Origin of the sequence: Agathobaculum sp. Marseille-P7918, from assembly GCF_964248325.1 — a bacterium.
Classification (GTDB): Bacteria; Bacillota; Clostridia; order Oscillospirales; family Butyricicoccaceae; genus Agathobaculum.
The window spans coordinates 57,672-166,697 of the sequence record NZ_CAXTXI010000007.1 but is presented as its reverse complement, the minus strand read 5'-3'; the positions used below and the strand labels follow the sequence as shown (position 1 = coordinate 166,697).

The window sequence follows — 109,026 nt, the reverse complement described above, 5'->3', positions numbered from 1 at the left end:
GCTTGCCCTGGCGCTGCTCACAGAATACCCATACGCCGGAAAAATCGGCGAGGTTGGTGTTATTGAATTCAGCCATTATAGTTTCTCCTTTCGATCAGATGATGTGCTTCTTGAGAAGCTCAGCTGCGAGCGTTTCGCAGGTGTTCTTGTCAGCACCCTCGAGCATCTTGCCCTGGCCCTTCTGCGGGGGCGTAAAGGACTTGAAGATGTTGGTGGGAGAACCCTTCAGGCCGATGGTGGTGGGATCGATCAGCGGATCGTCCTTGAGGGTATTGTAATCATAAACCGTAACCGGCTTGGAGTAGCAATCCATAATGCCGCCCAGAGACATGTAACGCGGAACATTCAGCTCCTTGATGCAGGTCAGCAGGCAGGGGGTCTTTGCCTGGATGGTCATGTAGCCGTCCTCGAGCATACGCTTAACGGTGACGGTGTTGCCTTCCTTCTTGATGTCGGCAGCGTAGGAGATCTGCGGAATGCCGAGCTTCTCGGCGATCTGAGAGCCTACCTGCGCGGTGTCGCCGTCGATAGCCTGACGGCCGCAGAATACGATATCGTCGTCCTCAAGGCCAACCTTCTTGACAGCAGCCGCGAGGATCTGGGAGGTAGCAAAGGTATCGGAACCGCCGAACTCACGAGCGGAAACCAGAACCGCCTCGTCCGCACCGCGTGCGAGCAGCTCACGGAGCATGCCTTCTGCCGGTGCCGGGCCCATGGTGATGACAACGACCTTGCAGCCGGTTTCGTCCTTGAGCTTGAGGGCAGCCTCAACCGCGTTGAGGTCGTCCGGGTTGGTGATAGTTTCCATGGATGCGCGGTTCAGAGTGCCGTCGGGATTGACTGCAACCTTACCGGAGGTATCCGGAACCTGCTTTACACAAACAATAGCCTTCATAGTTCAGTTTTCCTCCTTTACTTAGCGCAGAACCTGACCGGCGATGACCATTCTCTGAACCTGAGAAGTGCCCTCGTAGATCTCGGTGATCTTGGCGTCACGCATCATGCGCTCCATCGGGTACTCACGGATGTAACCGTAGCCGCCGTAGATCTGTACGCACTTGGTGGTAACGTCCATTGCAACCTCAGAAGCGTACAGCTTAGCCATAGCAGCTTCCTTGGTGAACGGCAGACCAACGTCGTGGTTGAACGCAGCGCGGCGAACGAGCAGACGGGCAGCGTCGATCTGAGTGTACATATCGGCTACCATCCACTGCAGGCCCTGGAACTTGTCCAGCGTCTTGCCGAACTGAACGCGCTCCTTCATGTACTGGATCGCCTTGTCCAGAGCGCCCTGCGCGATGCCGAGTGCCTGAGAAGCGATACCGATACGGCCGCCGTCCAGCGTCATCATAGCAATCTTAAAGCCGCCGTTCTCCTTGCCGAGCAGACGGTCAGCCGGCAGATGCACATCTTCAAAGATCAGCTCAGCGGTCTGAGAACCACGGATGCCCATCTTGTGCTCGATCTTGCCGATGGAGAAGCCCGGGTCATCCTTGTCAACGATGAACGCGGAAATGCCCTTGTTGCCCTTGGTCTTATCGGTCATCGCGAAGATAACGTAAGTATCCGCACGGCCGCCGCCGGTGATGAACACCTTGGTGCCGTTGAGGATGTAGGAGCCGTCCGGCTGCTTTTCAGCGATGGTCTGCTGTGCAGCGGAGTCAGTGCCCGCGTTAGGCTCGGTCAGGCCGAACGCGCCCAGCTTTGCGCCTTCCTTAGGCTCGATGAGCGGGCGGAGCCACTTTTCCTTCTGCTCTTCGGTACCGAACGCGTAGATCGGCCATGCGCCCAGCGTGCCGTGCGCGGAAATGATAGCACCGGTGGTGCCGCATACACGGCTCATCTCTTCAATTGCGATAGAGTAGCAGACATAGTTGCCGCCGGAACCGCCGACTTCCTTGGGGAACTGAATGCCCATCAGGCCGTACTTCATCAGCTTCTGGACAGTCTCTTCCGGATAGCGCTCCTGCTCGTCGATCTCGGCTGCGAGCGGCTCTACTTCGTTAAGCGCGAACTCACGGCACATCTTCTGGAACAGTGCTTCTTCTTTTGTAAGCCTAAAATCCATGCCATATACCTCCCAAAAAATATTCGCGGGTGTACAGAAAAACACAGCACCCGATGCCCATGGGCCGCAGTGCCGTGTCCTAAGCCAACACCCTACTTTGGAGCATGTCTATTTCTATTATATCGTTTGCCGGGAATATGTCAAGGATTTAACACACTTTTGCGTGAGATTTTCGACCCGTTTTTTTCCATTGCAGCCTCATATTTTTACCCTGTGTGGAATCCCGGCTTTTGTTTGCATTTTGTATATGCATGACCGGTATCCCACGCCCTATCTGAGTGGTTTTTCACATATTCCGCGCCGCTTCCGCATAAGAAGCAGAGAAGGCCATTATATAAGGAGGAAAAGTCTATGTGTGGAATCGGCGGCTTTGTCGATTATGAACATGACGCGCGCCGCTATGCCGCAGCGGCAGAACGCATGCAGCGCAGCCTGACGCCGCGCGGCCCGGACGCGGCAGGCGACTATCAGGACGCGGACGCGGTGCTCGTCCACCGGCGCCTTATCGTCATTGACCCGGACGGCGGTTCGCAGCCCATGTATGCACCCGACGGAAATACGGTACTGGTATATAACGGAGAGTTATATAATACCGAAGAAATACGAAAAGACCTACTTGCACGCGGGCACACGTTCCGCGGTCATTCGGACACCGAGGTACTGCTGCACGCCTTTCTCGAATGGGACACGGATGCGTTCGAGCGTCTCAACGGCATTTTCGCGTTCGCCATCTGGCAGAAGAAAGAACGGCGGCTCGTGTTGTGCCGCGACCGTCTGGGCGTTAAGCCCCTGTTTGTCGCGCGCTTGCAGGACGGTATCGTGTTCGGCTCGACCATCGGCGCGATGTTGTGCCATCCGGCAGTTGAGCCAGAGGTAGACGAGGACGGTCTGCGCGCCGTACTGCTACTCGGTCCTGCGCGCCCACCCGTGTCCGGCGTATTCCGGCAGATCGACTCCCTGCTGCCCGGGCATTACGCCGTGCTCACGCCCGAGGGCTATGCCGACCGCACCTATTGGAAGCTGGAGGCGCATGAGCACCCGGACGATCTGGAAACCACCATTGCGCGCACGCACGAGCTCATCTGCGACGCGGCACAGCGGCAGCTGGTGTCCGACGTCCCGCTTGCCTGCTTCCTGTCCGGCGGACTGGACTCATCCATTCTGTCCATGCTGGCCGCCAAAACCTATGCCGCGCGCGGCGAAACACTGCACACCTGGTCGGTTGACTACCGCGACAACGACAAATATTTCACCAAAAACAGCTTCCAGCCCAACAGCGATAACGAATTCATTCAGATGATGGTCGATACGCTCGGCACAAAGCATCACAACGTCGTCATCGAGCCGGACGCCCTGTGCGCCGCACTGCTGCCCGCGACCGATGCGCGCGACCTGCCCGGCATGGCGGACGTGGACTCCTCGCTGCTGCTGTTCTGCGCGGCGGTCAAGAACGGCGGCACGACCGTGTGCCTGTCCGGCGAGTGCGCCGACGAACTATTCGGCGGCTACCCGTGGTACCACCGGGAGGAAATCCTGTTCGAGGACACCTTCCCGTGGTCGCGCTCGGTCGATTTGCGGCTCGGCCTGCTTGCGCCCGGCATTGTGCAAAACGGCGCGGAATTTGTCCGTGAGCACTATCTTGCCACCTGCCGCCGCGCAGAAAAGCTGCCGACCGACAGCAAAAAGGATGCGCGCATGCGTGAAATGTTCGTGCTCAATCTGGACTGGTTTATGGCGACCCTGCTCGAAGGAAGCGTTACACAGGGATACCGCAGCTTAGAGTCCTCCGCTCCCGTCTACTCCTCCAAGGTATAACCGTAACCGAACAGAAAGTAGTTATAGTCATCCGTGTCCGATGTAAAGGAGAGGGGAACGGTCTCTCCCGCGGTCAGCGGCCCGACATAGGCGTTATGTACCTCCAGCGGCTCGTCCGGAATGGTCGCATCATCCCCGTACTGCCGCGGATTGTCCAGTTTATATAATGAAATCTCCAGCTGTATCATACCGAAATCCACATCGGTCTGATTGGTGAAGCTGGCGCGGTGTTCACCCGCATATCCCTTGTTCCTGCCCGTATCATTATGGTAGGAAAAAGCGGTTTCGTTCAGAATGCGGTTCAGTTCCTCACGTATCGCCGCGTCAATATCCGGATTGTCCCCCGGCTGGTACAGCTCCTCCTCCGGCACCGACACATCGGCGCTGTCTGTCGGCGCAATTGGCTGCGCCTGCATTTCTTCGTCCGACAATACCTCTTCCTGCACGGTTTCCGTTTGCACGGTCTCATCTTTTCCGCCATCGTTCCATTTCGCCCAAAGCTGCGAAAACAACCCATAGAGGGAGAAAGCAATCAGCAAAATCCCGATGATTGCCAACACAAACAGACTTCCGTTTTTGACTCGCTCTTTCATAGCGCACCGCTTTCCCAAACCATACACGGGATGTAAACCCGTTTCCCCACAACCGGTTCTGCATCGGCCTATATCCTGTATTATATCAAACCAGCACAAAAATACCAGAGCAATCGACGGTTTATTTTCTATTTTCCACAATAAGGGAGGCATCTTTTCGATGACCACAACGGCAACCGTTTCCACCGGCGGCACCGCGCTGACGCCGGGTGCGCTCAAAGCGCAGATTGCGCGCATCCGTCAGGGATTTGACCGCCCGCTGCCCGATAAATAACCGTTCATAACCGCGCACATGCCACAGGAAAGGAGGAAAAAGCATGGTGGCCGTCTACACCCGCCAGTCGGTTGAACGGGCGGACAGCATTTCGGTCGAACAGCAGGCGCAGCTCTGCCGCGACGCACTGACCGCGCGCGAACTGGAAACCTGCAAGGTCTATACCGATAAGGGCTTTTCGGGCAAGAATATTGACCGTCCGGCCCTGCAGCAGCTGCTGGCCGACGCGGAAGCCGGGTTCATCGACAAAATTCTGGTCTACCGGCTCGACCGTATCAGCCGTTCGGTCCACGATTTTACCGGCCTATGCAGCCGCCTGTCCGCCAAGGGCGTGCATTTTCAGTCGGTCACCGAAGGTATCACACTGGACGACAGCCCCTCGGGTACGGTCATGGCGCAGATTATGATGGTGTTCGCGCAGTTTGAGCGCGAAACCATCCAGCGGCGCGTCACCGACAACTACTATGCCCGCGCAAAAACCGGCATGTATCTGGGCGGCCGCCCGCCGTTCGGCTTTGCCAAGGGGCAAACGCTTATCGAGGGCAAACATACCGCCTGTTATGTTCCCCACCCCGAACAGGCCGCACTGATGGCCGAACTATATACGCGTTACGCACAGGACGGTGAAACGCTCGGCTCGCTGGTGCGGTGGCTCAACGCCAACGGACACCGCACCGCGCGCAGCGGCAGCTGGTCGACACTCCCGCTCGGCCGTCTGCTGCGCAATCCCGCGTTTGTGCGGGCGGATGCGGCGGTCTACCGCTATCTGCAAGGGAAGGGCGCAACCATGAACGACCCGATCGAGTCCTACGACCAGCGGCGCGGCTGCTATTGCTATGCACCGCGCGCGGCCACACCGTCCAGGCAGCCGCCGACCGGACGCAAATTCACCGATTTATCGACCTGCTGCATCACGCTTGCCCCGCACGAGGGTCTTGTCGACGCTATGCTCTGGCTGGATGTACAGCACAAACTCGACCGGAACCGGGCGCTCAAAAGCTGCGGTTCGGGTTCGCACAGCTGGCTTTCCGGCCTGATGAAGTGCGCAAAATGCGGATACGCCATCACAGTCGTCAACAAACCCGGCGGCATGCGCGGACACTATATCAACTGCGGCGGTCGCAAGCGCGGCAGCGCGGTCTGCCCCGGCCGCAGCAAAACGGTGACGCTGGAGCAAATCGAGGGTGCGGTAGAGGCCCGGCTGCTGCACTTTCTGCGAAGCTACCGCGCGATACCGCTTCAGGCACCACAGCGGCGCAGCACACAGGTCAATCGGCTGGAAATCGCCATCGCCCAACACGAGGAAGCCATCCGGCAGCTGACGCAAAACCTCGCTCATATCCGCGAACCCGATGTCATACATATTATCTCCGCGCAAATTCATGAGGAAAATGACGAGTTGCACACCTGCAAGACGCAGCGCGATGCATTACTGTACCAAAATCAGCCCCCCGACCTCGAGCCATTCTTTTCCGCCGTACTGGACGAGTGGCCGACCTACACCATCGCAGAGAAAAAACAGATTGCCAAAGCCGCCATCGAACAGGTGCTGGTCGAAGAGGATACCATCCAAGTGGTTTTTCGCGCGCCATACGGCGATTGATATGACAATCGCTGCAAAAAAAGACTGCCGCAGAAGCCCCCCTCTGCGGCAGTCCCGTTTATTTTATTGGTTCAAATCCGACCATGCATCCACGTCGTACAGCTCCCGCTCGCTCCCCGCCTGCACCAGCACGCAGTCCGCGCCGCGCAGCAGTTCCCGGCCGCCCTCGTCGCCCTCGAGCGCGCGCAATTCGGATGCCAGCGCCGCGCAAAACAGGTTGGGATTGCCGCGCCGCTCTCCAAATACCACGCGCGCCATGCGCACGCCGGGACCCGCCGCATCCAGCAGCCGCGCGACCGTCTCGGCGGTCAGATACGGCTGGTCGGCCACGACGAACACGATAAAATCGCCGTCCTGCAAGTCGAGCGCATCCAGCCCCGCGCGAATCGTGTAGGACAGGCCCTTTTCGCTCTCCGGACTGTCCACCGCGTGAACACCGAGCGCCTCCGCGCCCGTGCGCACCGCCGCATAGCGGGAAACCACGGTCAGCGTGCAGTCCTCCCGCCCGCGCGTCAGTTCTGCCAGCATGTCCAGCCCATGCCGGTAAAGCGGCTTGCCGTCCAGCACATGCAACAGCTTATTTTCTCCGAAACGCCGGCTGTTGCCCGACGCTAAAAACAGAATGTGCTTCATTCCTGTCCCTTCCGAATGCCCCAGAGCACCTTTTCCGGTGTGATCGGCAACTCACGGTGCCAAACGCCGGTCGCGTGCGCGATGGCATGCGCCAGCGCGGGCGAGGGTGTGTTGATGACGATTTCACCAATCGATTTTGCGCCGAACGGGCCGCTCTGCTCATAGCTCGACTCAAATTCCACCCGCAGCTTGCCCATATCCAGCCGCGTCGGAATTTTGTACTGCATAAAGGAGTTTTCCACAATGCGTCCGGTCGGCTCGTAGGTCACATCCTCGAAAAGGGCCATACCGATGCCCTGTACCAGACCGCCTTCGGTCTGCACGCGGGCCAGCGCCGGATTGACCGGCGTGCCGCAGTCCACGACCGCGACGTAATCCACCACGTCGACCTGTCCGGTTTCCTTATCCAGCTCAATCTCGACCATACCGACCATGAACGGCGGGGGTGAGACGGGCGACGAATGCGAAGCGGTCGCCTGCACGGCGGTTTCATTGCCGCACATCGACTTGGTCGCGATGTCAAACAGCGAAACCTCGCCCGTGCCGTCGAGCTTTTTGACCGTACGGCCTGCAAATTCGACCTCATCCGTGCCGCAGTTCAGCATGTCCGCCGCAACCTTGCACAGATTCTCTTTGAGCTGCGCGCACGCCTTTTCGACTGCCTTGCCGGTGACATAGGTGGTCGAGGACGCATACGAACCGGAATCATACGGCGACGCGTCCGAATCCGCGCCGAACACCGCGATATCATCCACCGAGCAATCCAGACACTCGGCCGCCATCTGCGCCAGAATGGTGTCGCAGCCCGTGCCCATATCCGCCGCGCCAATCGACAGATTATAGAAACCCTCATCGCTCAGCTTGATGGTCGCGGAACCAACGTCCACGCCCGAAATGCCCGAGCCTTGCATCGCCATCGCCACGCCCGCGGTGCGCACCTTTCCATTTCCCATGTCGCGCACGGGATATTTCTCATCCCAGCCAAACAGCTCCTTACAGCGTGCCATGCAACGGTCGAGCGCGCAGGCGTTCGCCTGCTCATTATAATATGCGGTCATAACCTGTCCCTCGCGCACCATGTTGCGCTCACGGATGGCGACCGGGTCAATGCCTAATCGGTCAGCCAGCTCGCTGACCGCGCTTTCGACCGCGAAAATGCCCTGCGTTGCGCCGTAGCCGCGATAGGCGCCCGCAGCCTGCACATTGGTGTACACCACATCGTACGCAAAGCGGAACGCCTCCAGATTACCCGTGTAAAGCGGAATCGACTTGTGACCGGACAGGCCGACCGTTGTCGGGCCGTGTTCCCCGAACGCGCCCGTGTTGGACAGCGTATATACGTCAATTGCGCGGATGACGCCGTCCTTATTTGCACCGACACGCACATGCACTTCCATTTCGTGCCGCGGCGAACCTGCAATCTGGCATTCCTCGCGGGTATAGATCATCTTGGCCGCCTTGCCGGTTTTCCATGTCACCAGCGCGGGATACACCTCAGCCACGACCGACTGCTTTGCGCCGAAGCCGCCGCCGATGCGCGGCTTTTCGACGTGAATCTTGCTCTTCGGAATGTCCAGCGCATTTGCAATGATGCGGCGCACATGGAACACAATCTGCGTCGAGGAAATGATGTGCAGCCGTCCGTAGTGGTCCATCTCGGTATAGGTGCGGAAGGTCTCCATCATCGCCTGCTGGCAGGCCTTGGTGTGATAGGTGTGCTCGACGACCTCATCACAGTCGGCCAGCACCGCATCCACGTCGCCGTCGCCGCAAGCGTCGCTCGCGCACAGGTTGCGCTGGTTGTCCGCACCGACCGGGCAGAGCGAACGCCAGTTGTCCTCGGGATGCACCAGAACCTTGTTGTCCTTCGCCGTATGGAAATCCAGCACCGGTTCGAGCACCTGATATTTCACTTTGATGAGCTTTAACGCCTTATCGACCGCCTTTTCGGTTTCGCCCGCGACGATAGCCACCGCGTCACCCACAAAGCGCACGCGCTGATCGAGAATCAGCCGGTCGTAGGGCGACGGCTCGGGGAAGGTCTGTCCCGCCATGGTAAACCGCTTCTGTGGAACATCCTTATAGGTGAAAATACACTCGATGCCCGGCACTTTGCGCGCAATATCCGTGTTAATTTCCTCAATCAGCGCATGCGCGTGCGGAGAGCGCAGCACCTTGACCACCAGACAGTCATGCGGGGTCACGTCGTCCACATAGGCGGGCTTGCCCAGCAGCAGCTGCATCGCGTCCTTTTTGCGCACGGCCTTGTTCACCACGCGAAAATTTGTTTCCGCCATCATGCATCCCCCTTTCGGCTGTCCAGATAGGCGCGGATACCGCGCAGCTGGCCCTCGTAGCCCGAGCAGCGGCACAGGTTGCCCGCGAGATAGGCGCGGATTTCGTCATCGGTCGGGTCGGGATTCTCGCGCAGCAGAGCAATCGTATTCATCACAAAGCCGGGATTACAGAAGCCGCACTGCTCCGCACCCTGATCGGCGATAAAGCCGACAAAGTCCTCGGCCTCCTCCTGCAAGCCCTCGAGCGTCTGCACATGGTGGCCCGCCGCGCGCGCGGCCAGCACACTGCACGACAGCACCGGTGTGCCGTCCATCAGCACGGTGCACAGGCCGCAGTTTGCGGTTTCGCAGCCGCGCTTGACCGAATAGCAGCCATGCGCGCGCACAAAGTCAATCAGCAGCGTGTCCGCGTCGATTTCGGCGGTCAGCAGCTTGCCGTTGAGTGTCAGTTTGATTTCCATGCCTTATCCCTCCTTCCCGAGCGCCATCGCCGCCCGGCGCACCAGCACCTTGCAGATTTCACGCCGGTAGTCCGCGCTGCCGCGCAGATTTCCCGCGAGCGCCGCGCGAGATGCAATATCCTCCGCGAGAGCGCGCGCGCTGTCCTCAGTGATGCCCTGCGCCAGAATGCCCTTGTCATCGGTAAAAACAACCGCAGGCATCGGCCGCGCGCCGACGACGCAGGTATACGCCCCATCCTGCGCGGCAAGCGCCACGGTCAGCACCGGGAAATCGGTTGAAATGTTGCGCTGGGACAGGTATACGACCCGTCGCGCCGTCTTGGGCACGATCACCTCAGTCAGGATGTCGCGCGTCGTGCGCGGCAGCGCCGCAAAATCCGCGAGCGCCATTTCGCCCGCGTGATGCAGCACGACCCGCGCATCCAGCGCGAGAAACAGCGTCAGCACATCGGAAAAGCCGAACCGGCCCCACAAGCTGCCGCCGAGCGTCGCACAGTTGCGAAACTGCACGCCGACGATGTGGCGTACCGCTTCCTCCATCGCGCCTTGCGTGAGTTTATCCAATCCTTCGTGCTGTTCCAGCGCGCGCAGCGTCACCATTGCGCCGATGCGGTATTCGGTTTCGGTTTCCTCAATTTTATTCAAACCCAAATCGCACAGGTCAATCGCCGTGCCGACCTGTCGCCGGTGCATCTTAAGCCACAGCATGCCGCCCAGCACCACATTATTTTTCTTTTGGCAAAGCGTATATGCTTCGTCCAGGCTCTGTGCCCGTACATATTGATTGATCGAAAGCACCTTTCCCATCCTTCCGTCCTCATGTTCCATCTCCTGCTGCGCGGACGCCGTTCATCCGCCGGCATCCTTTGAAGCGCAGCCATCTTGCAGTCATACTCTGTTTTTCTGCCTGCTTCGCAGACATTATACCATAGAAAGCAGCTTTTCCAAAGCGGTTTCCACTATTTTTCCACAGAAAGCGCATTTGTATTTTACCCGCTTGACTTTGCCCCTAACTCATACTATACTGTAGGCAATTTACCCCCGGCCTATTTTTCCCAAATTTCAACAGGAGGTGCGCGGTCATGTCGGAGAATAACGCACTGGCGCGGCAGTTTACCCTGCCCTCGCTGATGCGCTTTGCGCTGCCCAATATCATTATGATGGTTTTTCTCTCCATGTATACCATTGTGGACGGAATGTTTATCTCCCGCTATGTCGGCACACTGGCGCTTTCCGCTGTCAACATGACTTATCCGCTCAACTGTCTGGAAATGGCGCTGGGCATCATGCTTGCCACAGGCGGCAGCGCGGTTATCGCACGGCAGCTGGGCGAAGGTGAGGAGGACAAGGCGCGGCATAACTTTTCTTTTCTGATAACGGTATCGGTCGTGGTCAGTCTGGTGTTTTTACTTGCCGCGATATTCTTCCTCGACCCGATCATTTCCGCGCTCGGTGCAAGTGAGGCGCAGTTTGACCTGTGCCGCACCTACGCGCGCATCCTGCTGCTGTTTTCGCCCGCGTTTTTCCTGCAAACCGCGTTCCAGACACTGTTCATCACGGCGGGCCGGCCCGGATTGGGCCTCGCGGCGACCGTGGGCGGTGGTCTGACCAACATCGTACTGGACTATGTGTTCATCGCGCGCTTTCACTGGGGCATCGCGGGCGCGGCAATCGCCACCGGACTGGGCTACCTTGTGCCCGCCGTGGTCGGACTGTTCTTCTTCTCCTGCAACCGGCGCGGCACGCTGTTTTTCGTCCGCCCGCGCGCGGACGGACGCATGCTGCTGTTCGCCTGCGCCAATGGCTCTTCCGAAATGGTCACCAACATCGCAAACGCCATCACAACCTACCTGTTCAACCTGATTTTCCTGCACTATTGGGGCGAGGACGGCGTCGCATCCATCACCATCGTTTTGTATTTCCAGTTTGTGTTCACCGCCGTGTTTTTCGGCTTCTCGATGGGCGTGGCTCCAGTGTTCAGCTATAAATACGGCGCGCAGGACACGCCGCAGCTGCGGCGGCTGTTCCACTACTGCATCGGCTTTGTCATCCTGTGCTCGGTGTTCTGCACCGTGCTGTCGCTCCTCGTCATCCGACCCTGTCTGGCGTTGTTCACCAATGCGGACAGCCGTGTATTCTCCATCACCATCGACGGTTTTCCGATTTATGCCGTCTCGTTCCTGTTTATGGGCGTAAGCATTTTCGCTTCCTCCCTGTTTACCGCCTTTTCAGACGGCCGCGTCTCGGCCATTATCTCGTTTGCCCGCACGCTGGTGTTTCTGGTCGGCATGCTGCTGCTTCTGCCTCTGCTGCTGGGAGAAATCGGGGTGTGGCTGGCTGTCCCGGCAGCTGAGCTGCTCGGCATTGTGGTTTCCATCCACTATCTGGTCCGTCTGCGCGTCGTATACCACTACGGCACGGCAAACGAATAGCAAAAAGCTCCTCTGCATCGCGCAGAGGAGCTTTTTCATACTGTTTAGTTTTCTGCCGGTTTCTCCTTAGGCAGCAGCACGTTCAGAATGATGGCAACGAACGCCGCCGGGACAATGCCGGAACCGCCGAACACCAGCTGCACCGCCTGCGGCAGACCAGCCAGCACCGCGCTGTTCGCGCCCAGACCGTAGCCCAAGCCGAGTGCCACGGATACGATGGTCATGCTGCGTGCGGTCAGCGGCTCACGGGTGATGAGCTGAATACCGCTCATGACAATCGACGAGAACATGATAACCGCCGCGCCGCCGAGCACGCTCTGCGGCATGATGGAAACCAACGCCGCCAGCTTGGGGAACAGACCGCACAGGATAAGGAATACCGCGCCGCATGCGAGCGCAAAGCGGTTGACCACCTTGGTCATCGTGACCAGACCGACGTTCTGGCTGAACGAGGTGTTGGGCAGCACGCCGAAGATGGCGGCGAAGGAAGAGCCGAGGCCGTCGCAGATAATGCCACCGGACAGCTCCTTATCGGTCGCCTCGCGGCCCATGCCGCCCTCCATTACGCCAGAAATATCGCCCACGGTCTCAACCGCAGTGACGATAAACATAATCATAACGGGTGCAATGGCGCGCACATCAAACACAATCGGCACCGGCATGATCTCCGGTACGGCAAACCAGCTGGCCTGCGCTACCTTGTCCCAGTTGAGCACCCATGCCTTGGTGTACTCCACGCCCTCGGCAGTCACGCCGGTGGACGAGATAAACAGCGGCAACACCGCGCACAGCACATAACCGAAAATGATGCCGAGCAGGATGCACGAATAGCTCAAAACGCCCTTGGTGAAATGCTTGAAAATCAAAATAACGACCAGCACCGCCAGCGCAATCAGCAGGTTTTCAACCGATCCGTAATCCTTCGCGCCCGTTCCGCCGCCAAACGAGGCAACGCCCACGCTGATGAGCGACAGACCGATGGACAGCACAACCGTACCGGTTACGACCGCGGGGAAAAACCGGCGCAGCGGCTTGAGGAAGAAGCCCAATACGCCCTCAAACAGACCGCCAATGATGGATGCACCCATCATCGCGCCGTAAGCGAGAATACCGCCGCCCATGACGTTGGCCACGCTCTGGAACACGCCGATAAAGCCCGAGCTGGTACCCATGATGATCGGCACCTTGCCGCCGACAGGTCCGATGGCGAACAGCTGCACCAGCGTTACAATACCAGCAATCAGCATCGCGTTCTGCAACAGCGACACCTGAATCGCCGCGAACTGCTCCGCGTCGCTCATCGCGGCGCATGCGCTCGTGATGATGAGAATGGGCGTTAGGTTGCCCACAAACATTGCCAGCACGTGCTGAAGACCCAGCGGAATCGCCTGCCCCAGCGGCAGCTTGGCATGAAAGTCGTACGGTCCGAAAAACTTCTTTTCCGCAGCCGCACCGTTTTGCTGCTTTTCTTTTTCCATTTTATCCTCCCTGCTTACCGTTTTGTGTAATGAAGCGTTTTTATTATAACAAAAACAGGCGGCTGCTCCCACCTGCTTTTGCTGTTTTTTTGCCCCGAACCCGTATTTTCTACAAATAAGCCAACAGACCACGCATCAAAGCGGCTTCTCTTGTCTTGTTTGACGCAAACTGCCGCTGTGTCTGCGCCGCCGCAAAAGACAAAACCGGCTGTACCAGCCGGTTTTGTATGTTCTCAGTCGTCCCGGAAGCGCACGGTCTGTGTTTCGGCATCCATGCCGTCCACGATTGCCAGTGACTCGACACGCAGCCCCTTTTCCCGCAGCATTTTGCCGCCGCACTGGAAGCCCTTTTCGATTACGATGCCAATGCCCGCGACCTTTGCGTGCGCCGCCTCAATGATCTGACACAGGCCCATCGCCGCGCAGCCGTTGGCGAGGAAATCGTCGATAATGAGCACATTTTCGCCCGGCTGTAAAAAGCGGCTGGCCACAATGACCTCATACTTGCGCTTGTGCGTAAACGATTCGATCGGCGCGGACAGCATCGTGCCGTCCAGATTGATCGACTGCGATTTTTTGGCGAACACCACCGACACACCGAAATACTGCGCCACAATCGCCGCAATACCGATACCGGAGGCTTCAATGGTCAGGATTTTGTCAACCTTGACGTCGGCAAACCGCCGCTTGAATTCCTTGCCGATCTCGTTGAACAGGTCAATATCCATCTGGTGATTGAGGAAATTATCCACCTTCAGCACATTTCCCTCTTTAATGACGCCGTCTTTTCTGATTCGTTCTTTCAAAAGTTCCATGCTCTTGCTCTTCCTTGTCCGTTTCATCCTCATATGTTCTTGTTAAAAGCATAACATTTTTCGCGCGCGCTGTATACCTTTTTTTCGCGGATTTTTACACATTTCTGATTTTCTCCGGTCGGTATCCTGCTGCAACGCTGCGCGACCGCAAGGACCGCATGAGCATGTATTCCGGTCTGGAGGTGCGCGTGCCCTTCTGCGACCACCGCATTGTCGAGTATGCCTACAACATGCCATGGGATTTCAAGGCGCTGAACGGACGGGAAAAAGGCGTTGTGCGCCGCGCATTTGCGCACGAACTGCCAGAGGAAATCGTCCTGCGCAAGAAAAGCCCTTACCCCAAAACCTTCCATCCGGCCTATACCCGCCTGTGCGCCGACTATGTCCGCCGCATCTTTGAGGACAGCGACTCCATTGCCGCACATCTCTTTAACCATGCCGCGGTCGAAGCACTCATGGAAAGGCCGGAAAGTCTGGCCGAGCCTTGGTACGGTCAGCTCATGCGTACCCCGCAGATTTTCGCCTATATCATCCAAATCGACCGCTGGCTGCGGCAGTACAAGGTGCGGCTGGTGTAATTCAGCCGCCCATTCCGCTTGACAAGGAGGTTTTGCCCATGCCCAATCCCACCGAAGATTCCGCCGTGCTGCGCGTGGTTGTCACAACTGCGCTCGGTGCGCTGCCGCTGGCAGATGCCTCGGTTACGGTATCGACCGCCGCAGACGAGACCGGCGCGCGCGAGCTGCTTTACTCGGTGCGCACGGACGAGGGCGGCATGACGCCGCCCATGACGCTGCCCACCCCGCCGCGCTCCAACTCCATGACGCCGGACGGCGGTCTGCCCTACGCAGTCTATACGGTCGAAGTCGCGCGCCCGGGCTACACCCCGGTCACCGCGCTGCATGTGACCATGTTTTCCGGCGTACCCGCCGTGCTGCCTGTCGCGCTCACGCCGCTGCCGGAAAACCGGTCCTCCGCCCAGACCGACCTGACCGCTACGGGTGAGCCGCAGGTGCTGTACCACGACCAATCCAATCCCAATGCAGAGGAGTGATTCGCTTTGCCCCAGTCCCCGGTGACCATCCCGGAAACCATCACGGTGCATTTAGGCCCGCCTTCATCCGCCGCACAGAACGTCACCGTGCCCTTTGCCGACTACATTAAGAACGTGGCTTCGTCGGAAATTTATCCGACATGGCCCGAGGAGGCCATCCGCGCCAATATTTATGCGCAAATCTCCTATGCGCTCAACCGCGTGTTCACCGAATGGTACCGCGCGCAGGGCTACGACTTTGACATCACCAACTCCACGCGCTACGACCAGTCCTTCGTCCCCGGGCGCGACATTTTCGAGAATATTTCCACCATTGTCGACGATATGTTCAACAGCTACCTGACCCGCGGCAACGCCATCGAGCCGCTGTTCGCCCAATACTGCAACGGCACGACGGTGACCTGTCCCGGCGGCCTGAGCCAATGGGGAACGGTGCCGCTGGCCGAGCAGGGCATGACTGCGGAGGAAATTGTGCGATATTACTATGGAGATGACATTAACATTGTGCGAAATGCCCCTATCGCCCCCAACCTTGGCGGGTCGTGGCCGGGCGTAACCTTCCGGCTGGGCGATGTGTCCGAGGAGGTGCGCACCATCCAGAACCGCCTCAACCGCATTTCAACCAACTATCCCAACATCCCGAAAATCTATCCGGTCGACGGTATCTACGACGCGGACACCGAACGCGCGGTGCGTGCTTTCCAGAAGCAGTTTAACCTCGGCGTGGACGGCATCGTCGGCCGCGCGACATGGTACCGCATCGCGTTCATTTACAACAACGTCAAGCGCCTGAGCGAGCTGGACAGCGAAGGACTGCTGCTCGACGAAATCTCGCGCCAGTTCCCCGAAACGCTGCGCGAAGGCGCGACCGGCCCAGGCGTGCAGCTGCTCCAGTATTTTCTTGCCATTGTGGGCGAATATTACGACCAGCTGCCGCGTTGGCAGCCCAGCCAGATTGACGGCATTTTCGGTCCGCGCACGCGCGAGGCCGTCGAAGCCTATCAGCGCATGATGGGGCTGACCGTGGACGGCATCGTCGGCCGCAACACGTGGAATGCGCTGGTGTCCACCTACCAGTCCGTGCTGGCCGTGCAGCCCGACCAGGGCTTTCTGGGTGAGGTCGCCGGTCTGCCGGACATCTTCCTGGTCGAAGGCATGCGCGGCGAAGCGGTGCGCGAGGCACAGGAGCTTATCAACATCATCGCGCGCGGCTATCCCGAGGTTCCGTCCGTTGCGGTCGACGGCATTTTCGGTCCCGCGACACGAAATGCGGTTTCGGTCATCCAGTCGATATCCGGCCTGCCCGCCACCGGCGCAATCGGCCCGCTGACATGGGAGGAAATGGCCTTGCTTGCGCGCGACGTGCTGGTTTCCTCGCAAACCAGTGAAGGACAATACCCGGGCTATCCGGTGGGAGAGGAGACGACCGCCTGATGTATACCGACAGCCAACGCAGAACGCACATTTATGATTTACAGCGGTTTCTGCGCCGCATCCAGCAGGAGCAGGGTGCGGTGCAGCCGCTCGCGCCGGACGGCATTTTCGGTCCGGAAACCGCCGCCGCCGTGCGGGAATTTCAGCGGCGGGGCCGTCTGCCCGTGACGGGTACAGCCAATTTTGACACATGGACGGCTATTTATGCCGCTTATCTCGCCCTGACCGACCTTGACGCGCTGCCCGCTGCGGTCGACTTTTTCCCCGCGGGCATGGATGCCAAACTCAAGCGCGGCGACAAAGGCCCCTCGGTCTTTGTGCTCCAGCTCATGCTGGGTACGGCTACGCCGCACTTTGAAGGCACGCTTCCCGTCCCGCTTACCGGCGAATACGACGCGGACACCGAGGCCGGTGTACGCCAAGCACAGGGGGTATTTCAGCTGCCGCAGACCGGTCAAACCGACCGGGCCACCTGGGCGGCGCTCACACTGTTCCATAACAGCTTTTTCGGTCGCACTCCGCTGGCGTGGACGTTGGAATAACAGCAAAAAGGACGCCCGAAGGCGTCCTTTTTGTGTGATATCGTTATTCTGCCGCGTCTGCGGTCTCGGCAGCAGCGTCATCCGTCGCAGCCGTGTCATCCGTTGCAGCAGCGTCATCCGTCGCCGCTGTATCGTCCGTGGCAGATGCGTCCGCTGCCGCGTCCTGCGCATTGAGAATCTCCTGCACTTCGGCCGGAATATAATCGCGCACATTCTGATAGGTAATTTCATCATATACGTCGGTTGTCTGTACGTCCGCCTCCTGCATCCACTGGGTCAGCAGGTCGTCCATCGTACCGGCCACTGCCGTCGTCAGCTGGTTTTTGTAATTCTCGAGCTGACCGTCCACATCCAGCGCCATGCGCTTGATGATATGATAGCCGTAGGGCGACTTGACCAGACCGGATACCTCGTCCTCAGCCAGCGCTTTAGCGCCGTCGTAGAACTCGGTAACCATATCCCCATCGGTGAAGATGTAGCCGTCCGGATTGCCGGAAAGACCCGGATCCTCGCTGTACTCGTTCATCAGTGCGTCATAGTCCTCGCCTGCGTTGATGCGGTCCAGAATCTTCTGCGCCTCGGCCTTGGCCTCCTCATCCGTGCGGATGGTTTCGCCTGTGGTGGGATCGACAGTCGAAATCAGGATGTGCTTTGCAGCGATGTAGTTATCGGCAAAATACTGCCGCAACTCCTCGTCGCTCGGCACATTGGCGCCGTTTTCGCCGAAATAGTATTCGTTGAGCGCATTGTAGCACTGGCTGATATACATAAAGTTGCTATAGCTCTGATCCGAGAAGCCAAAGCCGGCGATCTGCTTGACAAAAGCGTCATAGCCCATCGAATCAATGGTATCCTGACGCAGCTGGGTCATCTGCTTTTCCTGATTGTAGGTCAGCTTGAGACCCAGCTCGTTAAACTTCTGCAATACCACGCGCGCATATACCGACTGATCCTTGGCAGCCTGCGGCATGGAAGCACCCAGTGTTGCAGCGGCATATTCGTCGTTCCACACATCGCTCATGCCGAACTGCGCATACATATTGGCATAATACGCCATGTTGTACAGCATATATCCCGCATATTCATCCGCGCACACCTCGTCGCCGTTGACCGTCATCACGACCGGTGCGCCGCTGTTCAGCGGCTGATACTGGATGGTCATGCTTGCCGTTCCCCAGATGGTACCGCCCATAACGACAACCAGCATCACAACCAGCGCGACGACGCGCTGCACCATTTTGCTCATATTCTAACTCTCCTTATCGCGTAATCGAAACAGACTTTAATCAGTATAGCACCTTTCGGAGGGCGATACAAGCAAAAACACAAAATCGTCACAATCCGTCAAGCTACCGCTGCCGATCGCTCCAGCTGCGTATTGAAATTCGTGTAATGCTGGACACGGTAACGATCACGCCAATCATGCGACCGCTCCTGCGACGATCTGTATGGCAGACGCACCGGATGTGCCGGATGATAATAGTTAACGCCCGTCCCACCGAAGGTACGGATTTCATCCAGTTGCATCACATAGAGCACATAGCCGCGCGGATTGTCTGCACCCAGCGGATAGCTGACTACACCACTGATCTGGTTGCTGGTATACGTGCCGAACATGTTGCTCGTCGTTACAGTACTGTCCGATAAATCGGGAATGGACGCGGCATAGGTCTGCCCCTGCTTCTCGTACACCAGCCGTCCGCCAATCAGGTCATGACCGTAATCGCTGTCCTCGAAAACAGAAAATGCATCACCCCAGTACGCGCTGCCCTGCACCCACTCGAACCGCTCCAGCACTGCCATGCGGTACTCCGGCAGTTCAATATAATAAGTGGATGCGATCATCGTATCCTTACCGGGTGGGATCTCCGGCTCGATGGGCGCGCGTTTAGGCGAGTTGGTCTGGTCACACAGCGTTATGCTTTGTGAATCTGGGCCAAACGACAGCATCTCCGCGCAGCAAGCGACATGAAATGCGCCGTCCAGCGCGCGCACGTCCTCATCCTTGAGGTCGGCCAGCACTTCGTCCGGCAAACCGAGGTCAGAAAGCTGCTGCCGCAGTTCGGCCTCGCCGTGTTCCTCCATCGGCGCAGCGTCCAGCCGCGGATGGTTAACGCACACGCTCAAGGCCAGCATGAGCAGCAGACAGCCGCCGAGATAGCCCCATCTCACCGCACTCGTGTTCAGACGCACCGGAGCCGCAGTAAAACAGTACCCGGCTTCGCCCATCGTCTCACCCAGCCGGAACAGTGCGCGCACGATGCACACAAAGGCAATCAGCATGGGGATCGCAGCCAGCCAGCTGTGCGCCAACGGCGAAAACGCCAGCACAAGGATAAGCCCTTCCCAGCACACAGCCGCTTTGAGCGGGTCGTTCTTCGGTTCGATGCCCGCCGCGCGGCACACCTGCCGCAGCCCAGCACGCAGTGCAAGCATCTGCACAATCTGGATGCCCATGCCCGCCAGTCCGAGGCCGATATCCAAATCACCCGTTGGCAGCCAAGGCGTGACCGACAGCACCAGAAACGCCCCTTCCCAGACCAGCCGCACGGCAGAAAGCGCCCACGCCAGTCGAAAGGCCGCGCCGTTGCGGCGCAGCGCACGGAAGCCCAGATATTGCAGCACTACGCCCACCGCGGGCAGCAGGTATTGTAAATACAGAAAGTTGAGCGTAATACCGGTCAGTGCCAGGCCCCCTGCAATGCGGTCAATCGGCTCATGCCACGGGTTGACCTCATCGACCACGCCCTGCGAGGGTATGGTATCAGCGATCTCCTGCTCGATCATCCGGTCAAATTCGTCCCGTTCGGGTCCGGTCATAGCGCGTCACCTCCCAACGCCTTTTGCAGATGGCGGCGCAGACGGTACAACCGTCCCTCGACCGCCCGCTCAGTCAGTCCCATTTCCGCCGCGATCTGCGCGGTGGACTGCAAATAATAATACTTGCGGTAAAACAGCAGCTGCTCGGACGCACCGAGCGCGTCAACCGCTTTTTGCAAAAGCCGCGTGCGCTCACGCCGCAGCACTTCCTCCTCCGGTGAGGGAGAAGCCCCTGTCTGCTCGTCCCATGCCTCGTCCGGCGCGCGCCGACGTCGCAGCCGGTCGACCGCTGCGTTGCGCGCCACAACCGTCATCCACGCGGCCAGCGTGCCCTTTGTGCGGTCAAATGACGCAAACCGCTCCCAAACATGCATCCACACATCGCTGACACATTCTTCCGTGTCCTGCGTGTCGCGCAGGATGCCGCGCACGATGTACTGCACCATCGGGCCATACTGCTTTTGCAAGAGCGTTACGCCTTCTGCATCGCCCGCAGAAAGCAGCGCGAGGATTTTGTCGTCCATGCTGCCGCCCCCCTTTCCCTATCCTGTCTACCTATATCTACGCAAATCCGCCGCAAAACCCACGCATTTTCCATAAAAAAAACGGCACAGCGTTTGCTGTGCCGTTTTGGGCCATGCGTGATTACTCCATCAGTCCGACGCAGTCGTAATACGGCTTCTCGGCAATCAACTTTTTGTTATCTTTAAACAAAGTATGACCGAGCGTAATCACCAGATAATCCGCCTTGGCGAGAATCTCCTCAAAGGAGACGTTCGGAATACCCTTTACCTCGCTGTCCTTTGCAAACGGCTCACAGGCGATGACATTCACGCCCTTCTCCTGCAAAATGTGGCACAGCTCGATCGAGGGGGACTCGCGCAGGTCATCCACATCCGGCTTATAGCTCAGGCCGAGCACGCCGACCGTATCGGTGACCTTGCCCATCTTAGAGACGACCTTTTCGGCCACAAAGCGCGGCTTGTTCTCGTTGCGCTCGCGCGCGGCGAGGATAACCTTGGCCTCCGCCGGGAACTGCTCGTAAATAAACCACGGGTCGACCGCGATGCAGTGACCGCCCACGCCCACGCCCGGGGTCAGGATGTTGACGCGCGGATGGCAGTTGGCGAGCTTAATCAGCTCGAATACGTCAATGCCCATCTTGTCGCAGATGACCGACAGCTCGTTGGCATACGCGATGTTCACATCGCGGAAAGTGTTCTCGGTCAGCTTGCACATCTCGGCGGTCAGGTCGTCGGTCTTGTGCACCACGCCCTTTTCCAGCACCTTTTCGTAGATGGAGGCTGCCATTTCAGCGGCTTCCGGCGTGCGTGCGCCGACGATGCGGTCGTTGTTCTTCAGTTCATACATCATATTGCCCGGGATGACACGCTCCGGGCAGTGCGCAACATGAATCTTGTCCATGTCGATACCGGACTCCTCGGAGAGCACACGCGCGAGCATTTCGGTGGTGTGCGGCGGCACGGTAGATTCCAAAATCACCAGATTGGGCGCTTCGAGCACCTTGCCCGCCATGCGGCCCGCGGATTCAACATACTTGAGGTCGGCCTTGTGGCTGCCGGTTTCATCCTGATAGAACGGCGTGGGTACAGCGATATAGAACACATCGGACTTGCCCAGCTCGCTGGAGAAGTGCAGATGTCCATGTGCCACGGCGGTTTCAAACGCCTCCTGCAGGCCTGGCTCGACGATATGGATGTGACCGCCCTTGAGGGTTTCGATCGTTTTTTCGTTTACATCAAAGCCGCAGACTTCAAAACCGGCTTCCGCGAGGGTGATCGCGGTCGGCAGGCCGATATAGCCCAGTCCCATGACAGTAATTTTCATAATAATCTTCCTTCATTCAGCAAAATCTTCTTACATTATACCACTTTTTTTCTTAATTTCAATCAAAGGTTTGAATTTTCACACCGAAACCGCTATAATGGATGGTATCACAAATTCACACTATTTTGATAGGATGATTGTTTTATGATTTTCAAGGGGCTGCTCGATGACGCGCGCTCGATCCGCGACCGCGATCCGGCCGCGCGCACCACACTTGAAGTTTTTCTGCTTTATCAGGGCTTTCATGCACTAATCTACCACCGTCAGGCGCACTGGCTGTACAAACACAAGCATTTCTTTCTCGCGCGTGCGCTTTCACAGTTTGCCCGCCATATGACCGGCATCGAAATTCATCCGGGCGCGACCATCGGCCACCGTCTGTTCATCGACCACGGCATGGGCATTGTCATCGGTGAGACTGCCGAGATTGGGGACGACTGCACGATTTACCATGGTGTGACGCTTGGCGGCACCGGCCACGACACAGGAAAACGCCACCCGACCATCGGCAACAACGTGCTGATTTCGACAGGCGCAAAGGTGCTCGGCCCGTTCACCGTGGGCGACAACAGCCGCATCGGCGCAAATGCGGTTGTCTTGCAGGAAGTGCCGCCCAACTCGACCGTGGTCGGCATCAAGGCCCGTGTGGTTAAGATCGACGGCCAGCGTGTGCCGTCTTATGACCTCGACCAGATCCATCTGCCCGATCCGCTGGCACAGGAGCTGTGCCGCTTGCAGCATCGTGTGTATGTCAATGAGCAAAAGCTCAAACGCGAAGAGATGCGCGAACACGAAGCAGACGAATAAACGCAAGGCTGTTCCGTGACTGGGTCTTCAGGCACGCAGCATTGCTGCATGCAAACTTCTCCTGCGTGTTGATGGAAAAGAAGGCATGAACTTGCCGTGTGCGCATATTTCAAACGCATCGTATTATGACAAAAGCCATACCCAAAATCGCGGGTATGGCTTTTCATTTTCCCCATGGCACGTGATTTTCGGTTTATCTCACCAAGGGATGCTTACCGTTTTTGTTGGTATTTCAAATTGACTTTCTTATACACAAGATATATGATCGCAATGATGGAAAACCATATAAACCGATTCAAACGGATACTGAGCAACGATTTATGATGTGGGGGATCACAATGAAAATCAGCACTAACGCAAATTATTATCCATATTTACGCAATATTTTTCAAACGAAAACAGCATCACAGCCAAATCTGTCAACGATACTCCAATCGGATCGCACCAGCCAATCACTCGATTGCGCCGAACCGGTTTACTGGGTCGACTCTGTAGATGCACTTGGCCAACCTTGCCAGATTGGTGTCACGCGGGATGACATTCTGAATCAGTACAAGGAGTGGAAAGCACAGCAGCCGCCGCTAGAGATACCGAATAAAAACGGCTGGTCCAGCGCCAACATGAAATTTCTTCAGGAGCGGTATGGGGATTGCGACGAATTGCCTGTTTTCCGGCGTTTTGAACTTCTTGATGTTCTGCAAGAGATGAATATTTTGAATGGACAGGGATTGCAGGAGAAATTTCTCCCATCAAAAATGGTTACAACCGATCCATCCTCTTTTCGCTGCACCGGCCGCGAATTGCAAGACGGATCTTGGCTTGCATTGGCGGAAGATGGAACGGAAACCGTTTATCCCAGCAGGGAGGCATGGGAAAACGCAGAATTCAGCGAACAGTTTTGGGGCGCGTCTCCGATTAAGGATTTTCGGACTTTAGATGATGTACTAAACTGGGTAGAAGAAAATAAATACTGATCTGCGCCTCTGTCCCTATCTATTTGCTTTTAGCAGACTCCAGCCAAGAAAGGAAGTCAAGCAGTGCTTCTTGCCTTTCCACACCACCTCAGTCTGCTGACGCAGCTGCCTGCCGGCTGCCGCCAAATAACAAAAAGGACGCTTTCCCGTTGGGAAAGCGTCCTTTTTCATTCTTTAAACCCTTCGGCAATAATGCCGAACAGCTCATTGATGCGCTCATACCGTCCCTTGAGATACAGCCAGCCAAACAACGCCTCAAGCGCGGTCGCCTGCGAATACTCCGCGGTTGACGCCGACTTGGGCACGCTCTTGGGTTTGGCGTTGCGGCCGTGGCGGTAAATCTCCTGCTCCGCTTCGTTAAGCAGAGGCAGAATGCGCTGCACGGCTTCCGCCTGCGCGGGTGCGCACACCAGCTGCGTCGTGCGTCGATGCAGGTTTTTCGCGGTCTGCATGCCGCCGCAGGCCAGAAGCGACCGCACCAGCACCTCATAAACGGCATCGCCCACATGGGCGAGCGCGAGGCTCGACATGCGGGCGATAGCAGCGTCATCCAAAATCGGATGCAAATAATCCATTACTTGTCCTCGGATGCCTTTTCCGCAGCGGGGGCTTCCGCAGCCTTGGCAGCCTCTGCCTTAGCCTTCGCAGCAGCCGCCTGCTTTGCCTGCATCTCCTTGAACTTGGCCTTTTCCTCTTCGGTCGGCACCGGCTCGATGCAGCCCTTCGGGCAGGCCTTGGCGCACATCTTGCAGTTCTTGCACTTGTCGTAGTCAATCTTGGCTACGCCGTCAATCACATGAACCGCATCAAACTTACAGGTCTTTTCGCACATCTTGCAGCCGATGCAGCCGTTCGAGCAGACCTTCATGACCTCGGGACCCTTATCGCGGTTTACACAGTTGACGTGTACCTTCTTGGAGTCCGGGATGAGGTTAATCAGCTTCTTCGGGCAGGCCGCGACGCACTGGCCGCAAGCCACGCACTTATCCGCATCAACCTTTGCCACACCGTCCACAATGTGGATAGCGTCAAACCCACACGCCTTGACGCACGAGCCGAGGCCCATACAGCCGTAAGCGCAGGCCTTGGGGCCGTTTGCAACACGAAGCGCTGCGGAGCAGTCCTGCAGACCTTCGTACTTTGCCTTGTCAACCGCGTTGCAGCCGCCGTTGCAGTAAACGTGCGCAACCTTGCGCTCGCCAGCTTCGACCGTCACGCCCATAACCTCGGCGATCTTGGCTGCCGCCGCAGCACCGCCGACCGGACAGCCGTTGACCGGCGCCTTGCCTTCTACAATCGCAGCCGCCAGACCGTCACAGCCCGGGAAGCCGCAGCCGCCGCAGTTTGCACCCGGCAGGCACTCACGAACCCGCGGTACGCGCTCATCCACCTCGACTGCGAACACCTTAGCCGCGATGCCGAGCAGGATGGCGAACACGACGCCCATGATAAACAGGACCGCGACCGCAGAGATAATATTTTGCATATCCATTTCTTATCTTTCCCCCTTGCTTACCAGATCGACAGGCCGGAGAAGCCCATGAAGGACATCGCGAGCAGCGCCGCGGAAATCAGCGCAATCGGGAAACCTTCAAAGCACTTGGGGCACTGGGCCGTTGCATCCAGACGCTCACGGATAGAAGCAAACAGCACGATTGCGAGCGTGTAGCCCACACCGGCGCACACGCCGTAAACCATCGAGCCGATGAACGAATAGCCGTTGTCAATGTTGGAAATGGCCGCGCCAAGCACCGCGCAGTTGGTGGTGATCAGGGGCAGGAAGATACCGAGCGCGGAGTACAGCGCCGGCATCGCCTTTTTCATAAACATCTCAACGAACTGCACGAGCGTTGCGATAACCAGAATGAACGCGATGGTCTGCATGTATTCCAGACCGAGCGGCTCGAGGATGAAGTACCAAACCGCCCACGACACGGCGCTTGCCAGCGCCATAACGAAGATAACCGCCATGCCCATGCCGATAGCCGTATCGGTTTTCTTGGAAACGCCGAAGAACGAGCAGCAGCCGAGGAACTGGACAAGAATGTAGTTGTTGACCAGAACCGCTGCCACAGCAAGCGACAGCACTTCGGTCAGGCCCATTGCATCAGGAAAATTGAAAGCCATTTACTTGTCCTCCTTTCCGGACATGATCTTCTGGATTGCCGCGAAGATGAAGCCCATCATCAGGAAGCCGCCGGCCGGCAGAATCATCATAACCGCCGGGTTGGTGCTCAGACCGGGGATGGCGAAGCCTTCCGCCGGGATGAAGCTCAGGAACGGCAGCAGGGTGGACAGACCGGACAGCACCGTGCCGGCGCCCAGCAGCTCACGGAAGAAGCCCATGAGGACCAGAGCAAACGTAAAGCCCAGACCCATGCACACGCCGTCCAGCGCAGAGGGCAGCACCTTGTTCTTGGAAGCATACGCCTCGGCACGGCCGAGGATGATGCAGTTAACAACAATCAGCGGCAGGAACAGGCCGAGAGACGCCGCCAGAGACGGCACAAACGCCTGCAGTGCCAGGTCGATCATAGTAACGAAGGTTGCGATGATCGTGATGAACGCCGCGATACGGATTTTATCCGGGATAAACTTGCGCAGCGCGGAAATAACGACGTTGGAGCAGATCAGAACGATGGTTGCCGCAACGCCCATGCCAATACCGTTGGACAGCGAGGTCGTCGTTGCCAGCGCAGGGCACAGACCGATGGTCTGCATGAAAATCGGGTTGTCGAGGATGACGCCCGCTTTCAACTGTTCAGAAAATTTCATTTGGCTCTTCCCCCTTTAACCCAGACTTGCGACACAGTTTGCCGCAGTGTTGACACCGAGGGTGACCGCACGGGAGGTAATGGTCGCGCCGGTGATGGCGTTGATCGTGCCGCCGTCCTTGGAAACGGCCAGGCTGCCGTCCGCCGGCTGGCCGGCAAACTGCGCGATCCAGTTCTTATCGCTCTGCGACTTGGCGCCGAGGCCCGGGGTCTCAGATGCTTCGGTTACCTTGATGCCGGCAACCGTGCCGTCCGCATTGATGCCGACGATCATCTTGAGCGCGCCGCCGAAGCCCTTGGGGTTGACTTCCACGCAATAGCCTGCGTCCGCGCCGTCCAGCGTCGCCTTGTATACGCCGGAAACCACCGGCTGGTTCTTATCGGCCGGCGTAGCAAAGTCCGCCGGAACCTCTACATCGGCAAATTCCGCATCCGGGATGATCTCGCTCATTGCCTGATTGCGGGTCTCAATGCCGTTCTGTTCGATTTTGTCCTTTGTCACACTGTTAATCACGCCCAGAAGCAGCGCGCACACAAAGGTGATAAGGCCCAGTACGACGACCAGCATCAGAATGCCGCCGCCCTTTTTGCTGCTATCCATAACTTACTGTGCCTCCTTCTTCTTATCCAGCGCGTAGCCGAACTTGCGGGGATGGGTGGCCTTGTCGATCGCCCAAACCAGCGTGTTCATAATCAGGATGGAATACGAAACGCCCTCCGGCAGACCGCCGAAATAGCGGATGAACACGGTCAGCAGACCGCAGCCGATGCCGAAGATGATCTGTCCCTTGGGGGTAACCGGGCTGGTGACATAGTCGGTCGCCATGAAGAACGCGCCGAGCATCAGGCCGCCCGAAAGCACCTGAGACAGCATCCACTGTACGCGGGATACGTCGCCCATCGGGAACAGGAAGGTAAGTACTGCGACCGTCAGGATGTAAGCGGCCGGGATATTGATGGTGATAACCTTGCGCCACAGCAGGTATGCGCCGCCGGCGATCAGCGCGAGCGCCGAGGTCTCGCCGATAACGCCGCCGGTCTGACCAAGGAACAGCTCAAGCAGGCTCGCATCCGGCAATGCACCGGTCTTGAGTGCCGCCAGAGGCGTTGCCGTGGAGATAGCGTCGGTCACGGTGACCGAGCCGATGAGCGGCAGGGATGCATGCGGCTGGGTCCAGGTGGTCATCAGGCCCGCCCAGGACGCCAGCATGAACGCACGCGCGCCGAGCGCCGGGTTCATGAAGTTCTTGCCCAGACCGCCGAACAGCATCTTGACGATGATGATGCCGAACAGCGCGCCGAACACCAGCATCCACCACGGAGCCGAAACCGGTACGTTGAACGCGATCAGCATGCCCGTCACCAAGCAGGACAGGTCGCCGATGGTGTTCGGATGGCCTACGATTTTGTTGTAAATGGTCTCAAACACAGCGCAGGCAACCATGGAAATCACGGTCAGCACCAGCGCCCGCGGACCAAAGGTGTATACCGCAACACACAGCGCGGGAAGCAGTGCCACAAGCACATCCAGCATCAGGCTGCGGGTATCGTCATCCGCCTTGATATGGGGTGAGGAGGTGACGACGACTTTACTCAGATCATACATTTTCGTTTCCCCTCCTTACTTCTTCTCGGCCTCAGCCTTCGCCTTTTCGGCATCTGCCTTGGCCTTTTCCGCCGCACGCTTGGCCTGAATCTTACCCTTGGTCAGGCGGAACTGCGCCACCAGCGGGATACGGGCCGGGCAGACATAGGCGCACGAGCCGCATTCGATGCAGTCCATCACGCCGCACTCAACCGCATTGTCCAGATCTTCCTTCTTGCCGTACAGGTTCATGTAGTTCGGCAGCAGGTGCATCGGGCAGGCGCCCACGCACTTACCGCAGCGGATGCACTGCGGATTGGCTACGCGCTTGTCTTCCTCGCCGGAGAAGGCCAGGAATGCGTTTGTGCCCTTGAAAATCGGAATTTCAAGCGAGAACTGCGCAACGCCCATCATCGGGCCGCCCATCAGCAGCTTGTTGGGAGCTTCCTTGAAGCCGCCGCAAGCGTCGATCAGCTTTTCAACCTGCGTGCCGATGCGCACTTCGAGGTTTTTCGGCTCGGCAATGGCGGAACCGGATACCGTTACGATACGGCGGATAACCGGCATACCGGTGGTAAAGCGGCGATAAACCGCGCCGGCAGTGTCCACGTTGAACACGGCGCAGCCTGCGTCCGCCGGCAGCTTGCCGGAGGGAACCTCACGGCCGGTGCAGGCGTTGATCAGCTGCTTCTCCGCGCCCTGCGGGTACTTACACTTGAGAGGATAGAGCTTGAGGCGCGGATCGTCCGCGATCAGCTTTTCGATGCCCGGGAAGGCGTCGGACTTGTTCTCCTCGACCGCGATGATCGCGTTCTGCACGCCCATGATATCGGCCAGCATTTTCAGGCCGCCGATCACTTCTTCCGGACGCTCCAGCAGCAGACGGTGGTCGCTCGTTATGTACGGTTCGCATTCCGCCGCATTGATGATGACCGTGTCGCACTTGCCGATACCGGACTGGATCTTGACATGGGTCGGGAAGGTTGCGCCGCCGTGACCGACAATACCAGCCGAGCGGATGCACTCGATGCGCTCCTCATTGGACATGGAAGCAAAGTCATACGGATGCACGGACTCGTGCAGGCGGTCCTCGCCGTCGTTTTCGATCACAATGGACAGCACTTTGCTGCCGTTGGGATGCAGACGCGGCTCCACTGCCTTCACCTTACCGGACACGGTTGCGTGGACAGGAGCGCTGACAAAGCCGCCGGCTTCCGCGATGGGCTGTCCCAGATCCACGGTATCACCGACCGAAACGATCGGCTTGGCCGGGGCGCCGATGTGCATGGAAACCGGCAGAATGACCTGATCAGGCAGTGCCAGCTTCTCGATCGGCTTGGTGTTTGTCGCGGCCTTGTAACCCGGATCTGCATGAGTACCGGGGTGAATGCCGCCACGGAACGAATACACCATGTTTTTCACCTCTCTATTTTTTTGCGCAAGAAGAACCTGCGCCGAGGGGGCGCGGCTCCATCTTCATAAAGGAAGTTGTAAGGCCGTGCCTTGGCGCAGCCTTACAAAATAGATTATACTGTTTCTTGCACCAAATAAGCAAGTCCAAAACACAAAAAATTTGACCAAAAAACAAAAAATCTTTGTGCTGCTTGATTATCTGCTGGTATTTTCTCCACTCCTTTTGTGAACAAACTGTGATTTTACATTTTTCCACCTATCCTCAAATCCAAGAAAAGGCCGGCGCATTTCCGCGCCGGCCTGTCAGCCTTATTGCTTGTTTTTCGGATTTTCACAGTACATTTCGGTGTAAGCCGTGGCCGCCGGGTCTCCGCGCGGCGGCGTGTCCTGCGACCAGGGCGGCACAGACGCCACTGCGGCGGAATCGATATGCGCCGCGTCGTCATACTGCGGGAACGGCTTGGGCTCGCGTTCGGGCTTTCGTTTGTCCTTCATGCTGCGCCGCCCCCTTATACCGCCACGCGTCTGGCCATAAACTGGGCGGCGGTCTGGCACAGCTTGACCGTCACCTCGGTTGCCGACGTGCTTTCATCCTCGCTGACATATACCACGCAGCCGCTGACGTCCCCTTCGGTGATAATGGGTACCGCCACGACCACATTATACGCGTCGTGATCGGATACCGTCAGCTCGGGTGCTTCGTCCACGCCGCGCTCATAAACCACGCGCTGTTCCATCAGCTGCTCCAGCTCGGCGGAGATGCGTTTTTCAAGGATATCCTTTTTCGCGCCGCCTGCCGCGGCAATGACCGCGTCGCGGTCGCAGATTGCACAGCTCATTCCTGCTGTGCGGGCGAGCGCCTCAGCCAGTTCACCTGCCAACGCGCCCATTTCCCCCATCGGGGAATACTTCTTGAAAATCACTTCGCCGTCGCGGTCGGTGAAAATCTCCAGCGGGTCGCCCTCGCGGATACGCAAGGTGCGGCGGATTTCCTTCGGAATGACCACGCGACCCAAATCATCAATACGGCGCACAATGCCGGTTGCCTTCATTTACGCGTTCCCTCCCATACGCAATTTCTGGTTGTACAGGTAGTATGACTGGAACGCGGCGCATTATACGGCGGCAATTCTGGCAATTTTTGACGCGCATAAGCAATTTTTGTCGTCAACGGGCGGTAACGCAAGCCCCCGTGACGATGGCACGCGGCGCGCCGGTCAGCGGCATGCCGGTATACGGTGTGTTCACCGCTTTGGATTGATACGTTTGATATACGGTTTCCTGCTCCCAATCCAGCAGCACCAGACGGGCAAAATTACCCTCCGCCACCGCGCGGCCGGTTAAGCCGTAAATCTCCGCAGGCGCTTTGCTCATTTTGTCGATGAGCTGCAGAGGCGTCAGCTGGCCGGTTTTCACCAGATAGGTATTGCACACGGAAAACGCAGTTTCCAGCCCCGTGATGCCGCTCGGCGCTTTGGCAAATTCGCGCGCTTTTTCCTCTGTGGTATGCGGCGCATGGTCGGTGGCAATCATATCAATGGTGCCGTCGCGCAGCCCTTCTATCAATGCCTGTCGGTCGGCCTCCCGGCGCAGCGGCGGATTCATACGCGCATAGGTGCCGTGCACAGGTACGTCGTCCTCAGTCAGGCTCAGATGGTGCGGTGTGACCTCGGCATAGACGCGCGCGCCAAGCGCCTTGCCCGCGCGAATGAGCGCAACCGACTGCCCGCAGGAGACATGCTGGAACACCACGCGCGCACCGGTATCGAGCGCCAGCGCGATATCGCGCGCAATCATCGCTGTTTCCGCCGCGGACATCGCGCCGGGTACGCCGAATTGCTTTGCCGCCGCCGAGCCGTAATTGACGCCAGGAGACGGCACGAGCGACGGCTCCTCCTCATGGAAGGACAGCAGGATGTCGCGTGCAGCGGCCTGCTCCATCGCCGTGCGGCACAGTCCCGCCGAAGTGAGGTTGATGCCGTCGTCGGTCAGACAGGGCGCGCCCGCAGCGGTCAGCGCATCAAAATCGGTCAGCTCCTGCCCTTTCAGGCCCTTTGTCACTGCGCCCGCCTGGAGCACCTCGACCGGGCAATTCTTCGCCTTGTCGGTCACATAACGGATGATTTCAGGCGTATCACAGGTCGGCAGCGTGTTCGCCATGCAAATGACGGTTGCGTAACCGCCCGCGGCAGCGGCCGCCGCGCCGGTCAGCACGTCCTCTTTTTGCGTCTGACCGGGGTCGCGGAAATGCACATGCCCGTCCACAAAGCCGGGCGAAACCGTCAGTCCCGCTGCATCGTATACCTCGCAGCCCGCGGGCGCGTCGATGTGCGGCTGCACCGCAGCGATTACGCCGTCATCCCCGATGAGCACATCGCGCGTCGCATCCACGCCGGTATATGGGTCCAGCACCCGACCGTTTTGAATCAGCAGCATAGAAAAACCTCCGTGAGATAGGATGTCCGCCCGCCGGGGCGGCGATTCTCTTTCTTTATTGTATCATGCCCCCTTCCGCGCCGCAAGGCATCCTCCTTTTCCGCGCCATCAGCCGCATATAAAACAGAAAAAGCCTGCGATTGCAGGCTTTTTCATCAAATCCGAGAACATGCGCCTCGGAATTTGATACAAGGAAGCGATTTTGTGTGCCGTATTGGCGCGCAAAATCGCGCATAGGCAATGTCCGCGCATCGCGCGGCAGCGCCCCTCGATGAAAGCTGTACGCTTTCATCGAATCACTCACATTTGGTGGTCCAGCGTCACAACCGGATTATACCGCATGTCAATCTCCTTGAGCCGGTCGTAAATCTGCATCATCAGCTCACGCTTGCCCTTTTCATCATAGGTAAACGGCACAACCACATCGAAAATCAAGTTGATTTGCCGCTCCCCATCCACCACGCGGAAATCGTGCATGGACAGATTTTCGTCAATACCCCGCAGCACACTATCCACCTGCTCGCGCAGCGCGGCGACATGCTCGTTGTTCACGTCAATCGGGTCCATATGAATGACCAGATACACGCCCGTGCGCTGCCAGACGCGCTTTTCCGCTTCGTCGATCACCTCATGCACCGCGACAAAGTCCGAGTCGCTCGGCACCTCGGCATGCAGCGAAGCCAGCGAACGGCCCGCGCCGTAGTTGTGAATAATCAGGTCATGCACACCGACAATATAATCGGATTCCCGCACAATCTCCTCGATGCGGCGCGCAACCTCCGGATCAGCCGCTTCGCCGAGCAGCGGCGCGACCGTGTCGCGCACAATGCCGATGCCTGCCCAGAGGATAAACAGCGCTACCAGCACGCCGACATAGCCGTCCACCGGCAGGGTGGTGAAGCGACCCGCAATCATGCCGATGACCACCACCGAGGTGGTAATCACGTCGTTACGGCTGTCCTGTCCCGCCGCCATGAGCACCGGAGATTCAATCCGGCGCCCGATGGAGGAATTAAACGCGCCCATCCACAGCTTTACCAGCATGGATACTGCCAGAATCACCAGCAGCACGACCGAAAACGCCACCGGTTCGGGGTGGATGATGCGATCGAACGAGGTCTTGAGGAACTCAAAGCCCACCAGAACGATGATAAACGCCACAATCAGGCCCGCGATATACTCCGTGCGGCCGTAGCCAAACGGATGCTTTGCATCCGGCGCCTTGCCCGACACCTTAAAGCCCACAATCGAAATCAGACAGGACAGCCCATCGGACAGATTGTTGAATGCGTCCGCTGCAATCGATATCGATCCGGTCAGCAGGCCGATTACCAGCTTGAGCACAAACAGAAACACATTGCACGCAATGCCCACCGCGCCGGACAAAATGCCGTATCGCTCACGCACGCGCGCATCCCTTGTATTATCCGCATCATGGATGAACCAACGGACCAATGCTTTGGTCATAACAATCCCCTCGAATACAAAATGTTATAAATACCAATCAATATTGCAATCTGCAATATCATAATCGCCGGAATGCCCCACATAAAACTGCGATGGAGCGTTTTATGACGAATGAGCAGCATGGTCAGGTACACGCCCGGTCCGCCGCCGACCAGCGCCCAGAAAAACAGCGTGCGCTCAGGCACACGCTGCCAGCCGCTGCGTGCAGCAAGTTTGTCATAAATGCAGACGGCCGCGCCAATCACGCTGACCGCAATAAAATAGTATAATACGCGCTGCACGTCCGGCATGCCCTCCTCCGGCGAAATTTTCTTTCTATTGTACCACAGTCTGCTGCATATCGCAATTCGCAGCAAAAAAAGTAGCCATCGCTAACGCAATTGCGGCCAAAATGCGAAATCCCACCCAAGCACGTTGTCTTGAGTGGGATTCCCCATAAAAAATGAAAAGAAATGAAGAAATAAACTGGGTTACTGTGTATAGGATATATTGCCGTTTTTATCGCAGGTCATCGTTATGGTATAGGTTTTGCCGCCTGCATAATTGAATGTGCATTTCCCCTTTACCGATGCGCCCGTGCACCACGAATCACCGGAATATCCATACGACGAGGAGGCAGACCAGCTATCCGCTACGGCCTTCGCCCGTACCGTATCATATTGAAACGTCCCATTCAAGTAAAAGGTTCCAATATAGGTACTTCCGTGGTAGGCGTCGGCTTTGCGGGTAATTGATTTTTCGTAAATGGTAAGCGGCGATGGGGTATCGACAGTGGATACCTTCAGGTAATATCCATCGCCATAGTCAACGACGGTGAAATCATCCTCATTTGCTGCAAACGCAGGGATTGTCAAAGTAAACAGCATCAGTACGGAAAGAACTGCTGTAATGATTTTTTTCATATAAACCACCTTGCTAATCTTCTAACATTCCATCAGAAACAACGCGATTGGTTGATGATGTAGTTTGTTCCTTGACATAGAAGTCATCACGCATTACTTGCTGTGAATGAATATAATACGCAACAAACACCAGTGCAATCACCAGCGGAATTAAAATGAGCAATCCAAGCGCCAAGCGACGCTTACGACGCGCACAGGCAATCTCCGATTCGCTGATAGTTTCCATCAGCTGCGCCGCTGTCTGCTCCGGCGTTCCGATTTTTACGCATAACTCCTCATAAGACAGCATGGGATAAGCCAATAATTCCTGTCGCAGCCCGTCCAGCAATCCGGAACTGGTTGCTCCGGAACAGATCAGCCTGCGAGAAACCGCGCGCACATAACGGTGCACGGCTTTTGCTGCCGTCATACTTTATCCTCCCCACTGACACGACGAATCTGCTGTACCGCTTGGGACATCTTATCGTAAACATCCTCTATCTGTTGCAAATACGTTATCCCATCGGGGGTGATTTCGTAATATTGGCGGACACGGTTATCGTCTGAAATTGCTTTTTGGCCTTCGCGCACAAACCCCTGTGATGAAAGGCGATAAATAACCGGATAGAGCAGCGAAATAGCGTATTGGCCGGCGCTGCGCTTTTCCAATTCGTGTGCCATTTCATATACATACATTGGCCGCTCGGAGAGCAGCAAGAGTACAAGCAGCGGATTGACTGCACGCTTAAAGTAATCCTCGAAGGAGTGGCCGCTTTCCTTGGTGGATTTGCTTTCTTTTTTCATGATGCCACCAAACATGTTTGTTGATATTATACTAACAGCTTGTTTTTATCTTGTCAATATTTAGCATTGCTAAATATACAAAATTTATATATTATGATATTTGTGAATTTGTATATACACAAAGGGATAAAACCAAAATCAAGATGAGCAGCAGTAATCAAAAGCCCGGCTGAGCCGGGCTTTTTTATAAAGGCAAGCAAAATTGCGCATACCGGAACGCTGCGCAGCCGGTCGCTTTGTCAGTGCGGCGCGTTTCCATCGGCAATTTTCTTCGGGCTGCCGTTGTCGAACGGCTGCTTGAAATGGCACCACAGCTGCAATCCCGAGTCGAACTGCGCGGCATACTGCCCTGCCAGCCCTGCCGCGCCGATGCGCGCCAGCCCGAACAGATCAGGCACGGAATCCGTGCGCGTTTCTTCCGGCCTCCACAGGTTGTGCCAAGGGGTGTGCTGCTCGTTGAGCGCGTCCCACGCCGGACGCTCCACCTTCATGTGTCCGGTCAGGATTGCGCCGCGCCCGGCCAGACGCTCGAGCCGCTGCGCGGTGCGGTAGGTGCGGCGCTTGTCGGCATAGAAAAACTTTTCCCACGTCAGCATCTCCTCAAACGAGCGGCGCAGGTCGCGCACCGCCACGTCTGCGCCGTACACATTTTTCAGCACAGCATGCAGCAGCACCGCAAGCACGGCCTGCTCGGCGGGCGGTAGGGTATATAAGCCTTCCGGCCGGAAGTTCGTGACCGGGGACTGGTATGCCTTTTCGTATACCAGATAATCGATGTCGCTTTCAATCTGGCAATGCACCGCCGAAGCGTTGAGCTTGGGCTCCGCCCCACAGATCTGCACCTGACGGCAGTAAACATAGGGGTGGATCTCGCTGTCGAGCGCGAGATGGCAGACAAAACCGTAGAAGTATGCCGCGGCGATCTCCTGCGACTCGCCCGTCAGGTCGCGCACACCGCGCGCGAGCGCTGCGAACAGCTCGTCGGTCTTTTCCGAGTGCATCCGATTGCCCAGTTTGTGCAAGGGACTGCCCAGCAGAATCTTACGGTAAAACAGCGGGTCTGGCCCCTGACAGCCCCACCGAAAACTCACCGGATGCTTTTGCACCAGCTCCTGCACCGGCGCAGGAAAGACGCTCAGCGCCTGCTCTCCAAACAGATGATGCGATACAAAATCCGCCATAACCGGACCTCCTCTGTCCTATCAGTTGTTTTCCTCTATTATACACGCTTTGCGTTCCACGGGGAAGTCCTTGCTCAATCCACGCCCGGGAACACGATGCCCGCATCCCGCCGTGCACGTGCAAGCAAATCCGCCATTTCGACGGTTTTCTCCATGCGGCGGCGGCAGTCCGCGCGGTCATCCGCCACGACCAGCCCCGCAATGCCCTGCATCTCCCAGTACCACGCGGTTTCGCCCTGCTGCTCGTCAAAAACCTGCTCGCCCTCGTCGGTCACGACCGTGACGCGCGTGCACATGCTGACCGGGTCCTCCACGCGAATGAACCCCTTTTCTCCTATGATATGCGCGCCGTTTTCGCCTTTGCAGTCCTTCGCGCCCGTACACGCACAAACAAAGCCCGGATACTCCAGCACCGCGACGCCGCCGAGGTCGATGCCGTTGGCATGCCGCCGCGCATGATAGGTCAGCTTTTCCGGCATACCGAACAGACCGTACACAAAATACAGGTTATACAGGTTAATATCCATGAGCGCGCCGCCCGCAAAGACGGGGTTGAACACATTGGGCGTCTGTCCCGCTTTCAGTGCGTCGTATTTGCTCGAATACTGACAAAACGTGCACGACACCTGCCGCACCGGCCCGATTTCGGGCAGCTTCTCGTGGATGCGCGCAAAATGCGGCAGAAACAGCGTTGTGATACCCTCAAACAGGAACAGCCCCTTGTCCTCTGCCAGCGCAGCCAGCTCCTCCGCCTGCGCGCGGGTGGGTGCAAACGGCTTTTCGCAGATGACATGCTTGCCGCTCTCGAGCGCTTTTTTGGTCTGCGCATAGTGCAAACTGTTGGGGGACGCGACGTAAACCCAGTCGATTTGCGGGTCTGCCAGCATGTCGTCCAGCGCGGTATATACCTTTTTCACGCCGAACCGCTCCGCCAGCGCGCGTCCGGTCGCTTCTCCGCGCGAATAAACCGCCTCATAGGTCACGCCCGCCACGCGCACCGCCTCTGTCATCACCCATGTTACGATATTGCCCGTTCCAATCGTCCCGATTTTCATATGCAGCCTCTTTCCTGCCTTGCGGCATTCCGTTTGCCTTTATCATGGCACACTTTGCCGCCGCACGCAACGGATTTTTTGTTCCCTTTGTAAAAAAACACAGCCGTCTTTCCCATAGGGAAAAACGGCTGCGCCATCCATCTTCTTTTGGACAAGGCGAAACGGCTTAGCCTTCGTAATCCGCTTCGTTCTCCCAGTTGTGCCAGACAGCCTGCACGTCGTCGTTATCCTCCAGATTGTCGAGCAGCTTGCGCATCTGGGCCATATCCTCTTCCTTTTCCAGCGTGACATAGTTCTGCGGCACCAGCTCGACCTCAGCCTCGACAAAGGAATAGCCCAGCGTTTCGAGCGCCTCGCGCACCGCGGAAAAATCCTCCGGCGCGGTGTAAATCTCGAAGGTCTCCTCGTCGGCCTGGAAATCCTCCGCACCGGCGTCGAGCGCCTGCATCATCACGGTGTCCTCGTCCAACTCACCGCGCTCCATGATAATAACGCCCTTCTTGTCGAACTGCCAGGATACGCAGTTGGTCGCACCCAGACCCGCGCCGTACTTATCAAACAGGTGGCGCACGTCAGCCACCGTGCGGTTCTTGTTGTCGGTCAGCGTTTCGACAACGACCGCGACGCCGCCGACGCCGTAGCCCTCATAGTTGTTGGCCTCGTAGTTGACCTGACCATTCGCGCCCGAATACTTGTCCAGCGTGCGCTTGATGTTATCGTTGGGCATATTGTTGGCCTTGGCCTTGGCGATGCAGTCGCGCAGGCGGGAGTTGAAATCCGGATTGGCCGAACCGCCTTCCTTAATAGCAATGGCCATTTCGCGGCCGATTTTGGTGAAGATTTTCGCTTTTTTCGCGTCGTTTGCGCCCTTGCGCTTGGCAATATTATGCCACTTGGAGTGTCCCGACATGGTGGAAAGTCCCTCTTTCTATCTGAAATAAATTTAATATAACCTCAAAAACGCCATACGGCGCATACAAATTTTATCAGATTTTTTATGTTTCCGCAATACCCGCGTGTATATTTTTCGCGTACCGCGTACAAACTACGCTTGAAATCTTCAAAAAAGAGGTGATTTCCCATGAGCAAGCAGAACAAGCGTCAGAACCCGTCGACCACGAACCAGTGCCCGAACGGAAGCCAGAATAAGAACCCGCAGCCGAACACCCAGAGCAAGAATCCGAGCAGCACGCAGGACTGACCGGTCCGGCCTGCCGCTTCGATTTACGGCTTGGGCAAACAAAAGGACGTGCCGCAGCACGTCCTTTTGTATTTTGCGCTTAGTCGCCCATCGACAGGCCGAGTGCGCGCGCCGCACGCACCACTTCGCCGTCGGGCGGCACGGTCTTGAGCTTGCCCGCCACTTCTTTGAGCGGCACGGGCACGATTTTATCGTCCTGCAGCGCCACCATATAGCCGTATTTTTTCTCGCGGATGAGCTGCGCCGCCGCCACGCCGAAACGGCTGGTCAGCAGACGGTCCGCCGGACAGGGCGCGCCGCCGCGCTGATAGTGGCCCGGAATGGTCACGCGGATCTCATGCCCTGTGATCGCCTTCAGCTCGTCCGCGATGCGGTAGGAAATCGACGGATAGGGCATATTTTCACGCGCGGCCTTGAATTCCTTCTTGCTCATCTTGGCCTCTTCCTGACTGATCGCGCCTTCCGCAACCGCAAGGATGGAGAACCGTTTGCCGCTCTGTGCGCGCTTGTCGATCGCTTGCGCAATCTTTTTGGCCGAATACGGAATCTCCGGAATGATGATAACGTCCGCGCCGGACGCAATGCCGGAATACAGCGTCAGCCAGCCGGCCTTATGGCCCATCACCTCGACGATGAACACGCGCGAATGCGAAAACGCGGTCGAGTGAATGGAGTCGATAACCGTCGTGGCAATATCCATGGCCGACTGAAAACCGAAGGTCATCTCAGTGCCCCACAGATCGTTGTCAATCGTCTTGGGCAGGGTGACCACGTTGACGCCGTTCTCGCTGAGGAGGTTCGCGGTCTTGTGCGTGCCGTTGCCGCCGAGAATGACCAGACAGTCAAAGCCTTCGTCGTTTACGGTTTTGAGCATTTTCTGCAGCTTGGTCTCCTCGCTGTCCTCGGTCGCCTTCTGCATTTCCTTAAACGGCTGGCGGGATGTGCCGAGAATCGTTCCGCCCAGAGTCAGAATATCCGAGAAATCCCGCGAGTTCATTTCATGATAATCGCCCTCTATCAAGCCGCGGTAGCCATCCCGGATGCCGTAGATGGTCACCTTGCTGCCCAGTTCGTTATACAGCGTCTTTGCTACGCCGCGCAGAGCGGAATTCAGGCCCTGGCAGTCGCCACCGCTTGTCAGCATGCCAATCTTCATAAGCGCAACCTCCTTTTTATTACCTTTATCATACGCCATTTTTCCCGTGTTGTGAAGAGTCTTTCCATAGGTTTTACATCCGCAGCGTAATTCATCCGTTTTTGACTTCTGTCGCAGTATACGGCATTTTCTATGCAAAATTTTTGTAGGATTCATCAGTTGCATACTATATATAGTTGTGTTATTCTTAAACCAGACAAGTTCCCTGCAACTGACGGACAAGGTGGAGCGCAAACCACCGGGGAGCAGGGGTTCCGTAAAAATGCCGACCGTCTGGGCAGTGTCGCACAAGATACGCGATGCTGCCCTTTTTTGCATCCAAAAAAGGGCAGCCGAACCAAAAAAACAGGAGGAATCACCTATATGAACGCATGGAACACCTTCATTGGCGGCGATTGGCAGAATGAGATCAACGTCCGCGATTTCATCCAGAAAAACTACACCCCTTACGAGGGCGACGGCGCGTTCCTCGCGCCCGCAACCGCACGCACAACCGCGATGCGCGAAAAGTTTGACGCGCTGCTTGCGGAGGAACGTGAAAAGGGCGGCGTACGCAACGTGGATACCGATACCGTTATCACGATTACAGCGTTCGACCCCGGCTACCTCGACAAGGATAACGAAATCATTGTCGGCCTGCAGACCGATGAGCCGCTCAAGCGCGCCTGCAACCCGTTCGGCGGCATGCGCATGGTGCGCGAAGCGTGCAAGGCCTACGGTTACGAGGTTTCCCCCAAGATTGAAGAGGAATTCAAATATCACAAGACGCACAACGACGGCGTGTTCTCCGCCTACACCAAGGATGTGCGCGAAGCACGTCATGTCGGTCTGCTGACCGGCCTGCCGGACGCCTACGGCCGCGGCCGCATCATCGGCGACTATCGCCGCGTCGCGCTGTACGGCGTGGACCGTCTGATTGAAGAAAAGCAGCGCGACAAGGACGCGCTGGGCGAAGTGCCGACGACCGAAAAGGAGATCCGCACCGCAGAGGAGCTTTCCGACCAGATTAAGGCACTCAAGGATATGGTCAAGATGGCGGCTTCCTACGGCTTTGACATTTCCCGCCCGGCAGAAAACGCAAAGGAAGCCGTGCAGTGGCTGTACTTTGCTTACCTCGCCGGCATCAAGGAGCAGAACGGCGCGGCGATGAGCCTGGGCCGCACCTCTACCTTCCTCGACATCTACTTCGAGCGCGACCTCAAGGCCGGCGTTCTGACCGAGTCCGAAGCACAGGAGATCATGGACGATTTCGTGCTGCATCTGCGCATGGCGCGCCACCTGCGCACACCCGAATATAACGAGCTGTTCGGCGGAGACCCGATGTGGATCACCGAGTCTATCGGCGGCATCGGCGAGGACGGCCGCCCGCTCGTGACCAAGAACAGCTTCCGCGTGCTGCACACGCTGTACAACTTAAATCCCGCCGCCGAGCCGAATCTGACCGTGCTCTGGAGCGAAAACCTGCCCGAAAACTGGAAGAAGTTCATTGCCAAGGTGTCCATCGACACCGATGCTGTCCAGTACGAGAACGACGACGTCATGCGCCCCTATTACGGCGACGACTACGCCATCGCCTGCTGCGTTTCCGCGATGCGCGTGGGCAAGGATATGCAGTTCTTCGGCGCGCGCGCCAACATCGCCAAGCTGATGATGATGGCTATCAACGGCGGCCGCGACGAGAATAAATTCGATCAGGTCGGCCCGGAAATGCCGGTCATGGAGGGCGACACGCTCGACTATGACGAGGTTTGCCGCCGCATGGACTTCTACCGTCCGTGGTTGGCTAAAACCTACGTTTCCGCGATGAACACTATCCACTATATGCACGACAAGTACGCCTACGAGAAGAGCCAGATGGCGCTGCACGACACAGAGGTGCGCCGTCTGATGGCGTTCGGCATCGCGGGTATGAGCTGCATGGCGGATTCGCTCTCTGCCATCAAGTACGCCAAGGTGCACCCCATCCGCAACCCGGAAAACGGCATCATCATCGATTTTGAAATCGAGGGCGACTTCCCGAAGTTCGGCAATGACGACGACCGCGTCGACTCCATCGCCTGCGAGCAGGTTGAGAAGTTCTATCAGGCGCTGACCCAGTATCCGCTCTACCGCGGCGCGATTCACACCCTGTCCATCCTGACCATCACCTCCAACGTCATGTATGGCAAAAAAACCGGCAACACGCCCGACGGCCGCCGTTACGGCGAACCGCTCGCCCCGGGCGCAAACCCGATGAGCGGCCGTGACAAGTCGGGTGCGCTGGCCTCGCTCAACTCGGTGGCGAAGCTCAGCTACGAATACTGCCGCGACGGCATCTCCAACACCTTCTCCATCACGCCGGGCGCGCTCGGCAAGACCGATGAGGAGCGGGTCAACAACCTCGTCGCCATCATGGGCGGCTACTTTGCCCAGAAGGCGCACCACCTGAACGTCAACGTCATGAACCGCGACACCCTCATCGCCGCCTACGAGCATCCCGAGCAGTACCCCAACCTGACCATCCGTGTCTCGGGCTACGCGGTCAACTTCTATAAGCTCAGCCGCGAGCAGCAGCGCGAGGTTATTTCGCGCACGTTCCACGAAGCAGTCTAACAACCTCTGCGGCTACGCGCCGCAGGCGGGCAAGAGGGCGACAACCTACGGTTTTCTCCCTCTTGTCAATCACCCTCTTTTCCCTGTTCATCCGAAAATACCCGGGGCGCTTCACGCCCCTGTTTCCGACCGGGACCGCGTTGAATGAAATACGAGGGGCCGAAGCGGAGGGGCGATGCGCGCAGATGGTATTGACTCTTCCCCCCGGACGGGCAAGTGCATCCTGTCTGGGGTAAGCGCCAGAAAAGCTGTTCTGATTCTGCGGGCTGGGCGGCAGTCGGAAACAGGAACTTACTCTTGCGCGCGCAGCGCGCCCTCAAGGAAATGGGGTGATTCGCAAGAGGGGAGAAACCTTCGGTGTCTCCCCTCTTGTGCGCCCGCCGCGCGCAGCGGCATCTTTCCCGCTTGCTTATCCAAGCAATGCTATTGCACACTATTTAATGCTCTTTTCAGAAAGGTTGTGGCAAAATGACCGGACGCATTCATTCCATCCAGTCCCTTGGCGCGGTGGACGGGCCGGGCGTGCGCTGCGTAGTCTTCATGCAGGGCTGCCCGCTGCGCTGCGTCTACTGCCACAACCCGGACACGTGGGACACGACCCGCGGCGAAGAAATCGACACGGACGAACTCGTGCGCCGCGTACTGCGCTTCCAGCCCTACTGGAAAAACGGCGGCGGCGTGACCGTCTCGGGCGGCGAACCGCTGCTGCAAGCGCACTTTGTCGCGGAATTCTTCCAAAAGCTGCATGAGCACGGCGTACACACTGCGCTGGACACCTCGGGCACAGGCTGCCCGACCGCCGCGGCTGAGCGCGTGCTGCAACACACCGATTTGGTGCTGTGCGACCTGAAATTTCTGACGGCGGCGGATTATCGCCGGTATTGCCGCGCAGAGTTGTCACAGGTGGAGCGTTTTTTGCAGCTGACCGCGATGAAAGGCGTGCCGCTCTGGGTGCGGCATGTGGTCGTGCCCGGTCTGACCGACAGCCTCGACCACCTGCGTCTGGTCAAGGCACACGCCGAACGGTATCCCAATCTGCAAAAAATCGAATTTCTTCCTTTCCACAAGCTGTGCATCGAAAAATATGACCGACTGGGAATTGACTTCCCGCTGCGCGATACGCCCGCCATGAATGAAGCGTGGCTCAAGCAGCTGCTGGAAAAGCTGTAAAAAAACGCGGAGGAACGCTGTTCCTCCGCGTTTTGCTATGTATGATTACACTTCTTCCTTCTCCGGCCGTCTGCCGCAGAAGTGCACCTCGTACCGACGCATGCAGTCCTTAATTACCTCAATCGCTTTTTCCCGGTTGAGTGCATCCGAAGTGGTTGTGTGCTTGTGTTCCAGGCCCTTGTAAACCTCAAAAAAATGCGTGATTTCACTGCCGTAATGCGGCGGCAGCTCGTCCATATCGTGATAGAAATTCCATGTCGGTTCTTCAAACGGAATCGCAATGATTTTATCGTCGATCTCATCCTCATCGATCATACGCATGACACCGATTGGATAGCAGTCCACCTCCACCAGAGGGTCGAGCGACTCCGTGCACAGCACGAGCACATCAAGCGGATCGCCGTCGTCCGCGTATGTGCGCGGAATGAAGCCGTAATTGGCCGGGTAATGCGTGGAAGTATACAAGATGCGGTCCAGCCGCAGCAAGCCGGTACTCTTGTCCAGTTCATACTTTTTCTTGCTGCCCGCCGGAATCTCAATGACCGCAGTGAAGCGTTCCGGCGTGATGCAGCGCGGGTCAATGTCGTGCCAGATATTTCTCATGCCTTTTCTCCTTTCTCTTTGTTTCTCCAGTATAGCAGACCCTCCATCTTCGCGCAAGGTCTACGCCCCATGTAAAAAGCCATTACTTTACATGATTTTTACATAAAACGCATTGTCCCAACACAAAAAAGCAGTATAATAGTAGTATACTGAGCGATCGTATGGCCGTCTTTCGTGTTCGGCGGCCGGAATCAAAACAGGGGGGAATTTCTCTCATGACACAGGCAATCTGGGAACAGGGCTATACGCAAAACCGTGAGCTGTCTTGGCTGCAGTTCAACGCCCGTGTATTGGCCGAGGCGGAGGACGACGCCGTACCGCTTTTGGAGCGATGCAAATTCCTTTCGATCTTCACCAGCAATCTGGACGAATTTTTTATGATCCGTGTGGGCAGCCTGTGCGATATGGCGGCAGTGGATAAGGGACATATCGACAACAAGTCCGGCATGACCGCCAAGGAACAGCTGCATCACATCTACGCTGCGGTTGAACCGCTGTATGCGCGCCGCGACGCCGCGTTTCGAGATGTCAGCACCCGGCTGCGCGCAGAGGGGCTGCGCCGCCTTTCCATCAGCGAACTGGAGCCTGCGGAGCAGAAATACATCAAGCAGTACTTTAAGAATGTCATCGCCCCCGTCCTTTCCCCACAGATTGTGGATGCGCACCATCCTTTCCCGCACTTAGAAGGCAAGGTGCTGCATATTGCCGCCCTGCTGGTCCACAAAAAGAACGAACGCTTAGGGCTGCTGCCCGTTCCCGCCTCGCTGCCCGCGCTGGTGTTCCTGCCGGGCGAGGAAAAGCGCTATGTACCCATTGAGGATATTCTGCTCGAATACACCGGCCATGTATTTGAAATGTACGACGTGCTGGAAAAGACCGTATTCTGTGTCACCCGCAACGCGGATATCAACCCGGATGACGAAACCTTCGGCGCGGAGGATGGCGACTTCCGCACCAAGATGGAAAAGCTGCTGCGCCGCCGCCGTCGCATGGCAGTCGTGCGCGTTGAGCTGACCCGCCCCATCAGCGACCATTTTACCGAATACTTCCGCAAACGCTTCGATGTGACCGACGCGCAGATTTTCCTGTCGCGCAAAGCGCCGCTTCGAATGGGCTATGCGTTTTCGCTGGGGGATCACCTGCCCGAAAAACAACGGGCGGCCCTGTCCGACCCGCCGTTTTCTCCCCAGCAGCCCGCTATGCTGCCCGTAGGCCAAAGTCTGCTCAAGGCCGCGCTCAAACGTGACATTCTGCTTTCCTACCCCTATGAATCGATGGAGCCGTTTTTGCAGATGATCCGCGAGGCGGCAAACGACCCCGCCGTGCTGTCCATCCGCATCACGATTTACCGTCTGGCGCGCAAAGCCAAGCTGGTGGAATATCTGTGTGCTGCCGCAGAAAACGGCAAGGACGTGACCGCACTTATCGAGCTGCGCGCCCGCTTTGACGAGCAAAACAACATCGACTGGTCCGAGCGCATGGAGGAAGCCGGCTGCAAAATCATTTATGGCTTTGAGGAGTACAAAGTGCACTCCAAAATTTGTCTGATTACCCGGCGGGAGCGCGGCGACGTGCGCCATATCACGCAGGTCGGCACCGGCAACTACAACGAAAAGACCGCCAAGCAGTACACCGACGTGTCGCTCATCACCTCAGACGAGTCCATCGGCGCGGACGCGGGCGCGTTTTTCAACAACATGGCGCTGGGCAACCTCGAAGGCCGTTACAACCGTCTGCTGGTCGCGCCGAGCAGCCTGAAAAACAACATCCTTGCCCTGATGGATGAGCAAATTGCCCGCGGCAGCGACGGCTATATGCTGCTCAAGTTCAATTCGCTAACCGATATCGACATTATCCACAAGCTGCGGGACGCTTCCTGCGCAGGCGTGCGCATTGAGATGATTGTGCGCGGCATCTGCTGTCTGCTACCCGGCGTTGAGGGACATACCGAAAATATCACGGTCACCAGCATCGTCGGCCGCTTTCTGGAGCACTCACGTATCTTTGTGTTCGGCCGCGGCTCAGAGGAAAAAATGTATATCTCCTCTGCCGATATGATGACACGTAATACCGAGCGCCGTGTGGAAATCGCCTGTCCCATTGACTCGCCCGAAGTGCGCGCACGGCTGCACGACATTCTGTATGCCATGCAGCACGACACGGTCAAGGCGCGCGTATTGCAGCCGGACGGCACCTACCGCAAAAAGCCGCCCGTGCCCGACCCCATCTGCGCGCAGGTGCTGCTTATGCAGCAGGCCATTGACCAGGCCCGCGAACAGGCTGCGCATCCCGCGCCTCCCGAACCCGGCTGGCGTAAGCTGCTGGGCCGTCTGCTGGGCCGCTGAAGCTCGCTTTTCCAAAGCGCAGCACGCCGAAAGGATTTCCCTTTCGGCGTTTTTTGCTGCCTGACACAAGCCCGCACGCCTTTCCTGCTCCGCACAACACAAAATCCGTAGTGCATCCTCACCGATCAGCGCTTTAAACTGCATAGCTGAGTAAACCCGCCTGAGCAGAGAGACACTGTTCGGGCGGGTTTATTGTTCGACGATAGCTTTATTCACACTCCTGTGTTAAAATTTATCCTAGCAAAGAGAGCGATAATTCTAATTTTGTGGGGGATGCTTGATGGATAGAATATTCAAAAAATTTTTGCAGAGCGGCATCGATTTATGCTCTGTGGGGATTGAACGCAGTGAGGATAATACACCATATTTTTGTACGCCCAAAGGGGCATCGGTTTTTGGCTGGACAGGGATGGATGGTATCCACTTCTGTTTCATCCGTGGATTTGGAGATATGGTTTTCTCTGTCAGTCCGATGAATGCTTCCCCCCACTATGTTCACCCATTGGCAAGAAATTTTACCGATTTTCTGCGGCTTATACTGGCCTGTAGCGATGCCGCGGCGTTGGAACAAGCATGGATGTGGGATGAAGCGCAGTTTGAAGCCTTTCTCCGGGAAAACCCTGCGACACAGGAGCAGCAGCAGACTTTGCAGGAAATTTCGGAGAAGCTGAAGCTGACGCCTATGGAGCAGCCATGGGCATATATCAAAGCCCTGCAGTCTTCTTTTGATTACAGTAAGATTAAATACACAGAAGAGTATTACGATGTCGACATGAATCCAGAAGCAGAATTGATTTCCCCTGAGTGGAAGGTTTATTTTGACGGAAATTTCTGGGGTCATCAAGGCAAAGACCATGCCGGAATAGAAATCAGGCTTGATCAACAATTCGATTGGGCGGGATATCATTGGGTCGTTCCCGCAGCATATTCATGCAGCAAAGGACTTGTCGTTGATTTCTGTATGCGGGTCCATTCAGAAAATATTCGTGACTTTATGAAAAAATGGAATCTGGACTGGGAAAATGATTCGTGCGAAAAGTTTACCCGTGAGCAACAGATGCAAATGGAATGGGAGAACCCGCTTTGTTTTCATTTCAAACCTTGCTTAAAGTTAAACGAGAAAATATTGCAGACCACCCATGGCTGTGCTGTGAGCTTTCATCCCTGTCTGCCGGATGGCATCATCAATGAGTTGGAAGCAAAATGGGCGGTTGACCATTATGGGCTGGATACCACTTACGGATGGGTTATTTGCAGAGATGTATTCCCATGGAAAAACAAGCGTCGCCCTGAAATTAAATCGCTTTCTCTTACGATGGAGCCGCAGCCCAAGCAGGTTCCGGGAGCGCATTTTAAGGTTCACGCACCTGGAGATTCATTTACGTTTTCCCACCCTGTCAGCGGGACAATTCATACACTGACCGTGCAGAAAATAGAACAGCAGACCATTCCTCAAAACTGTTTTGGCTCTGAGCGCTGGATTTATCCAACACACTGTACTGTCATGAGCTATACGCTTTCTCCGGAACCTATCGATAACATCTCGCTCCTTGACTGTGATGAGGGAGACAAACCTCAAGAGATTACGCCAGATGAGGATACTTTCCGCCCTGTTGCCAGCATCGCATGTTTTGTTGGTGTTGTTGGCGGTTCAGATGGTCCGACAGCGATTGTGTATGGAGCAAATTCACAGGAAAAGCTTTATACCGCTTGTTCTGCTCTGCACTTTGAGCCGGTTAGTGATGACGTCGAGTGGCGTATCGTGTTCAATATCACGCCATTTGCCGAAGAATCATTCCCACTCATCTAATAGTCCACTAGAACTCTACGGTTCTACTGGTATGCTCTCCTGCCGGAAGTATTCGTACGTCCACGAAGTATATTCTGTGCTGGCCAGAGCAAAGCTTTGATACAACAACTTGAAATACGCGGTTTCAGCCGCCGATCAAACTGCTCAGCGCGATTATGAAGGGAATGGTCAGCGCGGAGAAAATCGTAGAAACAGCCACCGTGCGCGTAGAAAACAGATAATCTGTTCCGTATACTTGCCCGAACATGGAACAGACCATGGCAACCGGCGCCGCCGCGCTGATCAGCATTGTGTTGCGTAAGGTGCTGTCAAGCGGCAGCAATAGGAAAAACGCCATCGTGATCAGCGGCAGAATGAGCAGGCGCAGCGCAGTGACAAAATACACTTGTTTATCCTGAAAACAGGAGCGCAGATCACATTGAGCAAGAAATGCGCCCAGAATGATCATAGCAACTGGTGTATTGAGCGATGCAAGATAGGAAATGCAAGTTGCAGGGATGGTTGGCAATTCGAACGACGTTAGGAAAAAAATCAGCGCAATTGCAACAGAAACCACTCCCGGATTGAGCACTGCATTGCGGATTTTCTGAGCCGGAGTGGTATCGCGGCAAAGCTGAGAAACGCCGTAGCTCCACAGCAGCACATTGTTGACAGCAATAAATGCGGAGCCGAGAAACAAGCCATAAGAACCATACAGCGCATCCAGCAGCGGCAAAGCCATAAATCCGCAATTAGTAAATACCACACACATGCGTTTGTCCGCAAAGTTTTTATGTGGGCCGTCTGCGCGAAATAGTAAATGGCTTATCACGATTGACAATCCCATTGCGAAAATTGCACAGCCAGCTGCTTCCAGCAGAACGATGACCAGCGAGGGATCGAATTCCCGTTGAAAGGAGTTGATGATGACACAGGAAGAGACAATGCGTGTTAAGATGAGCGACATTTGGCCTGCACCGACATTGTTGAGATATTTCAATCGAAAACAAGCATAGCCAACCGCCATCAGCAAAAACATCACAAGGAGTTGTGAGACCAAAATTTGAATATTTTCCAATAAAATATTATCCCTCCGATTCCTAACTTAACGGTCATAGGCAGCCTGGCCCACGTCAAGGAAAGTTGGCAAAAAAGTTTCCTATAAAAAGAAAATTAAGCGTTGGTTGAAGTTCCGCATGAACAAATTGCTCGCTATGGCGGGCTCCGGAGCCGACCAGTCCCTTGGCATATTCTTTCTATCTGGTGTTTTTTTAGAAGCAAAACAAAAACTTCGGAAACGATTGGATTCCCGAAGCTTTTGTTTTTGTGCAGGCAATTCAGCGCATGGAAAATCGTTCTAGCTCAATTCGTATCTGTCCGAAATAACTATACGCGAATTCAATGCATATTTAATCTCATTTCAAGCTATTTGAAAACGAGTATGGTTCATGGTTTTTTTTGCATTTGCATATGAAAAATCTTAAGAAAATCCCAAAGACACCTGCTAGCAAGAGCAAAAAAAGAGTACCGAAAAGCACGCTCTGAAGATCCTTTGCGTAAAACCCAAAGTAAGCAATTATGCATAGTGCCAGACACCCAAATGCTCCCATCACACTCAGCATACTGCTGATGATCCGACTGTTGCGTTTCAAATAGTAGCGTTTCAGATCCGCACCGGATGTTTCTTCACCCATACGCAGAACAAATTCCGGTCCACCAAACCGGTGGACCCCCGTGCCGAAGATGACTGCGCCTTTTCCTCGCAGCTCGTTCGCCACAGCCATCTCATCACTTGAACCTAATTCCGGTGATATAATATAATATCTGCATTTTATCGGTTCGCTGCGTTGAAAATAATAGATTACATGGTTGAAATTGCACAGCAGCCATCCCTCAGCAGCCATCTGTTCTAACCAGTATTCCACAGCGGGAATCATCCAATTAAAACACATTCGTCCAAGCGTTTTTGTGTTCTTTGCGTTTTTGATTTTCTTCATTGGCTTGTTCCTCGCATGATCGAAATAGTATGGTTTTAAATCCCTGGCTAGTAGTCGCGTTTTGACTTTCTTCTTTACGGTTTCTTCAGCTGACGGCAGCGCGTACTTCCTCTTCCGTTGCCATTGTTAAAACATGCTGCAAAACCGTTTTTTGTTCTTCCACACATGTATTGAGCACCGTGTAACGCACCCGATCAATCAAAGAGCGGCTGACGGATACATAGCGCAAGCCCATTGCCAACATCAGCGGCAAGAAGTGAACATCCGAGCCTGCCTCGCCGCAAACACTGATTTTGACATCCGCTTGGCGGAAGGCGGAAATCGTCTGATAAATAGCACGCAAGACAGCAGGATCATAATAACTCAGCTTGACGCCCACATTCGGATTGCCGCGATCGGCCGCAAGCACATATTGTGTCAGATCATTCGTGCCAATACTTGCAAAATCCACCTCTTTGGCGAGTAAATCAGCGCAAAATGCTGCTGCCGGTGTTTCAACCATAACCCCCAAACGGATATCAGGGCTGATGCTGCATCCTTTTTCCTTCAATTCCGCAGCAATCTCGCCCCATATTTTCTTTGCCTTCCTAAACTCAGCAATATTGGAAATCATGGGGAACATTACAGAAAACGGCCGTCCCTCAGATGCTGTAAGCAGCGCTGTGAACTGATCCCGCAGCAAGCTCTCATTGCGAAAACAAAGGCGGATGCCTCGGCAGCCTAAAAACGGATTCTCTTCCTTGGGGCAGTCCAGATACGGAATCACTTTATCGCCGCCAATATCCAGAGTGCGTATAATCAAATCCTTACCGGCCAAGCTGTCGAAAACATTTTTATACTCTTTGATTTGCTCTTCCACAGTCGGTGCCGTGGCACGCTCACTGAACAGAAATTCCGTGCGATACAGGCCCACGCCGTAGATGCTCTCCAAATCAAGACCTTCCAGATCGGATGCCAGACCGATATTCACGCTTACGTGAACCACTTCGCCATCCAAAACAGACACTTCACCCTTGGGCAATTGGCGCAGCATTTCTTTCATTTTCTCTTGCTCTTCCAGCAATTCCCTGGTCTGTTCCATGGTCTGTTCATCTGGAGCGACCGTAACCGTACCCTTTGCTCCGTCGATAACAACGGTATCCTCCTGCTCCACTTTATCGAGCGCATCAAAGCCGGTGACAGCCGGAATGCCCAGCGTTTTGGCCAGAATCACTGCATGAGACGTATTGCCGCCAAATTTTGTTACCAAGCCTGCAAGACGGGAGGTATCGGCTTCCATGATGTCAGCAGGAGACAATGTTTCTGCGAATAACACAAACTTTTCACCGTTCTCCGGCTGCTTCACTCTGCAGCTGTTGCCCATAAGGGCACGCTGCAGCATCTTTTTAATATTCCGAATATCATCTGCCCGCTGCTGCATATATTGGCTTTTGGCACGAGCAAACATCGATGCATGCTGCTCCATGGCCTGCTCGACGGCATCTACCAATCCCGCGCCTTCATTGTGCAGATTCCTGATGGAATCCACTAAGTATTGGTCTTGCAGCAGCATTTCATAGGCGTCAAAAATTTCTGCGCTCTCTTCTCCCAAGTCAGCAGCTGTTTTTTCCCGAAGATGGCGAATTTCCTTCAAACATTGTTCAACCGCTTCATCCAAAGAGACTGTCACCGTTTCAGGAATAATTTCCTTTACAACAACGGCCAATGCGCAAGCAATACCCTCCGCAGCCGGTATACCGGTATAAACGTTCATCCCATAATTCCTTTCTGCCTTGGCTTAAGCTTGCAAATTATCAACCAGCAACTACCTTATCCACAAATGCTTTCAACTCTGCGTCCGTGCAGCCGGCATAAAAGCACTCTAAGAAGCGCGGGATCATGCACTCCTTGACCAACTGCGGGTCAAGGGATTCCAAGGCCTGAATCAGCGGCTTTGCAACGCGACCCTTCATATCAAACAGCAGGCTTGCATTCCGATTCTGGGAAGCCTTGTTTTCCGCCGGATAACCCATACCCTTCGGCGAACCAAACGCACGGGTAAAGATCGTATTCAGATTCAGATCCGCACCCCAGCCGAAGCCTTTTGCATACGGGATGGACAGTGCATTGCCGTTATTGATCTGCAGGAAAAGATACGCATCGGTTGGCTCAATGCAATAACCGCAGACAACACCGGGATACATATTAAGGCTCATAAGAGCACCCTGACCTGTACCGCATCCGGTAACAACAAAATCTGCCGCGCCGGAGTTCAGCAGCAGCGCTGCCATGATGCCGAGATGCAGGTAAGTCAGGCGCGGATTTTCCTTCGTGTACGCTTCGGGCACATCACGATCCACCAGCGGCACGGTCATTGCGCAGTTATAGACCTCGTGTCCCATAGGCTCAACTACACTTTTCAGCTCTTTCAGGATAATATCATTTTTAGAAGACTGGCTAAATTCGTTTAGAAGTGCGATTTTCATATTCAAAACCTCTTTCAGAAATCATATCGGTATTTATCCAAAACGTTATCGCAGCATTTTGTTATTCTTTACTGCCGTTGTCCACTGTCTCAAAGGTGAAACGTCCGCTGGATCCGATCAGGCGCATATAGTTTTTCGCAAATTCTTTAACTGCTTTTTCTGCAGCAGCGCACATCTGCATATAGTTTTTACCTTCTTGTGCCGCTTTCAGCAAGGCTTCCTTGCCCACCTCAAAGGCATCTGTGCACACGTTGATCTTATTGATGCCTCCGGCCACTGCCTTGATAATATTTTCAGAGCCGGAACCGGAACCGCCATGCAGAACCAACGGCATTTTTGTGGCAGCCTTCAGCTGGTGCAGACGTTCAAAATCCAGCTTGGGGATCTTTCCCTTCGGATATGCACCGTGTGCAGTGCCCACCGCAACTGCCAACGCATCAATTCCCGTGCGTTCCACAAAGTCAACAGCCATTTCCGGCTTCGTATACAGGTCTTCATTGGTATCTTCTGCGGCATCCGCCTGCCCCACATGCCCAAGCTCGCCCTCTACCGAGCATCCTGCGCCATGCGCCAAGGCCGCGATAATTGCGGTCTGTCGAACATTTTCTTCATAGGGCAAGCTGGAGCCATCAAACATTACATTCGTAAATCCGGCATTTATGCAATCTACAATCAGTTCAAAATCCGAGCCATGATCCAGATTAATGCATACAGGCACATGTACCTTTTCCGCCATTTCCTTAATCATAGGAAGCATTTCCTCTTTGTGTGCCAGCGTCTGCATCTGTCCCTTGCCGAACTGAACAATAATGGCAGAATGCTCCTCTTCCGCAGCCTCAATAGCGGCGCGTGCCATCTCCATATTCACACTGTTCATGGCCATAACAGCATAGTTGTTGCGATTGGCATCCTCTAAGATTGCCTTCATAGATACTAACATAGGTCGTTCCTTTCCAAAACAGAGGGGCCAGAACAATGTCCAGCCCCCAGCAAACAAGACATTTATCCAAATAACAGAAATTGCTTAGGTTGCAGTCTGAGCGAAATCAGCCAATATTGATCTCTACATCAACATCCAGTTCGCCCTCTGCCTCAACCTGCTCTTCCTCGCTGCGCTGCTTGCGCACGATAGCATAGACAACACCAGTAACAAGCGAACCAACGATCAGTCCGACGATGAATACCCACGGGTTGGTCATCATAGGCACTACAAAGATACCGCCGTGACCGGCAACGGACTCACAGCCGAAGCCAACTGTAATTGCACCTGCAACCGCAGAACCCAGCATAGAGCAGGGAACAAAGCGCAGCGGATCGGATGCGGCAAACGGCAGAACACCTTCCGTGATAAAGCACAGACCCATGGGTAGTGCAGTATTCGCAGTATCCAGTTCGGTTCTGGAGAACTTTTTGCGGGCCAGTCGCGAAGCTACCCACAAGCCAATCGGAGGAGTCATACCGCCAACGATCTTGGCAGTCATAGGACCATTGATACCATCGGTGCCCAATGCATTTGCAGCCATAGATGCGGTCTTGTTGACCGGACCACCCAAGTCAAAGCCCATACATGCACCGATAACGGCACCGATAACTGCCTTTGAACCACCATTGAGAGAAATCATCCAGTTCTGGAACACTTCCATGATCCATGCCAAAGGTATGCAGAATACGACCAAGAACAACATACCACAGAAAAATGTTGCAAGCACTGGAATAATCAAAACCGGCATTAGTCCCTGCATAACCTTGGGAAGTTTCCAGGACTTCATCCACAGAATGAAATATCCAATAATGAAGCCCATCAACAGGCCGCCCAGGAAACCGGCCTTAGACATAACACAGGCATAGCCGATGATGAAGCCCGGAACGATACCAGGACGTCCTGCAATGGAATATGCCAGATAGCCTGTCATGATGGCAACAGCAAAGTTCATGCCGTAAGAACCGAGTTGGTTGCATCCCCACCAGAAGCCTTCCCAAGTAAAGGGATTCATATTGGTAAAGGGCGTAGCACCGGCAGCAACAGCATCACCGATTGCCCAACCACCAAACAATTTTGCCAAGGCCTGTAAAATACCACCAGCAACGACTACAGGAATCATGTATGAAATGCCGGTCATAATGTGCTTTCTGATATTTTCAACTTTCATTAGATACTTCAACTCCTTCCTGAATTTTAATTGCTTTATTTGCCAAGCTTAGTCGCAATTTGCTGGAGAACCCCCTTTGGCGACTTCACAGCCATACCAATCGGGATCTCCACAACCGGTTTTCCTTTAAAACGCTCTTTGCTTACACGAATATCCGTTGCCAAAATGACAACATCGGCCTCTGCAATCTCTTCAGCCGTTAGTTCATCCTCTACGCCAATGGAGCCTTGCGTTTCAATCTTGCACCAGTATCCCAGTTCTTCCGCTGCATTAAGCAGTTTCTCTTTTGCCAGATAGGTGTGCGCAATACCGGCAGTGCATGCAGTGATTCCTACGATTTTCATACTTTTTCCTCCCATTCTTTATGTTCATGCCAGCGCAGCCAGCAGCTCGTCAGGTGTTGTCGCGGCCATCAAGTTATCGATTGTTTCTTGATAAGCGAGCTTGCGAGCCACCTGCGCCATCATGCGTAAAAATTTATCAGTCCGATCCTTATCGCTCACTGCGAAACAGATCAGAACACGGACAGGCTTGCCATCTAGCGTCTCCCATTCAATAGGATCACGCAGCTTAACCACAGAAATGCAAGTATCTTTCACCGCCAGTGACTTTCCATGCGGAATGGCAACACCGTTGCCAATACCGGTTCTGCCTTCCTTTTCCCGCAGGTATAAGTCCTTTTTAAACTCTTCAGCAGAATTCAGAACATCTGCCTTGGTTAACATATCACAGATATACTGGAATGCCTCTTCCTTATTGGCCGCAGAAACATCCACCGCAACCGCCTGACGATTAATCACTGATAAATAGCTTGTTTCCATACTTTATACCTCCCTAAAACTCTCAGTACTTCTCTTAAATACAGTCTCTTATTTCAGTTCCAGCGCCAGCTGACTCAAGGTATCAACCGCTTCTTTTTCGTCCTCCCCCTCGGCAGACAAAACGAAAAGATCCCCTTGACAAATGCAGGCTGAAAGAACCATCAGCATGCTCTTCGCATCAAAAGACATGCCGTCCTTTTCAATCTCCACCTTGCTCTTAAAGTTTGCGGCGGCCTTAGAAAACTCCATAGCCGGACGGGAATGAAGTCCCTCCTCATTCGTCATCGTCAGTTCCACTTTCTGCATATTAAATTACTCCTTTCCGAACTACTTATTGGTATTGGGAGCCATCATCGTATTTATGGCATCGATGACTCCTCTTGGTGTGGTCAAATGTTTGAAGCGCTGCAAAGCCTCGGGCTGAGACAGTGTTTGAATCAACCCTCTATAAAAAGAAATGATTCGTTTCTGCACTTCGAATTGAGAATCCATGTTGACTGCCATCATAAAAATCACATCCGCCCAATCAGAACCAGACCAGCGAACAGGCTTTTTCAGAAATACTACCGCCACCATTGGCTGTCGAACAAATTCCGGAAATCCATGAGGAATCGCAACCCCATGTTCAAAATAGGTCGATGAAATTTTTTCACGTTGCAGCACAGATTTTATGAACATTTTATCCACCGCGCCATGACTTGCCAAAAGCGATGCCATCTGATGCAAAATTTCATTTTTCGACTCATTTCCCGAAAGAAACAGCACCAACTCCTCCCAGAAGAGGGTCTGTATCGGTTGTAGTCCTGTCAGTCCGGGAACATCCTCCCGGAAATACTGCCGAATATGATTCTGAATTACGGCAATGTCTCCGGATGTCAATGCGGCTCCGATGGTGACCAGCTTACTTCTCGGCATAGCCGGCAGCGTCTCTGTAGAGATAACCAAATCCACATTTTGATTGCGAATGATTTGCTCCGCATGATAGCTGTGGCAGTTCTCTATGAACTGCAAATCCGGAAACGCATTATGCAGCCGTTCAGCCAGCAATCGAACTGCTCCGGGATTTTCATTGCAGACCAGAATCGCTTTGATATTGCGTCTTCTTCGTCTCACCGCTGCTTCCACATGCTGTGCCAAACAAGAGATTTCTCGTTCTGTGGTGACCATTCCCAGCTTTTCTTCCAGCAGCTGGCTGCCCAACCAACATGCCAATCGAATGGGTGCATTGCCTTGAGGGATTTCTATATCTCCGCGACTGCGCAGCACACCATATCGAGACTCCGTGCTCATTGCGCAAAGATATTGCTCCCAACTCTGAATCAGCACTTGATCGGCGGAAATGTCAGTACGCAACACACTGCCTACCACTTCAATCATATTGTTAACTAACTTCTGTACGGGCTTATGTTCGTACTCAAATTCCACCTGTCTTTGTCTGCTGCGGAAATGCATGATTTCTGAGCTTGCGATGATAAATTTAAAAAAGCTTCGCTCTTCCAAATCCAAACATACACCGCACATCTCTTGCATCCACTGTATGCAGTCAATGCTCATGCTTCTCTCCATTTTCGTGCTGCGGAATTCTCCCATCGGGAAGTGATAGCTGAATTTCCTTCTGTAATCCATCAGTACGGCGGTCAAAAGGAAAATAATGCGGATATAGCTTTCAGCCGAAAAATAGAGATCATACTTTTTTTCCAGTCGTTTGGGGATGTATTCCAAATTGTAATTATGTTCAATCTCAAAAAAGCGACAGATGCTTTCATTGTCCATCTTCGCGCCGCTCGCATGCATGCACTCTCTATACAGATTCCATTGTGCAATGCGTACCCAGTGACGTTCTCCATCAATGAAAATGCCCTGTCCCTTGCGCCGATGCAGCAAAATATTGTGAACTCTCAGCCATTGTCTGGCATCATTGAGATATTCCGTTGCTTCTCGCCCGGAAGAGTAGGTTTCCTGTTTTAACTGTCGTAAGTTAACGCCATTGCCTTTCAAAAGCAATTCCAGAACTCTGTACTTTCCTCCTTCCACACGAGAAAAGCTCAGCTGCGTTTTGTCCACTGAAAGCAAAGCATCAACACGCTTCCATTGTTCATCGGTTAATTCCAATCGATAACCATTGCGTGTCTTGCTGCTCAATCCGTTTATGCCCAACCGCTCTAATTGCAGCTTTAATTGCGTCATGTCATTTCGTACAGAACGAGAACAAATATGAAGCGATTTGGCTAACGCATCTGCAGTTACATATCCATCTGCCTCCCGAAGGAGATTTAAAATCATGAAACAGCGTTCTTGCATTTTCTCCTTCCTCCAATCGATGAATAATTTATGTGTTTATTGTAACAAGGCTATTTCTAAGTACATAGCGTTTTTTTTTCCGTAATTCAGGTTAAAAGTATATGAAAATTTTCATTAATGTCAAAAAAGCACAATGCTTTTGTTTCTTTTTTGTGCCTTTTGACCATATGCAGTGTGGCATTATCATAGCCTATGTGAACTCGATATAGCGATGCTGCCTGCTGTTCATCTTACAAAAACAAGACTAAAGAAACATCTTATTACATAAATATTCCAAAAACAGCAGGCAGATCTTTTTTCTCTAACGTAATCCGTTCTCTTCTCTATCCATTCAAACTATGCATTTTTGCAAAATTTCAGGGTTGCTTTCCAATGTATGCCAAAATGCCGCCATCCACATAAAGAATTTGACCATTGACAAAATCGGATGCACTTGATGCCAGAAAAACAGCCGGTCCCATCAGATCCTCCGGTGTTCCCCAACGCGCTGCCGGAGTTTTTGATATAATGAATAGATCAAATGGATGGCGGCTTCCGTCACTCTGCCGTTCACGCAGCGGTGCGGTCTGCTCTGTTGCAATATATCCAGGTCCAATACCGTTACACTGGATATTGGCATGTCCGTATTCTGCACAAATATTTCGTGTCAGCATCTTTAATCCGCCTTTTGCTGCAGCATAAGCGGATACCGTTTCCCGTCCCAGTTCACTCATCATTGAGCAGATATTTATGATTTTTCCCTGGCCCTTTTCCAGCATACCGGGAATCACTGCTTTTGCACAAATGAACGGTCCGACCAGATCTATATCCACCACTTGGCGAAAATCTTCAACCTTCATTTCCTGCATGGGAGTTCTCTTGATAATTCCGGCGTTATTAACCAGAATATCAACGATTCCAATGCTCTTTCGGATCTCCAATAACATGCTTTGGACACTGGCTTCATCTGTAACATCACAGATGTACCCCTTTGCATCAATTCCCTTTTCATGATATGCCTGCATGGCTTTTGTCAGGTGAGCAGAATTTCTGCAATTAAATGCGATTTTAGCGCCAGCTTCCGCTAATGCCTGTGCTATTGCAAACCCTATACCATATGCGCCGCCCGTGACAAGCGCAACCTTTCCCTCTAAAGAAAACGCATTTTTTATCATCGCAAACATCCTTTCTGTTATCATAAATCCTGGCTGGCATCCATTATTCCATCTGCACCGTTACGCAGCTATACAATACTGCATTTTGCTGCTTTGCAGAAGGCTGCATTGCTATTGCATCTGCAGCCATTAACCTCAAAACTTTTCAAACTGTCCCTCACTGTGGGTGCACACCTCCTTTACGCTATTATAGCAAGATATTTTCAGCCGTTTATATGTAAATTTTTCCGCAATTGGTAATTCAATCAGTAAAATTTGCATTAATATCCCTTTAAAAATTACAACAGAAATTAACCGCTTTTACAGAAAAATCCAAATAGAGGTTTTTCCTGATGACGAATCAACAATTCCCGGACAACGTGCCGGAGTCTGTGCTCCTTGCGATTGCCCGCGTTCTTCTTCCTGATTTTCCGAAAGATCTTTCTCGTTCGTCAGATTCCGAGTCGAACGATTCCGAACCGCCCGATGATGCGTAGATACAAAAATGGGATGCGCCTTTAGGACGCATCCCATTTTTTCATTCGGATCGTGTGATGTCAATTATTGCGAAAGAAAACAAAAAAAACGAACCCATCGCCAACCGGCGTCAGGTTCGGATTATCGTGTTGTGGTGGGGTTGGCGGGGCTCGAACCCACGACCTCTCGCGTGTGAGGCGAACGCTCTGACCAGCTGAGCTACAACCCCGTTTGTTCGGTTTACCTTATTACTATACCAGAAACAAACGGGGTTTGCAAGCCTTTTTTACTGCTGCCGATTTTTGTCCAGTGTAGGAGTACAATACATCTTGAACAGTTGAATAAAAAAGGGATGAAGGATAGGGCCACATCGGTTAAAGTTGAGTTGCGACACTTAACTTGACGAGAGGGGGCCATATCCTTCATGAACAAGAGTATAACACAGGACATGGCATACAGGCAATCCTTGATGAAATACGCAGAGAAATACGGTGTGAGCCGTGCCAGCCGGAAGTACAACAAGAGTCGGTCGTACATCTACTTCTGGAAGGCTCGATGGGATGGCACGGTGGAATCCCTGGCCTGTCAGTCCAGACGTCCCCATAGCCATCCAAATCAGCATACGGAGACAGAACTGAAGCTGATTCGGGATATGCGCCGCCGCAATCCCAACCTCGGCATGGTGGAGCTGTGGCACCGGCTGCGGCTGCGAGGCTATACCCGCCGCCCGGAGAGCCTGTTCCGAGTCATGCGCAAACTTGGGCTGTTTCCTGCTGCTTCGAAGAAAAAAGTGTATAAACCAAAGCCTTACGAGCAGATGACCTATCCAGGTCAGCGTGTTCAGGTGGACGTGAAGGTGGTGCCCCGCAAGTGCATTGCTGACCCAGAACTGCGCCTGTTTCAGTATACCGCTATTGATGAGTTTTCCCGCCTGCGATTCCTGGCTGCCTATTCTGAGCAAAACACCTTTTCTTCTGCTGATTTCCTCAAAAAGTTGTTCAAGTGGTACGCCCGCCGAGGTATCCGGGTGGAGTGCGTGCAGACGGACAACGGTTTTGAGTTCACCAATCGTTTCTCCAACAGCAGACGGGATCTGCCCACCCTGTTTGAGGTCACCGCTGCCGAGCTGGGCATCCGGCATAAACTCATCCGTCCCTACACACCACGACACAACGGCAAGGTGGAGCGTAGCCACCGGGAGGATCAAAAGCGTTTCTATTCTTCCTACTGCTTTTACTCCCTCCAAGACTTCACCAAGCAGCTTGCCGTCCATAACCACCGCTCCAACAACTTTCCCATGAGGCCTCTGGGTTGGCTTTCTCCTTTTGAGTTCTCTGTCCAATATGTTTGACAAACCTACATTTTTACTGCTGCCGATTTTTGTCCAGTCGGCCGAGCAGCGCCACAATCAGCGCAATCACGGCAAGCACCGTGAAGATACCCGCCATACCCTGACCAAGCAGCAAAATTGCCATCTGTACCGATTCACTCATATCCAGCGCTCCTTTCTCACATAAAGAACCCGAGAATCACGCCGCCTGCCACAACCGACGCAATCTGTCCGGCAACGTTCGCACCGACCGCATGCATGAGCAGGTGGTTGGTCTTATCCGCCTCCACACCCAGCTTTTCAATGACGCGCGCACTCATCGGGAACGCCGAAATGCCTGCCGCGCCAATCATGGGGTTGACCTTATTCTTGCAGAACAGGTTGAGCACCTTTGCAAACAGCACGCCGCCCATCGAATCCAGCACAAACGCAACCAGACCAAGGCACAGGATAATCAGCGTTTCCTTGGTCACAAACTGCTCTGCACGCATGGAGAACGAAATCGTGATGCCGAGCAGAAGCGTAATCAGGTTCGCCAGCTCGTGCTGCGCGGTTTTGGACAGGCTCTCCAGCACGCCGCACTCGCGAATCAGGTTGCCGAACATCAGGAAACCGACCAGCGACACCGACGCGGGCGCGACCAATCCGGCCACAATCGACACGACAATCGGGAACAGGATGCGCGTGCGGCGGCTGACCTTGTTCGCGGCATACGGCATCTTCATCGCGCGCTCTTTTTTGGTGGTCACCAGCTTTATGGCAAACGGCTGAATGATGGGCACAAGCGCCATATAACTGTACGCCGCAACCGCAATCGCGCCGACGTATTTCGAGCCGAGCACCTGCGAAACCAGAATGGAGGTCGGCCCGTCCGCCGCGCCGATGATACCGATGGATGCCGCATCAATGATATCAAAGCCGAGCGCTGCCGCCACAATAATGGTCAAAAAGATGCCAATTTGGGCCGCTGCGCCGAACAAAAACAGTTTTGGATTGGCCAGCAGCGGGCCGAAGTCAATCATTGCGCCGATGCCGATGAACAACAGCAGCGGAAACGCTTCGCTTACCTCAATGCCGCTTTCAAACAGCCATTGGATAATGCCATGCGTCTCACCCACGCCCTGCGTTATCTGGTCGATGACGCCCGACATCGGCAGGTTGACCAGTATCGCGCCAAAGCCCATCGGCAGCAGCAGCGCAGGCTCATACTGCTTCTGAATCGCCAGCCAAATCAGCAGCCCGCCAACAACATACATCACCGCCTGCTGCCATGTCACCGACAGCAGCCCTTCGTATAGAAATTCCATAATATCGCCCCCTAAACACACAACGCCAAAAATCAATCAGAAAATTGCATGGTATATAATTTTTATTCAAAGTCTGGCATTGCCGGACTTTGAATACCTCGCCCCCGCGGCCCTGGGCCGCATCATTCGGGTATCGAAAAGCGGTTTCTATGGAACCGTTTTTCGCATATAGGGGACTTATGAAGTCCCCTATACGAAAAGAAGACCTGCGTTTTCCTCAGAAAAGGAAAACGCAGGTCTGGTCATTTCAGGCAACAGCCAGAACGGGATCACACGCCCCGTCATGCTTGTTGGCGATGCCGCGCGGCAAGCCGCGCCGACTACTCCCCTTTGTTTGGCATCATCTTATCACGGTGGAGCGCCGCTGTCAACCCTTGTTTATCGGAAATTTTTCCGCAAAATCCGTGCCAGTCTTGAGGCAATACCGCATAATTCATCAAGAATGATTTGTGTGTAAATTTTGTGTCTAGATGCGGCATGGTTTCGCGGCAATACTTGATGTATTGCAAGAAATCGCAACAAAATCTGGGCACGAAATTTCCGCAAAGCATCGAAGATGCAATTGTGCGGTCCTGCCTTAATAGCCGTATGCGCCGTCCTCAAGCACCCATTTACCGTCCGCACCGCGGTACAGCGCAAACGACCAGCCCTCGGCTGTCTCCTCGCCAAACTGCGCGTCGCCGATGACCGTAATCACGTTGTCGATTGTCAGGCCGGTGCTCAGCACCTTACCTTTCAGTGCGCCATTGTCCATAATGCCCTGCGAGAAACTGAAATCGTGACTCGCGTCATAATGCAGGTTATCCACCGAAAAGCCATGCGCCACGGCGTAATCGCGCACAGTCTGGCAGGCGGCCTCGATTTCTTTCTCTGAGAACCGCGCGCCAAAGATGTCCGGATTGGCAGCCTTGTGCTGCTGCCAGAGCTTCTGCACCGATGCATCTGCCCCGGTCATTTCCTGTTCGACCGCGTCCGCGTCCTGCTGCCAGCGCTTGTCCAACTCGGCCAGAATACCCTCGGTGGTTGCACCATCGCTTTGCGCCAGATACCACACCAGTGCTTCCACCGTACACAATGAGAAGTCACCGCTCTCCTTGCACATCATGTAGGTATAAGGATCTGCAAACCATCCCATGCCGTCAAACGCCACTGGCAGATAGATCGGCTGCTCTGCGCCGCCCAGCATGACCCCCTGCATGATGAAATCCACTGTACCGTCCGGCCAGCGATAGGTGAACGTGACCCGCTTGTTGATCGGGTGCATGACAAAATCTTCCCCTGTGCCGCCCGACAGGCCGAGCACCCGTTCCGCATCCTGCGCGGGGTCGAGCGTAGGCTCTGCAAGCAATGCGTCAATGCCGGTACGATCCAGTTCCGGAATGCCCTGCCCCTGTGGGAAAGCCAGCAGGAAGTCCGCGCGCGAGCGCACACCATCCGAGGTATCGACCAGCGTTTCCGTGCGCGCAGGCGTGACAGAGTCGGTCCCCTCATACCACAGCCGCTGGGCCGTGGTGAAGTAATGATTTCCCTCGCGGCTGACATAGCGCACAGTCAGCAGGCACGATCCGTCGGTCAAATCCGGCTCGGCCGTGACAGCGTCAATCGAAGAGCCATCTCGGCGTGTCAGCGTATAGGCATACTGCGTCGCCAGATCGTGCAGCAGCAGCGTGCGCGCGGCATCGCGCTGTGCGTCCGTCTGTCCGTCAAACGAGATCGAGCTGCCGTCCATCGCCTGCGCCGCCTGATACATTTCGGTATAAGCTGCGGCGATATCCTCATCCGACGGGTCATACTGCACATCGGACGCAAACGCCAGATAATAGGTCAGACCGTCCTGCTCGGTGAGCTGTTTGCACGGCACGGGATAATTTTCCTGCCAGTCCTCGCCAAACTGCGTCTTGAGCGACGCGGTCGCCTCAGCATACAGTCCCATCACCACACCGCCGTCAGTCGGGTCGTCCGTGTAACCCGGCAGCGCATTTTGCAGGCCAAATTTCACCGTATCGTCAATTTCCTTGACGTAACCCTGCTCGACAAAGCAGTCGGGCAGCGTCAGCGTGTAGCCATAGGTCGGGTTCGTATATTCGGTCGAATGGATGGTGTAATCCGTATTCGGCACACCTTCGTTGGACAGCCGGTAGACGAATGCGGCGGTATATTCCTGTTCCGTGCCGGTATATGCACTGGTGCGATAGGTCACCGTCACGCCGCGGTAGATTTCCGCCGGATAGGTCGAGGACAACGCTTCGGCCGCCAGATGCTCGATCTTGTACAGGTACACCGCGCTGCCGCGGTCATACACATCGGTGAAGCGGATATTCGTCTTCTGCGTTTCCTTGTCGGTGTATTGCAGTGTGCCGTCCGCGCGGATGACCGCATCGGTCAGAACGGCATCCGTTGCGTTCAGCTTGCCATCAACAGGTTCGAGTTTGATGGTCTGTCCGACTTCCAGCAGCGGGATTTCGCCGTTTGCGTTCTCGATCGCCTGCTGGATGGTCGCGCCGACCGGCAGCGCTCCCTTGCTGACTGGGCTATCGCCCTCCACCAGATAAGCGCCGAACCCTTGGTCAAACTGCGTGACCAGCCCGACCGGCAGCCAGTAGTCGACCATTTTGCGCATCTGCACATCGACCGACGGGCTGTTATCCGTAAAGTTCAGCCGCACAACGGCTTCTGTATCGCCCTCGGAGACCACTTCGCTGGTGAACCAACTTTCGAGCGTGATCTGGTGTACATTGCCCTCGATATGCTCGACATTCTCGCCGAAATAGCCGAACACGGTCTCGACCGCATCCTGCACACGCGTCAGCGTGTCAAGCGACGCGCCGTTGAAGTTCTCCGCCCCCTCAGGAATGATGGGCCAGTTTAATCCTGAATCGTAATATAATTTGAATAATTCACTCTTTGTATAATCACTGTTCTCTGCCTCGGCAACGCTCTCGATCACCCGGCGGCCGTCCTCCTGCGCGGTGCGTATCAGATAAGCGCTGCGCACATCCTCCACACCGCCGCCGTACATCTGGAATACAGCGAGATAGCTGTCCTTGTCATCGATCGGCACCAGCGCATAATCCCGATAAGACGGCGACGAGCCACCGAATTTCCAGTTAACGCCGCCGTCCGGTAGATACCTGTCGATGCGGAACTCCTGCTGCATCTGCGCGGACAGGATCGGATAGATGTACTGCCCGCTCTTGTGCGTCACGCCGCGCGCATACTGCCCCGCGAGGTCGGCGGCGGTGCGCGCGTTTTGCCTGCCGTCATAGGTAAAGTCCTGCGGCAGCCAGCCTTGATCGAACTGGTTTACCATCGTGATGGTCACTTCACTGCGGTCGGCAAACATGACCGTGACATCCCATATATCATCGCCCATCGTGCGGTCGAGAGACGAACCGCCCATTGTATTACCGTCCAGCCGCAGTAAATTCAGTGCGGCCTGATCGGGCTCGCTGATATCCATCAGCGGTTCGGACCAGTCCACCATGAGGAAATCCGGAAATCCGAGGTCATTCTCGTACAGAATTTTGAACTCATCGAGCGAGGTTACATTCTTTTCCGCAATCTGCTCAGTGTGGCTGACCTGCCAATCACTTCCGTCTTTTTCAAAGAAGAGCTGCCAGCCTATCCGCGTTGGGACGGACTGTTTCAGCTGATCTTCCCACATAACATTACTGGTATGATCGTACAGCACATAGGTGTTCTCCCCGTCCAGCTTGACCGTATACCCATACTTGGGGTTTGCGTCCTGCGCCCACTGCTCCGCCAATGTGCGCCGCGTTTCCTCAGTCAACGCATCCTTGCTCTCCCCTACCGAAAACGCACAGCCCAGCGTGCCGACCAGCACCGCCGCCGCCACGACCAGCGCGATACCGCGTTTTTTGACCTTTTTGTCAAACAATCCCTCGAAACGCCGCATCAGCGTCTCCTTATCGCCGGCAAAGCACGATACCAGCGCGCGCTTTTTCACCTGCGCCTCAACCGAACGCAGGATGGTCTCGCCGTAGGCGCGGCGCGCATCCACGTCCATGCCGCGCACGACCGCATCGTCGCACGCCAGCTCGATATCCTCCTGTGCAAAGCGCGCCAGCAGATGCACCAGCGGATTGAACCAATGCACCGCCCGCGTCGCAACCAGCGCCAGCTTAAGCCACAGGTCGCCCCGCTTGTAATGCGTCAGCTCATGCCGGAAAATAAACGCCGCATCCTGTTCGCTCAGCGCTTCGTCCGGCAGATAGAGCGCGGGACGGAGGAAACCCGCCAGCATCGGGCAGTCGGCCGCCTGCGTCACCCGCAGCGGGATAGCCCGGCGGATGCCGAGCGCGCGCTTTTGTTCCTCGAACACCGCACGCAGCGTATCGCGCTCAGCCGAATGGCTGCTTTTCTCCAGCACATAGTGGAACGTCAGATAGAGGTACAGCTGCCAAATTGCAAAGAACAATGCGCCCGCACCCCACAGCATAAGCAGCACCCGCCCCATGTCCACCGCGGTCAACGAGTATTCGTCCAACGTTTGGAGTGTCTGCGCCTGCTGCTGCGTCACCCAACGGTCGGTAGTAATCTCGCCGTCCTGCTCCAAAACGGGCAGCCCAGCCTGCTCCAACCGCTCCGGCGCAAAATCCGTATGCGTCAGATAGGTCGTGCGCGGCGTGACCTGCACCGGCGGGTCAGGCAGCGTCAGCTGCACGGGAATCAGCAGCCGCAGCGCGAGCACCGCCCACACCAGGCACATCGCGCGCGCGGGATAGCGTTTTTTGAGGGCTTTGCGCAGCAAAAACAGCACCAATGCCACAGCTGATACGGTCAGGCCAATCTGCGTGAGATTGTTCAGCAGATCGCTCCATTCAAAGCGTAACATATCCTACCCCTCCTGTCCTTACCGTCCCTGCGCGTCGAGAAAGGCGCGCAGTTCGTCGATGTCGTGCGCGGTCAGCGCGCCCGCGTCCGACAGGCTTGCCACCAGATTTTTCACCGAACCGCCGCACACGCGCTCGACAAAGCTGCGGCTTTCGCGCTGCAGATATTCCTCCTGCGTCACACACGGCGTATACTGGTTCTGCCGTCCCTCTTTCTCGCACGAAAGGAACCCTTTATCGCACAGGCGCGAGAGAAAGGTCAGCACGCTCGTCGCCTTCCAGTCGCTCGGCACCTTGCGCTGCACCTCCGCGGCCGTCACTGGCGCTTCCAGCGACCACACCGCCTGCATCACTTCCAGCTCAGCATCCGGCAGTCGTTTGCTTTTCTCCATGTTGTCCCCTCCTTTTCTACAAGTGTAAAAATCTTTCTGCGCCTACATTCTACAATGGTAGAACATGTTTGTCAAGTCATACTTTGTTTACACTTTGAAAATTGACAAACCCCCCTATTTTGCGCTATGCTTATAGTGTAAAATCACAGACCCCATACCGACAAAGGAGCCGGAACCTATGCGAAAATCCATGGCGCTCGGATTTGCCATTTGCAGCACGCTGCTGCTGATTTTGTTGTTTCTCGCCGGGCGTATGCTGTACATCAAATTCTATCATCAGTCCTATGCGGACATTACAGATAAAACCACGCAGACCGTGGTCACGCTGACCGAAAACCAGACTGAGGTGCAGACCGTGACCGATCCGGAACAGCTTGCCGCCATCACCGAACTGCTGTCCGGCTATACCTACACCCAATATCCCAACCTTTTTAAACCCGGCAAGGAAAAGCTGACGAGCAACCTGTTGACTGTCACCTTTGAAAACGGCAATTCCATCGGCGTCAACGCAGATGGCTATGTATTTATAAACGGCGAGCTGCGCGACATTGAGGGCAGCCGCGGGCAGGAATTTTATCACAAGCTGTATCTCCTGTTTTATCCGAATGCAAACTGACGCGATTTCTGTCACGCATTTTCGAGGGAGGGCAAACTTACATGCGAGAATTGCTTCTGGATGCGGAAGCCTTTTATACCCGTGCGCAGGTGCATGAAATGCTGGCGCGCACGTTTGGTTTTCCCGCAGACTACGACGGCACACTGGACGCGCTGTATGACCAGCTGTGCGCCTGTCCACCTACGCGCCTGACCTTGCTGCATGCCGAGCTGCTGGTGGACACGCTGGGCAACTACGGTGAGTTTTTGCTGCGCGTTATCGCGGGTGCGGCATCGGAAAACGGAGATTTTCTGCTGAATTTCGAGTAGATATGCAAAAAGGACGTGCAAAGCACGTCCTTTTTATTTTGTAAAAATTGTTATGCTGTAAACAGCTGCGCCCAGTATGCCGTGCCGCCCGACACCGTATAACCGACGCCGATGGTCGTAAAGCTCTCATTGAGGATGTTCGCGCGGTGGCCGGACGAATTCATCCACGCCTGCACCACCTGCTGCGGTGTGGACTGACCGTAAGCGATATTCTCGCCCGAACGGGTGTAGGACACGCCCGCCTCGGTCAGCGCGGTCGAGAAGGAAGAGCCGTTCGGCCGCGTGTGCGAGAAGGACTGCACCGTTTCTTTCGCACGTACCTGCGCGGCCTGCTGCACACGGCTGTCCACCTTCAGCGCAGACAGGCCGTATTTTGCACGTTCCGCATTGACCAGCGCCACAACCTGCGATGCATAGTCCCCCTGCGAAGAATCGTTATCTTCCTCCGGAGTCTGCTCGGGGGTGCTGTCCGGTGTTTGCTCGGGACGGTTATCATCCGGCAGCTGCGGCGTATTGTCCGGGGTCTCCTCCGGCTGCTCCACGTCCGGCGTCTCCTCCGGCTGCTCTACGTCCGGGGTCTCCTCCGGCTGCTCCGCGTCCGGGGTCTGCTCGGGTGTTTCCTCCGGTTTTTGCTCCGGTCGATTTCCCGGGAACTGTCCGCAGAGGAATGCGTAATACTTTTCCAGCAGATGCTGACGGATACCGGATTCATACACATAAGTATACGCGCGGGACGCACGGGTTTCTGTCTCCTGCGATAGGTTTACCGCCCCCGCCACCGTTGTGGTCGTCATCACCGCGGCCAGTGCCAGCGGTACGATTTTCTTCAGCTGCATGATTTGCTACCTCCTTGGTTTTCTTTTGATCTGACTGGTGTCCTTTGCACCATGTACCAGAGTATAGCGTGCTTTGTAACCGTTTTGCAATGGAAATGCTTGCAGAAAAGCCCTAAAACCAGCAAAAACCGACCGAAAAAGGGATTTTCCGGTCGGTTTTCCGTCTTTTATGCCAGTTTTTCAATATCGTATAGCTGATTGAGCACAAGCCACAGCTGTGGAAAATACCGCATGATGTTCCATACGCTCACACCGCGCAGCCGATATTCCCCGGCCAGCGCCAGCTTGGCACGGATGGAGCGCGCATCCTCAAACCAGACTTCGTGCTCGGTACGTTCGCGCCAGTAGTTGTAGTGCGGCGACTGCGCCTCTGCGTCAAACCGGATGGGCGCACCCACCTGCACCGCCTGCTCCACCGCCTGCACGTTACCCAGACTGCGCGCACGGCTCTGTCCTTTGATATAGGGCAGCGTCCAGTCATAGCCGTAGTTGGGAATGCCCATGAAAATCTTTTCCGGCGGAATCTGCGACACCGCAAAGCGCACCACCTGCTCCACCTTATTGATGGGCGCCACCGCCATCGGCGCGGAAAGTGCATAGCCCCATTCATAAGTCATTATGAGTGCATCATCCGCCGCCGCGCCGAGCGCGGCGTAGTCGTGCGACTCGTACAGCAGCCCCGGCTGATCGGCCGAGGTCTTAGGCGCGAGCGCCACCATGACCGTCAGCCCGGACGGCTCCAGCCGCGCGCGCACTGCGCGGACAAAATCAGCGTAGGCCGCCGCATCCTCGGGCGGGATGTACTCAAAGTCAATATCCACACCCGCAAAACCCTGCGCCGCAATGGTCTGCGCCAGATTTTCAATCAGTGCGCCGCGCGCGACCGGATCGCGCAGCAACTGCTGCGCCCGCTCGCCCGAAAACTGACCGTCCTCGCCGAGCGTTGTCAGCACCAGCAGCGGCAGCACGCCGTACTGCCGTGCCATGCGCGTGAGTGCTTCCGCATTCTGCGGCAGAATGCGGCCCAGGCTGTCAAATCCATAGGAAAACACCGATAAGTACGTCAAATAGGGCAGCGTTTTGCGCAGCACCCGCTGGTCAATGTTTGGATATGCATAGCCGTTGACGGCAAACGTGCCCAGCTTCGGCCCATAGGAAACCACCAGCGTCTGTCCCGGCCAGATACGGTCGCCGCCGCCCAGCTGCGGATTGTTTTGCAGCAGTTTGAGCACCGTCGTATTGTGCTGCGCGGCGATGCCGGAAAGCGTCTCCCCCTGTCGAACGGTATGTACCTGCACCGGCTGCGGCACGACAATCGTCTGTCCGGGTGTTAACCGGTACGGCTCATGCAGCTCGTTCTGCTGAATCAGCAGCTGCAGCGGCGCCTGATACGTCTGGGCGATACGGTACAGCGAATCCCCCGGCTGAACAACATGGATCACCATAGAAAAACCACCTTTCTCCCCAGTCTATGCCGCACACCATCTGTCCGTGACCGTCCACAGGCATGCAAAAAGCCGTCCGACGTACAAAACGCCGGACGGCTTATCACACTGTTATTTGTCGTGCTGTTCGGGAGACGTAGCGACATGACAGCCGCAGCTGCCGCTGCAGCCTGCACAGCCTCCGCCGCAGCCGCTGCAGCCGCCCGTCTTGGACTGGCGTACCACCGACCGCGCGGCGAAAAATACCAGCAGCGCCACCAACAGGCCCACTATCAAGGTTGACATCTGTTTCGCCTCCTTTGCATTCATTGTAAAACAGAATTTCTCTGCAGGCAAGCCCTAAATCAGCCGTTTGCCTGCACGCTCATGCGACGCAGGTCCGCTGTGTCGTCCGCTGCTGCCGGCTTGCGGAACAGCAGATAAATCATCAGCGCCAGCACCAGAACCGCCGCCACCGTACCGAGGCCGAACGTGACCTCGCCAGTGAACAGACCGCCGAACTGATAGACCATCAGCGCCACGCAGTACGCAAACACGCACATATAGCCGATGGCAAACGCCGTCCACTTGGCGTTGTTCATCTCGCGCTTGATGGCACCCATCGCTGCAAAGCACGGCGCGCACAGCAGGTTAAAGCACATGAACGAGAACGCGCTGACCGTGGTGAAGGAAGCCGCAAGCAGGCCCCAAATCTCCGCGCCATCCTCCGCCACCTCGGCAAAGCCGTAAATCTGACCGAAGGTAGCGACCACATTCTCCTTGGCAATCAAGCCAGTAACCGATGCGACTGTATTCTGCCAATTGCCCCAGCCGAGCGGCGCAAACAGCGGTGCAATCGCACTACCGATGGCGGCAAGCACACTGTTGTTGATGTCGGAAACCGCGCCGAACGCGCCGTTTTCCCAGCCATACGTCTGCAAAAACCACAGCACCACCGTGCTGAGCAGAATGACCGTGCCGGCCTTTTTGATGAACGACCAGCCGCGTTCTCCCATCGAGCGGAGTACGTTGCGCGCCGTCGGGGTGTGATAGCTTGGCAGCTCCATCACAAACGGCGCCGGCTCGCCCGCGAACATCCGGAACTTCTTGAGCATGATGCCGGACAGGATAATCGCCATCACGCCGATGAAGTAGGCCGAGAAGGCCACCCACCCCGCGTTGTCGAAAATCGCGCCCGCAATCAGAGCGATAATCGGCAGCTTGGCACTGCACGGAATAAAGGTTGTGGTCATGATGGTCATGCGGCGGTCGCGCTCCTGCTCAATCGTGCGCGAGGCCATGATGCCCGGCACGCCGCAGCCCGTGCCGATCAGCATCGGGATGAAGCTCTTGCCCGACAGACCGAACTTGCGGAAAATGCGGTCCATGATGAAGGCCACGCGCGCCATATAGCCGCAGTCCTCCAGAATGGCGAGGAACAGGAACAGCACCAGAATCTGCGGCACAAAGCCCAGCACCGCGCCGACACCGGCCACAATGCCGTCCATAATCAGGCTGTACAGCCAGTCCGCGATACCAAGACCGCTCAGCGCGCCGCCCAGAATGGTCGGGATGCCCGGAATCCATGCGCCGAACAGCTCCCAGCCCTCGCCGAACACGCCGTCGTTGGCCCAGTCGGTCAGCGCTTTGCCGACCGTGGTGACCGAAACATAATACACAACGAACATCACCAGCGCGAAAATCGGCAGCGCCAGAATGCGATTGGTCACGATGCGGTCAATCTTGTCGGATACCGTCATGCCGCTTTTCTGCTTTTTCACACAGGGCTTCACCACTTCCGCGATATACTGATAGCGCGCATCAGTGATGATGGATTCCGCGTCGTCGTCCAGCTCGTCCTCGACCGCAGTGATGATGCCTTCCAGCTTTTCCAGCGTGTCTTTTCCGAAACGGAAACGCGCAAGCACCTTTTCGTCGCGCTCAAACAGCTTGACCGCGAACCAGCGGCGCTGTTCCTCCTCGGTCACGTCCGCGATGAGAGACGCAATCTGGCCGATCGCCCGCTCGATGGCATCGGAAAACGCAGGTGCCGCGGGTTTCGCGCCCGACTTCGCGGCACGCTTTGCCGCCTCTACCAGCTCCTTGGTGCCCTTGCCCTTAAGCGCGGTCGTTTGGACCACGGGCACGCCCAGCTTTGCAGACAGCTTTGCCGTGTCAATCACATCGCCGCGCTTTTCTACAATATCCATCATATTGAGCGCCACAACCACCGGAATACCCATTTCCAGCAGCTGCGTGGTCAGATACAGGTTGCGCTCGATGTTGGCCGCGTCCACCAGATTGAGGATCGCGTCCGGCTTTTCATGCACCAGATAATCGCGGGTGATAACCTCCTCAAGCGTATACGGGGAAAGCGAGTAAATGCCCGGCAGGTCGGTGATGGAAACTTGCTTATCCGCTTTGTAGCGGCCTTCTTTTTTCTCCACGGTAACGCCCGGCCAGTTGCCCACATATTGCGTCGAACCGGTCAGGTCGTTGAACATCGTGGTCTTGCCGCAGTTCGGATTGCCGGCAAGCGCCAAACGAATCGACATGTTGTTGCCCCTTTCTCGAATTAGCTTCCGCTAACTCCTGTGTAAAAAAATTTGGTTTGCTTCACGCGAATTGGTTTACTCCACCAGAATTTTTTCCGCGTCCGCCTTGCGCAGCGAAAGCTCATAGCCGCGCACGGTCACTTCAATCGGGTCGCCCAGCGGCGCGACCTTGCGCACAAATACTTCCGCGCCGCGCGTGATGCCCATATCCATGATACGGCGGCGGGTTGCGCCTTCGCCCTCAACCCGGCGCACGGTCACGGTTTTGCCGCAGGGTGTGTTTCTCAGATTGCCCATTGCTTTTTCCCCCTTTACACCATGATGCGCGAGGCCATCTGCTGTGAGATTGCAACGCGCGTATCTTTCACCGATACGATAAGATTACCCGCAAGCGAAGAAACGACCGAAACCGACGCTCCCTCGACAAAGCCGAGGTTTTGCAGGAACCGTCTGGTCTGGTCCTTTCCCCGTATCGCCTTGATGGTGGTCGGTACGCCGGTGTCTGCCAAAGTCAGCGGCATGATAGCGATCCTCTCCTTTCCGATGCGGTTCATACTTCTAAAGACGTGAGTTAGCATCTTCTAACTCTCATTGTATTTGCAGTTTACCACCGCTAACTCGAATTGTCAAGCAGGGACTTTTAAGTTTGTCAAAACTAACCAACGCTCCGTGGTTAGCAATTGCTAATTTCTCTGTTTCTCCCAGACAAGGAGGAAGCCCACGGCTGTTGTTCCGGACAGCCGCGGGCTCATGTTGCAGGATACCGTGTGGTATCCCCTTTGGGGTTTCCCCCGGGACAAGAAAGGATATTTGTATCATAACCGTCGCCGTCGCGGCGGGTATGACCGGAATAATTTCGTTTGAAGCGTACAGCTTCAAACGAGAGGGATTTGTCGCGCAGTGCGCGAACAAATCCAACCATCAATGATTGCGCGCCGCAAGCGGCACACACCATTGATACCTTGTATAAAAAGTGTGGCAAAGCACACACTTTTTATGATTTTCTGCAAAAAACCGCAGAAAATCTATCGAATGGCGCGCGATGCGCGCAGGATAAGGTCGCGTTTAATAGGTGGCAAAGCCCTTGCCGAACTCACGGCACTGGTCAAGCACAGCCTCGTCCGGCGTCTCATGCGCCATCAGGCCCTCGTCGGTATAGACGTTCGCATTTGCGTCATCCGCGCGCTGTACCCAGTCGCGCATCCACTGACCGTCGCCCCAGCCGTACGAACCGAACAGCGCCACCTTGCGGCCGCCCAGCTTGCCCTCCAGCTCGGTGAAGAACGGGTCGAATTCCGCCTCTTCCAGCACTTCCGCGCCCATTGCCGGGCAGCCGAGCGCCAGCTTATCATATTTGGCAGCGTCGGCAGCACTCACCTCCGCCACGTTCATCAAATCGCACTCCAGACCGCCCGCGCGGATGCCGTCGGCAATGGCACTTGCCATTTGCTCGGTGTTGCCGGTCTGGCTCCAGAAAATTACTGCTGCCTTGCTCATATGGTTCAAACCTCCTAAAATAGATAATGATGATAAAAGATAAACGCTTTATGCCGCAGCGAACACTTCCAGCAGGGTTTCGCCCTGTTCTACACGTGTTTTCACTGCATGGCACACCCGCGATAAGCGGTCAAACAAACGGGATGCGGCTTCCGCATCGCCGTAGACCTTCCAATAGCCGCACAGCTTGCAGCCGCGGCCCTCGTTGCGGATAAAACCCACAACATCCTCGATTGGATAGCCCAAAAACAGCCCGATTTCATGTGGAAATCCCGGCTGCGCGGCAATCCGTCGCCGCAGGCCGTCCAGCAGAGTATTGAGCGGCGCACCGGTCGGATAGCCGAACTTTGTCAGCACCCGCTGCACCCGCGCATCCGCCATGCGCTGTTCCAGCTGCTCTTTGTGATACACCAGCAGCAAAAAGCGTCCGCGGCAGGCGCAAAGGATTTCAAACCGGATGCCGCGCGCGGCAAATGCCGTCTGATAGATATGTAGCTGCTGCGGCAGATTGGGATACTGCATACGGTCGCAGGAGACCAGGCTCGCAGGCTTGATGCCGGCGAGGGTCGGCGAACAATAGGCCGCCAGCAGGTAATCGAGCTGATGATTCATGCGCAAACGCTCCTCCCGTGTCCTTCGCTCCGCCTCTTTTCTGACCGGCAGGCGCAGCCGCGGTTAGCCATACGGCCGCGCCCGTCTTTCGGTCATTTCTGTTCGAATGATGCGCAAAATGCTGAGGAAGCTGTGTATGTGTTACCGGAGCTGTCCCGTTCCGCATGGACGGTTCCGGTCGGTCTGCCTATCAGTAAGCCTCGGCTAACCTGTATATAAGTTAGCATATGCTAACCAATATGTCAAGCGTTTTTTCGGAATTTTTTCTGCGCTGTTGCCAAATAAAAAAAGACCGCCGAAAAACCATGTTTTTCAGCAGTCTTTTGCTGTCGATATGACACGCCTGCACGCGCCGTTATTCGCTGAGCAGCATGCGGTCGTTTTCGATGTTGAACTTCTCGAGCAGCTCACGCACGGTGAGGTTTTTCTTCTCCTCGCCGCGGATATCCACCACCACGCGGCCCGCGTCCATCATAATCAGACGGTTGCCGTACTGGATGGCGTTTTTCATGTTGTGCGTGACCATGAGCGTGGTCAGATTATCGCGCGCGACAATCTCCTCGGTCAGCTGCAGCACCTTGTCGGCCGTTTTGGGGTCGAGCGCAGCGGTATGCTCGTCCAGCAGCAGCAGGTCGGGCTTTTGCAGCGTCGCCATCAGCAGCGTCAGCGCCTGCCGCTGACCGCCGGACAGCAGACCGACCTTGCTGGTCATGCGATCCTCCAGACCAAGGCCGAGCGTTGCGAGCTTTTCCCGATAAATCTTGCGCTCTTCGTTGGTAATGCCGTAGCTCAAGCCGCGCCGCTTGCCGCGGCGATAGGCGAGCGCGAGGTTTTCCTCAATGCCCATGGTGGCGGCCGTGCCCATCATCGGGTCCTGAAACACGCGGCCGAGAAAACGTGCGCGCTTATGCTCGGGCAGACCGGTCAAGTTGAAGCCGTTGAGCCGAATCAGTCCGGCGTCCACCGGAAATACACCTGCAATCAGGTTGAGCGTGGTGGACTTGCCCGCGCCGTTGCCGCCGATGACCGTAACGAAATCGCCGTTTTCCAGCGTCAGGTCAAGGCCGTCAATCGCACGCTTTTCGTTGACTGTGCCTGCATTAAACGTCTTATAAATGCCCTTCAGTTCAAGCATTGTCCTCGCCTCCCTTCGCATCAGCGCTTGCCTTGGCGATTGCCTTGCCCGCGCCCTTGAAATACTTGCCCTTCCAGTAGGGGATGGCAAGGAAGATGGCCACAACCGCTGCGGTAATCAGCTTGAGGTCGTTGGTATCCAGACCGAGCGTCAGCACGAGCTGAATGACGATGTAGTAAATCACCGCGCCCAACGCAACCGACAGCAGCTTGAGCGCAAAGTTGCGGAAAATGCGGCTGAACAGCACTTCGCCGATGATGACCGCCGCCAGACCGATGACAATTGCACCGCGGCCCGCGTTTACGTCGGCAAAGCCCTGATACTGGCAGTACAGCGCGCTCGACAGCGCGACGATGCCGTTGGAAATCATCAGGCCGAGCACCTTGTTGAAGTCAACATTGATGCCCTGCGCGCGGCTCATGTTCGGGTTTGCGCCGGTCGCACGAATCGAGCAGCCGAGCGAGGTACCGAAGAACCAGTACAGCACCGCAATGACGATGATACCGAATACTGCTGCGACAAAAATCGGGTTTTCCAGCGTCACCTTTTTGACGTTGCGCAGCGATACCAGCAAATCATAGTTATCCGGATTGATGGCCATATTTGCCTTTTTGCCCATGATGCGCAGATTGATGGAAAACAGCGCAAGCTGCGTCAAAATACCGGCGAGGATGGCCGGAATACCCATGAAGGTATGCAGCACGCCGGTAATCAAGCCCGCGAGCATACCCGCAAGGAACGCGCACAGCAGCGCCACCCAGACGTTAACGCCGTTCGTCATCAGCACGATGCACACTGCGCCGCCCGTGGCCATCGTGCCGTCTACGGTCAAATCAGCCAGGTCGAGCACCTTGAAGGTGATGTACACACCGATCGCCATCAGGCCCCAAATCAGGCCCTGTGCCACCGCGCCGGGCAGCGCAGCCAGCAGGTTGGAGAAAAAATCCACTTTCAATGCCCCCAATAATATCATCTGATAAAGTGCGAAAGCACATTCATTAGTATAGCAAAAAAAAGCGGAAAAGGAAAGCCCTTTCCGCTTTTTTTGTCTGTTTGATGTTGCTTAGCCTTCGATAGCGGTGTAACCGTCCGGCACGGTGATGCCGAGCGCTTCGCAGTTGGCGGCATTGTACATCTTGGTGAAGTTCGGCGCGGGCTGGACTTCCATATCACCCGGGTTGGAACCGTTCACCAGAATGTCGTACGCCATTTCGCCGGTGATCTGGCCCAGCTCATAGTAATCGATCGACAGGGTCGCCACGCCGCAGCCCGAGCAGATGCCCTGCTCGCCCGCAACAACCGGAACCTTGGCCGGCAGAACGACATTTGCAATCGCTTCCGTGCAGGAAGCGGCGGTGTTGTCGGTCGGGATATAGATTACATCGCTGGCGGACGCAGCGTTCTGTGCAACCGAAGCAACGTCGTTAGAGTCGGTGAATGCGTACTCGGTGCAGGTGTAGCCCATGCCTTCCAGAATCGGCTTGATGGTGTTAATCTGGTACGCAGAGTTCGGCTCGCCCGAGCAGTACAGCAGGCCGACGTTCTTCGCATCCGGGAACAGCTCCTGCAGCATCTCCGCTTGACCGTCGAGCGGCGCAAGGTCGGTCGTACCCGAAATGTTGGTGCCGGTCTTGCCGGTCCAGTCGGTCACACCCAGCGCGGTGCCGTAGTCCGAAACCGAGGTGCCAAGAATCGGGATATCCGCCGTTGCAGCCTGAGCCGCCTGCAGAGCAGCCGTGGCGTTCGCCATAATCAGGTTCACACCGGAAGAAACAAAGCCATTGACAATGGTTGCGCAGTTGGCGGAGTCGCCGGAAGCATTTTGCAGATCAAACTCAACCGAGCCGCCGTCTGCCTCCACCAGCTCCTTCAGCTTATCCTGAAAGCCCTGGGTTGCGGCATCGAGTGCCTCATGCTGCACCAGCTGCACAATGCCAACCTTGTAGCTGCCGGCAGTGCCGCCTTCGGCGGTGTCGTTCGTATCCGTATTTGCGTTATCGTTGTTGGTGCCGCCGCAGGCGGTCATGGTCAGGGCCATTGCGCCGGCCATCAACGCGGCGAGTAATCTCTTCTTCATGTGAAAACCCCTTTTCTGCGTAAAATGCATGTGAAGGAAAGGTGAAACCCTTTCCGCTTTTACAGTTTAGCAGTTAAAAGAGTTTTCGTCAAGTCCATTGCTTACTTTTTTCGTAGAATACTTCTTTTGCCGTCAAAACAACCAAGAAGCGTATTTTTAATTGTTAATAAATTGTTAGCATTAACTAGAATCAGTTGACCATTGCGCACTGGCATCGTAAAATAGAGACAGAATCCACAAGGAGGACATACAATGAACATCTCTTTTTTCCTCAAGCCTAAGGCAGAGGTTTCATACTTATCCGGGGATTGCTCCGTGCGGCAGGCTATCGACGATATGATGCAAAGCGGCTTTACCGCCATCCCGGTTGTCGACCCCAAGGGGCGCTACACTGGCACCATCACCGAGGGCGATTTTTTGCGTCTGGTGCTCAGCCACACCGCCGAGCAGCTCGACCACATGACCGTCGGGGAGGTGCCCCGGCGCATCCGGCACAGTTCGGTCGGCATTGATGCACGCATGGAAAACATGATAGATCTGGTCTCCGCGCAGAATTTCGTACCCGTAACCGATGGACGCGGGATGTTCTGCGGCATTATTACACGGCGGGATGTCATCCAGTTTCTGCGGGACTCCTGCAAAAAGGAATAAGCTGCTTCATTGGTATAGCAAAAGCCGTCCGGCATGTGCCGGACGGCTTGTTTTTGCGAAAAAGGCGTTATTTAAGCTGTACGCGCTCACGCACCGTGCCGCTGACCGCCAGAGCAATCGTCTGGGAGGTATATCCCGAGCAAGTAACCCGCGCCATGTAGCTGCCACGCTTGAGGCTGAATGAAGCGGTACCATCCGCGCCGGTGGTTACATTCTGACCGCCGATGGTAACTATCGCGCCGGGGAGCGACGCACCGTATTCATTGGTAACAACAATCTGTACGGTTTCGAGGATTTCACCTGTCAACTTAATGGTACGAGCGCTGGAAACGCTTTCAGTTGTAGAAACCGCCTGCGTAAAGCGCGCATGGTTCGCGGTTATCGTATAGGTACCGCTCTTGACATAAACCGTTGCTTTGCCGTATGCATCGGTTGTAACATTCTGCGTTGCGCTGCCTTCTTTACTGTTTTCCGGTTCAAACGTAACAGTCGCACCCTCAATCGGCAGACCAAGGTCGTCCACGACGATTGCCGTCAATGAATAGGTCGTCACGTAATTGACCCGCAGCGTCGGATTCTGTCCGTTGGACATCACAAAGGTCAAATTGGCATAGGCTGCACCGTTGGAACCCAAGTCCGCTATTGCAGACTTACTGATCGTAACCTGATTGCCATTGATCTTATACTGCCAATCTTCCTCCAGTGTTTTTCCGTTTGATGTGATTTTCTGCAGCTTTGCGCCATCCGCTGTGCTGAGCGTTATCGTCAAATCCTGATACCCTTCTGAATTGACGTTGGAATCAAAATCCACCTCTGCCGGAGAGACACCGTTGACCGGCGCGGTATCTACTACATTCAGCGTGCAGGAGAACGTTGCGCCTTTATTGGGCACAAAGGTAATGGTATAGGTACCCTTATTCTTTTTCTCCAGCTCTTCCCTCAAGAAGGTAACGATGCCGGTAGAGGAATCATAAAGATAATCCACGCCGCGCTCCAGCGTCGTGCCGCCAAGCCTGATGGAACTGAGCAACGTGCCGGCGGGCAGGACAACCGTTGCCGTCACATTGGAATAATTGGGGGACTCTTTATACCTGTCAAATGTAATCTGGGACGGGCTGACTGCGCTGAGCGCGGAATCACCGACCAGAATGCCGATCGAAGCCTGGGAATTATCCGCAAACACCAGCTCGGCAGTATGTACACCGGCGCTGAGCGTTTTCAGATAGGTCTTGTAAACCCGAATGCCGTTTTTATCGGTCAGTAGGTTATAGTCTGTGCCCATCACCAGCGTCTGACCGTCCACGGCCATACGAATCAGGTTGTTTTTATCCGCATTGAAGGTAAAATCATAGGAAAACGCAATCCCATTCGGATTGTTGATATCGATCGACAGCGTGGACGGGGAGATGGAGACGCCTGTCGATGCGGAAACCGACTGACCGGCAATGACTGCGGTCACGCCGCCGCCCAGCGAATAGGTGTCGGGCTTCATAATCAACTCGCAGCCGGACACGGTAATCACCGCAGACTGAATCGAACCGCCGCCGGTGACGGTTGTTTCACCGTTTGCCGTCAGCTCACCGATAGACGTGCTGCCCGTGGTCAGAATCGAAGTCTTACCCGAGGTGGTCACATCCCACACTGCGGCATCCAGCGTCAGCGACAGGTTGCTGCCGGTGATCGCAAGGTCGGCAAAGCCGCCGGCCGATGCTGCAAGATTGGATTCGGTCAGCGCCGCGGAGGTCTGCACATCGACCTCACCGATGTTGCTGTTGCCCGTGCAGGTGACCTGCGGCGTCAGGCCGAGCGAATTGGACACCGTCATATGCAGCGCGGAAGTGCCGTCCAGCGTCACATTACCGCTGCTGACAATAATGTCGCCATTAACCGTAACATTGGTCAGGTTGACGCTGCCGGAAAGCACGCCCTCCGTGATGAACAGGTTGCCTGCAATCGTGGCATCGGACAGCGAGCAGGGCGCAGAAATGGTCACATTCTTGGTATCGGTATTCAAATTCTCCCCGGTATAGGCTTTTCCCGAGGTGTTGAGCGAAGAACCGAGGAAATAATACAGGATCTTGGCAATTTCGCCGCGGGTGATGTTGCCCTGCGGCTTAAAGGTGCCGTCAGTGTATCCGTTGATATATCCCAGCGCAACCGCCTCAGCCACATAGGACTTGCTGTAATTGCTCAGCTTGTCCTTATCCGAAAAGCTGTTGAGCTTGGACAGGTCGGTGCTCGGCGTATACTTGTGCAAACGGCCGAGAATGGTCGCCGCCTGCTCACGGGTCAGCGTACCATCCGGGTCCATCTTATCGTTGCCGACACCGTTGATGTAGCCATACTTGACCGCAATCTGCACCGTCTCATAATAGACAGCGCTGCTGCTGACATCGGAAAAATCAATCGAGGCTTTTTCCGTAAATCCGAAGGCGCGATTGATATAGCGCATGAACTCCCAACGCCGAATTGCCTGATCAGGCGTATATTCGCCTTCCGAGGAAGGGTTAATGACCCCAAGCTCATTGAGCTCCAACAGGTACGGTTTTGCCCAGTGGTTTTCGATGTCGGAAGCAGCAAACGCCGCCGGCAGCGTGCACAAAAGCAGGGCAACCGCCAGCACGGCGGATATAAATCTTTTCACAGCTATCACCTCTTTGGTTTCATTATTCCTATTTTACCATCATTTTCGTCATTTGTGTACTGTTATTTTACGGGAAACAGCCGGATTTGTCATCATCCGACGAATCTCTGCTTTCAGACAACATCCAACTCCCGTTTCTCATACCGATAAATCAAGGGGCCGCAGACTCCGTTTGACAGGATTTATCGCCCGACAAACCGCTTAAATCATGGTCAGAAGTTTAGCGAACTCTGCGCGGGTAAAGCCGCGCTCCGGCTGGAACGTACCGTCGGTATACCCCTTGACAAGCCCCTTCTGCATGCACAGCACAACCGCGGCACGCCGATTTTCCGGAATCTCCGCCGCGTCCTTGAACGAGGCGAGCGTCTCATCCACCGTCTGGTCGTTCGGCAGCGTGCTTCCTTTCTGCACCAGCACATTGGCAAACAGCTGCGCCGCATCCGCGCGTGTCATCATGCTGTTCGGCTGAAAATCCGCCTCCAGACCGTCGAGCAGGCCCGCGGCCCAGACTGCGCTGACCTCTTCGGCATACCACGCATTCTCATCAATCCCATCCATATTTTCGCCGTCGGTTTCCAGCGACAGGCTGCGCGCAATCGTGGCGCAGACCTCGGCCTGCGTGATTTGCTCTTCCGGACGGAATTTGCCGTCCGCTCCCTGCATCAGCTTCTCTTCGGCAACCTTACGGATATACTCCGCCGCCCAATGATTGGTCTTTACGTCAGAAAAGCCCGCCACAGTGGTTGCCGGCTTGACCAGCGGGGTATTGAGCGCCAGATAGCACGCGCTCTTGGTATCCACTGCGTCGCCCAGCTCCGCAAAGGTCAGCAAGTAGCTTTCGGTATAGGCACGGCGTGTCTCACTTGCGTATTCGTTATAGTAGTAGGTCACGCCTTTGGTGCTCATGCGCGGAAAGCTGTACAGATACATCTCATGCTCCTCGGGCAGCAGCTGCCGGACGGTATCCAGATAGCCGCTGACGAGCAAATCGCTGATTTGGTACTGTTCTCCCGTGCGCAAATCAAAGGCAAGGCTGTCGTTCCACACGGCTGCGCCCGCGCCCTGTCCACTGATGCAGTTGGCCCAAACCACCAGCACTGAGCCTTCGACCGACGCACCGTAGCTGCCTACCAGCGCTTCGTACTCCGCGGTGACCAACGGACCTTTGAGGAAAAACACGCGGATCGCATCGTTGATGGTTTTCTGCACCTTTGTATCGGAAAGGCCGCTCAGCTCCGGAAAATCCACATTCCAGCCGTGCTCGGTTCCGTCCGCCTGATAGCCCATGAATTTTTCATAATGCACGGTCTTTGCCGTGAGGCCGCTGCCCAGATCAAAGGATTTCGGCTGCTCCAGCAGCGTGTTGCCGGTGGACAGATTGATGTATTTGAGCGTACCGTCCTGCGTTACCCGCACGACGTTTTCGCTCAAAAGCGTCGGGTTTTCGGCGTTTTTCAGGCTGGTGAGATAACCACCGTTCTTTTTGAAGAAGATAAGGCTGCCGTCCGCCGTGCCGTGCCAGGCAAGACCATAGCGCAGCTCGCTGAAGCCGCCGACGTAACTGCTCACGCGATAAACAACGTTTCCGTTGGCATCCACCGCAGAAGCGGAACCGTCCGCGCTGCGGGCGGCATACAACCCGTCGCCCATATAGGACAGGTAATAGTAAGTCGGCTCGGTCAGCAGCTTACCGGATGTATTGATCATGCCCCATCGGTTGCCCTCGCGGACCATTGCCACCCCGTCATCAAATTCGCTGATTTCGCTGTACTTGAACACGGTCAGATAATCGCTCTGGGAAAGCGAATACAGCGCCTTGGCCATGCCGTTGGACAGGACAATGGTATCCTCTCCGAAGATGGTCATATAGCGCGGCTCGATGCCGCTTTCCAGCGTGTACAGCGTCTGCCCCTCGGTATCGATGGCAAGATACTGTCCATCCGTTGTGCAAACCAGTGCGCGGCCGCCCGAAAAAACGCCCGCATCCTTAAATTCACCTGCAAACGCGGCGCTGCCGTCCTGCGTCACATAGGTGTACAGGTCGGATGCCGGACTTTTACACAGCAGCAGCCCGTCCTCAAAAAAGCCCACTGCTCCCGCGTAAGAGCCTATTTTTTCTCCTTTCAGCGTATAGTACACACTGTGATCGGCATAGCGATAAGCGATCGCGTCATCCGAAAACTCGACCGATACCGGCGCGTCGGTATAATCCACGACCAGGTGACCCTCGCGGTCGATTACCGCGGTCCGCCACTTGTCATCCTCGACCGCCGCCAGACCGCATGCGGCAAATTCCCCAGCCTGCGCATAGGAAAACGACAGCACAGTACGCCCTTCTTCATCCAGATAGCCGTACCGGGTCACGCCGTCAACATCCGTGCGCTGTGCCGGGAAGATTGTTCCCGCTGCCGAAGCTCCTATTATCATGATAAACGCCGCAAACAGGGCAGATATTGTTTTCTTGAGCATAAATTCTTCCATCCTTGGGTGATTGATATATAAATTATAGTCTTTTCCTGCATGCCGCTCAATAGCAGGCGAAAAAGTGTAACATTTGTGACACAAGCGCGCGCAATATTACATTTTTATTGCAGCGCTGTCGGCTCTGTCTCGCGCGCAAAAAACCGCCCCCTGACAAAAGGGGGCGGTCATTTTTGCATATTTTCCCTGTCGAATAAATCTTCGGGTCATTCCTGTGCGCCCGGCGCATGCTCCTGCACGGGGGCGTTCTCCGCGTTTCCGGCATTTTCCGCATTCTGCGGCTTATGACGGCGGCGTCCTCCGCGGCGACGGCGGCGGCGCGGCGCTCCTTCTGCGGGAGCCGCACCTTCGTCAGACTGCTCTCCCTGCGCCTCATCCGACAAATCCTCAGCGGCATTCTGCTGCTTTTGCTGCTTGGCAGCCTCCTGCTCCATGCGGCGGCGCTCCTCCGCCATGGCGGCGGCGTTCTGCCGGTTGCGGCACGCGCCCTTGACCACGCAGCAATCCGTGCACTGGAATTCGGTCAGCGAATGCTCGGAGCTGTCGTCGAGCTGCACCTTGCAGGTACCACGCAGCATCTGAGTCGTGATGACCTTGCCGCGTCCCTCGGGCGTATCGACGACGCTGCCCTGCTTGGGGGTCACCTTTTGCAGCTCGGCATAGGCTTCATGCTCGTATTTCAGACAGCACATCAAACGGCCGCACACACCCGAAATCTTCGCCGGGTTGAGCGACAGGTTCTGATCCTTCGCCATATTGATCGAAACAGGGTGGAAGTCCTCCAGATACGAGCAGCAGCACAGCTCACGTCCGCAGGTACCCAAACCGCCGATCATCTTCGCCTCATCGCGCACACCAATCTGCCGCAGCTCGATGCGCGTGCGGAACACGCTGGCCAGATCCTTGACCAGCTCGCGGAAATCCACGCGGCCGTCCGCGGTGAAGTAAAACAGCATTTTATTCATGTCGAACGTGCATTCCGCCGTGACCAGATTCATTTCCAGCCCGCGCTCTTCAATTTTGCGCTTGCAGATGATAAACGCCTCGTCCGCTCGCTTTTTGTTGCGCGCCAGCGTCTTTTTATCCGCGTCGGTCGCCACGCGCACCATGCGCTTGAGCGGCTGAACGACCGTCTGGTCGGGCACCTCCGTGTTGCCCTGCACGCACTGGCCGTATTCCAGCCCGCGCGTCGTTTCCACGATGACGTCCTCGCCCGCGGCCACCGGCGTGTCCTGCGGGTCAAAATAGTACATTTTTCCGCCCGCTTTGAAACGGACTCCAATAATCGTTGTCAAAAACTGATCCTCCTACATTATAAAAAGCAGATGCGGTACACATCGCTTGTCAGCGCGTTTGTCACCGCCGCCGCCGCTGCATTGCGGGAGACGCGGTCGGTCAGCACGCTCAGAAAATCGTATAGCTCCAGCAGCCGAGCCGCGCTCACCGCGCTTGCCAGCGCTTGCGTCTGTGCGCGCAGCGCCGCCACGACCGGCGGCTGCGGCAGCCCTTTTCCGGCAAAAATCGCGTCGCGCAGCGCGCTTTGCAGCACGCCGATGACGCCCAGCAGCGCGCGGCGCGGTGTCTTTTCCAGCGCGAGCGCCGCCAGCATCATGCGGTCCTCACGTCTTGCGGCCAGCGCCTCCAGATAGGGTGCAAGGAGCGCGGCGGCTTCGCCGTCCCCGCCCGCTTCCTCCTGCGGTACCAGCGTAAACTTGGTGCAGCGTGATCGCACGGTCTGCAGCAGTGTGTCCGGCTGCTCGGCGGTCAGCACGAAAAAGGCGTATGCCGGCGGCTCTTCGAGTTCCTTGAGCAGTGCGTTCTGCGCCATGGGGTTTAAATTATGCGCGTGCCGGATGACGGTCACGCGGCGCGCGCCGTCGTTTGGAATGATAGCGTCTTCCGCCTTCAGTCGGCGCGCAAGGTCGACTTTCAGTTCGTTTTCACCCTCATCGATAACGGTCAGGTCGGGGTGCACGCCCTCGCTGACCTTGCGGCAGGACAGACACGTCCCGCACGGGCGCGGCCCCGCGCTTTCGCACAGAATACCTGCCGCCAGCACGTCCGACCAGGCCGCCAGCGCTGCGGAATCATCCCCCGAGAGCAGCACGGCCTGCGGAAAACGATCGGCCAGCGCATGTTTCAGCGCGCGTTTCAGAGCTTCATTTCCCGGCAGCGCGTCAAACGAAATCACAGCTTTTCAAAGCGCTCGACGTTTAAAACGAACACGGTCGCGCCGCCGACCTCAACCTGCACCGGTGTGGACGGGAAAAAGCCCATGCCCAGCTCGGCGGTGGTGGGAATGATCTGCTTGCGCGAGGAGGAATGCTCGCGAATGATGTCGAAGCATTCGTCCAGCTTGGACTCATCCAAACCGATCAGAATGGTGACGTTGCCGGCCTTGAGAAAGCCGCCGGTGGTTGCCAGCTTGGTAATCTGGAAACCGGCCTTCATCAGATTATTGATTACATCCTGAGCATCATCATAATTGATGATCGCAAGTACCATTTTCATAGAAAAAATCCTCCTTTGAGGTAAATCAGCCAATCACAACCGTGATCTCGCTGATTTCATTGTACCATCTTTCTCGGATAAGTTCAATGTGCGCGCGAGTAATTTTCTCCCCCGGCCACAGCAGCGGCACGCCGGGCGGATAGGGCGTGACCGGCCGGGCGCACACCAGTCCCTCGGCGGCGGCCAGTTCGACGCGGCCGGTCTTGGCAAACCATGCGTCCCGCACGGACATCACCCGCTCGGCAGGCGGGAAGGGCGCGGCAGGAGAGGGCAGCAGCGTCTCGTGGCGGCGGCGCGAAATATGGCGCAGGCCGCGCCGCAGCCGGTACACCGCCGTACCCGAATCCGCGCAGGTCAGGATGCAAACCACGTTGCGGTCGTCCGCCATCTCACAAGCCACACCGTACTCGCTCCACAGCATGTCGGCCAGCTGATGACCAGTCACATCCGTGCCCGCGGTGCACACGGTCAGGCGGCAGGGGTCGAGCGCGGGGTAATCCTCCATGGTCAGCGCCGTAAAGCCTGTGCGCCGCAGCACGTACTCGCGCAGCTCGCCGCAGGTTTCGGCGGCGCGGCGGTAAGCGGCGCGGCCCGGCCCCTCGGTATAGGCGCGGGCAAGGTCGATGGACGCCATGATGGGGTAGGAGGGGCTGGACGTGCCGAACAGAGCGGTATTTTCGCGCAAAGCACGCTTATCCACGCCCGGACCGCTCAAAACCACCGCGCCCTGTCCCAGACAGGGCAGCGTCTTGTGAATGGACAGCACCGCAAGGTCCGCCCCCTCCTCCACCGGAGTCGGCAGGCCGACGGCAGGGAAGTGCGCGCCGTGCGCCGCATCCACCAGCAGCATTTTTCCGTAGGCGCGGCACAGGTCGACAAACGCCGGAATCGCGCGGCACACACCGTAATAGGTGGGGGAGGTGAGGAGCATCGCGCGAATGTCGGGATGGGCAAGCAGCTGCTGCTCCGCATCCGCAGGCGCGAGCGCGCCCGAAATGCCGAACGGCTCCAAAACCGGCGCGGAGATAAAATACGGTGTGATATCGAGCAGCGCGCAGGCATGGCACACCGATTTGTGGCATTCCCGGTCGAGCAGCACCGCCCCGCCGCGCCCGACCGCAGTTGCCAGCATGGACAAAATGCCCTGCGTCGATCCGCCGGTCAGGAAAAAGCAGTCGGACGCGCCGAAATACCGCGCCGCAGCCACTTCTGCATCACGAATCGGGCCATCGCCCAGATACAGATTGCCCGTGCCGTAGGTTTCGGTAAAGTCAATGGCAAACACCTCGGCATAGCTGTTAAACAGCGGCTCTCCCTTGTGGCCGGGCATGTGAAAGCGCGCGGAATCAGCGGTCGCAAGCAGCTGCAATGCGTGAAACAGCGGTGCATTGGTAAACGGCAGCAGGCGGTTAATCTGCCGGTGGCTGAGCTGGTTTCGCTGGCTGGGCTGGCGGCGCCGGAACATGGCGTCCTCTCCTTTCGCATCGCGTTTTTTACACAGGCCTGTGCAAAAACCCGCGGCATTCCTTTCTGATTTCTGCCTTAGTATACCATATCCGTCCAAGCCCTTGCAATCGGATACCGTTTTCGGTAATACTGCAGCATCTGTCCATAATGTGCAGACATTCGTCTTTTTCCGGCGGAATTTTGGTTTAATTTCCCGTAGTAAATCCCTACCCCTTATATTATAATGGATATTGCATTCCTATACGGAACAGCACGTTGATTTATTGAAAGGCAGGTTACTATCACTATGGCTGACAATCGTATCTACAATTTCTCCGCTGGTCCCTCCATGCTTCCGGTTCCCGTGCTCGAGCGCTGTGCATCCGAAATGCTGAACTACAAGGGCTCAGGCATGTCCGTCATGGAGATGAGTCACCGATCTAAAGTATATGACGGCATCATCAAGGAGACCGAGGCAGCGCTGCGCCGTGTGCTCTCCATTCCGGAGAACTACAAGGTCCTGTTTCTGCAGGGCGGCGCGACGACCCAGTTCGCGGCCATCCCGATGAACCTGATGAAAACCGGCAAGGCAGACTACGCCATCACCGGCAACTTTGCCAACAACGCCTACAAGGAAGCCGTGAAGTTCGGCGACATCCATGTGGCGTTCTCCTCCAAGGAGGGCAATTTTGACCGCGTGCCGACGCAGGCCGAGCTGGACATCCGTCCGGACGCGGATTACTTCTACATCTGCGCGAACAACACCATTTACGGCACCGAGTATCAGTACGACCCCGAAACCCCGGCAGGTGTGCCGCTGGTGGCCGATATGTCCTCGAATATCCTGTCCAAGCCGGTTGACGTTTCCAAGTATGGCGTCATCTATGCGGGCGCACAGAAGAACATGGGCCCCGCAGGCGTGACGGTTGTCATTGTGCGCGAGGATCTGCTGGGCAACTATCCGCTTGAGAAGTATCCGGTCATGCTGGACTGGAAAACCATGGCCGACAAGGACTCCATGTACAACACGCCCCCCACGTACGGCATTTATGTGCTGGGTCTCGTGCTCGAGTGGGTCGAGCAGATGGGCGGCGTCAAGGTCATGCAGGAGCGCGCCGAGAAGCGTTCCAGCATGCTGTACGACTACCTCGACAGCCAGGACTTCTACAAGGCGGTTGCCGAAAAGGCATCCCGCAGCCACATGAACGTCACCTTCCGCACCGGCAACGACGAGCTGGACGCGAAGTTTGCCAAGGAATCCGCAGCGGCCGGCATGTCCAACCTCAAGGGCCACCGTTCGGTCGGCGGCATGCGCGCTTCCATCTACAACGCGATGCCGATTGAGGGCGTGGAGTACTTAATTGACTTCATGAAGAAGTTTGCAGCAGAAAACGCGTAAACACCTATAGAGGGTACCCAGTACCCCCTATATACAAAAATCAGTTCCGGAAAACTGATTTTTTGATACCCCCGGCCGCAGCCCAAGGCCACTGAGTCGGGGTCAAATTTCCAAGGCACCTGTCCTTGGAAATTTGTTATTTTATATCGCTTCGCTCCCAAAGAGCGCAACATAAGAAGATAAGAGGAGTGTATTCCCATGTATCAGGTAAAGCTGTATAATAAGATTTCCAAGGTTGGTCTGGAAAACCTCGACGCCACCAAGTACACCTGCTCGGAGGACTTTACAGACTATGACGCCGTTCTCGTCCGTTCGGCCAAGCTGCACGACGTCGAATTCCCCAAGAGCCTCAAATGCATCGCGCGTGCGGGCGCAGGCGTGAACAACATTCCGCTCGACCGCTGCGCACAGGAAGGCATCGTCGTATTCAACACCCCGGGCGCGAATGCCAACGCCGTCAAGGAGCTGGTTGTCTGCGCGCTGATGCTCGCTTCCCGTAAAATTGTGCAGGGCGCAAACTGGGTAAAGAGCCTCGCCGGCACGCCGGACATCGGCCCGGCTGCGGAAAAGGGCAAGTCCACCTATGCCGGCCCGGAAATCTCCGGCAAGCGTCTGGGCGTCATCGGTCTGGGCGCCATCGGCGTCAAGGTTGCCAACGCGGCGGTCGGTCTGGACATGGAGGTCTGGGGCTACGACCCGTATCTGTCGGTTGACGGCGCGCTCAGCTTATCCCGTTCGGTCAAGCACGTGACCGATCTTGACCAGATTTTCGCCAACTGCGATTACATCACCATCCATGTGCCGCTGACGCCGGAAACCAAAAACACCATTTGCGAGGAGTCCATTGCCAAGATGAAGGACGGCGTGCGCATCATCAACCTCGCCCGCGGCGAGCTGGTCGACGTTGCCGCCATGGCAAAGGCACTCGAGAGCGGCAAGGTCGCAGCCTATGTGTCCGACTTTGCATCCGATGAAATTCTCGCACAGGAAAACGCCGTCACGCTGCCGCACCTCGGCGCGTCCACGCCCGAGAGCGAGGACAACTGCGCGAAGATGGCGGTCAAGGAGATTTCGGATTACCTCGAAACCGGCACCATTCGCAACTCGGTCAACTTCCCGAACCTCAAGGTTCCCTATGAGGGCGGCTACCGCGTCTGCATGATCCACAAGAACATCCCGAACATGATCGCGTCCATCACCGCTGCGGTCAAGTGCAACATTGAAAACATGGGCAACCGCTCCAAGGGCGACTACGCATACACCATCGTCGACCTTGCCGAGCAGCCCACCGAAGCCAATCTCGACGCGCTGCGCGTCATCGACGGTATGATTTCGGTGCGTGCAATCTGATTCCCGTTCATAAGAAAAAAGCCTTCCGCCGCAGCGGAAGGCTTTTTTTAATTGTGCTCAGTCGTAGATGGATTCTACATCCCAGCCGATAATATTGCCAGTCGTAGCATCGACGCTGAATTCATACTCCATGGTATTGTAGATGATTTTGCCTTCGTACTCGAGGCGGCCGTCATCATAATCCAGCTTAAATTCATAGATATTGGCCGTGCTTGCGCCCGGAACCTTCGCCAGCGCAATCTGCTTGGCGCGATCTGCGGAGATGGATGCCGTCTGGCCGCCAATGCTGCCCGTGCCGCCGGTCGAGGGAACATATCCCTCCGCGTCATAGTCATAGCTCAGGATTTTGCCCGTCGAAGCGTCGATTTCGTAGTCATATTCCAGATAGCCCGTGCCGGAACGGTAGATAAACTCGATTTCATACACCGTTCTGCCATACTCCCAATCGGACTTGGTCTTGACAAAGGTCACCTGGCTGGCAGTCTTGCCCGCATGATTGAGTGCGGTCTGCTTGGCCTGCTCCAGCGTTACCGAACCGGTGGTCGTACCAGTGTTGCCGCCAACATTGCCGGTGTTACCCGTATTGCCGGTGTTGCCGCCGACATTACCGGTATTGCCAGTATTGCCGCCAGAGGGGTTGCTTGTATCAAAATCGGTCACCTGACCGCCCGCCGTGCTGCCGGAAATCGACACGGTCTGGGTTGCGCCGTCCCACGATACGGTTTTTCCCATGATTTCACCAATCGCGCGGATAGGCAGGTAGATCGAGCCGTTATACAGCGCGGGATCGACCTTCTGGCCGTTTACGTTATAGAAGGTGCGTGCCGTGCCATCAATCACGATCGTGATGCCAGGCTCAATGTCCATCGTGATGTTCTGCGGAACCGCATTACGGTCCGGCGTGCCGGTTGCGTCCGCCGTAACGCGTGCGCCGCCGATGGTTGCGGTATTGGTTGTGCCGTCCCAGTTGACGTTTTTGTCCATCAGCTCGCCAATCGAGCGAATCGGCACATAGGTCGTGCCCGCGTAGCTGATCGGATGCACTTCCTGACCCTGCACGTTATAGAAAACGCGCTCCACGCCGTCAATCTTGACCGTGACGTCCGGACTCAGCTCCGCCGTTACCGTGTAGGAGCCGTTCGCTGCTCCCGCCGCGCCGCACAGCAATGCGGCCAGTGCCATTGTACAAACCAGTTTTTTCATGTCTTTTTCCTCCTTATTGTCCTCATTTTATTGTCAATCGAATACAGATTCCGCATCCCATTCCTGGATAGCGCCGCTGTATGCGTCGATTTCAAAATCGTACTCCATACCCTCGTAGATAATCTTGCCCTCGTAGCGCAGCCGGCCGTCATCACGGTCCAGATTCATGCGGATGTCTTTTTCGGTCGCGCCCGGCACCTTGGCCAGCGCAATCTTACGAATATCCGCCTCGCTCAGGGTTTCACCCGAAGCGGCAGTCGTATTTTGCTGCGTCGGAGTGTAATTTTCCGCGTCATAGTCGAAACCACGAATCTCACCGGTCGTAGCGTCAATCTCGTAATCGTATTCCGAACCGGTTGCGGCAACGTAGAACTCGACCTCGTAAACCAACACGCCGTTCTCATAATCCTGCTTGGCCATCAGGAACGATGTGTCGCTCTCGCTCACGCCCGCATGGTCCAGCGCAATCTGCTTAGCACGGGCCTCGTCGACCGCACCCGTCTGCGCCGCGGCGGTCGTGCCATTTGCAGCGCCTGCGGCAGCCGTGCCATTCGTGCCGGTCGTCTGCGATGCGGCACTGTTCGATTCAATCACCGCGCCGGTCATGGCGTCAATCGCATAGCGGTAATCCGTATTGTCTGCGGTGAAATCCACCTCATAATACGCAATGCCGTCCCTTGTACTCAGCGAAACACCGGAAAAGGTTGCCTGAGTGGTATCTACCTGCGCGGCGGTGACCGCCATGTTCTTGGCCGCGTCCTCACCGATATATCCCATCTGCGCACTGCTTTTCTGGGTGGGCTGGCTGCAGCCCGCCAACGCAGCGGTCAGCATTGCCGCGGCGGTAAACATCAAAAACTGTTTTTTCATCCTGCTCACACCTTTCGTTTGAGTTCATATACAGAATACCAGCCCAACATTAAAAAAATATTAAAAGAGTAAATTTTCCAAAAAATTTTTTACGCCTCATTTCCGCCGCTTTCTTCCTGCTCTCCAACAGGGAAGCGGAAGGTAAAGCAGCTGCCCACCCCGGGCGCGCTGTCCAGCGTTACGGTACCGCCGTGCAGCGCGGCAATCTGCCGCACCATGGTCAGGCCCAGCCCGGTACCGGCCTGTCCGCTGCGCGACGGCTCCACCTGATAGAACCGCTGCCAGATTTTCTCCTGCTGCTCCCGGGCGATGCCGATGCCGTCATCCCGCACCGCAAGCACGGCGTCCGCCTGCTCCTGCCGCAGAGAAACCCAGATATGCCCGTCCTGCCTGCCGTACCGCACGGCGTTGCCAATCAGGTTTTGCAGCAAACGGCTCATCAAGGTCACGTCAAATCGGGCCTCCACCTCCGGCTGAATATCGGTTTGCAGCGTGATATTCTTGGGGAAGGTGGGCTGCTCCACGCAGACAACCTCCACCAGACCACTCAGGTCGGCCCATTCAAAGGACGCGCGCTGTGTGCCCTGCTCCAGACGGGTCATCTGCAGCAGCTGCGCGATAAGGTTGGACATTTTGCCCGCCTGCCGCTCAATGACCTCGATTGCCTGCGCATATTGCTCGGGCGTTTCGGCATGCCGCCGTGCGTCCTCGCATTGGGCAAGGATAACCGCGGTCGGCGTGCGCAGCTCATGGGATGCATCCGAAGTGAACTGCTTTTCCGACTCAAAGGACGCTTCCAGCCGCACAAACATGTTGTCAAATGCCTGTCCCAGTCGGCTGATCTCGTCCCGTCCCGGGGGCAGACCGATACGGCGGGACAAATCGCGTCCCTCTCCGATGTTTTCCGCGGCACGGATGATGCTGTCGATGGGGCGGAAGGTCGAACGCGCCAGCAGATAAGCGCCCAGACCGCTGATCACCACCATCAGGGGCAGGATGAGCAGTGCGATACCGGTCATATCGTCCAGCACGTCGGCTACGTCCGGCGTCTGGATCATGCCGCGCACCCATGCGCCGTCCTCCCAGCTGAACGGCAGCCAGAAATCCAGCACATAATAATCCCCATTGTCCCCTTCCGCCGTGCGGATTACACCGTTTTCAAACGGCAGCGTATCGGGAAAGGACAGCGGCAGCTGTCCGGCCAGCAGTGCGCCGCTGCTGCTGTAAACCACGGTATACACGCCGTTATGCGTGAAAGAAAAATCCTCGCTGAACGTCAGACTGTCGTTTTCCTTGGAAATACCGCTCAGGTTGCCGCGCACGGTATTGGTCAGTTGTTCATATGCGTTCTCGGTGACGACCGAGCTGCTTACCACAACCATGAACACCAGCACCGCCGTGGTAAGCAGCAGCATGAGCAGTGTAATCCACAGGGTCAGCTTCTGCTTGACGGAAAATCGCTTCACGGCTCCTCCTTTAAGATCCAGCCCGCGCCGCGGACCGTATGCAGCAGCTTTTTATCAAAGCCGCTGTCGATCTTTTTGCGCAGATAGGTGATATACACGTCAACTACATTTGAACCGCCCGTATAATCGTAATTCCAGATATGATCCTCCAGTCGGGCGCGGGAAATGACCGTGCCCTGATGCTGCATCATATATTGCAGGATGGCATATTCCTTGGCGGACAGGCGGATCTCCTTGCCGCCGCGCGTGACCGTATGGCTGCCGGTGTCCACGGTCAGATCGGCCAGTGTCAGCACGCTGGTCTTTTGCGTGCCGTATTTGCGCGTCGCCGCGCGGATACGGGCGAGCAGCTCGTCGAAATCGAAGGGCTTGACCAGATAATCGTCCGCACCGAGATCCAGTCCCTCAATACGGTCCTGCACGCTGTCGCGCGCGGTCAGGAAAATCACCGGCACGGCGCTGCCCTGTGCGCGTACCGTGCGCAGCACCTCTCGTCCGTCCTTTTTGGGCATCATAATGTCCAAAAGCAGGCAGTCGTATTCCGCTCCCAGCAGATAATCCAGTGCGGCTTCTCCGTCAAAGCAGGCGTCCACACTGTATCCCGCGCGCTCGAGCGTCCGGCAGATCAGCCGGTTGAGATCGCGCTCGTCTTCTGCTACCAGAATTCGCATAAAAACCCCTCCTCTTTCTTTATTATAGTACCATATCATACAATTCGGCAAGGGGAGTCTTGCGTATGACGCTTGCGTTTGTCCGGCCGGTCGGCTATAATAAGGATAATACCGACAGGGCAGACGCAGGATGTACCCGGCAATATCCCCATCCGGCTCTGCCGATAGGGCAATCAGGAGGAAAACCCCATGAGAAAGATCATTACCATCAGCCGGCAGTTCGGTGCGGGCGGCGGCGAGCTTGGCCGGCGTACAGCTGACGCACTGGGCATTCCGCTATACAATAAGGATCTGATCCTTTGCACCGCCAAGGCGTCCGCAGGTCTGACCCCTGCGCAGGTGCGCAAATGGGATGAGCGCGTGCCGACCAGCTTTGGCCTGACGCAAAGCCTGTTTGACTTTTACAACCGTCCCTTGAGCGACAAGCTGTGGGAAGCGCAGGTCAAGGCCATCCGTGAAATTGCAGACCACGAAAGCTGCGTTATCGTCGGCCGCAACGCGGACTTTATTCTGCGGGAATTTGACCACTGCCTGCGGGTATTCGTCCATGCGGATTTTGAATGGCGCTTTGAACGCATGCGCGGCATGATGGAGGACACCGAGCCGGAAAAACTCCGCGCCAACATCAAGGCGGTGGATAAGGCGCGCAGCGCATACTGCACGCATTATACCGGTCGCCACTATGCCGACGCGACAAACTACGATTTGACCCTGTGCACCAGCCTGCTGGGCATCGACTTTGCGCTGGAGGAAATTCTGCGGGCGACAGAACGGATTTAACTTGCTTTTTGTCTAAAACAGGCTCTATGCTTGACTGTAGCTTTGTTTTACGTTATAATTAGTTCGGTATAATAGGCGATGGTGGTTGTCTGTATCCTTCCATCGCCTATTCTTTCACTATGACTGATGCACTGCATGCGCGGGGAGAAACGCCATGCGGATGCGGAGGGTAAGAAAAAAGAAAAGGAGAATCACAAGTGAAAAAAGTACTTTCTCTGCTGATGGCGGCCACTCTGGCGCTGGGTCTGGCGGCTTGCGGCGGCAATTCGTCCGGTAGCGACAGCAACGCGGCAAACGACTCGTCTAACGGCGCTTCGGGCGATGAAAAGGTTTGGGTTATTGCATCCGATACCGTTTTCAAGCCCTTTGAATACACCGACGCCTCCGGCAACTTCGTTGGCATCGATGTGGACATCGTTGCGGCGATTGCGGAAGATCAGGGCTTTAAATATGAAATGAAGAGCCTCGGTTGGGATGCAGCCATCGCGGCTTGCCAGTCCGGTCAGGCCGACGGCATGATCGCTGGCGCTTCCATCACCGACGAGCGTAAGGAGAGCGGCTGGATCTTCTCGGACGGCTACTATCAGACCACCCAGACCATGACCGTTGCTGCGGATTCCGACATCACCGGCTTCGAAGACCTGTCCGGCAAGACGGTTGCCGTCAAGACCGGCACGCAGGGCGCGGCTTACGCGGAGAGCCTGAAGGAGCAGTACGGCTTCAACATCACCTACTTTGAGGATTCGCCCACGATGTATCAGGCGGTTCTCGGCGGCCAGGCGGTTGCCTGCTTTGAGGATACCCCGGTTATGACGGCTTCCATCAAGGACGGCAATCTGGCGCTTAAGATTCTGGAGGATACCGCGAACGAAGGCCAGCCCTATGGCTTTGCGATCTTCAATGCGGACAATCAGGAGCTGATCGACATGTTCAACGCCGGTCTTGCCAACATCAAGGAGAACGGCAAGTACGACGAGATCATCGCCAAATATCTGGGCTGATCGCAGCGGATCGACCTGCATTTTCAGGGGGCACTGGTTTGATCCGGCGCCCCCTAATTTTTGAAAGGAGTTCTGATCTGTGATCCAAATCCTCACCGTTTATGGGCCCCTGCTGCTGCAGGCGATGGGGCAGACGCTGCTGCTGGCACTGTGCGGCCTGTTTTTTGCATGTATCCTCGGCCTGTTTTTCGGCTTGTTGAGCGTGCTGAAAAACCGCGTGTGCAATATCATTTCGACGATTTTTGTCGATGTCATCCGCGGCGTACCGATGATCGTTTTGGCGTTTTATGTATTCTTCGGCGTGCCGTACCTGTTCCAAAACATCATCGGTGTCAAGGGCGTTACGCTGACCGCACTACAGGCCGGTACGATCTGTCTGGCGCTGAACTGCGGCGCATACATGGCGGAAATCATCCGCGCCGGTATCCAGAGCGTGGATAAGGGCCAGATGGAGGCTGCGCGCAGCCTTGGTCTGCCGTACTGGAAGGCCATGCGCAAGGTCGTGCTGCCTCAGGCCATCCGCACGATGATCCCGTCGATCATCAACCAGTTCATCATCACGCTCAAGGATACCTCGATCCTGTCGGTTATCGGTTTCCCCGAGCTGGTCAACACCTCGAAGAACGTCGTGGCGATCACCTTCAACTCGTTTGCGGTCTGGAGCATCGTCGCGGTGATGTATTTGATCGTGATTACGGTCCTGTCCCGTTTTGCAAAGGTTATGGAGAGGAGGCTGAACCGTGGCAGAGAATAATAAACAGGCGAAGATCCATGTCTCCCACCTGAAAAAGAACTTTGGCGATCTGGAAGTGCTCAAGGATGTCTCAATTGATATTCACGAGGGCGAGGTCGTCGTCATTCTCGGGCCGTCCGGCAGCGGTAAGTCCACCTTCCTGCGCTGCCTGAACCGTCTGGAGGAGATCACCGACGGTACGGTCATCGTCGACGGCTACGATATCACCGACAAGCACACCGATATCAATAAGGTGCGCGAAAACGTCGGCATGGTGTTCCAGCTGTTCAATCTGTTTAACAATCTGGACGTCATGGGCAACATGATGCTCGCGCCGACCGAGCTGAAAAAGGCCACCAAGGAGGAAGCGCGCGAAACCGCCATGCGGCTGCTCAAGCGCGTCGGTCTGGCGGATAAGGCGGAAGCCTATCCCGCGCAGCTGTCCGGCGGCCAGAAGCAGCGCGTTGCCATCGCCCGCGCGCTGGCAATGAACCCGGACATCATGCTGTTCGACGAACCGACCTCCGCACTCGACCCGGAAATGGTCGGAGAGGTGCTGCAGGTTATGCAGAACCTGGCCAAAGAAGGCATGACGATGGTTGTCGTCACGCACGAGATCGGCTTTGCCCGCGAGGTCGCCAGCCGCGTCATCTTCATGGAAGGCGGCTACATCGTCGAGGAAGGCACGCCGGATGAGGTCATCAACCATCCGAAGGAGCCGCGCACGATCGACTTCCTGAGCAAGGTGCTGTAAGCACGCATCCTTTCTGCTCGGATCATTCTATTACGGAAACCACTACCAACGTTTTGCCGCAAGGCAGGATTTTGGTAGTGTTTTTTTTGCTCCGCCATCTGACCGTTCTGCTTCCTTCGCTTCGCTCTGCCCCCAAAGCAGTATGTGAAAAAAAATACAATCGTCATTTTATCTAATATGGAAAATAATTTCTTGTGGACAATCACAATTTTTATTAATTAAACTTGACAAGATAGAGCGAGATGACTAATATTAGCTTACAGATGGTTCGTATTTAAGTCTTATGTTCGTATATACGACCACAGGAAATAATACAACTAGAAATAAAAGACAAGGAAGGTAATGGTTATGAACAACGCAATTGAGACAATGGCTGAACTGGTTGGCAATCAGTTAAAGTTGGTTGATTTGAGCCACAATTTGGAAGTTGGAATGCCCAGCTGCCTGACACACGCCCGCTTTGGCCGCGTCCAGCATGAGGCGATTGAATACGGAGACGGATTTACCCATGCTGCGTTGATTATGAGCGAGCACACCGGCACGCATATGGACGCTCCCAATCATCACATCCCCGGCAGCGACTACACGATCGAAAAGGTTCCGGTAGAGCGCCTTTTCGGCCGCGGCGTTATCATCGACGCCAGCCATCTGGGGAAGAATGAATGCCTTCCCGTAGAGTTCATTCAGGCATGGGAGAAGGAGCACGGCGAAATCCGCGCGAAGGATTTTGTCCTCTTCCGTTTCGGCTGGGACAAAAAGTGGGATGTCCAGCCCAACTGCAAGCCGTACGAGCACGACTGGCCGGGTCTGGGCCGGGAGGCTTCCGAGTATCTCAAGGACAAGGGTGTAAGTGTTGTCGGCACGGATGCGCTCGCGCTGGACGCCGGCGATGCCGTTGTTTGCCCCGCGCATGACGTCCTGCTTGGCGCCGATATCTTTATTCTGGAAGCGCTTGACAAGCTGGATACCCTGCCTCCGTTCTGCTATATCGTTGCGCTCCCGCTCAAGGTAAAGAATGGCTCCGGCGCACCGACCCGTGTCATTGCACTGGTTGGGTAATTCGCCATCAGCGCATGATTCGCATGAAAGAAAGGAGTTGAGCCTGTGGCTAATCAAGAAAACGCAGCCGCTGAGCCGAAGAAAAAGAACCTATTAGATCGAGTCATCGACCTCATCTCATCCGTTTTCCTTCCGTTCATCACGCTGATGGTTGCAGCCGGTATCCTTAAAGGCATTGTCGCGCTGCTGACCGCCGCTAACATTATTGTGGAAGGCCATCCGCTTTACAGCGTATTCTATGCAATGGGCGATGCATTCTTCTACTTTATCCCGGTGTTCCTGGCATTTACCGCTGCAAAGCGCTTTGGAACCGAGCCGTTCTGTGCGGTGCTGGTTGCCTGTGTTCTGGTACATCCGACCTTCGTCGCCCTCATGGAGGCCGGAGAGGACTTCTCCATCCTCGGTCTCCCCGCAAAGGCAATGACCTACTCTTCCACGGTTATCCCCATCCTGTTGGCAGTTTACATGCTCAAGTGGGTGGAAATCCTTTGCAAAAAGGTGATTCCGGAAACCGTACGCGCCATCCTGACCCCGCCGGTCTGCCTGATTCTGGTCATCCCGGTCACGTTGGTTGTCTTTGGCCCAATCGGCCTGTATATCGGCAACTGGGTAGCGGCTGGTTACCAGTGGCTGTACGGACTCAGCCCCTTGGTCGCCGGTTTTGTATTGGGCGCTCTTTTCCAGGTCATGGTTATCTTCGGCTTCAACTGGGGTCTGTTCCCAATCATCCTGAACAATATTGCGGTCAACGGATATGACACCATTCTGGCCCTGATTGGCGGTTCGATTTTCTCGCAGAGCGGCGCGGCGCTTGCGGTCGGCATCCGCACCCGCAACAAGCAGCTGCGCTCCACCGCAGTATCGGCAGCGATTGCCGCTCTCTTCGGCATCACGGAGCCTGCGCTGTTCGGTGTAAACATCCGTCTGAAAAAGCCGATGGTTTGCGCCTGCATTGCCGGCGGCATCGGCGGTGCAATCGCCGGCTGGTTCCGCTGTCAGGCATCCGCGTTTGCTTTCCCGGCGCTAACCACGCTGCCCGTGTTCTGGACGGTGGCATTTATCCCGTTCCTTATCTCTCTGGCCGTCAGCTTTGTTGCCGGCTTCGTCCTGACGCTGGTGGTCGGCTTTGATGATTCCGCAATCGAAAATGCTGTAACCGAAAGCGAAGGCTGATACAACCGCCTTCCGAAAACACATTTTGGAAACTATCTCAAACCGGTTTTCCCTTTCCTGGCCGGTGTCCCCTTCATGCGAGGAATGACCATTCCGGTCATTCCTCGTATTTTTTTGCTGCGCTTTGACATTACTTGCAAAAAGAGAGGAACTTGTTATAATGGAAATAGGAAGCATCCGGCCATAAACCACTCCCGCATCCGGCAGCTTTCTATATGGAAAGGGGACTACTTGGATGGCACAAGACCAACATCGCACAACCACACGCATATTAGACATTCTGGAGCATGTGTCTGCTGTGAAAGCGGGAATGACCCTGACAGAATTGGCACAGACATTGAATGCGCCCAAAAGCAGTCTGTTTCCCATCGTTCACACGTTGGAAGAACGGCGTTATTTGCAGCAAAATCATGAAACCGGGCGATATACCATTGGCCCAAGCGGATTGGTGCTCGGCGCAGCTTTCTCGGCCGACGGTGGGATGGAGCCCGTCACCAAAATCATGAAGCAGGTGGTCGCCGCCTGCCAGGAGACCTGCCAGTTCGGTATTTTGGATCACGGCAATGTGCTATATGTGGGCAAAGAGGACTCCACACAGGCGATCCGCATGATTTCCTGGGTGGGAAACCGCTTGCCTGCCAATGCAACGGCCATCGGCAAAGCGCTGCTCAGCGGGCTGACGGATGAGGAAGTCCGGGCGCTTTATGCTGACGGAATGCCGCGTTTGACCGAACATACGATTACCGACCCGGATTGCCTGATCGCACAGCTGGATGCGATTCGCAACGGAGAAATCGCAACCGAGCAGGAAGAATCCACCGCACAAATGGCGTGCTGGGCGGTTCCGCTGCGCCGACAGGGCAAGGTTTTCGCTGCCCTGAGCGTTTCGGTGCCATTGTTCCGCTGTCAGGAGGAAAAAATAGCGCAGGTTTGTCGGTGTCTGAAGGATGCACAGGCCGAAATTGAACAGTTGGGCGAAATCACTAGTTTCTTCTGACCAAATCGAAAATACCGATTGCGCACCATGCGCAGCAGACAGATCCATGCCCCAAACGGCAGGATCTGTTTTTTTATGCGCCGGACGCGGTACCCCAAAACCGAACTGCCGTTTCATTGCATTTCCCAGCAAACAAATAAGAAAATAGTGGGATTCTTTTTGTGAAATATGTCAAAATCTCTCCCAAATTCCGTTTGACAGATTGGTGCTATGGTGTTATAATCAGACCATGGATTCGTAATTAAGAATACAATTCTTAATTACGAACAATCGGAGCGGCAATACGACCGAGAAAGCAGCACGATTGCTGCAAGGAAAATGAAGCTTTCAAAATACAAATCCCTGTGTGTCCTTTCGGGTCTAACGCAAGGCCGGCAGATGCCCGGAGACTTTTGCAAAAAGAACATCACAGCGGTGAAAAAGGAGTGGAGCGCATGTGTAATGCCATGATCATTGACAGCAAAGATAATGTTGCGGTAGCCATTGAGCCGATTTCCCAAGGCGATACCGTCACCTACCTTTGCGACGGCGTGGAACAGACCCTGACGGCGCGGAATGATATTACCATTTATCATAAGCTCGCCATCCGGGATATTAGCTGCGGAGAACCGGTCGTCAAATATGGGGAGCATATCGGCTTTGCGACCTGTGACATCAAAACCGGCGAGCATGTCCATGTGCACAATGTAGAGGGCCGTCGAGAAAACCCAGAAGAAAAAGAATAGGAGGACAGACATGACTTTTTATGGATATCAGCGGCCTGACGGCCGCGTGGGTGTACGCAACAAGGTGCTGATCCTTCCCGCCAGTGTCTGTGCTTCGGATACCGCCCGCATCATTGCCCAGCAAGTGGAAGGCGCGGTCACCTTCAACAACCAGCTCGGCTGTTCGCAAGTCGCTTCCGATCAGCAGTATGTCATGGATGTAATGGCGGGTTATGCCGCCAATCCGAATATTTACGGAACGGTCGTCGTCTCGCTCGGATGTGAAAACTGCCAGATGGATTTGGTGGTTAAGGCCATTCAAGAGCGCACCAACAAGCCGATCCGACAGGTCATCATTCAGGAAGTCGGCGGCACGCTCAAAGCGGCCGATATCGGCGTACGGTATGCCAAAGAGCTGACGACACAGGCCTCCCTGCTGCAAAAAATGCCCTTCCCTATGTCCGAACTTATCATCGGAACCGAATGCGGTGGCTCCGACCCCACCAGCGGCCTGGCGGCCAATGTGCTGATTGGGGAAATGAGCGACCGCATTGTGGCGGCAGGCGGCACCTCCATTCTGTCCGAAACCACGGAGTTCATCGGTGCCGAGCATATTCTTGCCCGCCGCGCGATAAATCAAGAAGTACACAACCGGATTTACGAGATCGTCCACCGGTATGAACATGCGATGCATCTGGTCGGGGAGGAAATCCGCGAAGGCAATCCCGCACCGGGCAACAAGGCTGGCGGCATTACGACGCTGGAGGAAAAATCCCTCGGCTGCATCCACAAGGGTGGCCACAGCCCCATTATGGCGGTTTACGACTATGCCAAACAGGTCAAACCCAAAAGCGGCCTAGTCATTATGGATACTCCGGGCAACGATCCGGCTTCGGTTTCCGCTATGGTCGCGGGCGGCGCACAGGTGGTCGTATTCTCCACCGGACGCGGCACGCCGACCGGCAATCCCATCGCCCCGGTCATCAAAATCACCGGCAACCGTATGACCTTTGCCAAAATGGAAGACAACATCGACGTGGATGCATCTTCCCTGATTTACGGCGGGAGCCTCCAGCAGTTAGGGGACGACCTGATGCAGCTGGTGTCCGAGGTGGCCAGCGGCCGTCAGACCAAGGCCGAATCGCTCGGCTTTACTGAAATGTCGATTGCCCGTGTATGCAACTTTGTTTGAGTCTTTGTATGCCAAAATAAGTATCTGTCGATATAGGAGATGAAAGTCCAATGAAGAAAAACTACGCCGTGATGGACGGAAACACGGCTGCAGCCCATGTTGCCTACGCCTTTACCGAGGTGGCTGCGATCTATCCGATCACGCCGTCCTCCCCGATGGCGGAAAAGGTGGATGAATGGTCTGCCAAGGGCAGGAAGAACCTGTTTGGCTCGACCGTGGATGTGATTCAGATGCAGTCCGAAGCAGGTGCCGCGGGCACCTGCCACGGCGCTTTGCAGGCCGGCGCTCTGACGACGACGTTTACTTCGTCGCAGGGTCTGATGCTCATGATCCCCGCCATGTATGCGATGGGCGGTCAGTTTCTTCCCAATGTCATGCACATCGCGTCCCGTGTGGTCACCTCCAACCACCATTCCATCTTCGGCGATCACACCGACTTTATGACCTGCCGCACCACCGGCTATGCCATGCTGATGTCCTCCTCGCCGCAGGAAGCGATGGATTTGGGCGCGGTCGCGCACCTGTCGGCCATTCACGCCAAATATGCGTTCATGCACTGCTTTGACGGCTTCCGCACCTCGCATGAAATGCAGCGCATTGAAGCGCTCGACTATGAGGATTTGCGCGGTCTCATCGACTATGACGCACTCAAGCAATTCCGCGCACAGGCGCTCAACCCCGAGCATCCGACCAACCGCGGCAACAACGTAAACCCGGATATTTATTTCCAGTGCAAGGAAGGCGCAAACGTCAAGAGCGCCGTTGTGCCCGAGACGGTCGAATATTACATGGGCAAAATCAACGAGCTGACCGGCCGGGACTATCATCTGTTCAACTACTACGGTGCGCCGGATGCCGAAGAGGTCATTGTCGTGATGTGCTCGGCCTCGGAAGCGCTCAAGGAAACCGTAGACTACCTCAACGCACACGGCCGCAAGGTCGGCATGGTGCAGATCCACCTGTACCGCCCGTTTTCGGTTTCGCATTTTTCGGCGGCCATTCCGGCAACCTGCAAAAAGATTGCAGTGCTCGACCGCTCCAAGGAAGTCGGTTCGGTTGGTGAGCCGGTCTATCTGGACGTCTGCACTGCGCTGCATCAGGCAGGACGCGGCGATATTCAGGTCATCGGCGGCCGCTACGGCTTGTCCTCCAAGGACACCACACCCGGCCAGCTGATTGCCGTCTATGACAACCTCGCACAGGATACCCCGAAAAACAACTTCACCATCGGTATTCTCGACGACGTGACCCACACCTCTCTGGACTATCAGGAAGTGGAATTGGCGCATCCCGGTCAGGTTTCCTGCAAGCTGTGGGGCCTCGGCGGCGACGGCACGGTGGGCGCGAACAAGAACGCCATCACGACCATCGGTCTGACGGCCAACAAGTATGCGCAGGCATATTTCTCCTACGATTCCATGAAATCCGGCGGCCTGACACAGTCGCATCTGCGCTTTGGCGACGAACCGATTCGCTCGACCTACCTTGTTTCGGCTGCGGATTTTGTTGCGGTACACGCGCCGACCTATGTCAGCAAGTATGACACCACCGAGGATCTCAAGGATGGCGGTATCTACCTGCTCAACTGCCCGTGGAGTGTGGAGGATCTGGAAACACGCCTGCCCGCCAAGGTTAAACGCGATCTGTGCCGCAAACATGCCCAGTTCTACATTATCGACGCTGCAAAGCTCGCCGCTGAAATCGGTCTGGGCAAGCGCACCAACAGCATCCTGCAAGCAGCCTTCTTCGCCCTGACCAAAGTCATCCCGCTGGATGTCGCGGTGGAGGATATGAAGAAGAACAACTATAATTCCTACTTCAAGAAGGCTGGGCAGAAGATTGTTGATTTGAACAATCAGGCGGTTGACGTCGGCATCAGCGCCGCCGTCAAGGTGGATATTCCGGCAAGCTGGGCCGATGCAGTCGATGCCCCGGCGCAGGAAATCGAGGCCACGCCTTTTGTTAAGGATATTGTACTCCCCATGGACCGCCAGCAGGGCGATAAGCTGCCGGTTTCGGTATTCCAGAAGCACGGCGTGCTGGACGGCACCTGGGAAAACGGCACTTCGGCCTATGCCAAGCGCGGCGTTGCCACCAAGGTGCCCAAGTGGGACGGCAGCAAGTGTGCACAGTGCAACCGCTGCGCGGCTACCTGTCCGCATGCGGCCATCCGCCCGGTTCTGCTGACCGAAGAGGAGAAGGCAAGCGTACCGGCCTCCTTCCAAACCGTCCCGGCCAAGGGCCTGGGCAAGGATGCGCCGTCGTATTCCTATCGGATGCAGATTTCTCCCTATGACTGTCTGGGCTGCGGCGTCTGCCTGACAGCCTGCCCGGTAGAGGGCGCATTGACCATGACGCCGTTTGAAGAAATGAAGGAAGAACAGAACAACTTTGACGCAGTCGCTATGAACGAACGCTATCTCAAGCCGGATGTCATCAGCGATAAGAACATGAAGTCCATCCAGTTTGCAAAGCCCTATTTCCAGTTCTCCGCTGCCTGCGCCGGTTGTGCCGAAACCACTTATATCAAGCTGGTCAGCCAGCTGGTGGGCGACCATATGTACATCGGCAACGCGGCAGGCTGCTCCTCTGCATACAGCGGCGGCGCTCCCATCCTGCCGTATTGCAAGGATAAGCGCGGCTTTGGCCCGGCTTGGGAACATTCTCTGTTTGAAGATAATGCGGAATTTGCCTATGGCTTCTTCCACGCACAGGATGCCATCCGCAAGGAAATCCTCCTGCATCTGGAATCCCTGCGCAAAGCAGGTGTCGCAGTGAATGCAATCGACGCTTATCTGGCTAACTGGAATGACCGCGAGCAATCCCGCGCGGTGTCGGATGCACTGATTGCGGCGCTGAACGATGTCGAAAACACGCCCGATGTCGCCTTTGTGCTGGAAAACAAGGAGTATCTGTCGAAAAAATCCGTATGGGCAATCGGCGGCGACGGCTGGGCCTATGATATCGGTTTCGGCGGCATCGATCATGTGCTTGCGCAGAATCAGGATGTGAACCTGATGGTGCTGGATACCGAAGTTTATTCCAACACGGGCGGACAGTCCTCCAAGGCAACGCCGACCGCTGCGGTTGCAAAATTTGCCTCGGGCGGCAAGCAGATCGCCAAGAAGGATCTCGGCGCCATCTTTATGAACTACGGCTATGTATATGTCGCACAGGTAGCCATCGGTTACGATCAGGCGCAGACGCTCAAGGCCATCCGCGAAGCGGAGGCCTATCCGGGTCCGTCGCTGATTATCTGCTACTGCCCGTGCCTTGAGCAGCATATTAAGGCAGGCATGAGCTGCACGCAGACCGAAATGAAAAAAGCGGTTGAATGCGGATACTGGCAGCTGTATCGCTACGACCCGCGCCGTACGGCGCAGGGACTCAATCCCTTCCAGCTGGATTCTCCCGAGCCGGATACCAGCAAACTGATGGATTACCTGATGGGCGAAAATCGCTTTGCGTCGCTCAAAAATAATTTCCCCGATCGTGCGGATGCCCTTTATGAAAAGGCAATTTGCGACATCAAGGCTCGCTATGAGAAATACCGCAAAATGGCGGACGATACCAACGCATAATTTCCCAATTTCCCAAAATGCTTTTCTGATAGCCTATGACAGGAAAACCCGTTCAGCCGGTAATCTTTTACCGACTGAACGGGTTTTGTCTTTCATAAGCCTCTGCACCAATTTCTCGAATCGAAAAAGCTCAATCCTCCAGCGCGAGGGCCGCTTCTGCGGCCAAAAGCAGCAGCCGCTGGAACTCCTTGCGTTCGGTGTCCGTCATGTGCTGCGTAATTTGCCGGAAACACGCTTCAATCTGCTCTTTGATGAACGGATACACCTCCCACGCCTTTTCCGTGGGGTGGATATCATAGGTGCGCTTATCCTTTGCGTTGGTGGAACGGATGAGAAAGCCGGTTTCCTCCAGCTTGGTAACGGTTTTGGCAATCACACTTTTGTCCAGCGACAGCCGCTTGGTGATTTCATCCTGCGTCAAGCCGTCAAAATCGCAGACAATCAGAATAACTACGGCCTGCGCCGCCGTCAAATGGTAGGGGACACAGCCGTTATTGAGCCAAATATGCGATTTTCGATATAAAATCGATATGGCTTTGAACGGACTGTCCATGATGTAAGGCATGCACAAGCCTCCCTTCTGCTGGTTGCTATTATAAGCCATTTTGGTTGCAATTGCAACCGGATATTGACGCGGTGATTTTCCCATGTTATTCTAATATAGTGGCACTTGCCACTATTTTTTATCCACACCCATAAAGGAGCTTTACGCACATGGAACAAACAGAAAAAATCTGGAACCGAAAATTCATCCTTCTCTTTATCACCAACCTGCTGGTACTGGCAGCGTTTTATGCATCTATCCCCATTATCCCCATCTATTGTCAGGAAATCGGCATCACCGGCTCGAAAATCGGTATCGTGCTGACCGCCATGTCCGTAGCGACCATTCTGTTCCGTCCGGTTGCAGGCTATTTGCTGGATAATTTCAACCGTTATCACGTCTATCTGCTGTTTCTGGCGCTGTTCTGCCTGTCTTTCCCCAGCTTTATCGCGTTTCCGCTGTTCGGTGCACTGATTGTCATTCGCCTGTACATGGGCGCGGTATACTCGGTCTGCGGCTCGGCCACCATGACGCTGGCCAGCGATGTGCTGCCGGTGACCAAAATCACCGAGGGCATCAGCCGCTTTGCTTTTACGGTATCCATCGGCATGGCGGTCGGCCCCTATGTCGGCATTCAGGTACAGAACAACATGAGCAGCAAAGCCTCCTTCCTGACGATTTTCGGCATCACCGTAGTCGCTCTGATTTGCGTTGCCTGCTGCCGCATCCGCTATCCCAAGGTGGAACGGAAAAAGTTTGCGTTTAAAGACACCATCCATGTTTCCGCACTTCCGTTCATGTTCAACATGATGTTTTTGATGATTCCCTACGGAGCGGTGATTGCCTATTCCTCCATTTTGGCACAGGAAAAGGGCTTAACGCCCTTTCTCCCTTACTTCTATATCTGCCTTGTTGCCGGTATGCTGACCTCTAAATTATCCACACAGAAGATGATTGACGCCGCCAAGCACCGCGTTCTGGTCTATATCAGCCTGGTGATTTTGATTTGCACGATGGCAAGCTACCTCTTTTTGTCCACCGGCGTACACATGCTGGTCGCAGGTTATTTCTTCGGACTTGGCTATGGCATTTTGCAGCCGCTGTTCCAGTCCTTTGTAACCGGCACTACC

At 55.6% G+C, this 109,026-nt stretch carries 100 protein-coding genes, 1 tRNA gene, 1 pseudogene and 1 riboswitch (1 of these 103 cut by a window edge); of the genes and pseudogenes, 31 read left to right on the top strand and 71 right to left on the bottom strand.

The window, feature by feature from the left end; genetic code table 11:
- Positions 1-94: 94 nt before the first annotated feature.
- Together acrB and ACESSO_RS11065 are read right to left on the bottom strand one after the other, a co-directional pair.
- Positions 95-895, bottom strand: a complete 801-nt coding sequence (gene acrB, locus ACESSO_RS11070; RefSeq protein WP_373165339.1) for an acryloyl-CoA reductase electron transfer subunit gamma — start codon at positions 893-895, stop codon at positions 95-97.
- A 21-nt stretch (positions 896-916) separates the two neighbouring features.
- Complete coding sequence (locus ACESSO_RS11065; RefSeq protein WP_373165337.1) at positions 917-2,068, bottom strand: acyl-CoA dehydrogenase; 1,152 nt, start codon at positions 2,066-2,068, stop codon at positions 917-919.
- A 351-nt stretch (positions 2,069-2,419) separates the two neighbouring features.
- Here ACESSO_RS11065 and asnB point away from each other — a divergent pair, with 351 nt between their 5' ends.
- Positions 2,420-3,883: an asparagine synthase (glutamine-hydrolyzing) gene (asnB, locus tag ACESSO_RS11060; protein ID WP_373165336.1), complete on the top strand. Its 1,464-nt coding sequence runs from the start codon at positions 2,420-2,422 to the stop codon at positions 3,881-3,883.
- On the opposite strand, the gene ACESSO_RS11055 is transcribed toward asnB, so the two are convergent.
- On the bottom strand, positions 3,865-4,476 hold the full coding sequence (locus tag ACESSO_RS11055; RefSeq protein WP_373165335.1) for a hypothetical protein: 612 nt from the start codon (positions 4,474-4,476) through the stop codon (positions 3,865-3,867). The genes asnB and ACESSO_RS11055 overlap by 19 nt on opposite strands.
- A gap of 317 nt (positions 4,477-4,793) precedes the next feature.
- On the opposite strand from ACESSO_RS11055, the gene ACESSO_RS11050 reads away from it, so the two are divergent.
- The gene (locus tag ACESSO_RS11050) at positions 4,794-6,353 is read left to right on the top strand and encodes a recombinase family protein (protein WP_373165332.1); all 1,560 of its coding nucleotides are present in this window, start codon (positions 4,794-4,796) and stop codon (positions 6,351-6,353) included.
- A 63-nt stretch (positions 6,354-6,416) separates the two neighbouring features.
- On the opposite strand, the gene ACESSO_RS11045 is transcribed toward ACESSO_RS11050, so the two are convergent.
- Genes ACESSO_RS11045 through ACESSO_RS11030 form a run of 4 tightly spaced genes read right to left on the bottom strand, consistent with a single transcriptional unit; the run spans position 6,417 to position 10,551 of the window.
- Entirely contained in the window at positions 6,417-6,986 is a 570-nt protein-coding gene (locus ACESSO_RS11045; protein ID WP_373165330.1) for an NTP transferase domain-containing protein, read from the bottom strand.
- Positions 6,983-9,283, bottom strand: coding sequence for a xanthine dehydrogenase family protein molybdopterin-binding subunit (locus ACESSO_RS11040; RefSeq protein ID WP_373165328.1), 2,301 nt, complete (start codon positions 9,281-9,283; stop codon positions 6,983-6,985). Before ACESSO_RS11040 ends, ACESSO_RS11045 begins: the two co-directional genes overlap by 4 nt.
- Entirely contained in the window at positions 9,283-9,744 is a 462-nt protein-coding gene (locus ACESSO_RS11035; RefSeq protein WP_373165326.1) for a (2Fe-2S)-binding protein, read from the bottom strand. The genes ACESSO_RS11040 and ACESSO_RS11035 overlap by 1 nt, the downstream gene beginning before the upstream one ends.
- Before the next feature lie 3 nt (positions 9,745-9,747).
- The gene (locus tag ACESSO_RS11030) at positions 9,748-10,551 is read right to left on the bottom strand and encodes a xanthine dehydrogenase family protein subunit M (protein ID WP_373165325.1); all 804 of its coding nucleotides are present in this window, start codon (positions 10,549-10,551) and stop codon (positions 9,748-9,750) included.
- Between the two features lie 275 nt (positions 10,552-10,826).
- Here ACESSO_RS11030 and ACESSO_RS11025 point away from each other — a divergent pair, with 275 nt between their 5' ends.
- Entirely contained in the window at positions 10,827-12,176 is a 1,350-nt protein-coding gene (locus ACESSO_RS11025; protein ID WP_373165323.1) for an MATE family efflux transporter, read from the top strand.
- Positions 12,177-12,220: 44 nt separating this feature from the next.
- Here ACESSO_RS11025 and ACESSO_RS11020 read toward each other — a convergent pair whose 3' ends face one another.
- Positions 12,221-13,654, bottom strand: a complete 1,434-nt coding sequence (locus ACESSO_RS11020; RefSeq protein WP_373165321.1) for a uracil-xanthine permease family protein — start codon at positions 13,652-13,654, stop codon at positions 12,221-12,223.
- A 233-nt stretch (positions 13,655-13,887) separates the two neighbouring features.
- Entirely contained in the window at positions 13,888-14,469 is a 582-nt protein-coding gene (locus ACESSO_RS11015; RefSeq protein WP_373165319.1) for a xanthine phosphoribosyltransferase, read from the bottom strand.
- Between the two features lie 158 nt (positions 14,470-14,627).
- On the opposite strand from ACESSO_RS11015, the gene ACESSO_RS11010 reads away from it, so the two are divergent.
- The 4 genes from ACESSO_RS11010 to ACESSO_RS10995 are packed head-to-tail and all read left to right on the top strand — an operon-like array spanning position 14,628 to position 17,499.
- Positions 14,628-15,047 carry an asparagine synthase-related protein gene (locus ACESSO_RS11010; RefSeq protein ID WP_373165316.1) on the top strand — a complete coding sequence of 140 codons (420 nt, stop codon included), beginning with the start codon at positions 14,628-14,630 and terminating at the stop codon, positions 15,045-15,047.
- A 38-nt stretch (positions 15,048-15,085) separates the two neighbouring features.
- On the top strand, positions 15,086-15,523 hold the full coding sequence (locus tag ACESSO_RS11005; protein ID WP_373165314.1) for a carboxypeptidase-like regulatory domain-containing protein: 438 nt from the start codon (positions 15,086-15,088) through the stop codon (positions 15,521-15,523).
- 6 nt (positions 15,524-15,529) lie between these two features.
- Positions 15,530-16,957, top strand: coding sequence for a peptidoglycan-binding protein (locus ACESSO_RS11000; RefSeq protein WP_373165312.1), 1,428 nt, complete (start codon positions 15,530-15,532; stop codon positions 16,955-16,957).
- Entirely contained in the window at positions 16,957-17,499 is a 543-nt protein-coding gene (locus ACESSO_RS10995) for a peptidoglycan-binding protein (RefSeq protein ID WP_373165309.1), read from the top strand. Before ACESSO_RS11000 ends, ACESSO_RS10995 begins: the two co-directional genes overlap by 1 nt.
- 43 nt (positions 17,500-17,542) lie before the next feature.
- On the opposite strand, the gene ACESSO_RS10990 is transcribed toward ACESSO_RS10995, so the two are convergent.
- From ACESSO_RS10990 to ACESSO_RS10975, 4 genes are all read right to left on the bottom strand, one after another.
- Positions 17,543-18,745 (bottom strand): peptidylprolyl isomerase, encoded by a 1,203-nt coding sequence (locus ACESSO_RS10990; RefSeq protein ID WP_373165306.1) that lies wholly within the window; start codon positions 18,743-18,745, stop codon positions 17,543-17,545.
- Positions 18,746-18,843: 98 nt separating this feature from the next.
- Positions 18,844-20,319 (bottom strand): hypothetical protein, encoded by a 1,476-nt coding sequence (locus tag ACESSO_RS10985; protein ID WP_373165303.1) that lies wholly within the window; start codon positions 20,317-20,319, stop codon positions 18,844-18,846.
- On the bottom strand, positions 20,316-20,843 hold the full coding sequence (locus tag ACESSO_RS10980; protein WP_373165300.1) for an RNA polymerase sigma factor: 528 nt from the start codon (positions 20,841-20,843) through the stop codon (positions 20,316-20,318). Before ACESSO_RS10980 ends, ACESSO_RS10985 begins: the two co-directional genes overlap by 4 nt.
- 121 nt (positions 20,844-20,964) lie before the next feature.
- Positions 20,965-22,167 carry a nucleotide sugar dehydrogenase gene (locus tag ACESSO_RS10975; protein ID WP_373165299.1) on the bottom strand — a complete coding sequence of 401 codons (1,203 nt, stop codon included), beginning with the start codon at positions 22,165-22,167 and terminating at the stop codon, positions 20,965-20,967.
- A 147-nt stretch (positions 22,168-22,314) separates the two neighbouring features.
- Between ACESSO_RS10975 and epsC the strand changes: the two genes are divergently transcribed.
- Entirely contained in the window at positions 22,315-22,974 is a 660-nt protein-coding gene (epsC, locus tag ACESSO_RS10970; RefSeq protein WP_373165344.1) for a serine O-acetyltransferase EpsC, read from the top strand.
- A 338-nt stretch (positions 22,975-23,312) separates the two neighbouring features.
- Positions 23,313-23,948 carry a hypothetical protein gene (locus ACESSO_RS10965; RefSeq protein ID WP_373165297.1) on the top strand — a complete coding sequence of 212 codons (636 nt, stop codon included), beginning with the start codon at positions 23,313-23,315 and terminating at the stop codon, positions 23,946-23,948.
- Between the two features lie 167 nt (positions 23,949-24,115).
- On the opposite strand, the gene ACESSO_RS10960 is transcribed toward ACESSO_RS10965, so the two are convergent.
- The 19 genes from ACESSO_RS10960 to ACESSO_RS10870 all read right to left on the bottom strand — a co-directional run bounded on the left by ACESSO_RS10960 (position 24,116) and on the right by ACESSO_RS10870 (position 39,901).
- Positions 24,116-24,523: a Mini-ribonuclease 3 gene (locus ACESSO_RS10960; protein WP_373165295.1), complete on the bottom strand. Its 408-nt coding sequence runs from the start codon at positions 24,521-24,523 to the stop codon at positions 24,116-24,118.
- Entirely contained in the window at positions 24,523-25,440 is a 918-nt protein-coding gene (locus ACESSO_RS10955) for an RnfABCDGE type electron transport complex subunit B (RefSeq protein WP_373165293.1), read from the bottom strand. The genes ACESSO_RS10960 and ACESSO_RS10955 overlap by 1 nt, the downstream gene beginning before the upstream one ends.
- Positions 25,441-25,460: 20 nt before the next feature.
- Positions 25,461-26,075: an electron transport complex subunit RsxA gene (gene rsxA, locus ACESSO_RS10950; RefSeq protein ID WP_373165291.1), complete on the bottom strand. Its 615-nt coding sequence runs from the start codon at positions 26,073-26,075 to the stop codon at positions 25,461-25,463.
- Positions 26,076-26,723, bottom strand: coding sequence for an electron transport complex subunit RsxE (gene rsxE, locus ACESSO_RS10945; RefSeq protein WP_373165289.1), 648 nt, complete (start codon positions 26,721-26,723; stop codon positions 26,076-26,078).
- Positions 26,724-26,738: 15 nt separating this feature from the next.
- The gene (locus tag ACESSO_RS10940; RefSeq protein ID WP_373165287.1) at positions 26,739-27,323 is read right to left on the bottom strand and encodes an RnfABCDGE type electron transport complex subunit G; all 585 of its coding nucleotides are present in this window, start codon (positions 27,321-27,323) and stop codon (positions 26,739-26,741) included.
- Between the two features lie 3 nt (positions 27,324-27,326).
- Positions 27,327-28,328 (bottom strand): RnfABCDGE type electron transport complex subunit D, encoded by a 1,002-nt coding sequence (locus ACESSO_RS10935; RefSeq protein WP_373165285.1) that lies wholly within the window; start codon positions 28,326-28,328, stop codon positions 27,327-27,329.
- A gap of 15 nt (positions 28,329-28,343) precedes the next feature.
- The gene (gene rsxC / locus ACESSO_RS10930; protein WP_373165283.1) at positions 28,344-29,720 is read right to left on the bottom strand and encodes an electron transport complex subunit RsxC; all 1,377 of its coding nucleotides are present in this window, start codon (positions 29,718-29,720) and stop codon (positions 28,344-28,346) included.
- 309 nt (positions 29,721-30,029) lie between these two features.
- Positions 30,030-30,215: a hypothetical protein gene (locus ACESSO_RS10925; protein WP_373165282.1), complete on the bottom strand. Its 186-nt coding sequence runs from the start codon at positions 30,213-30,215 to the stop codon at positions 30,030-30,032.
- Positions 30,216-30,229: 14 nt separating this feature from the next.
- The gene (locus ACESSO_RS10920; RefSeq protein WP_373165280.1) at positions 30,230-30,772 is read right to left on the bottom strand and encodes a stage V sporulation T C-terminal domain-containing protein; all 543 of its coding nucleotides are present in this window, start codon (positions 30,770-30,772) and stop codon (positions 30,230-30,232) included.
- Between the two features lie 115 nt (positions 30,773-30,887).
- Positions 30,888-32,156: a dihydroorotase gene (locus ACESSO_RS10915; RefSeq protein ID WP_373165279.1), complete on the bottom strand. Its 1,269-nt coding sequence runs from the start codon at positions 32,154-32,156 to the stop codon at positions 30,888-30,890.
- A 300-nt stretch (positions 32,157-32,456) separates the two neighbouring features.
- On the bottom strand, positions 32,457-33,623 hold the full coding sequence (locus tag ACESSO_RS10910; protein WP_373165277.1) for a cation diffusion facilitator family transporter: 1,167 nt from the start codon (positions 33,621-33,623) through the stop codon (positions 32,457-32,459).
- Complete coding sequence (locus ACESSO_RS10905; RefSeq protein WP_373165275.1) at positions 33,620-33,904, bottom strand: DUF1294 domain-containing protein; 285 nt, start codon at positions 33,902-33,904, stop codon at positions 33,620-33,622. Before ACESSO_RS10905 ends, ACESSO_RS10910 begins: the two co-directional genes overlap by 4 nt.
- 189 nt (positions 33,905-34,093) lie before the next feature.
- Entirely contained in the window at positions 34,094-34,525 is a 432-nt protein-coding gene (locus ACESSO_RS10900) for a hypothetical protein (protein ID WP_373165274.1), read from the bottom strand.
- Positions 34,526-34,538: 13 nt separating this feature from the next.
- On the bottom strand, positions 34,539-34,934 hold the full coding sequence (locus ACESSO_RS10895; RefSeq protein WP_373165272.1) for a hypothetical protein: 396 nt from the start codon (positions 34,932-34,934) through the stop codon (positions 34,539-34,541).
- Positions 34,931-35,308, bottom strand: a complete 378-nt coding sequence (locus tag ACESSO_RS10890) for a PadR family transcriptional regulator (protein WP_373165270.1) — start codon at positions 35,306-35,308, stop codon at positions 34,931-34,933. Before ACESSO_RS10890 ends, ACESSO_RS10895 begins: the two co-directional genes overlap by 4 nt.
- A gap of 239 nt (positions 35,309-35,547) precedes the next feature.
- Positions 35,548-36,489 (bottom strand): zinc dependent phospholipase C family protein, encoded by a 942-nt coding sequence (locus tag ACESSO_RS10885; protein ID WP_373165268.1) that lies wholly within the window; start codon positions 36,487-36,489, stop codon positions 35,548-35,550.
- 74 nt (positions 36,490-36,563) lie between these two features.
- Positions 36,564-37,544 (bottom strand): Gfo/Idh/MocA family protein, encoded by a 981-nt coding sequence (locus ACESSO_RS10880; RefSeq protein WP_373165266.1) that lies wholly within the window; start codon positions 37,542-37,544, stop codon positions 36,564-36,566.
- A gap of 166 nt (positions 37,545-37,710) precedes the next feature.
- Positions 37,711-38,454 carry a YebC/PmpR family DNA-binding transcriptional regulator gene (locus ACESSO_RS10875; protein WP_302666083.1) on the bottom strand — a complete coding sequence of 248 codons (744 nt, stop codon included), beginning with the start codon at positions 38,452-38,454 and terminating at the stop codon, positions 37,711-37,713.
- A 370-nt stretch (positions 38,455-38,824) separates the two neighbouring features.
- Positions 38,825-39,901, bottom strand: a complete 1,077-nt coding sequence (locus ACESSO_RS10870) for a 6-phosphofructokinase (RefSeq protein ID WP_373165265.1) — start codon at positions 39,899-39,901, stop codon at positions 38,825-38,827.
- Positions 39,902-40,098: 197 nt separating this feature from the next.
- A riboswitch (ZMP/ZTP riboswitch) is annotated at positions 40,099-40,187 on the top strand.
- 77 nt (positions 40,188-40,264) lie between these two features.
- On the opposite strand from ACESSO_RS10870, the gene pflB reads away from it, so the two are divergent.
- Together pflB and pflA are read left to right on the top strand one after the other, a co-directional pair.
- A complete protein-coding gene (gene pflB / locus ACESSO_RS10865; protein WP_373165263.1) occupies positions 40,265-42,493 on the top strand; it encodes a formate C-acetyltransferase in 2,229 nt (742 codons plus the stop codon).
- A gap of 468 nt (positions 42,494-42,961) precedes the next feature.
- Entirely contained in the window at positions 42,962-43,663 is a 702-nt protein-coding gene (gene pflA, locus ACESSO_RS10860; protein ID WP_373165261.1) for a pyruvate formate-lyase-activating protein, read from the top strand.
- A 45-nt stretch (positions 43,664-43,708) separates the two neighbouring features.
- On the opposite strand, the gene ACESSO_RS10855 is transcribed toward pflA, so the two are convergent.
- Positions 43,709-44,266, bottom strand: coding sequence for an inorganic diphosphatase (locus tag ACESSO_RS10855; protein WP_373165260.1), 558 nt, complete (start codon positions 44,264-44,266; stop codon positions 43,709-43,711).
- Between the two features lie 215 nt (positions 44,267-44,481).
- On the opposite strand from ACESSO_RS10855, the gene ppk1 reads away from it, so the two are divergent.
- Both ppk1 and ACESSO_RS10845 read left to right on the top strand, forming a co-directional pair.
- Entirely contained in the window at positions 44,482-46,611 is a 2,130-nt protein-coding gene (ppk1, locus tag ACESSO_RS10850) for a polyphosphate kinase 1 (RefSeq protein ID WP_373165259.1), read from the top strand.
- Between the two features lie 280 nt (positions 46,612-46,891).
- On the top strand, positions 46,892-48,421 hold the full coding sequence (locus ACESSO_RS10845; protein WP_373165257.1) for a hypothetical protein: 1,530 nt from the start codon (positions 46,892-46,894) through the stop codon (positions 48,419-48,421).
- 124 nt (positions 48,422-48,545) lie between these two features.
- Here the strand turns inward: ACESSO_RS10845 and ACESSO_RS10840 are convergent, their stop codons facing one another.
- From ACESSO_RS10840 to ACESSO_RS10790, 11 genes are all read right to left on the bottom strand, one after another.
- Positions 48,546-49,478 carry an AEC family transporter gene (locus ACESSO_RS10840; protein WP_373165256.1) on the bottom strand — a complete coding sequence of 311 codons (933 nt, stop codon included), beginning with the start codon at positions 49,476-49,478 and terminating at the stop codon, positions 48,546-48,548.
- Between the two features lie 337 nt (positions 49,479-49,815).
- Positions 49,816-50,397, bottom strand: a complete 582-nt coding sequence (locus ACESSO_RS10835; RefSeq protein ID WP_373165253.1) for a DUF2812 domain-containing protein — start codon at positions 50,395-50,397, stop codon at positions 49,816-49,818.
- Between the two features lie 85 nt (positions 50,398-50,482).
- Positions 50,483-52,150 (bottom strand): phosphoenolpyruvate--protein phosphotransferase, encoded by a 1,668-nt coding sequence (gene ptsP, locus ACESSO_RS10830; protein ID WP_373165251.1) that lies wholly within the window; start codon positions 52,148-52,150, stop codon positions 50,483-50,485.
- Between the two features lie 40 nt (positions 52,151-52,190).
- Positions 52,191-52,862: an RpiB/LacA/LacB family sugar-phosphate isomerase gene (locus tag ACESSO_RS10825; protein WP_373165250.1), complete on the bottom strand. Its 672-nt coding sequence runs from the start codon at positions 52,860-52,862 to the stop codon at positions 52,191-52,193.
- A gap of 61 nt (positions 52,863-52,923) precedes the next feature.
- Positions 52,924-53,790, bottom strand: a complete 867-nt coding sequence (locus tag ACESSO_RS10820) for a class II fructose-bisphosphate aldolase (RefSeq protein WP_373165249.1) — start codon at positions 53,788-53,790, stop codon at positions 52,924-52,926.
- Positions 53,791-53,908: 118 nt separating this feature from the next.
- On the bottom strand, positions 53,909-55,012 hold the full coding sequence (locus ACESSO_RS10815) for a PTS fructose transporter subunit IIC (protein WP_373165248.1): 1,104 nt from the start codon (positions 55,010-55,012) through the stop codon (positions 53,909-53,911).
- Between the two features lie 35 nt (positions 55,013-55,047).
- Positions 55,048-55,356, bottom strand: coding sequence for a PTS fructose transporter subunit IIB (locus tag ACESSO_RS10810; RefSeq protein WP_373165247.1), 309 nt, complete (start codon positions 55,354-55,356; stop codon positions 55,048-55,050).
- Between the two features lie 24 nt (positions 55,357-55,380).
- Positions 55,381-55,833, bottom strand: coding sequence for a PTS sugar transporter subunit IIA (locus ACESSO_RS10805; RefSeq protein ID WP_373165246.1), 453 nt, complete (start codon positions 55,831-55,833; stop codon positions 55,381-55,383).
- Positions 55,834-55,881: 48 nt separating this feature from the next.
- Entirely contained in the window at positions 55,882-56,139 is a 258-nt protein-coding gene (locus ACESSO_RS10800) for an HPr family phosphocarrier protein (RefSeq protein WP_373165245.1), read from the bottom strand.
- A 21-nt stretch (positions 56,140-56,160) separates the two neighbouring features.
- Positions 56,161-58,134 (bottom strand): transcription antiterminator, encoded by a 1,974-nt coding sequence (locus tag ACESSO_RS10795; protein WP_373165243.1) that lies wholly within the window; start codon positions 58,132-58,134, stop codon positions 56,161-56,163.
- 356 nt (positions 58,135-58,490) lie between these two features.
- Complete coding sequence (locus ACESSO_RS10790) at positions 58,491-59,288, bottom strand: gluconate 5-dehydrogenase (RefSeq protein ID WP_373165241.1); 798 nt, start codon at positions 59,286-59,288, stop codon at positions 58,491-58,493.
- A 332-nt stretch (positions 59,289-59,620) separates the two neighbouring features.
- Here ACESSO_RS10790 and ACESSO_RS10785 point away from each other — a divergent pair, with 332 nt between their 5' ends.
- A complete protein-coding gene (locus ACESSO_RS10785; protein WP_373165239.1) occupies positions 59,621-59,764 on the top strand; it encodes a hypothetical protein in 144 nt (47 codons plus the stop codon).
- 132 nt (positions 59,765-59,896) lie between these two features.
- Here ACESSO_RS10785 and ACESSO_RS10780 read toward each other — a convergent pair.
- Positions 59,897-59,973: transfer RNA gene (locus ACESSO_RS10780), tRNA-Val, on the bottom strand.
- Between the two features lie 195 nt (positions 59,974-60,168).
- Between ACESSO_RS10780 and ACESSO_RS10775 the strand changes: the two genes are divergently transcribed.
- Positions 60,169-61,095, top strand: a complete 927-nt coding sequence (locus tag ACESSO_RS10775; RefSeq protein WP_373165237.1) for a DDE-type integrase/transposase/recombinase — start codon at positions 60,169-60,171, stop codon at positions 61,093-61,095.
- 13 nt (positions 61,096-61,108) lie between these two features.
- Here ACESSO_RS10775 and ACESSO_RS10770 read toward each other — a convergent pair whose 3' ends face one another.
- The 4 genes from ACESSO_RS10770 to ACESSO_RS10755 all read right to left on the bottom strand — a co-directional run bounded on the left by ACESSO_RS10770 (position 61,109) and on the right by ACESSO_RS10755 (position 67,626).
- Positions 61,109-61,237, bottom strand: coding sequence for an OadG-related small transporter subunit (locus ACESSO_RS10770; RefSeq protein ID WP_373165236.1), 129 nt, complete (start codon positions 61,235-61,237; stop codon positions 61,109-61,111).
- Between the two features lie 16 nt (positions 61,238-61,253).
- On the bottom strand, positions 61,254-62,381 hold the full coding sequence (locus tag ACESSO_RS10765) for a sodium ion-translocating decarboxylase subunit beta (protein WP_373165235.1): 1,128 nt from the start codon (positions 62,379-62,381) through the stop codon (positions 61,254-61,256).
- A gap of 577 nt (positions 62,382-62,958) precedes the next feature.
- On the bottom strand, positions 62,959-67,236 hold the full coding sequence (locus tag ACESSO_RS10760; protein ID WP_373165234.1) for a M56 family metallopeptidase: 4,278 nt from the start codon (positions 67,234-67,236) through the stop codon (positions 62,959-62,961).
- An 18-nt stretch (positions 67,237-67,254) separates the two neighbouring features.
- Entirely contained in the window at positions 67,255-67,626 is a 372-nt protein-coding gene (locus ACESSO_RS10755; RefSeq protein ID WP_373165233.1) for a BlaI/MecI/CopY family transcriptional regulator, read from the bottom strand.
- A gap of 178 nt (positions 67,627-67,804) precedes the next feature.
- Here ACESSO_RS10755 and ACESSO_RS10750 point away from each other — a divergent pair, with 178 nt between their 5' ends.
- Positions 67,805-68,242, top strand: coding sequence for a hypothetical protein (locus tag ACESSO_RS10750; RefSeq protein ID WP_373165231.1), 438 nt, complete (start codon positions 67,805-67,807; stop codon positions 68,240-68,242).
- Positions 68,243-68,283: 41 nt separating this feature from the next.
- Entirely contained in the window at positions 68,284-68,550 is a 267-nt protein-coding gene (locus ACESSO_RS10745) for a barstar family protein (protein ID WP_373165230.1), read from the top strand.
- Positions 68,551-68,600: 50 nt separating this feature from the next.
- Here ACESSO_RS10745 and ACESSO_RS10740 read toward each other — a convergent pair whose 3' ends face one another.
- The 11 genes from ACESSO_RS10740 to ACESSO_RS10690 form a co-directional block, all read right to left on the bottom strand.
- Positions 68,601-69,386, bottom strand: a complete 786-nt coding sequence (locus tag ACESSO_RS10740) for a CAP domain-containing protein (protein WP_373165229.1) — start codon at positions 69,384-69,386, stop codon at positions 68,601-68,603.
- Positions 69,387-69,553: 167 nt separating this feature from the next.
- Positions 69,554-70,831: a LysM peptidoglycan-binding domain-containing protein gene (locus ACESSO_RS10735; protein WP_373165227.1), complete on the bottom strand. Its 1,278-nt coding sequence runs from the start codon at positions 70,829-70,831 to the stop codon at positions 69,554-69,556.
- Positions 70,832-70,942: 111 nt separating this feature from the next.
- Positions 70,943-71,116: a FeoB-associated Cys-rich membrane protein gene (locus tag ACESSO_RS10730; RefSeq protein ID WP_373165225.1), complete on the bottom strand. Its 174-nt coding sequence runs from the start codon at positions 71,114-71,116 to the stop codon at positions 70,943-70,945.
- A gap of 59 nt (positions 71,117-71,175) precedes the next feature.
- Positions 71,176-73,365, bottom strand: a complete 2,190-nt coding sequence (feoB, locus tag ACESSO_RS10725; RefSeq protein WP_373165223.1) for a ferrous iron transport protein B — start codon at positions 73,363-73,365, stop codon at positions 71,176-71,178.
- 75 nt (positions 73,366-73,440) lie between these two features.
- Positions 73,441-73,662, bottom strand: a complete 222-nt coding sequence (locus ACESSO_RS10720; RefSeq protein ID WP_302666586.1) for a FeoA family protein — start codon at positions 73,660-73,662, stop codon at positions 73,441-73,443.
- Between the two features lie 14 nt (positions 73,663-73,676).
- Positions 73,677-73,886 carry a ferrous iron transport protein A gene (locus ACESSO_RS10715; RefSeq protein WP_373165342.1) on the bottom strand — a complete coding sequence of 70 codons (210 nt, stop codon included), beginning with the start codon at positions 73,884-73,886 and terminating at the stop codon, positions 73,677-73,679.
- 544 nt (positions 73,887-74,430) lie between these two features.
- Positions 74,431-74,862 (bottom strand): flavodoxin, encoded by a 432-nt coding sequence (locus tag ACESSO_RS10710; protein ID WP_373165221.1) that lies wholly within the window; start codon positions 74,860-74,862, stop codon positions 74,431-74,433.
- A gap of 48 nt (positions 74,863-74,910) precedes the next feature.
- Positions 74,911-75,474 (bottom strand): DUF3793 family protein, encoded by a 564-nt coding sequence (locus tag ACESSO_RS10705; RefSeq protein ID WP_373165219.1) that lies wholly within the window; start codon positions 75,472-75,474, stop codon positions 74,911-74,913.
- Positions 75,475-75,829: 355 nt separating this feature from the next.
- Complete coding sequence (locus tag ACESSO_RS10700) at positions 75,830-76,609, bottom strand: ABC transporter ATP-binding protein (RefSeq protein ID WP_373165217.1); 780 nt, start codon at positions 76,607-76,609, stop codon at positions 75,830-75,832.
- Complete coding sequence (locus ACESSO_RS10695; RefSeq protein WP_373165215.1) at positions 76,602-77,582, bottom strand: ABC transporter permease; 981 nt, start codon at positions 77,580-77,582, stop codon at positions 76,602-76,604. Before ACESSO_RS10695 ends, ACESSO_RS10700 begins: the two co-directional genes overlap by 8 nt.
- 90 nt (positions 77,583-77,672) lie before the next feature.
- Positions 77,673-78,686, bottom strand: coding sequence for an ABC transporter substrate-binding protein (locus tag ACESSO_RS10690; protein ID WP_373165214.1), 1,014 nt, complete (start codon positions 78,684-78,686; stop codon positions 77,673-77,675).
- Positions 78,687-78,938: 252 nt separating this feature from the next.
- Between ACESSO_RS10690 and ACESSO_RS10685 the strand changes: the two genes are divergently transcribed.
- The gene (locus ACESSO_RS10685; protein ID WP_373165212.1) at positions 78,939-79,337 is read left to right on the top strand and encodes a CBS domain-containing protein; all 399 of its coding nucleotides are present in this window, start codon (positions 78,939-78,941) and stop codon (positions 79,335-79,337) included.
- Positions 79,338-79,404: 67 nt separating this feature from the next.
- On the opposite strand, the gene ACESSO_RS10680 is transcribed toward ACESSO_RS10685, so the two are convergent.
- From ACESSO_RS10680 to ACESSO_RS10655, 6 genes and pseudogenes are all read right to left on the bottom strand, one after another.
- A complete protein-coding gene (locus ACESSO_RS10680; protein ID WP_373165210.1) occupies positions 79,405-81,981 on the bottom strand; it encodes an S-layer homology domain-containing protein in 2,577 nt (858 codons plus the stop codon).
- A gap of 201 nt (positions 81,982-82,182) precedes the next feature.
- Positions 82,183-84,450 (bottom strand): S-layer homology domain-containing protein, encoded by a 2,268-nt coding sequence (locus ACESSO_RS10675; protein WP_373165208.1) that lies wholly within the window; start codon positions 84,448-84,450, stop codon positions 82,183-82,185.
- Positions 84,451-84,950: 500 nt separating this feature from the next.
- Positions 84,951-85,757: pseudogene (locus ACESSO_RS10670) on the bottom strand (stage 0 sporulation family protein); the annotation flags it as partial.
- A gap of 17 nt (positions 85,758-85,774) precedes the next feature.
- A complete protein-coding gene (locus ACESSO_RS10665; protein ID WP_373165207.1) occupies positions 85,775-86,653 on the bottom strand; it encodes an ATP-binding protein in 879 nt (292 codons plus the stop codon).
- Positions 86,650-86,973, bottom strand: a complete 324-nt coding sequence (locus ACESSO_RS10660) for a cyclic-di-AMP receptor (RefSeq protein WP_125115491.1) — start codon at positions 86,971-86,973, stop codon at positions 86,650-86,652. Before ACESSO_RS10660 ends, ACESSO_RS10665 begins: the two co-directional genes overlap by 4 nt.
- A 25-nt stretch (positions 86,974-86,998) precedes the next feature.
- A complete protein-coding gene (locus ACESSO_RS10655) occupies positions 86,999-88,438 on the bottom strand; it encodes an aminotransferase class I/II-fold pyridoxal phosphate-dependent enzyme (RefSeq protein WP_373165206.1) in 1,440 nt (479 codons plus the stop codon).
- Between the two features lie 288 nt (positions 88,439-88,726).
- Here ACESSO_RS10655 and serC point away from each other — a divergent pair, with 288 nt between their 5' ends.
- Both serC and ACESSO_RS10645 read left to right on the top strand, forming a co-directional pair.
- The gene (serC, locus tag ACESSO_RS10650) at positions 88,727-89,818 is read left to right on the top strand and encodes a 3-phosphoserine/phosphohydroxythreonine transaminase (protein ID WP_373165205.1); all 1,092 of its coding nucleotides are present in this window, start codon (positions 88,727-88,729) and stop codon (positions 89,816-89,818) included.
- 198 nt (positions 89,819-90,016) lie between these two features.
- Positions 90,017-91,168 (top strand): 3-phosphoglycerate dehydrogenase family protein, encoded by a 1,152-nt coding sequence (locus ACESSO_RS10645; RefSeq protein ID WP_373165203.1) that lies wholly within the window; start codon positions 90,017-90,019, stop codon positions 91,166-91,168.
- 57 nt (positions 91,169-91,225) lie between these two features.
- Here the strand turns inward: ACESSO_RS10645 and ACESSO_RS10640 are convergent, their stop codons facing one another.
- From ACESSO_RS10640 to ACESSO_RS10625, 4 genes are all read right to left on the bottom strand, one after another.
- Entirely contained in the window at positions 91,226-92,371 is a 1,146-nt protein-coding gene (locus tag ACESSO_RS10640) for a PepSY domain-containing protein (protein WP_373165202.1), read from the bottom strand.
- Between the two features lie 33 nt (positions 92,372-92,404).
- Entirely contained in the window at positions 92,405-93,241 is an 837-nt protein-coding gene (locus tag ACESSO_RS10635; protein WP_373165200.1) for a PepSY domain-containing protein, read from the bottom strand.
- Positions 93,242-93,330: 89 nt separating this feature from the next.
- Positions 93,331-94,707 carry a sensor histidine kinase gene (locus tag ACESSO_RS10630; protein ID WP_373165198.1) on the bottom strand — a complete coding sequence of 459 codons (1,377 nt, stop codon included), beginning with the start codon at positions 94,705-94,707 and terminating at the stop codon, positions 93,331-93,333.
- Positions 94,704-95,378 (bottom strand): response regulator transcription factor, encoded by a 675-nt coding sequence (locus ACESSO_RS10625; RefSeq protein WP_373165196.1) that lies wholly within the window; start codon positions 95,376-95,378, stop codon positions 94,704-94,706. The genes ACESSO_RS10630 and ACESSO_RS10625 overlap by 4 nt, the downstream gene beginning before the upstream one ends.
- A gap of 189 nt (positions 95,379-95,567) precedes the next feature.
- Here ACESSO_RS10625 and ACESSO_RS10620 point away from each other — a divergent pair, with 189 nt between their 5' ends.
- The 10 genes from ACESSO_RS10620 to nifJ all read left to right on the top strand — a co-directional run bounded on the left by ACESSO_RS10620 (position 95,568) and on the right by nifJ (position 107,352).
- Positions 95,568-96,158, top strand: coding sequence for an AAA family ATPase (locus tag ACESSO_RS10620; RefSeq protein ID WP_373165194.1), 591 nt, complete (start codon positions 95,568-95,570; stop codon positions 96,156-96,158).
- Positions 96,159-96,355: 197 nt separating this feature from the next.
- The gene (locus ACESSO_RS10615) at positions 96,356-97,159 is read left to right on the top strand and encodes a transporter substrate-binding domain-containing protein (protein ID WP_373165193.1); all 804 of its coding nucleotides are present in this window, start codon (positions 96,356-96,358) and stop codon (positions 97,157-97,159) included.
- A 79-nt stretch (positions 97,160-97,238) separates the two neighbouring features.
- A complete protein-coding gene (locus ACESSO_RS10610) occupies positions 97,239-97,913 on the top strand; it encodes an amino acid ABC transporter permease (RefSeq protein ID WP_373165192.1) in 675 nt (224 codons plus the stop codon).
- On the top strand, positions 97,900-98,646 hold the full coding sequence (locus ACESSO_RS10605) for an amino acid ABC transporter ATP-binding protein (RefSeq protein ID WP_373165191.1): 747 nt from the start codon (positions 97,900-97,902) through the stop codon (positions 98,644-98,646). The genes ACESSO_RS10610 and ACESSO_RS10605 overlap by 14 nt, the downstream gene beginning before the upstream one ends.
- Positions 98,647-98,994: 348 nt before the next feature.
- The gene (locus tag ACESSO_RS10600) at positions 98,995-99,705 is read left to right on the top strand and encodes a cyclase family protein (protein WP_373165189.1); all 711 of its coding nucleotides are present in this window, start codon (positions 98,995-98,997) and stop codon (positions 99,703-99,705) included.
- A gap of 45 nt (positions 99,706-99,750) precedes the next feature.
- On the top strand, positions 99,751-100,878 hold the full coding sequence (locus tag ACESSO_RS10595) for a PTS transporter subunit EIIC (protein WP_373165187.1): 1,128 nt from the start codon (positions 99,751-99,753) through the stop codon (positions 100,876-100,878).
- A gap of 235 nt (positions 100,879-101,113) precedes the next feature.
- Positions 101,114-101,875 carry an IclR family transcriptional regulator gene (locus tag ACESSO_RS10590; protein WP_373165186.1) on the top strand — a complete coding sequence of 254 codons (762 nt, stop codon included), beginning with the start codon at positions 101,114-101,116 and terminating at the stop codon, positions 101,873-101,875.
- 434 nt (positions 101,876-102,309) lie between these two features.
- A complete protein-coding gene (locus tag ACESSO_RS10585) occupies positions 102,310-102,600 on the top strand; it encodes a UxaA family hydrolase (RefSeq protein WP_373165184.1) in 291 nt (96 codons plus the stop codon).
- 10 nt (positions 102,601-102,610) lie between these two features.
- Positions 102,611-103,771 carry a UxaA family hydrolase gene (locus ACESSO_RS10580; RefSeq protein ID WP_373165183.1) on the top strand — a complete coding sequence of 387 codons (1,161 nt, stop codon included), beginning with the start codon at positions 102,611-102,613 and terminating at the stop codon, positions 103,769-103,771.
- A 50-nt stretch (positions 103,772-103,821) separates the two neighbouring features.
- Positions 103,822-107,352 carry a pyruvate:ferredoxin (flavodoxin) oxidoreductase gene (gene nifJ / locus ACESSO_RS10575; protein ID WP_373165181.1) on the top strand — a complete coding sequence of 1,177 codons (3,531 nt, stop codon included), beginning with the start codon at positions 103,822-103,824 and terminating at the stop codon, positions 107,350-107,352.
- 130 nt (positions 107,353-107,482) lie between these two features.
- Here the strand turns inward: nifJ and ACESSO_RS10570 are convergent, their stop codons facing one another.
- Entirely contained in the window at positions 107,483-107,917 is a 435-nt protein-coding gene (locus ACESSO_RS10570; protein WP_373165179.1) for a MarR family winged helix-turn-helix transcriptional regulator, read from the bottom strand.
- A 149-nt stretch (positions 107,918-108,066) separates the two neighbouring features.
- Here ACESSO_RS10570 and ACESSO_RS10565 point away from each other — a divergent pair, with 149 nt between their 5' ends.
- Positions 108,067-109,026 carry the 5' portion of an MFS transporter gene (locus ACESSO_RS10565; protein WP_373165178.1) on the top strand. The gene runs 219 nt beyond the window's last position, so 960 of the gene's 1,179 nt are visible here — the first part of the coding sequence; its start codon is at positions 108,067-108,069; the stop codon falls past the right edge of the window.

Excerpts from the sequence above, each read along its gene's own strand:
- ACESSO_RS11005 (WP_373165314.1), top strand. The coding sequence starts at position 15,086 with ATGCCCAATCCCACCGAAGATTCCGCCGTGCTGCGCGTGGTTGTCACA.
- ACESSO_RS10820 (WP_373165249.1), bottom strand. The coding sequence starts at position 53,790 with ATGAAGGCAATCTTAGAGGATGCCAATCGCAACAACTATGCTGTTATG.
- ACESSO_RS10735 (WP_373165227.1), bottom strand. The coding sequence starts at position 70,831 with ATGGTGATCCATGTTGTTCAGCCGGGGGATTCGCTGTACCGTATCGCC.
- ACESSO_RS10980 (WP_373165300.1), bottom strand. The coding sequence starts at position 20,843 with ATGGACGACAAAATCCTCGCGCTGCTTTCTGCGGGCGATGCAGAAGGC.
- ACESSO_RS10845 (WP_373165257.1), top strand. The coding sequence starts at position 46,892 with ATGGATAGAATATTCAAAAAATTTTTGCAGAGCGGCATCGATTTATGC.
- rsxA (WP_373165291.1), bottom strand. The coding sequence starts at position 26,075 with ATGGCTTTCAATTTTCCTGATGCAATGGGCCTGACCGAAGTGCTGTCG.
- ACESSO_RS10995 (WP_373165309.1), top strand. The coding sequence starts at position 16,957 with ATGTATACCGACAGCCAACGCAGAACGCACATTTATGATTTACAGCGG.
- ACESSO_RS10925 (WP_373165282.1), bottom strand. The coding sequence starts at position 30,215 with ATGAAGGACAAACGAAAGCCCGAACGCGAGCCCAAGCCGTTCCCGCAG.
- ACESSO_RS10750 (WP_373165231.1), top strand. The coding sequence starts at position 67,805 with ATGCGAAAATCCATGGCGCTCGGATTTGCCATTTGCAGCACGCTGCTG.
- ACESSO_RS10910 (WP_373165277.1), bottom strand. The coding sequence starts at position 33,623 with ATGACCAAAGCATTGGTCCGTTGGTTCATCCATGATGCGGATAATACA.
- ACESSO_RS10675 (WP_373165208.1), bottom strand. The coding sequence starts at position 84,450 with ATGCTCAAGAAAACAATATCTGCCCTGTTTGCGGCGTTTATCATGATA.
- ACESSO_RS10625 (WP_373165196.1), bottom strand. The coding sequence starts at position 95,378 with ATGCGAATTCTGGTAGCAGAAGACGAGCGCGATCTCAACCGGCTGATC.
- ACESSO_RS10620 (WP_373165194.1), top strand. The coding sequence starts at position 95,568 with ATGAGAAAGATCATTACCATCAGCCGGCAGTTCGGTGCGGGCGGCGGC.
- ACESSO_RS10580 (WP_373165183.1), top strand. The coding sequence starts at position 102,611 with ATGACTTTTTATGGATATCAGCGGCCTGACGGCCGCGTGGGTGTACGC.
- nifJ (WP_373165181.1), top strand. The coding sequence starts at position 103,822 with ATGAAGAAAAACTACGCCGTGATGGACGGAAACACGGCTGCAGCCCAT.
- ACESSO_RS10645 (WP_373165203.1), top strand. The coding sequence starts at position 90,017 with ATGTATCAGGTAAAGCTGTATAATAAGATTTCCAAGGTTGGTCTGGAA.
- ACESSO_RS10955 (WP_373165293.1), bottom strand. The coding sequence starts at position 25,440 with ATGGATATGCAAAATATTATCTCTGCGGTCGCGGTCCTGTTTATCATG.
- ACESSO_RS10720 (WP_302666586.1), bottom strand. The coding sequence starts at position 73,662 with ATGGGCAATCTGAGAAACACACCCTGCGGCAAAACCGTGACCGTGCGC.
- ACESSO_RS10800 (WP_373165245.1), bottom strand. The coding sequence starts at position 56,139 with ATGCAGAAAGTGGAACTGACGATGACGAATGAGGAGGGACTTCATTCC.
- ACESSO_RS10815 (WP_373165248.1), bottom strand. The coding sequence starts at position 55,012 with ATGAAAGTTGAAAATATCAGAAAGCACATTATGACCGGCATTTCATAC.
- pflB (WP_373165263.1), top strand. The coding sequence starts at position 40,265 with ATGAACGCATGGAACACCTTCATTGGCGGCGATTGGCAGAATGAGATC.
- ACESSO_RS10975 (WP_373165299.1), bottom strand. The coding sequence starts at position 22,167 with ATGAAAATTACTGTCATGGGACTGGGCTATATCGGCCTGCCGACCGCG.
- ACESSO_RS10705 (WP_373165219.1), bottom strand. The coding sequence starts at position 75,474 with ATGAATCATCAGCTCGATTACCTGCTGGCGGCCTATTGTTCGCCGACC.
- ptsP (WP_373165251.1), bottom strand. The coding sequence starts at position 52,150 with ATGAACGTTTATACCGGTATACCGGCTGCGGAGGGTATTGCTTGCGCA.
- rsxE (WP_373165289.1), bottom strand. The coding sequence starts at position 26,723 with ATGAAATTTTCTGAACAGTTGAAAGCGGGCGTCATCCTCGACAACCCG.
- ACESSO_RS11055 (WP_373165335.1), bottom strand. The coding sequence starts at position 4,476 with ATGAAAGAGCGAGTCAAAAACGGAAGTCTGTTTGTGTTGGCAATCATC.
- ACESSO_RS10640 (WP_373165202.1), bottom strand. The coding sequence starts at position 92,371 with ATGAAAAAACTGGTTTGTACAATGGCACTGGCCGCATTGCTGTGCGGC.
- ACESSO_RS10740 (WP_373165229.1), bottom strand. The coding sequence starts at position 69,386 with ATGCAGCTGAAGAAAATCGTACCGCTGGCACTGGCCGCGGTGATGACG.
- ACESSO_RS10890 (WP_373165270.1), bottom strand. The coding sequence starts at position 35,308 with ATGAAAAAAGAAAGCAAATCCACCAAGGAAAGCGGCCACTCCTTCGAG.
- ACESSO_RS10775 (WP_373165237.1), top strand. The coding sequence starts at position 60,169 with ATGAACAAGAGTATAACACAGGACATGGCATACAGGCAATCCTTGATG.
- ACESSO_RS10915 (WP_373165279.1), bottom strand. The coding sequence starts at position 32,156 with ATGCTGCTGATTCAAAACGGTCGGGTGCTGGACCCATATACCGGCGTG.
- ACESSO_RS11050 (WP_373165332.1), top strand. The coding sequence starts at position 4,794 with ATGGTGGCCGTCTACACCCGCCAGTCGGTTGAACGGGCGGACAGCATT.
- ACESSO_RS10940 (WP_373165287.1), bottom strand. The coding sequence starts at position 27,323 with ATGGATAGCAGCAAAAAGGGCGGCGGCATTCTGATGCTGGTCGTCGTA.
- ACESSO_RS11065 (WP_373165337.1), bottom strand. The coding sequence starts at position 2,068 with ATGGATTTTAGGCTTACAAAAGAAGAAGCACTGTTCCAGAAGATGTGC.
- ACESSO_RS10895 (WP_373165272.1), bottom strand. The coding sequence starts at position 34,934 with ATGACGGCAGCAAAAGCCGTGCACCGTTATGTGCGCGCGGTTTCTCGC.
- ACESSO_RS10715 (WP_373165342.1), bottom strand. The coding sequence starts at position 73,886 with ATGCCGCTGACTTTGGCAGACACCGGCGTACCGACCACCATCAAGGCG.
- ACESSO_RS10875 (WP_302666083.1), bottom strand. The coding sequence starts at position 38,454 with ATGTCGGGACACTCCAAGTGGCATAATATTGCCAAGCGCAAGGGCGCA.
- ACESSO_RS10985 (WP_373165303.1), bottom strand. The coding sequence starts at position 20,319 with ATGACCGGACCCGAACGGGACGAATTTGACCGGATGATCGAGCAGGAG.
- ACESSO_RS11020 (WP_373165321.1), bottom strand. The coding sequence starts at position 13,654 with ATGGAAAAAGAAAAGCAGCAAAACGGTGCGGCTGCGGAAAAGAAGTTT.
- ACESSO_RS11010 (WP_373165316.1), top strand. The coding sequence starts at position 14,628 with ATGAGCATGTATTCCGGTCTGGAGGTGCGCGTGCCCTTCTGCGACCAC.
- ACESSO_RS10920 (WP_373165280.1), bottom strand. The coding sequence starts at position 30,772 with ATGAAGGCAACCGGCATTGTGCGCCGTATTGATGATTTGGGTCGCGTG.
- ACESSO_RS10790 (WP_373165241.1), bottom strand. The coding sequence starts at position 59,288 with ATGATAAAAAATGCGTTTTCTTTAGAGGGAAAGGTTGCGCTTGTCACG.
- ACESSO_RS10765 (WP_373165235.1), bottom strand. The coding sequence starts at position 62,381 with ATGGAATTTCTATACGAAGGGCTGCTGTCGGTGACATGGCAGCAGGCG.
- ACESSO_RS10805 (WP_373165246.1), bottom strand. The coding sequence starts at position 55,833 with ATGGAAACAAGCTATTTATCAGTGATTAATCGTCAGGCGGTTGCGGTG.
- ACESSO_RS10760 (WP_373165234.1), bottom strand. The coding sequence starts at position 67,236 with ATGTTACGCTTTGAATGGAGCGATCTGCTGAACAATCTCACGCAGATT.
- ACESSO_RS10685 (WP_373165212.1), top strand. The coding sequence starts at position 78,939 with ATGAACATCTCTTTTTTCCTCAAGCCTAAGGCAGAGGTTTCATACTTA.
- pflA (WP_373165261.1), top strand. The coding sequence starts at position 42,962 with ATGACCGGACGCATTCATTCCATCCAGTCCCTTGGCGCGGTGGACGGG.
- serC (WP_373165205.1), top strand. The coding sequence starts at position 88,727 with ATGGCTGACAATCGTATCTACAATTTCTCCGCTGGTCCCTCCATGCTT.
- ACESSO_RS10710 (WP_373165221.1), bottom strand. The coding sequence starts at position 74,862 with ATGAGCAAGGCAGCAGTAATTTTCTGGAGCCAGACCGGCAACACCGAG.
- ACESSO_RS10600 (WP_373165189.1), top strand. The coding sequence starts at position 98,995 with ATGAACAACGCAATTGAGACAATGGCTGAACTGGTTGGCAATCAGTTA.
- asnB (WP_373165336.1), top strand. The coding sequence starts at position 2,420 with ATGTGTGGAATCGGCGGCTTTGTCGATTATGAACATGACGCGCGCCGC.
- ACESSO_RS10835 (WP_373165253.1), bottom strand. The coding sequence starts at position 50,397 with ATGAAGAAAATCAAAAACGCAAAGAACACAAAAACGCTTGGACGAATG.
- ACESSO_RS11045 (WP_373165330.1), bottom strand. The coding sequence starts at position 6,986 with ATGAAGCACATTCTGTTTTTAGCGTCGGGCAACAGCCGGCGTTTCGGA.
- ACESSO_RS10870 (WP_373165265.1), bottom strand. The coding sequence starts at position 39,901 with ATGAAGATTGGCATGCTGACAAGCGGTGGCGACTGCCAGGGCCTGAAT.
- ACESSO_RS10880 (WP_373165266.1), bottom strand. The coding sequence starts at position 37,544 with ATGAAAATCGGGACGATTGGAACGGGCAATATCGTAACATGGGTGATG.
- ACESSO_RS10730 (WP_373165225.1), bottom strand. The coding sequence starts at position 71,116 with ATGTCAACCTTGATAGTGGGCCTGTTGGTGGCGCTGCTGGTATTTTTC.
- rsxC (WP_373165283.1), bottom strand. The coding sequence starts at position 29,720 with ATGGTGTATTCGTTCCGTGGCGGCATTCACCCCGGTACTCATGCAGAT.
- ACESSO_RS10935 (WP_373165285.1), bottom strand. The coding sequence starts at position 28,328 with ATGTATGATCTGAGTAAAGTCGTCGTCACCTCCTCACCCCATATCAAG.
- acrB (WP_373165339.1), bottom strand. The coding sequence starts at position 895 with ATGAAGGCTATTGTTTGTGTAAAGCAGGTTCCGGATACCTCCGGTAAG.
- ACESSO_RS11030 (WP_373165325.1), bottom strand. The coding sequence starts at position 10,551 with ATGGGAAAGGTGCTTTCGATCAATCAATATGTACGGGCACAGAGCCTG.
- ACESSO_RS11035 (WP_373165326.1), bottom strand. The coding sequence starts at position 9,744 with ATGGAAATCAAACTGACACTCAACGGCAAGCTGCTGACCGCCGAAATC.
- ACESSO_RS10570 (WP_373165179.1), bottom strand. The coding sequence starts at position 107,917 with ATGCCTTACATCATGGACAGTCCGTTCAAAGCCATATCGATTTTATAT.
- ACESSO_RS10855 (WP_373165260.1), bottom strand. The coding sequence starts at position 44,266 with ATGAGAAATATCTGGCACGACATTGACCCGCGCTGCATCACGCCGGAA.
- ACESSO_RS11025 (WP_373165323.1), top strand. The coding sequence starts at position 10,827 with ATGTCGGAGAATAACGCACTGGCGCGGCAGTTTACCCTGCCCTCGCTG.
- ACESSO_RS10960 (WP_373165295.1), bottom strand. The coding sequence starts at position 24,523 with ATGGATTATTTGCATCCGATTTTGGATGACGCTGCTATCGCCCGCATG.
- ACESSO_RS10810 (WP_373165247.1), bottom strand. The coding sequence starts at position 55,356 with ATGAAAATCGTAGGAATCACTGCATGCACTGCCGGTATTGCGCACACC.
- ppk1 (WP_373165259.1), top strand. The coding sequence starts at position 44,482 with ATGACACAGGCAATCTGGGAACAGGGCTATACGCAAAACCGTGAGCTG.
- ACESSO_RS10825 (WP_373165250.1), bottom strand. The coding sequence starts at position 52,862 with ATGAAAATCGCACTTCTAAACGAATTTAGCCAGTCTTCTAAAAATGAT.
- ACESSO_RS10965 (WP_373165297.1), top strand. The coding sequence starts at position 23,313 with ATGAAAATCAGCACTAACGCAAATTATTATCCATATTTACGCAATATT.
- ACESSO_RS10990 (WP_373165306.1), bottom strand. The coding sequence starts at position 18,745 with ATGAGCAAAATGGTGCAGCGCGTCGTCGCGCTGGTTGTGATGCTGGTT.
- ACESSO_RS10785 (WP_373165239.1), top strand. The coding sequence starts at position 59,621 with ATGACGAATCAACAATTCCCGGACAACGTGCCGGAGTCTGTGCTCCTT.
- ACESSO_RS11015 (WP_373165319.1), bottom strand. The coding sequence starts at position 14,469 with ATGGAACTTTTGAAAGAACGAATCAGAAAAGACGGCGTCATTAAAGAG.
- ACESSO_RS10585 (WP_373165184.1), top strand. The coding sequence starts at position 102,310 with ATGTGTAATGCCATGATCATTGACAGCAAAGATAATGTTGCGGTAGCC.
- ACESSO_RS10635 (WP_373165200.1), bottom strand. The coding sequence starts at position 93,241 with ATGAAAAAACAGTTTTTGATGTTTACCGCCGCGGCAATGCTGACCGCT.
- ACESSO_RS11040 (WP_373165328.1), bottom strand. The coding sequence starts at position 9,283 with ATGGCGGAAACAAATTTTCGCGTGGTGAACAAGGCCGTGCGCAAAAAG.
- feoB (WP_373165223.1), bottom strand. The coding sequence starts at position 73,365 with ATGTCGATTCGTTTGGCGCTTGCCGGCAATCCGAACTGCGGCAAGACC.
- ACESSO_RS10690 (WP_373165214.1), bottom strand. The coding sequence starts at position 78,686 with ATGAAGAAGAGATTACTCGCCGCGTTGATGGCCGGCGCAATGGCCCTG.
- ACESSO_RS10755 (WP_373165233.1), bottom strand. The coding sequence starts at position 67,626 with ATGGAGAAAAGCAAACGACTGCCGGATGCTGAGCTGGAAGTGATGCAG.
- ACESSO_RS10660 (WP_125115491.1), bottom strand. The coding sequence starts at position 86,973 with ATGAAAATGGTACTTGCGATCATCAATTATGATGATGCTCAGGATGTA.
- ACESSO_RS10770 (WP_373165236.1), bottom strand. The coding sequence starts at position 61,237 with ATGAGTGAATCGGTACAGATGGCAATTTTGCTGCTTGGTCAGGGTATG.
- ACESSO_RS10590 (WP_373165186.1), top strand. The coding sequence starts at position 101,114 with ATGGCACAAGACCAACATCGCACAACCACACGCATATTAGACATTCTG.
- ACESSO_RS10885 (WP_373165268.1), bottom strand. The coding sequence starts at position 36,489 with ATGGCGGATTTTGTATCGCATCATCTGTTTGGAGAGCAGGCGCTGAGC.
- ACESSO_RS10700 (WP_373165217.1), bottom strand. The coding sequence starts at position 76,609 with ATGCTTGAACTGAAGGGCATTTATAAGACGTTTAATGCAGGCACAGTC.
- ACESSO_RS10695 (WP_373165215.1), bottom strand. The coding sequence starts at position 77,582 with ATGATATTATTGGGGGCATTGAAAGTGGATTTTTTCTCCAACCTGCTG.
- ACESSO_RS10745 (WP_373165230.1), top strand. The coding sequence starts at position 68,284 with ATGCGAGAATTGCTTCTGGATGCGGAAGCCTTTTATACCCGTGCGCAG.
- ACESSO_RS10900 (WP_373165274.1), bottom strand. The coding sequence starts at position 34,525 with ATGAAAAAAATCATTACAGCAGTTCTTTCCGTACTGATGCTGTTTACT.
- ACESSO_RS10655 (WP_373165206.1), bottom strand. The coding sequence starts at position 88,438 with ATGTTCCGGCGCCGCCAGCCCAGCCAGCGAAACCAGCTCAGCCACCGG.
- ACESSO_RS10795 (WP_373165243.1), bottom strand. The coding sequence starts at position 58,134 with ATGCAAGAACGCTGTTTCATGATTTTAAATCTCCTTCGGGAGGCAGAT.